Origin of the sequence: Streptomyces sp. Root1304 (assembly GCF_001426405.1) — a bacterium.
GTDB lineage: Bacteria > Actinomycetota > Actinomycetes > Streptomycetales > Streptomycetaceae > Streptomyces.
Genome location: NZ_LMEP01000026.1, coordinates 114366 through 229708 on the forward strand (window position 1 = coordinate 114366; position 115343 = coordinate 229708).

General features: G+C 71.5%; 102 protein-coding genes, 1 tRNA gene and 3 pseudogenes (2 of these 106 cut by a window edge). 62 read left to right on the forward strand and 44 right to left on the reverse strand.

All coding sequences use genetic code 11. From position 1 onward, the window contains the following. The 4 genes in view from ASD33_RS29775 to ASD33_RS29790 are tightly spaced (each overlapping or abutting the next) and all read left to right on the forward strand, a layout consistent with a single transcriptional unit that may run on beyond the window. A protein-coding gene (locus ASD33_RS29775) for a DNA cytosine methyltransferase (protein ID WP_056568111.1) crosses the window boundary here: on the forward strand, positions 1–23 show its final stretch. It extends 664 nt beyond the left edge of the window; only the last 23 of its 687 coding nucleotides appear in the window; its start codon lies off the left edge, out of view; it ends in the stop codon at positions 21–23. Next, positions 20–1435 carry a replication initiator protein RepSA gene (gene repSA / locus ASD33_RS29780; protein ID WP_056567470.1) on the forward strand — a complete coding sequence of 472 codons (1416 nt, stop codon included), beginning with the start codon at positions 20–22 and terminating at the stop codon, positions 1433–1435. Before ASD33_RS29775 ends, repSA begins: the two co-directional genes overlap by 4 nt. Further along, complete coding sequence (locus ASD33_RS29785; protein WP_056568115.1) at positions 1435–1605, forward strand: helix-turn-helix domain-containing protein; 171 nt, start codon at positions 1435–1437, stop codon at positions 1603–1605. Before repSA ends, ASD33_RS29785 begins: the two co-directional genes overlap by 1 nt. Continuing rightward, complete coding sequence (locus ASD33_RS29790) at positions 1602–2975, forward strand: tyrosine-type recombinase/integrase (RefSeq protein ID WP_056567471.1); 1374 nt, start codon at positions 1602–1604, stop codon at positions 2973–2975. The genes ASD33_RS29785 and ASD33_RS29790 overlap by 4 nt, the downstream gene beginning before the upstream one ends. 71 nt (positions 2976–3046) lie before the next feature. Here ASD33_RS29790 and ASD33_RS35615 read toward each other — a convergent pair whose 3' ends face one another. Together ASD33_RS35615 and ASD33_RS29795 are read right to left on the reverse strand one after the other, a co-directional pair. Further along, positions 3047–4384 (reverse strand): hypothetical protein, encoded by a 1338-nt coding sequence (locus ASD33_RS35615; protein ID WP_157870095.1) that lies wholly within the window; start codon positions 4382–4384, stop codon positions 3047–3049. 266 nt (positions 4385–4650) lie between these two features. Continuing rightward, positions 4651–4722: transfer RNA gene (locus tag ASD33_RS29795), tRNA-Arg, on the reverse strand. Between the two features lie 181 nt (positions 4723–4903). Here ASD33_RS29795 and ASD33_RS29800 point away from each other — a divergent pair. The 25 genes from ASD33_RS29800 (at position 4904) to ASD33_RS29920 (ending at position 30819) form a co-directional block, all read left to right on the forward strand. Further along, positions 4904–5419, forward strand: a complete 516-nt coding sequence (locus tag ASD33_RS29800) for a response regulator (protein WP_347232278.1) — start codon at positions 4904–4906, stop codon at positions 5417–5419. 91 nt (positions 5420–5510) lie between these two features. Next, positions 5511–6644, forward strand: a complete 1134-nt coding sequence (gene nrtL, locus ASD33_RS29805) for an ArgS-related anticodon-binding protein NrtL (RefSeq protein WP_056567474.1) — start codon at positions 5511–5513, stop codon at positions 6642–6644. A 15-nt stretch (positions 6645–6659) separates the two neighbouring features. Then, the gene (lysA, locus tag ASD33_RS29810) at positions 6660–8051 is read left to right on the forward strand and encodes a diaminopimelate decarboxylase (protein WP_056567475.1); all 1392 of its coding nucleotides are present in this window, start codon (positions 6660–6662) and stop codon (positions 8049–8051) included. A 146-nt stretch (positions 8052–8197) separates the two neighbouring features. Continuing rightward, positions 8198–9496 (forward strand): homoserine dehydrogenase, encoded by a 1299-nt coding sequence (locus ASD33_RS29815; protein WP_056568118.1) that lies wholly within the window; start codon positions 8198–8200, stop codon positions 9494–9496. A gap of 6 nt (positions 9497–9502) precedes the next feature. Further along, on the forward strand, positions 9503–10573 hold the full coding sequence (thrC, locus tag ASD33_RS29820) for a threonine synthase (protein WP_056567476.1): 1071 nt from the start codon (positions 9503–9505) through the stop codon (positions 10571–10573). 284 nt (positions 10574–10857) lie between these two features. Next, complete coding sequence (gene thrB / locus ASD33_RS29825; RefSeq protein ID WP_056567479.1) at positions 10858–11775, forward strand: homoserine kinase; 918 nt, start codon at positions 10858–10860, stop codon at positions 11773–11775. Between the two features lie 423 nt (positions 11776–12198). Continuing rightward, positions 12199–14295 carry a transcription termination factor Rho gene (gene rho / locus ASD33_RS29830; protein WP_277922105.1) on the forward strand — a complete coding sequence of 699 codons (2097 nt, stop codon included), beginning with the start codon at positions 12199–12201 and terminating at the stop codon, positions 14293–14295. Between the two features lie 205 nt (positions 14296–14500). Then, positions 14501–15598 (forward strand): LCP family protein, encoded by a 1098-nt coding sequence (locus ASD33_RS29835; protein WP_056567483.1) that lies wholly within the window; start codon positions 14501–14503, stop codon positions 15596–15598. Between the two features lie 158 nt (positions 15599–15756). Next, positions 15757–15978: a 50S ribosomal protein L31 gene (gene rpmE, locus ASD33_RS29840; RefSeq protein ID WP_015036196.1), complete on the forward strand. Its 222-nt coding sequence runs from the start codon at positions 15757–15759 to the stop codon at positions 15976–15978. A gap of 97 nt (positions 15979–16075) precedes the next feature. Then, positions 16076–17152, forward strand: coding sequence for a peptide chain release factor 1 (prfA, locus tag ASD33_RS29845; RefSeq protein ID WP_056567485.1), 1077 nt, complete (start codon positions 16076–16078; stop codon positions 17150–17152). Between the two features lie 46 nt (positions 17153–17198). Next, a complete protein-coding gene (prmC, locus tag ASD33_RS29850; protein ID WP_056567488.1) occupies positions 17199–18044 on the forward strand; it encodes a peptide chain release factor N(5)-glutamine methyltransferase in 846 nt (281 codons plus the stop codon). Positions 18045–18102: 58 nt separating this feature from the next. Continuing rightward, positions 18103–18750, forward strand: a complete 648-nt coding sequence (locus ASD33_RS29855) for an L-threonylcarbamoyladenylate synthase (RefSeq protein WP_056567492.1) — start codon at positions 18103–18105, stop codon at positions 18748–18750. Continuing rightward, a complete protein-coding gene (locus tag ASD33_RS29860; protein WP_056567495.1) occupies positions 18747–19394 on the forward strand; it encodes a protein-tyrosine-phosphatase in 648 nt (215 codons plus the stop codon). Before ASD33_RS29855 ends, ASD33_RS29860 begins: the two co-directional genes overlap by 4 nt. 70 nt (positions 19395–19464) lie before the next feature. Continuing rightward, complete coding sequence (gene glyA, locus ASD33_RS29865) at positions 19465–20712, forward strand: serine hydroxymethyltransferase (RefSeq protein ID WP_056567498.1); 1248 nt, start codon at positions 19465–19467, stop codon at positions 20710–20712. 118 nt (positions 20713–20830) lie between these two features. Continuing rightward, entirely contained in the window at positions 20831–22147 is a 1317-nt protein-coding gene (locus tag ASD33_RS29870) for an MraY family glycosyltransferase (protein ID WP_056567502.1), read from the forward strand. A gap of 264 nt (positions 22148–22411) precedes the next feature. Beyond that, a complete protein-coding gene (locus ASD33_RS29875) occupies positions 22412–22825 on the forward strand; it encodes a hypothetical protein (RefSeq protein WP_056567504.1) in 414 nt (137 codons plus the stop codon). Positions 22826–23047: 222 nt separating this feature from the next. Further along, positions 23048–23857, forward strand: coding sequence for a F0F1 ATP synthase subunit A (gene atpB, locus ASD33_RS29880; RefSeq protein ID WP_056567507.1), 810 nt, complete (start codon positions 23048–23050; stop codon positions 23855–23857). A gap of 91 nt (positions 23858–23948) precedes the next feature. Further along, on the forward strand, positions 23949–24215 hold the full coding sequence (gene atpE / locus ASD33_RS29885; protein WP_024761915.1) for an ATP synthase F0 subunit C: 267 nt from the start codon (positions 23949–23951) through the stop codon (positions 24213–24215). Between the two features lie 41 nt (positions 24216–24256). Then, entirely contained in the window at positions 24257–24802 is a 546-nt protein-coding gene (locus tag ASD33_RS29890) for a F0F1 ATP synthase subunit B (protein ID WP_056567509.1), read from the forward strand. After that, positions 24799–25614, forward strand: a complete 816-nt coding sequence (locus ASD33_RS29895; RefSeq protein ID WP_056567512.1) for a F0F1 ATP synthase subunit delta — start codon at positions 24799–24801, stop codon at positions 25612–25614. Before ASD33_RS29890 ends, ASD33_RS29895 begins: the two co-directional genes overlap by 4 nt. A 149-nt stretch (positions 25615–25763) precedes the next feature. Next, the gene (gene atpA, locus ASD33_RS29900; protein WP_056567515.1) at positions 25764–27362 is read left to right on the forward strand and encodes a F0F1 ATP synthase subunit alpha; all 1599 of its coding nucleotides are present in this window, start codon (positions 25764–25766) and stop codon (positions 27360–27362) included. A 20-nt stretch (positions 27363–27382) separates the two neighbouring features. Beyond that, positions 27383–28300 (forward strand): F0F1 ATP synthase subunit gamma, encoded by a 918-nt coding sequence (locus tag ASD33_RS29905; RefSeq protein WP_056567518.1) that lies wholly within the window; start codon positions 27383–27385, stop codon positions 28298–28300. Further along, positions 28300–29742 (forward strand): F0F1 ATP synthase subunit beta, encoded by a 1443-nt coding sequence (gene atpD / locus ASD33_RS29910; protein WP_030321098.1) that lies wholly within the window; start codon positions 28300–28302, stop codon positions 29740–29742. Before ASD33_RS29905 ends, atpD begins: the two co-directional genes overlap by 1 nt. A 113-nt stretch (positions 29743–29855) precedes the next feature. After that, positions 29856–30230 carry a F0F1 ATP synthase subunit epsilon gene (locus ASD33_RS29915; RefSeq protein ID WP_053648591.1) on the forward strand — a complete coding sequence of 125 codons (375 nt, stop codon included), beginning with the start codon at positions 29856–29858 and terminating at the stop codon, positions 30228–30230. Positions 30231–30372: 142 nt separating this feature from the next. Next, positions 30373–30819 (forward strand): DUF2550 domain-containing protein, encoded by a 447-nt coding sequence (locus tag ASD33_RS29920; protein ID WP_030321101.1) that lies wholly within the window; start codon positions 30373–30375, stop codon positions 30817–30819. Positions 30820–30946: 127 nt separating this feature from the next. On the opposite strand, the gene ASD33_RS29925 is transcribed toward ASD33_RS29920, so the two are convergent. The 3 genes from ASD33_RS29925 to ASD33_RS29935 all read right to left on the reverse strand — a co-directional run bounded on the left by ASD33_RS29925 (position 30947) and on the right by ASD33_RS29935 (position 34800). Then, on the reverse strand, positions 30947–32707 hold the full coding sequence (locus tag ASD33_RS29925; protein WP_056567525.1) for a glycoside hydrolase family 18 chitinase: 1761 nt from the start codon (positions 32705–32707) through the stop codon (positions 30947–30949). 210 nt (positions 32708–32917) lie between these two features. Continuing rightward, complete coding sequence (locus ASD33_RS29930; RefSeq protein ID WP_056567527.1) at positions 32918–33571, reverse strand: response regulator transcription factor; 654 nt, start codon at positions 33569–33571, stop codon at positions 32918–32920. Further along, complete coding sequence (locus ASD33_RS29935; protein WP_079045093.1) at positions 33568–34800, reverse strand: histidine kinase; 1233 nt, start codon at positions 34798–34800, stop codon at positions 33568–33570. Before ASD33_RS29935 ends, ASD33_RS29930 begins: the two co-directional genes overlap by 4 nt. 151 nt (positions 34801–34951) lie before the next feature. On the opposite strand from ASD33_RS29935, the gene ASD33_RS29940 reads away from it, so the two are divergent. Beyond that, on the forward strand, positions 34952–35602 hold the full coding sequence (locus ASD33_RS29940; RefSeq protein ID WP_056567531.1) for a hypothetical protein: 651 nt from the start codon (positions 34952–34954) through the stop codon (positions 35600–35602). Here ASD33_RS29940 and ASD33_RS29945 read toward each other — a convergent pair. Genes ASD33_RS29945 through ASD33_RS29955 form a run of 3 tightly spaced genes read right to left on the reverse strand, consistent with a single transcriptional unit; the run spans position 35522 to position 37641 of the window. Then, positions 35522–36094, reverse strand: coding sequence for a cob(I)yrinic acid a,c-diamide adenosyltransferase (locus tag ASD33_RS29945; RefSeq protein WP_056567534.1), 573 nt, complete (start codon positions 36092–36094; stop codon positions 35522–35524). The genes ASD33_RS29940 and ASD33_RS29945 overlap by 81 nt on opposite strands. 13 nt (positions 36095–36107) lie before the next feature. Next, positions 36108–36857 (reverse strand): ABC transporter permease, encoded by a 750-nt coding sequence (locus ASD33_RS29950; protein ID WP_056567536.1) that lies wholly within the window; start codon positions 36855–36857, stop codon positions 36108–36110. Positions 36858–36867: 10 nt separating this feature from the next. Next, the gene (locus tag ASD33_RS29955) at positions 36868–37641 is read right to left on the reverse strand and encodes an ATP-binding cassette domain-containing protein (RefSeq protein ID WP_056567538.1); all 774 of its coding nucleotides are present in this window, start codon (positions 37639–37641) and stop codon (positions 36868–36870) included. Positions 37642–37729: 88 nt separating this feature from the next. On the opposite strand from ASD33_RS29955, the gene ASD33_RS29960 reads away from it, so the two are divergent. Then, positions 37730–38368 carry a TetR/AcrR family transcriptional regulator gene (locus ASD33_RS29960; RefSeq protein ID WP_056567542.1) on the forward strand — a complete coding sequence of 213 codons (639 nt, stop codon included), beginning with the start codon at positions 37730–37732 and terminating at the stop codon, positions 38366–38368. Here the strand turns inward: ASD33_RS29960 and ASD33_RS29965 are convergent. The 3 genes from ASD33_RS29965 to ASD33_RS29975 all read right to left on the reverse strand — a co-directional run bounded on the left by ASD33_RS29965 (position 38347) and on the right by ASD33_RS29975 (position 41287). After that, on the reverse strand, positions 38347–39495 hold the full coding sequence (locus tag ASD33_RS29965) for a cysteine desulfurase family protein (protein WP_056567546.1): 1149 nt from the start codon (positions 39493–39495) through the stop codon (positions 38347–38349). The two genes, ASD33_RS29960 and ASD33_RS29965, sit on opposite strands and share 22 nt — an antisense overlap. A 62-nt stretch (positions 39496–39557) precedes the next feature. Then, the gene (locus ASD33_RS29970; protein ID WP_056567549.1) at positions 39558–40322 is read right to left on the reverse strand and encodes a hypothetical protein; all 765 of its coding nucleotides are present in this window, start codon (positions 40320–40322) and stop codon (positions 39558–39560) included. Further along, the gene (locus ASD33_RS29975) at positions 40319–41287 is read right to left on the reverse strand and encodes an EamA family transporter (protein ID WP_063991937.1); all 969 of its coding nucleotides are present in this window, start codon (positions 41285–41287) and stop codon (positions 40319–40321) included. The genes ASD33_RS29970 and ASD33_RS29975 overlap by 4 nt, the downstream gene beginning before the upstream one ends. A 221-nt stretch (positions 41288–41508) precedes the next feature. Here ASD33_RS29975 and ASD33_RS29980 point away from each other — a divergent pair, with 221 nt between their 5' ends. From ASD33_RS29980 to ASD33_RS29990, 3 genes are all read left to right on the forward strand, one after another. Beyond that, positions 41509–42357 (forward strand): 3-hydroxyacyl-CoA dehydrogenase family protein, encoded by an 849-nt coding sequence (locus ASD33_RS29980; protein ID WP_056567552.1) that lies wholly within the window; start codon positions 41509–41511, stop codon positions 42355–42357. A 126-nt stretch (positions 42358–42483) separates the two neighbouring features. Then, a complete protein-coding gene (locus ASD33_RS29985) occupies positions 42484–42807 on the forward strand; it encodes an STAS domain-containing protein (RefSeq protein ID WP_015036221.1) in 324 nt (107 codons plus the stop codon). Positions 42808–42996: 189 nt separating this feature from the next. Beyond that, positions 42997–45681 (forward strand): ATP-binding protein, encoded by a 2685-nt coding sequence (locus ASD33_RS29990; RefSeq protein ID WP_056567555.1) that lies wholly within the window; start codon positions 42997–42999, stop codon positions 45679–45681. Positions 45682–45776: 95 nt separating this feature from the next. Here ASD33_RS29990 and nucS read toward each other — a convergent pair whose 3' ends face one another. Then, positions 45777–46448, reverse strand: a complete 672-nt coding sequence (gene nucS / locus ASD33_RS29995; protein ID WP_056567558.1) for an endonuclease NucS — start codon at positions 46446–46448, stop codon at positions 45777–45779. Between the two features lie 249 nt (positions 46449–46697). Between nucS and ASD33_RS30000 the strand changes: the two genes are divergently transcribed. After that, a complete protein-coding gene (locus ASD33_RS30000) occupies positions 46698–47090 on the forward strand; it encodes an SCO5389 family protein (protein WP_015036224.1) in 393 nt (130 codons plus the stop codon). A 170-nt stretch (positions 47091–47260) separates the two neighbouring features. Here ASD33_RS30000 and ASD33_RS30005 read toward each other — a convergent pair whose 3' ends face one another. Then, a complete protein-coding gene (locus ASD33_RS30005; protein WP_056567561.1) occupies positions 47261–48295 on the reverse strand; it encodes an LLM class flavin-dependent oxidoreductase in 1035 nt (344 codons plus the stop codon). Between the two features lie 198 nt (positions 48296–48493). Between ASD33_RS30005 and ASD33_RS30010 the strand changes: the two genes are divergently transcribed. After that, positions 48494–48820, forward strand: a complete 327-nt coding sequence (locus ASD33_RS30010; RefSeq protein WP_056568125.1) for a hypothetical protein — start codon at positions 48494–48496, stop codon at positions 48818–48820. Positions 48821–48861: 41 nt separating this feature from the next. Here ASD33_RS30010 and ASD33_RS30015 read toward each other — a convergent pair whose 3' ends face one another. The 9 genes and pseudogenes from ASD33_RS30015 to mce all read right to left on the reverse strand — a co-directional run bounded on the left by ASD33_RS30015 (position 48862) and on the right by mce (position 59305). Next, positions 48862–49698: an ABC transporter permease subunit gene (locus tag ASD33_RS30015; RefSeq protein WP_056567564.1), complete on the reverse strand. Its 837-nt coding sequence runs from the start codon at positions 49696–49698 to the stop codon at positions 48862–48864. Beyond that, positions 49695–50864 (reverse strand): ABC transporter ATP-binding protein, encoded by a 1170-nt coding sequence (locus tag ASD33_RS30020; RefSeq protein ID WP_056567567.1) that lies wholly within the window; start codon positions 50862–50864, stop codon positions 49695–49697. Before ASD33_RS30020 ends, ASD33_RS30015 begins: the two co-directional genes overlap by 4 nt. 188 nt (positions 50865–51052) lie before the next feature. Next, on the reverse strand, positions 51053–51832 hold the full coding sequence (locus tag ASD33_RS30025) for an ABC transporter permease (protein ID WP_056567569.1): 780 nt from the start codon (positions 51830–51832) through the stop codon (positions 51053–51055). A 3-nt stretch (positions 51833–51835) separates the two neighbouring features. Beyond that, positions 51836–52804 carry an ATP-binding cassette domain-containing protein gene (locus tag ASD33_RS30030; protein WP_056567572.1) on the reverse strand — a complete coding sequence of 323 codons (969 nt, stop codon included), beginning with the start codon at positions 52802–52804 and terminating at the stop codon, positions 51836–51838. A gap of 102 nt (positions 52805–52906) precedes the next feature. Next, on the reverse strand, positions 52907–53842 hold the full coding sequence (locus ASD33_RS30035; protein ID WP_056567574.1) for a hypothetical protein: 936 nt from the start codon (positions 53840–53842) through the stop codon (positions 52907–52909). 114 nt (positions 53843–53956) lie between these two features. Continuing rightward, positions 53957–55111: pseudogene (locus ASD33_RS34650) on the reverse strand (hypothetical protein); the annotation flags it as partial. A 1-nt stretch (position 55112) separates the two neighbouring features. After that, positions 55113–55480 (reverse strand): annotated as a pseudogene (locus ASD33_RS36630) (hypothetical protein); the annotation flags it as partial. Between the two features lies 1 nt (position 55481). Further along, a pseudogene (scy, locus tag ASD33_RS36635) lies at positions 55482–58640 on the reverse strand (polarized growth protein Scy); the annotation flags it as partial. A gap of 212 nt (positions 58641–58852) precedes the next feature. Then, a complete protein-coding gene (gene mce, locus ASD33_RS30045) occupies positions 58853–59305 on the reverse strand; it encodes a methylmalonyl-CoA epimerase (RefSeq protein ID WP_056567577.1) in 453 nt (150 codons plus the stop codon). A 137-nt stretch (positions 59306–59442) separates the two neighbouring features. Here mce and ASD33_RS30050 point away from each other — a divergent pair, with 137 nt between their 5' ends. Further along, positions 59443–60651: an acetyl-CoA C-acetyltransferase gene (locus ASD33_RS30050; protein WP_056567582.1), complete on the forward strand. Its 1209-nt coding sequence runs from the start codon at positions 59443–59445 to the stop codon at positions 60649–60651. A gap of 24 nt (positions 60652–60675) precedes the next feature. Then, entirely contained in the window at positions 60676–61632 is a 957-nt protein-coding gene (gene meaB / locus ASD33_RS30055) for a methylmalonyl Co-A mutase-associated GTPase MeaB (protein ID WP_056567586.1), read from the forward strand. 85 nt (positions 61633–61717) lie between these two features. Here the strand turns inward: meaB and ASD33_RS30060 are convergent, their stop codons facing one another. The 4 genes from ASD33_RS30060 to ASD33_RS30075 form a co-directional block, all read right to left on the reverse strand. After that, a complete protein-coding gene (locus ASD33_RS30060; RefSeq protein ID WP_056567589.1) occupies positions 61718–62194 on the reverse strand; it encodes a MarR family transcriptional regulator in 477 nt (158 codons plus the stop codon). An 83-nt stretch (positions 62195–62277) separates the two neighbouring features. Continuing rightward, the gene (locus ASD33_RS30065) at positions 62278–63063 is read right to left on the reverse strand and encodes an AIM24 family protein (protein ID WP_056567592.1); all 786 of its coding nucleotides are present in this window, start codon (positions 63061–63063) and stop codon (positions 62278–62280) included. Further along, positions 63060–63710: an AIM24 family protein gene (locus tag ASD33_RS30070; RefSeq protein WP_056567595.1), complete on the reverse strand. Its 651-nt coding sequence runs from the start codon at positions 63708–63710 to the stop codon at positions 63060–63062. The genes ASD33_RS30065 and ASD33_RS30070 overlap by 4 nt, the downstream gene beginning before the upstream one ends. Positions 63711–63798: 88 nt before the next feature. Beyond that, on the reverse strand, positions 63799–64437 hold the full coding sequence (locus tag ASD33_RS30075; protein WP_079045095.1) for an AIM24 family protein: 639 nt from the start codon (positions 64435–64437) through the stop codon (positions 63799–63801). Between the two features lie 107 nt (positions 64438–64544). Here ASD33_RS30075 and ASD33_RS30080 point away from each other — a divergent pair, with 107 nt between their 5' ends. The 6 genes from ASD33_RS30080 (at position 64545) to ASD33_RS30105 (ending at position 70726) form a co-directional block, all read left to right on the forward strand. Beyond that, positions 64545–64898 (forward strand): DUF3817 domain-containing protein, encoded by a 354-nt coding sequence (locus ASD33_RS30080; protein WP_056568132.1) that lies wholly within the window; start codon positions 64545–64547, stop codon positions 64896–64898. Further along, on the forward strand, positions 64895–65188 hold the full coding sequence (locus ASD33_RS30085) for an MTH1187 family thiamine-binding protein (protein ID WP_056567598.1): 294 nt from the start codon (positions 64895–64897) through the stop codon (positions 65186–65188). Before ASD33_RS30080 ends, ASD33_RS30085 begins: the two co-directional genes overlap by 4 nt. Positions 65189–65393: 205 nt before the next feature. After that, positions 65394–66164, forward strand: coding sequence for a hypothetical protein (locus ASD33_RS30090; protein ID WP_242426925.1), 771 nt, complete (start codon positions 65394–65396; stop codon positions 66162–66164). A gap of 59 nt (positions 66165–66223) precedes the next feature. After that, entirely contained in the window at positions 66224–66856 is a 633-nt protein-coding gene (locus tag ASD33_RS30095; RefSeq protein WP_056568136.1) for a TetR/AcrR family transcriptional regulator, read from the forward strand. A 90-nt stretch (positions 66857–66946) separates the two neighbouring features. After that, entirely contained in the window at positions 66947–68761 is a 1815-nt protein-coding gene (locus ASD33_RS30100) for a cellulose synthase catalytic subunit (RefSeq protein ID WP_056567601.1), read from the forward strand. A gap of 3 nt (positions 68762–68764) precedes the next feature. After that, positions 68765–70726 carry a kelch motif-containing protein gene (locus ASD33_RS30105; protein WP_056567604.1) on the forward strand — a complete coding sequence of 654 codons (1962 nt, stop codon included), beginning with the start codon at positions 68765–68767 and terminating at the stop codon, positions 70724–70726. Positions 70727–70753: 27 nt separating this feature from the next. Here the strand turns inward: ASD33_RS30105 and ASD33_RS30110 are convergent, their stop codons facing one another. Further along, positions 70754–71770 (reverse strand): glycoside hydrolase family 6 protein, encoded by a 1017-nt coding sequence (locus ASD33_RS30110; RefSeq protein WP_056567607.1) that lies wholly within the window; start codon positions 71768–71770, stop codon positions 70754–70756. A 76-nt stretch (positions 71771–71846) separates the two neighbouring features. Then, positions 71847–72839 (reverse strand): DUF5937 family protein, encoded by a 993-nt coding sequence (locus ASD33_RS30115; RefSeq protein ID WP_056567612.1) that lies wholly within the window; start codon positions 72837–72839, stop codon positions 71847–71849. 79 nt (positions 72840–72918) lie between these two features. Here ASD33_RS30115 and ASD33_RS30120 point away from each other — a divergent pair, with 79 nt between their 5' ends. The 4 genes from ASD33_RS30120 to ASD33_RS30135 all read left to right on the forward strand — a co-directional run bounded on the left by ASD33_RS30120 (position 72919) and on the right by ASD33_RS30135 (position 76969). After that, a complete protein-coding gene (locus ASD33_RS30120; RefSeq protein ID WP_056567615.1) occupies positions 72919–74301 on the forward strand; it encodes an MFS transporter in 1383 nt (460 codons plus the stop codon). Between the two features lie 9 nt (positions 74302–74310). Beyond that, positions 74311–74820: a MarR family transcriptional regulator gene (locus ASD33_RS30125; protein ID WP_056567617.1), complete on the forward strand. Its 510-nt coding sequence runs from the start codon at positions 74311–74313 to the stop codon at positions 74818–74820. A 43-nt stretch (positions 74821–74863) separates the two neighbouring features. Next, the gene (locus ASD33_RS30130; RefSeq protein ID WP_056567618.1) at positions 74864–75196 is read left to right on the forward strand and encodes a DUF3817 domain-containing protein; all 333 of its coding nucleotides are present in this window, start codon (positions 74864–74866) and stop codon (positions 75194–75196) included. Positions 75197–75268: 72 nt separating this feature from the next. Next, positions 75269–76969, forward strand: a complete 1701-nt coding sequence (locus ASD33_RS30135) for a methylmalonyl-CoA mutase family protein (protein WP_056567621.1) — start codon at positions 75269–75271, stop codon at positions 76967–76969. A gap of 78 nt (positions 76970–77047) precedes the next feature. Here the strand turns inward: ASD33_RS30135 and ASD33_RS30140 are convergent, their stop codons facing one another. Further along, on the reverse strand, positions 77048–77488 hold the full coding sequence (locus ASD33_RS30140; RefSeq protein ID WP_242426927.1) for a PPOX class F420-dependent oxidoreductase: 441 nt from the start codon (positions 77486–77488) through the stop codon (positions 77048–77050). Between the two features lie 45 nt (positions 77489–77533). Next, positions 77534–78169 (reverse strand): TetR/AcrR family transcriptional regulator, encoded by a 636-nt coding sequence (locus ASD33_RS30145; RefSeq protein ID WP_056567624.1) that lies wholly within the window; start codon positions 78167–78169, stop codon positions 77534–77536. 298 nt (positions 78170–78467) lie between these two features. Here ASD33_RS30145 and ASD33_RS30150 point away from each other — a divergent pair, with 298 nt between their 5' ends. From ASD33_RS30150 to ASD33_RS30180, 7 genes are all read left to right on the forward strand, one after another. Next, positions 78468–79445, forward strand: a complete 978-nt coding sequence (locus tag ASD33_RS30150) for a tetratricopeptide repeat protein (RefSeq protein ID WP_199863614.1) — start codon at positions 78468–78470, stop codon at positions 79443–79445. Between the two features lie 599 nt (positions 79446–80044). Then, entirely contained in the window at positions 80045–80713 is a 669-nt protein-coding gene (locus tag ASD33_RS30155; RefSeq protein ID WP_056567628.1) for a DUF6230 family protein, read from the forward strand. A gap of 174 nt (positions 80714–80887) precedes the next feature. Beyond that, positions 80888–81484, forward strand: coding sequence for a DUF6114 domain-containing protein (locus ASD33_RS30160; RefSeq protein ID WP_056567631.1), 597 nt, complete (start codon positions 80888–80890; stop codon positions 81482–81484). Next, positions 81474–82793: a hypothetical protein gene (locus tag ASD33_RS35620; RefSeq protein ID WP_056567634.1), complete on the forward strand. Its 1320-nt coding sequence runs from the start codon at positions 81474–81476 to the stop codon at positions 82791–82793. The genes ASD33_RS30160 and ASD33_RS35620 overlap by 11 nt, the downstream gene beginning before the upstream one ends. A gap of 236 nt (positions 82794–83029) precedes the next feature. Continuing rightward, positions 83030–83926, forward strand: coding sequence for an FG-GAP-like repeat-containing protein (locus ASD33_RS30170; RefSeq protein ID WP_242426928.1), 897 nt, complete (start codon positions 83030–83032; stop codon positions 83924–83926). Positions 83927–83977: 51 nt separating this feature from the next. Next, positions 83978–88483 (forward strand): polymorphic toxin-type HINT domain-containing protein, encoded by a 4506-nt coding sequence (locus ASD33_RS30175; RefSeq protein WP_157870096.1) that lies wholly within the window; start codon positions 83978–83980, stop codon positions 88481–88483. A gap of 8 nt (positions 88484–88491) precedes the next feature. Then, a complete protein-coding gene (locus ASD33_RS30180) occupies positions 88492–89175 on the forward strand; it encodes a hypothetical protein (protein ID WP_242426930.1) in 684 nt (227 codons plus the stop codon). 77 nt (positions 89176–89252) lie between these two features. Here ASD33_RS30180 and pyk read toward each other — a convergent pair whose 3' ends face one another. The 3 genes from pyk to pta all read right to left on the reverse strand — a co-directional run bounded on the left by pyk (position 89253) and on the right by pta (position 94073). Continuing rightward, complete coding sequence (gene pyk / locus ASD33_RS30185; RefSeq protein WP_056567642.1) at positions 89253–90683, reverse strand: pyruvate kinase; 1431 nt, start codon at positions 90681–90683, stop codon at positions 89253–89255. Positions 90684–90765: 82 nt separating this feature from the next. After that, complete coding sequence (locus tag ASD33_RS30190) at positions 90766–91995, reverse strand: acetate kinase (RefSeq protein WP_056567645.1); 1230 nt, start codon at positions 91993–91995, stop codon at positions 90766–90768. Beyond that, positions 91992–94073: a phosphate acetyltransferase gene (gene pta, locus ASD33_RS30195; protein WP_056567648.1), complete on the reverse strand. Its 2082-nt coding sequence runs from the start codon at positions 94071–94073 to the stop codon at positions 91992–91994. The genes ASD33_RS30190 and pta overlap by 4 nt, the downstream gene beginning before the upstream one ends. A gap of 280 nt (positions 94074–94353) precedes the next feature. Here pta and ASD33_RS30200 point away from each other — a divergent pair, with 280 nt between their 5' ends. Next, complete coding sequence (locus ASD33_RS30200; RefSeq protein ID WP_056567652.1) at positions 94354–95379, forward strand: ATP-dependent 6-phosphofructokinase; 1026 nt, start codon at positions 94354–94356, stop codon at positions 95377–95379. Positions 95380–95742: 363 nt separating this feature from the next. Next, the gene (locus ASD33_RS30205; protein ID WP_056567656.1) at positions 95743–96924 is read left to right on the forward strand and encodes a helix-turn-helix transcriptional regulator; all 1182 of its coding nucleotides are present in this window, start codon (positions 95743–95745) and stop codon (positions 96922–96924) included. Between the two features lie 55 nt (positions 96925–96979). Here ASD33_RS30205 and ASD33_RS30210 read toward each other — a convergent pair whose 3' ends face one another. The 5 genes from ASD33_RS30210 to ASD33_RS30230 form a co-directional block, all read right to left on the reverse strand. Then, the gene (locus ASD33_RS30210; RefSeq protein ID WP_242426931.1) at positions 96980–98659 is read right to left on the reverse strand and encodes a serine/threonine-protein kinase; all 1680 of its coding nucleotides are present in this window, start codon (positions 98657–98659) and stop codon (positions 96980–96982) included. A gap of 109 nt (positions 98660–98768) precedes the next feature. Next, positions 98769–99509, reverse strand: coding sequence for a tyrosine-protein phosphatase (locus ASD33_RS30215; RefSeq protein WP_056567662.1), 741 nt, complete (start codon positions 99507–99509; stop codon positions 98769–98771). A 38-nt stretch (positions 99510–99547) separates the two neighbouring features. Next, complete coding sequence (locus ASD33_RS30220) at positions 99548–100156, reverse strand: helix-turn-helix transcriptional regulator (RefSeq protein ID WP_079045113.1); 609 nt, start codon at positions 100154–100156, stop codon at positions 99548–99550. Between the two features lie 149 nt (positions 100157–100305). Continuing rightward, positions 100306–101004: a response regulator gene (locus ASD33_RS30225; protein ID WP_056567669.1), complete on the reverse strand. Its 699-nt coding sequence runs from the start codon at positions 101002–101004 to the stop codon at positions 100306–100308. Beyond that, entirely contained in the window at positions 101001–102767 is a 1767-nt protein-coding gene (locus ASD33_RS30230; protein ID WP_242426933.1) for an ATP-binding protein, read from the reverse strand. The genes ASD33_RS30225 and ASD33_RS30230 overlap by 4 nt, the downstream gene beginning before the upstream one ends. 186 nt (positions 102768–102953) lie before the next feature. Here ASD33_RS30230 and ASD33_RS30235 point away from each other — a divergent pair, with 186 nt between their 5' ends. Then, positions 102954–104309, forward strand: a complete 1356-nt coding sequence (locus ASD33_RS30235; protein WP_242426934.1) for a cation:dicarboxylase symporter family transporter — start codon at positions 102954–102956, stop codon at positions 104307–104309. A gap of 94 nt (positions 104310–104403) precedes the next feature. On the opposite strand, the gene ASD33_RS30240 is transcribed toward ASD33_RS30235, so the two are convergent. Then, positions 104404–105321, reverse strand: coding sequence for an aldo/keto reductase (locus tag ASD33_RS30240; RefSeq protein ID WP_056567674.1), 918 nt, complete (start codon positions 105319–105321; stop codon positions 104404–104406). Continuing rightward, complete coding sequence (locus tag ASD33_RS30245) at positions 105321–106214, reverse strand: NAD-dependent epimerase/dehydratase family protein (RefSeq protein WP_056567678.1); 894 nt, start codon at positions 106212–106214, stop codon at positions 105321–105323. Before ASD33_RS30245 ends, ASD33_RS30240 begins: the two co-directional genes overlap by 1 nt. Before the next feature lie 44 nt (positions 106215–106258). Between ASD33_RS30245 and ASD33_RS30250 the strand changes: the two genes are divergently transcribed. The 4 genes from ASD33_RS30250 to ASD33_RS30265 all read left to right on the forward strand — a co-directional run bounded on the left by ASD33_RS30250 (position 106259) and on the right by ASD33_RS30265 (position 110005). Continuing rightward, a complete protein-coding gene (locus ASD33_RS30250) occupies positions 106259–106780 on the forward strand; it encodes an Lrp/AsnC family transcriptional regulator (RefSeq protein ID WP_199863615.1) in 522 nt (173 codons plus the stop codon). 42 nt (positions 106781–106822) lie between these two features. Continuing rightward, positions 106823–107254, forward strand: a complete 432-nt coding sequence (locus tag ASD33_RS30255; protein ID WP_056567681.1) for a MerR family transcriptional regulator — start codon at positions 106823–106825, stop codon at positions 107252–107254. Beyond that, on the forward strand, positions 107251–107592 hold the full coding sequence (locus ASD33_RS30260) for a thioredoxin domain-containing protein (RefSeq protein ID WP_056568155.1): 342 nt from the start codon (positions 107251–107253) through the stop codon (positions 107590–107592). The genes ASD33_RS30255 and ASD33_RS30260 overlap by 4 nt, the downstream gene beginning before the upstream one ends. A gap of 169 nt (positions 107593–107761) precedes the next feature. Next, positions 107762–110005 carry a UvrD-helicase domain-containing protein gene (locus ASD33_RS30265; RefSeq protein ID WP_056567685.1) on the forward strand — a complete coding sequence of 748 codons (2244 nt, stop codon included), beginning with the start codon at positions 107762–107764 and terminating at the stop codon, positions 110003–110005. Here ASD33_RS30265 and ASD33_RS30270 read toward each other — a convergent pair. The 4 genes from ASD33_RS30270 to treS all read right to left on the reverse strand — a co-directional run. Then, positions 109980–110870: a ScbA/BarX family gamma-butyrolactone biosynthesis protein gene (locus ASD33_RS30270; RefSeq protein WP_056567688.1), complete on the reverse strand. Its 891-nt coding sequence runs from the start codon at positions 110868–110870 to the stop codon at positions 109980–109982. The two genes, ASD33_RS30265 and ASD33_RS30270, sit on opposite strands and share 26 nt — an antisense overlap. 169 nt (positions 110871–111039) lie before the next feature. Next, positions 111040–113289 carry a 1,4-alpha-glucan branching enzyme gene (gene glgB, locus ASD33_RS30275; RefSeq protein ID WP_056567691.1) on the reverse strand — a complete coding sequence of 750 codons (2250 nt, stop codon included), beginning with the start codon at positions 113287–113289 and terminating at the stop codon, positions 111040–111042. Between the two features lie 175 nt (positions 113290–113464). Then, complete coding sequence (locus ASD33_RS30280; RefSeq protein ID WP_056567694.1) at positions 113465–114814, reverse strand: hypothetical protein; 1350 nt, start codon at positions 114812–114814, stop codon at positions 113465–113467. 246 nt (positions 114815–115060) lie between these two features. After that, positions 115061–115343: the 3' portion of a maltose alpha-D-glucosyltransferase gene (treS, locus tag ASD33_RS30285; protein WP_056567697.1), read on the reverse strand. The gene runs 1412 nt beyond the window's last position; the window shows 283 of its 1695 coding nt (coding positions 1413–1695); the start codon falls outside the window, past its right edge — the gene reads right to left on this strand; the stop codon is at positions 115061–115063.

A 115343-nucleotide genomic window follows, 5' to 3' on the forward strand; every position in this document is an offset into this window, starting at 1 on the left:
TCCGACAGGAGGTCCTGGCGTGACCGACGCCGCCACTGCGGCGGGCCTGGACCCGGCCACCCTGAGCGACCTGCTCCGGATGGCCGGGTCTCCCGGCTTCGACCGCCTCACCGAACAACTCCGCCGCACCGGCGGCTGCACCGCCCCCATCCGCCTCACCGGTGGCACCAAGCTGCTCGACCCCGCCACCCGCACCGTGATCCACGCGTACAACACCGATGCCGAACCGGGCGGTGTCCTGCGGGTCGCGTGCGGCAACCGGCGGGCCTCCCGCTGCCCCGCCTGCGCCTGGACCTACGCGGGCGACACCTACCACCTCATCCGCGCCGGTCTCGTCGGCGCCCCGGACAAAGGCACCCCGGAGACCATCCGCGATCACCCCCGGGTCTTCGCCACGCTGACCGCCCCGTCCTTCGGCCCTGTCCACAACCGCCCGGGTACCCGGCCCTGCCGCTGTGGCACCCGTCACACCGAGGACGCCCAGGAACTGGGCACCCCGCTCGACCCGGCCGCGTACGACTACGCGGGGGCCGTGCTGTGGAACAACCACGCCTCCGAGCTGTGGCGCTACTTCACGATCTACCTGCGCCGCGAGATCGCCGCCCGTGCCGGCCTCACCCAGAAAGCCGCCCGCGAACAGTCCCGCGTCTCCTTCGGCAAGGTCGCCGAGTACCAGAAACGCGGCGCCGTCCACTTCCACGCCGTCATCCGCTTCGACGGGCCGAACGGCCCCCACACCCCGCCCCCGCACTGGGCCACCCCCGAACTCCTCACCGACGCCATCCACGCCGCCGCCGCACGCGTCCAGGTCATCGTCCCCGCCGCCCCCGCGCACGGCGTCGGCCAGGACCTCACCCTCACCTGGGGTACCCAGCTCGATGTGCAGCCCATCGGCGCCTTCGGCCAGGGCGAAGACCTCACCGAACAAGCCGTGGCTGCCTACGTCGCCAAGTACGCCACCAAAGCCGCCGAGACCACCGGCTCCGTTGACCACCGCGTCGGCAACAAGGAAGCCCTGATCCTCCTCGACGTCCCGGAGCATCCCCGGCGCCTGATGGAGGCCTGCATGGACCTGGATGCCGCCTACCCGGACCGACGCCTGAGGGCCTGGGCTCACATGCTCGGCTTCCGCGGCCACTTCTCCACCAAGTCCCGCGCCTACTCCACCACCCTCGGCGCCTTACGCCAGGTCCGCGCCGACTACCGCGCCCACCAGCAACGCACCGCCCTCGGCCTCCCCGACCCCGACGACGACCCCGAGTCCACCCTCCTCGTCGTCGCCCACTGGAGCTACGCCGGCCACGGCGCCACACCCGGTGAGTCCTGGCTCGCCGCCAACATCCGCCGCGACATCCAGCACAACCGCGAACACGCCCGCGAACTCCGCGCCGAACTCGAAGCACAGGGGGATGAACTGCCGTGCAGGACGAACTGATGACCGTGCCGCAGATTCTCGCCGCCTTGGGCGGGGTGTCACGGCGGACGTTCTACCGCTGGCGGGAGTTGGGGCATGGGCCTGCCGCCTTCAAGCTTCCGAATGGAGAGCTCCGAGTGTGGCGGAGCGACTTCGATACCTGGCTCCGCGGACTGGAGACGGCTGCGTGAAGTCTCTCGATGTGAAGGTCTGGAGTGTCCGGAAGCGGGATACCAAGACGCCTTCGTACGGCGTCCGCTGGTCCGTCGCGGGCAACGTCTTCCCCAAGTCATTCCGAACCAAGGCGCTGGCTGATCACTACCGCACGAAGCTCATGCGAGCGATGCGGGACGGCGAGGAGTTCGATACGGAGTCCGGTCTCCCCGCCTCCATGGAGGAAAAGAAGTCGGCTCTAACGTGGTACGACTTCGCGCTCAAATACCTCGCCATGAAATGGCCTCATGCCGCCCCCAATACGCGAGATGGCATCAATGAATCGCTCACCAGCGTCACGGTGGAACTCCTTGCTGACCGCCCGGGACGGCCGACCGACGCGGCGATCCGCAGAGCGCTGCGCAACTGGGCCTTCGTGATTCCCGGGACTGTCGGGCGAGACGTGCCGGACGATGTGCTGAACGTCCTTCACTGGGTCTCCAAGGCGTCCCGGCCGCTCTCTGACCTTGCTGAGCCTGCAACGGCTCGTGCGGTGCTTGACGCCCTCAAACTCAAGCTCGACGGGACTGCGGCCGCTGCGGAGACTGTGCGGCGCAAGCGTCGGACCCTCGTCAATGCAGCGAACTATGCGGTGGATCTGGGGGAGCTGCGGGAGAACCCGATCACGGCTGTCCGGTGGCAGAAGCCGAAGGTGTCCAATCAGGTTGATCCCCGCATCGTCGCCAACCCGGAGCAGGCTCGCAGTCTCCTGGCGGCTGTCTCCTATGTGGGTGGGTATCGGCGTGCTCGCGGTCGCCGACTCGTCGGCCTCTTCGCCGCGATGTACTTCGGTGGCCTTCGTCCGGCCGAAGCCGTTGGCCTGGTCGAGACGGACTTGGTCCTCCCTTCGCAGGGGTGGGGCTCGGCCCTTCTTCATCGGACTCGACCGTCGGTCGGCAAGCAGTGGACGGATTCGGGGGAGACCCACGACGACCGCGGGCTGAAGAACCGACCGGCTGAGGACGTGCGTCGGGTGCCCATTCCGCCGCACTTGATCGCCGTTCTCCGTGAGCACCTGGCCACCTTCAGCACGGCGGACGACGGACGCCTGTTCTTCAGCGAGAAGGGCTCGGTAGTGCCTTCCTCGACCTACTACCGCGTGTGGCAGGAGGCCCGGCTCCTCGCGCTTCCGCCGGCCGTCGCCGCCTCGCCGCTCGCGAGTCGGCCGTACGACCTTCGGCACTCGGCGCTGTCGACCTGGCTCAACGCGGGCGTCGACCCGACTGAGGTGGCGGAGCGCGCCGGCAACAGCGTGGAGGTCCTGCTGACCCGCTACGCGAAGTGTCTCGACGGACGCCAAGATGTCGCCAACCGCCGTATCGAGGACCTGCTGCGCGAGTACGAATAGCCTTGCCCTTCGCCTCGGAGGCTCCTGGGTAAATCTCTTGCCCAGGAGCCTCCTTGTACGTGCGGACGCCCCTAAGAGTGTCGATCCGTACCGCGCTCGCGGCGGCGTTTCATTCGCTCCCGCTTGGAAGGTGAGTCGCCCGTCACGGCGGCAAAGATCACCTCTCGACTTCCACTCAAGCTGAGTTCGAGCTGGTGCTTTACTCCTTCCGTGCCAAGTCCAGTGGTCCCGACCCAGCCCCCAGCCACGAGTTCGGTGAACTCTGTATTGTCGAGATATCGGTCAACTGTCTTGCGGCTAAACGATCGAGGGGCCCCCGGGGTTTGGGACTTGCCGTACAGCTGATCGAAATGCTCACGAGCAAGGTACATTCCGGGTGTCAGGCTTCTCGCGTCTGAGATGAGTGAGTCGCCTTGGCAGAGCTTGATCCAGGAAGGTTTCGCGGAGAGGCGGTAATCATCGACTGAGCGCCTGATATTGTCGCACTCGCTGTCGATCGCCCGCATGCGAACAAGTTGATCAGAAAGGTTACTGTCGCTGTTCGGGTAGTAGCGCCAGTCTGACGTGCCACTCCGCTTCGACATTCGTTTGTACTGAACCATGACGAAGCAATCGCGAGACTCGTGATAGTAAATAAGGTCTACGCCGAGTGTCTCTTCGGCGGCTTTACGGTTGGCGTTGTAGACGACCAGTCGTTGCTCTCCCTGGCTGAATCCCGTCCACGCGGCCCGGTTCAGCCAGTCTTGAGGTCCCAGCCAATTGCGAAAGCGCTGCGCGTCGTGCGCGATCAGATCGTCCTCGTGGGATGGGCCATTACGTGTTTGGAGGCGGGCAATAAATGGAACGTCATCGTCTTCGTATGGCTGTTCCCAGCTAACAAGCTCGTCAACGTCGAAGTCCGCCATGCGTATGGAGGTGAGCGTTGCGTCGCGTTCGTCCATCAGCAGCCTGGCGGCCGGCGTCAGAGCTGGAGAGGGCCGGTTCCCAACTCCGAGGACCTGTAGGTGAGGCACGACATCGCTAGCCCGTTGACTCAAAGCCTTCAGCAGATGCCGACCCGCGCCGTCCGGTAGAGCTCCGTCGCGAAGGAGGTAGCGACGTGAGAGCTGTGGCACTGAGGCTTCCAGCTCCACCCACGGTACGGGGGTCAAGAGACGGTACGGCTTGACTACCTCGATTCGCCTCTTCAAGTCGTCGCCCGGCCCACGCAACTTGCTGGCCCACGCAACGTAAGTCACCTGTGGGGCGCCACGCTCGGCTCCAGTGACGACCAGAGTGACGTGCGAGCCCTTCCAGTGTTCCAGGTACTGGGTGGTGACCCAGTGAGGCATGCTCCCGTCGTCTCTTGGGCGCCACAGTGCCTTGAGGTGTTCCTCTTCCTTGAGGGCAGTACGGATGATCGCAACCATGGCAGTCATTCTTCAACGGGCGCTACATCGGAGTTCAGAGATCAGCCACATCGCCGGGATCGAACGAGTCGCTCAACTGCGAAAGGTGGATGAGGCTGGTGGTGTCTTACCGCTTCACCTGCGGCAACGCCCCAAGATCCCGTCCACGCCTCGTCCACAGACCTCGACATACGGCCGCTCAGCCCTGCTCATGCCTGCACATACAACAAGACCCCGTTCTCAGCGTTTCCGCTGATCACGGGGTCTGTGTGGCACTTCTTGCGAAGTGCCCCCGGCAGGATTCGAACCTGCGCACACGGCTCCGGAGGCCGTTGCTCTATCCCCTGAGCTACGGGGGCGTCCGCCGCGTTCGGCGGCGACGGGTTGAACACTACCAGCTCCTGGGGAGTGGCTGTGAACAGGTATTTCCGGGGTGTCACCAGGGGCTGGGTCCCCCGCACGGGTCAGAAGTGGGCAAAACCCGGACGCGGTCGTTCTGGGCGGCCTACTCTCGTTCGTGTGTCAGGCGTGTCCGGTCGGGTGCTCGTTGTCGATGACAACAAGGTGATCCGGCAGTTGATCAGGGTCAATCTCGAACTCGAGGGGTTCGAGGTCGTGACCGCGGCCGATGGTGCCGAGTGTCTGGATGTCGTACACCGGGTCCGCCCCGATGTCGTCACCCTCGACGTCGTCATGCCCCGCTTGGACGGGATCAAGACCGCCGAGCGGTTGCGGGCCGACCCGCGGACCAGTCATCTGCCGGTCGCGATCATCAGTGCCTGCGGCGAGCACGAGGTCGCCGGCGGGGTCGCCTCCGGCGTCGACGCCTTCCTCGCCAAGCCCTTCGAGCCCACCGAACTCGTCCGTGTCGTGCGCCAACTGCTCCACCGAGAGCGCCGCGAGCGGCCCGGGGCCGCCGGATCCGACGGGCCCGACGGGGGAGAGGACCCGGCCGCAGCCGACGACCGTCCGATAGACGACCGACCGACAGGCGAGCCCTCGAGCGACGGCCGGCCCCTCGACGGCCGCGCCAGGAACACCTCCGGCCTCTGCTGAGGCCGAGCGTGACGGCGAGGGCGACGTGACGGGTGCCCGCATGCCGAAACCGGTTCGCGTTCCCACCCCCCTCCTCCCCTAGGCTTGACCCGTGACCCCCGCGGACCTCTCCCTCACCGTGCTGCACGCCGTGCGCCGTGCGGTCGACGACGGTGCGTTGCGGGTCGACGTGCCCCCGCGGGTGAAGGTCGAGCGGGCCCGGCCCGGTGGCGTGGGGGAGTACGCCAGCAACGTCGCCCTCACCCTCGCCCGGCCCTCCGGACGCAGCGCCCTCGACGTCGCCGGCATCCTTCGCGAACGCCTCCGTGACGTCCCCGGACTCCGGGGCGTCGAGATCACCGGGCCCGGCTTCCTCAACTTCACCCTCCGGCGCGACGCCGCCGGCGAGCTCGTCCGGGCCGTGCGGGACGCCGGAGCCGCGTACGGCAGTGGCACCGCCCTCGCCGGCACCACCGTCCGCTTCGCCGACCCGACCCACCCGGCCGACCGGACCGACCCGACCGACTCGCCCGACACGACCGCGCCGCGCGCCGCGCTCGTCACCCGGACCGTCGTCCGGCTGCTGCTGAGCCAGGGCGCCGACGCCGGTTTCGGCGGCACCGAGCGGATCCACGTACGGGAAGGGGCGTACGAGGACGGCGCCCTCGACGCCCTCGGAACCGACGCCTCCCACTGGGCCCTGCTCCGTGCCGCGCCCCAGGACCGGCCCCTCGACGGACCGCCCCTCCTCGTCCAGCACGAGCGCAACGCCCTCTTCCGCGTGCGCTACGCGTACTCCCGGGTGCAGCGACTGCTCGTCAACGGCGCACAGCTCGGCGTCGTCCCTTCGTACGACGACGACGCGGCGGCCGGCTCGCCCGTACAGCTCGGCGTCGTCCCCCCGTACGACGACAGCCACGGCAACGCACCCGTACAGCTCGGCATCCTCCCCCCGTACGGCGGCGCACCCGTACCGCCCCCCACCGCCCCCGCACTCCTCGGCGCCCTCCTCGACCACCCCTCCGTCCTTCTGGCCGCCGCCCGCCACCGCGCCCCCGACCGGGTCGCCCGGCATCTGGAGACCATCGCCGACGCGCTGCTCGCGTTCCAGCACGACGTCCTGCCGCTCGGCGACGAGAAACCCTCGGCCGCCCATCGTTCCCGGCTCGCGCTCGCCGAAGCCGCCGGGACGGTGCTCGCCGGTGGCCTCTCCGTGCTCGGCATCAGCGCACCCGACCGGATCTGAAAGAGCAGAAGAGCCATGAGCCGTTCCGCCCACCCCGCAGGCCCCCGCCACGCCGACGTCCTTCCCGAGGGCCACTACTCCGCGCCGCCCGCCGACCTCAACGTCCTCGACCCCAAGGTCTGGTCCCGGACGGTGGAGCGGGACGCGCGCGGAGTCGTCACCCTCGGGGGCATCGGCGTCGACGCCCTCGCCGAGGAGTTCGGCACCCCCGCCTACTTCCTCGACGAGACCGACTTCCGCGCCCGCTGCCGCGCCTGGGCCGAGGCCTTCGGCAAGGACGCCGACGTGTTCTACGCCGGGAAGGCGTTCCTCTCCCGGGCCGTCGTGCGGTGGCTCCAGGAGGAGGGGCTGAACCTCGACGTGTGCTCCGGCGGGGAACTCGCCACCGCCCTCTCCGCCGGGATGCCCGCCGAGCGCATCGCCTTCCACGGCAACAACAAGAGCGAGGACGAGATCCGCACGGCCGTCGAGGCCGGCGTCGGGCGGATCGTGCTCGACTCCTTCCAGGAGATCGTGCGGGTCGCGCACATCGCCCAGTCGCTCGGGAAGCGGCAGCGGGTGCAGATCCGCGTCACCGTCGGCGTCGAGGCCCACACGCACGAGTTCATCGCCACCGCCCACGAGGACCAGAAGTTCGGCCTCGCGCTCGCCGGCGGGCAGGCCGCCGAGGCCGTGCGCCGGGCGCTGAAGCTCGACGGCCTCGAACTCATCGGCATCCACTCGCACATCGGCTCGCAGATCTTCGACATGGCCGGCTTCGAGGTCTCCGCCCGCCGCGTCGTGCAGCTGCTCGCCGAGGTCCGCGACGAGCACGGGGTCGAGCTGCCCGAGATCGACCTCGGTGGCGGCCTCGGCATCGCGTACACCTCCGAGGACGACCCGCGCGAGCCGCACGAGATCGCCAAGGCGCTCGGCGAGATCGTGACGCGCGAGTGCGAGGCCGCCGGGCTCGCCACGCCCCGCATCTCCGTCGAGCCGGGCCGCGCCATCGTCGGCCCCACCGCCTTCACCCTCTACCGGGTCGGCACGATCAAGCCCCTCGAAGGGCTGCGGACGTACGTGAGCGTCGACGGCGGCATGTCGGACAACATCCGCACCGCCCTGTACGACGCCGAGTACAGCGTCAGCCTCGTCTCGCGGACCAGCGACGCCGAGCCGATGCTGTCCCGGGTCGTCGGCAAGCACTGCGAGAGCGGCGACATCGTCGTACGGGACGCCTTCCTGCCCTCGGACCTCGCGCCCGGCGACCTGATCGCCGTACCGGCCACCGGGGCGTACTGCCGCTCCATGGCCAGCAACTACAACCACGCGCTCCGGCCCCCCGTCGTCGCCGTCCGTGACGGCGAGGCACGGGTCATCGTGCGGCGCGAGACGGAGGAAGATCTCCTGCGTCTCGACGTCGGATGATGAAATAGTCGAGTGATGAAATAGATGTCTCAGGATCCGGACAGGGGGCTGAAACCCCCGTCCGGTGAGTGAGACTGGTTCCACCGTCGGGAACCGCAGAGACTCGAACGTAGAGATACGAAGTAGGACGAGAAAGAGGTCGGATGATGCGTACGCGTCCGCTGAAGGTGGCGCTGCTGGGCTGTGGAGTGGTCGGCTCAGAGGTGGCGCGCATCATGACGACGCACGCCGACGACCTCGCCGCGCGCATCGGCGCCCCGGTCGAGCTCGTCGGTGTGGCCGTCCGCCGCCCGGACAAGGTCCGTGAGGGAATCGCGCCCGAGCTGATCACCACCGACGCCACCGCCCTGGTCAAACGGGGCGACATCGACGTCATCGTCGAGGTCATCGGCGGGGTCGAGCCGGCCCGCAGCCTCATCACCACCGCCTTCGAGCACGGCGCCTCCGTCGTCTCGGCGAACAAGGCGCTGCTCGCCCAGGACGGCGCGACGCTGCACGCCGCCGCCGAGGAGCACGGCCAGGACCTCTACTACGAGGCCGCCGTCGCCGGCGCCATCCCGCTGGTCCGCCCGCTGCGCGAGTCCCTCGCCGGCGACAAGATCAACCGGGTCATGGGCATCGTCAACGGCACGACCAACTTCATCCTCGACAAGATGGACACCTCCGGCGCCGGTTACTCCGAGGCGCTCGACGAGGCCACCGCCCTCGGATACGCGGAGGCCGACCCGACCGCCGACGTCGAGGGCTTCGACGCCGCCGCCAAGGCCGCCATCCTCGCCGGGATCGCCTTCCACACGCGCGTGCGCCTGGACGACGTCTACCGCGAGGGCATGACCGAGGTCACCGCCGCCGACTTCGCCTCCGCCAAGCAGATGGGCTGCACCGTCAAGCTGCTCGCCATCTGCGAGCGGGCCGCCGACGGCGGGTCCGTCACCGCGCGCGTGCACCCCGCGATGATCCCGCTGAGCCACCCGCTCGCCTCCGTCCGCGAGGCGTACAACGCGGTCTTCGTCGAGGCCGAGGCCGCCGGCCGGCTCATGTTCTACGGCCCCGGCGCCGGCGGCTCTCCGACCGCCTCGGCCGTCCTCGGCGACCTCGTCGCCGTGTGCCGCAACAAGCTCAACGAGGCCAGGGGCCCCGGCGAGTCCGCGTACACCCAGCTGCCCGTGGGCTCCATGGGCGAGGTCGTCACGCGGTACCACATCAGTCTCGACGTGGCCGACAAGCCGGGCGTCCTCGCCCAGGTCGCGACGGTCTTCGCCGAGCACGGCGTATCCATCGACACCGTGCGCCAGCACGGCCGACAGGACGGAGACGGCGAGGCCTCCCTCGTCGTCGTCACCCACCGCGCGCCCGACGCCGCCCTCTCCGGGACCGTCGAGGCACTGCGCAAGCTCGACACCGTGCGCGGTGTCGCCAGCATCATGCGTGTTGAAGGGGAGTAAGGACCCATGACCCACAAGGGCACCCACCAGTGGCGCGGCATCATCGAGGAGTACCGGGACCGCCTTCCGGTCACGGACACGACGCCGGTCGTCACGCTCCGTGAGGGCGGCACGCCGCTCGTACCCGCTCAGGTCCTCTCCGAGCGCACGGGCTGCGAGGTGCACCTCAAGGTCGAGGGCGCCAACCCCACCGGCTCCTTCAAGGACCGCGGCATGACCATGGCCATCACCCGGGCCAAGGAGGAGGGCGCGCAGGCCGTCATCTGCGCCTCCACCGGCAACACCTCCGCCTCCGCCGCGGCCTACGCGGTACGGGCCGGGATGGTGTCGGCCGTCCTCGTGCCGCAGGGCAAGATCGCGCTCGGCAAGATGGGCCAGGCCCTCGTGCACGGCGCGAAGATCCTCCAGGTCGACGGCAACTTCGACGACTGCCTGACCCTGGCCCGCAGCCTCTCCGAGAACTACCCGGTGGCGCTGGTCAATTCGGTCAACCCGGTCCGCATCGAGGGCCAGAAGACCGCCGCCTTCGAGATCGTGGACATGCTGGGCGACGCGCCCGACATCCACGTCCTGCCCGTGGGCAACGCCGGCAACATCACGGCGTACTGGAAGGGGTACCGCGAGTACGCCGCCGACGGCCTCGCCACCCACCGCCCGCGCATGTGGGGCTTCCAGGCCTCCGGCTCCGCGCCGCTCGTGCGCGGCGAGGTCGTCAAGGACCCGTCGACGATCGCCACCGCGATCCGCATCGGCAACCCGGCCTCGTGGGACTACGCGATCGCCGCGCGCGACGAGTCGGGCGGCTTCATCGACGAGGTGACGGACCGTGAGATCCTGCGCGCCTACCGCCTGTTGGCCGCGCAGGAGGGCGTCTTCGTCGAGCCCGCCTCGGCCGCCTCGGTCGCCGGTCTGCTGAAGGCCGCCGAGCAGGGCAAGGTGGATCCCGGCCAGACGATCGTCTGCACCGTCACGGGCAACGGGCTCAAGGACCCCGACTGGGCCGTCGCCGGCGCGCCGCAGCCGGTCACCGTCCCGGTGGACGCGGCCACCGCCGCCGAACGCCTCGGTCTGGCCTGATCCCACCCCCCTCCGGGGCGAAACCGCTGATCGAAACCCGATCAGGAACGTACATAGGCGCACAGGTTGGCTCGCGACACGCATCGTGCGCCTCCTGTGCGCCCTATGTCGCGGCAGAACCTTCCTTCGATAGGCTGTACCGAACCCGCCCCGACGCATATGCGCGGTGTCGTTGCCGTTGTCGCCCCCGTGGCCGAAACGGCCCCCGGGTTCCCTGAGCACTTCCTCAGCAACACCCGCTGTACAGAAACACCGTTGTCGCAATCAAGGAGAGTCATCGAGCGATGGCCGGTCCAGCGTTCCGCGCCGCCGCCGTACGGGTGCGCGTCCCCGCCACCAGCGCCAACCTCGGTCCGGGCTTCGACGCCTTCGGACTGTCGCTGGGCCTCTACGACGACGTCGTCGTCCGTGTCGCCGACTCCGGGCTGCACGTCGACATCGCCGGCGAGGGTGCCGAGACGCTCCCGCGCGACGAGAGCCACCTGCTCGTACGCTCCCTGCGCACCGCCTTCGACCTGCTCGGCGGACAGCCGCGCGGTCTCGAGGTCGTCTGCGCCAACCGCATCCCGCACGGCCGCGGCCTCGGCTCCTCCTCCGCCGCCATCTGCGCGGGCATCGTCGCCGCCCGCGCCGTGACCATAGGCGGGGACGCCCGTCTCGACGAGGCCGCCCTCCTGGAGCTGGCCACCGAGATCGAGGGCCACCCCGACAACGTCGCCGCCTGTCTGCTCGGCGGATTCACGCTCGCCTGGACCGAGTCCGGCGCCGCGCGGGCGATCAGGATGGACCCCTCGGACTCCATCGTTCCGGTGGTCTTCGTCCCCGGCAAGCCCGTCCTCACCGAGACCGCCCGCGGACTCCTGCCGCGCACCGTCCCGCACGTGGACGCCGCCGCCAACGCCGGCCGCGCCGCCCTCCTCGTCGAGGCCCTGACCCGCCGCCCCGAGCTGCTGCTCTCGGCCACCGAGGACCGGCTGCACCAGGAGTACCGGGCCCCCGCGATGCCCGAGAGCCTCGCCCTGGTCAACCGGCTGCGCGCGGACGGCGTCCCCGCGGTCATCTCCGGCGCGGGCCCCACGGTCCTCGCGCTGGCCGAACACGGGACGGCCGACAAGGTCGCCCGCCTCGCGGGCGAGGGCTGGGCCGCGAACCGGCTCGACCTCGACGCGTCCGGAGCGAGCGTCCTGCCGCTGGCGCCCTAGGGCGCGCGGCGGACCGGACGCCGGGCAGCGTCCGGGACAGGAGATTGCCGGTGAGGGAGAGGGGGAATGTTTGTCGGAGCCGGTAGTGTTAACCTCAAGTCAGCACCCGGCGCCTTTGTGGCGCGGTGCTGAGTGTCCCCATCAGGGACCACCGATTCTTCCGGGAGCCTCCCCAACTGCCTGAGCAGCCTGCCTGAGCAGTTTCGAGCACGCTCCGGAACCGGCACGACACCCCTCGCTCTTCTCCGCGTGAGGGCCGAGCAGGGGGCGCTCGGGCCGGACCCACAGCACGTTTTCTCTCTTCCGCCGCACCCGGCGGGACCACCGCCCCGGACACGGTCCACCGAACACGGGACCGCTGCCGGACAGCACAACCGGTCGCCGAGCCAGATGGCCGACGTCCGCTCCAGGGAAGGACCCTTCGTGAGCGACACCACCGATCTGATGGGCGTGACTGCCGACAGCAGTGTCGACACCCCCGCGCCCGCCGAAGGTGCTGCCACCGGCGGCACCGCACGGCGCCGCCGCTCCGGCACCGGCCTCGACGGCATGGTCCTGGCCGAGCTGCAGCAGGTCGCGTCCGGCCTCGGCATCAGGGGCACCGCGCGGATGCGCAAGAGCCAGCTGATCGAGGTCATCAAGGAGGCGCAGGCCGGAGGCTCCGCCGCGCCCGCCAAGACCGCCGACGCCGCCGCCGACACCAAGCCGAAGCGCCGGGCCACCGCCAAGGCGCGTACGGGCGAGACCGCGGCCGAGGCCGCCACGCCCAAGGCGGAGAAGGCGGCCGAGAAGGCCGTCGCCCCGCAGCAGATCGACATCCCCGGCCAGCCGTCCCCCAAGGTCTCGACTTCGCTCGACCAGGGAGGGGCCCCCACCGAGGACCAGCCGGCCGGCGAGCGTCGTCGTCGCCGTGCCACCGCCCCCGCCGGTTCGCCGGAGGGCGAGGCCAAGGCCGAGGCCGCGCAGGTCGTGAAGACCGAGGCCCGTACCGAGGCGAAGACCGACACGCAGGCCGACGCCAAGGCCGAGGCCGCCGTCGACGGCGCCGAGGGCCGAGGCCGCCGTGACCGCGGCGAGCGGGGCGAGCGCGGGGAGCGCGGCGAGCGCCGTGAGCGCCGTGACCGTCAGCGCGACCGCGGCAAGGGCGACGAGCAGCAGGGCGGTGGCCAGGGCGGCCAGCGCCAGCGACAGGGCGGCCAGGGCCAGGGTCAGCAGAGCCAGGGCCAGGGCCAGCAGGGCGGCGGCCAGCAGGCCGGTCCGCAGGACGACTACGACGACGCCGAGGGCGGCCGTCGCGGCCGTCGGGGCCGTTACCGCGACCGCCGCGGCCGTCGTGGCCGTGACGACTTCCAGGCCGGCGAGCCGCAGGTCGCGGACGACGACGTCCTGATCCCCGTCGCGGGCATCCTCGACATCCTCGACAACTACGCGTTCATCCGGACCTCCGGCTACCTGCCCGGTCCGAACGACGTGTACGTCTCCCTCGCCCAGGTCCGCAAGAACGGTCTGCGCAAGGGTGACCACGTCACCGGCGCCGTGCGTCAGCCGAAGGAGGGCGAGCGCCGCGAGAAGTTCAACGCGCTGGTCCGCCTGGACTCGGCGAACGGCATGGCGGCCGACTCCGGCCGCGGTCGTCCGGAGTTCAACAAGCTGACCCCGCTCTACCCGCAGGACCGGCTCCGCCTGGAGACCGACCCGGGCGTGCTGACCACGCGGATCATCGACCTCGTGTCGCCGATCGGCAAGGGCCAGCGCGGTCTGATCGTGGCCCCGCCGAAGACCGGCAAGACCATGATCATGCAGGCCATCGCCAACGCGATCACGCACAACAACCCCGAGTGCCACCTGATGGTCGTCCTGGTCGACGAGCGTCCGGAAGAGGTCACCGACATGCAGCGGTCGGTCAAGGGCGAGGTCATCTCCTCGACCTTCGACCGTCCGGCCGAGGACCACACCACCGTCGCCGAGCTGGCCATCGAGCGCGCCAAGCGTCTCGTGGAGCTGGGTCACGACGTGGTCGTCCTGCTCGACTCGATCACCCGCCTGGGCCGCGCGTACAACCTCGCGGCGCCGGCCTCCGGCCGCATCCTGTCCGGTGGTGTCGACTCGACCGCGCTCTACCCGCCGAAGCGCTTCTTCGGTGCCGCGCGCAACATCGAGGACGGCGGCTCGCTGACCATCCTCGCGACCGCGCTGGTGGACACCGGTTCGCGCATGGACGAGGTGATCTTCGAGGAGTTCAAGGGCACCGGCAACATGGAGCTCAAGCTCGACCGGAAGCTCGCCGACAAGCGCATCTTCCCGGCGGTGGACGTCGACGCGTCCGGCACCCGCAAGGAGGAGATCCTGCTCGGCGCCGACGAGCTGGCCGTCACCTGGAAGCTGCGTCGCGTGCTCCACGCGCTCGACCAGCAGCAGGCGATCGAGCTGCTGCTCGACAAGATGAAGCAGACGAAGTCGAACGGCGAGTTCCTGCTGCAGATCCAGAAGACGACGCCGGGCGGCAAGAACGACGACTGACGCGAGAGCTGCGTCACACGACGAGACGCGGGCCCCGCGCCCGTAACCCCGTCGTGACCTGCGTAAACCACTGCGCCCACCGTGCCCCGCACGGTGGGCGCAGTGCTGTTTCCGCCCGAGCTCACCGAAACCTCACAGGTCCATATGCAACCCTTTCGGGTGCTTCGCCGTCACACATGGTGAACCGAGGGCCCGAGGGAAGACGATGACCGAGCAGAACAAGAGCGGCCGAATAGGCGGCGCGGGAAGCGGCCGCCGCCGCAAGCCGCCCGCCGCGCGACGCCGCAGGACGACGATCCTGCTGTCGGCGGCCGCCGCCGTGCTCGTCCTCGGCGGCGCCGGAGCGGGGTACGTGTACCTCAAGCTCGACGGCAACATCCAGGGCGTCGACATCAACGCCCAGCTGGGCGCCGACCGCCCCGACGACGTCGACAACGACTCCGTCGACATCCTCGTCCTCGGCTCCGACTCCCGCTCCGGCGACAACGGCGCCTACGGCAAGGACGAGGGCGGCGCCCGCTCCGACACCGCGATGGTCGTCCACGTCTACGAGGGCCACAAGAAGGCGAGCGTGGTCTCCATACCCCGCGACACCCTCATCGACCGGCCCTCCTGCGTCGACGGGCAGGGCGCCGCCGTCGCCGGCGAGCGGCGCGCCATGTTCAACACCGCGTACGAGGTCGGCGGCCCCGCCTGCGCCGTCAAGACCGTCGAGTCGATGTCCGGCATCCGTATGGACCACTACATCGAGGTCGACTTCACCGGCTTCAAGAAGCTCATCGACGAACTCGGCGGGGTGGAGATCACCACCACCGCCGCCATCAAGGACAGCAAGAGCCACCTCGACCTCGAACCGGGCACCCACACCCTCGACGGCGAACGGTCCCTCGGCCTCGTCCGCACCCGCAAGAGCGTCGGCGACGGCAGCGACCTCGGCCGCATCCAGCTCCAGCAGGCCTTCATGAAGGCCTTCATCGACCAGGTCAAGAGCGTCGGCGTCTTCAGCGACCCGACCAAGCTGTACGGCCTCGCCGACGCCGCCACCAAGGCCATCACCCCGGACTCCGAACTCGACTCCGTCCAGGAGCTGATGGGCTTCGCGAAGGGGCTCTCCGGCATCGGCGCCCAGAACGTCCACATGGTCACCATGCCCGTCGAGTACGACCCCCGGGACCCCAACCGCGTCGTCCCGCTCGAAGCCCAGTCCCAGCAGGTCTGGGCGGCCCTGAAGAAGGACCTCCCGATCCCCGCGGCGGCCACCAGGGACGCGGCCACCGGCAAGGCCGACGGCGTCGTGAAGTAGCACCGCGACCGCCGTCCTGAACGGCCCAGGAATAGTTCCGGCCCGACCCCGGTTTTGGGAGATACGGCCGGTCCTGGCAGACTGGTACGTCGGCCCCGGTTCACGTTCGCCGCAACCCGCGGAAGCGACCCGGAGCCCTCCCGAAACTAGGAGACACCTTGAAGCGCGAGATTCACCCCGAGTACGTCGAGACCCAGGTCAGCTGCACCTGTGGCGCGTCGTTCACCACCCGGAGCACGCTGACCGAGGGCACCATCCGTGCCGAGGTCTGCTCCGAGTGCCACCCGTTCTACACGGGCAAGCAGAAGATCCTCGACACCGGCGGCCGCGTCGCCCGCTTCGAGGCCCGCTTCGGCAAGGCCGCCGGCTCCGCCAAGTAGCGAGCCCCTGCGCCGGTCCTCGGTCGCCCCGCGCGGGTGGCCGGGACCGGCGCTTTGCCGTCCCCGTAGCAACTGACGAAAAACCCAGGAGCCCCCGATGTTCGAGGCGGTCGAGGAACTGGTCGGCGAGCACGCCGATCTGGAGACGAAGCTCGCGGACCCTTCGGTCCACGCCGATCAGGCGAACGCGCGCAAGCTCAACAAGCGCTACGCCGAGCTGACCCCGATCGTCGCCACCTACCGGTCCTGGAAGCAGACCGGTGACGACATCGAGACCGCCCGCGAGTTCGCGCACGACGACCCCGACTTCGCCGCCGAGGTCAAGCAGCTGGAGAAGGACCGGGAGGAGCTCACCGAGAAGCTCCGTCTGCTCCTCGTCCCGCGCGACCCGAGCGACGACAAGGACGTCATCCTGGAGATCAAGGCGGGCGCGGGCGGCGACGAGTCCGCCCTCTTCGCCGGCGACCTGCTCCGCATGTACCTCCGGTACGCCGAGCGCGTCGGCTGGAAGACCGAGATCATCGACGCCACCGAGTCCGAGCTGGGCGGCTACAAGGACGTCCAGGTCGCCGTGAAGACCAAGGGCGGCAACGGCGCCACCGAGCCCGGTCAGGGCGTCTGGGCCCGCCTCAAGTACGAGGGCGGCGTGCACCGCGTGCAGCGCGTGCCCGCGACCGAGTCCGCCGGCCGCATCCACACCTCCGCCGCCGGCGTGCTCGTCACGCCCGAGGCCGAGGAGGTCGAGGTCGAGGTCCACGCCAACGACCTGCGCATCGACGTCTACCGCTCGTCCGGCCCCGGCGGCCAGTCGGTCAACACCACCGACTCCGCGGTCCGCATCACCCACCTGCCGACCGGCATCGTCGCCTCCTGCCAGAACGAGAAGAGCCAGCTCCAGAACAAGGAGCAGGCCATGCGCATCCTGCGCTCGCGGCTGCTCGCCGCCGCGCAGGAGGAGGCCGAGTCCAAGGCCGCCGACGCGCGCCGCAGCCAGGTCCGTACGGTCGACCGCTCCGAGAAGATCCGCACGTACAACTTCCCGGAGAACCGCATCTCCGACCACCGCGTCGGTTTCAAGGCGTACAACCTGGACCAGGTGCTCGACGGTGAGCTCGACCCCATGATCCAGGCCTGCGTCGACGCCGACTCGGCCGCCAAGCTCGCCGCGGCGTAAGTGGCGTCACTTCCGTAAGCCCCACCCCGCACCACGGAGGACCAGCGTGAACCTGCTGCTTGCCGAGGTGGCCCAGGCCACCCAGCGGCTGGCCGACGCCGGCGTTCCCTCACCGCGTTTCGACGCGGAGGAGCTCGCCGCGTTCGTGCACGGCGTCAAGCGGGGGGAGCTGCACAACGTCAAGGACGCCGACTTCGACGCCCGCTACTGGGAGACCGTCGCCCGCCGCGAGGCCCGCGAACCGCTCCAGCACATCACCGGGCGGGCGTTCTTCCGCTACCTGGAGCTCCAGGTCGGACCCGGGGTCTTCGTGCCCCGGCCGGAGACCGAGTCGGTCGTCGGCTGGGCCATAGACGCCGTACGCGCCATGGACGTCGTCGAACCCCTCATCGTCGACCTCTGCACCGGCTCCGGGGCCATCGCCCTGGCCATGGCCCAGGAGGTCCCGCGCTCGCGCGTGCACGCCGTCGAACTCTCCGACGACGCCCTCGTGTGGACCCGGAAGAACGCCGAGGGCTCCCGCGTCGCCGTCCACCAGGGCGACGCGCTCCGCGCGCTCCCCGAGCTGGACGGCCAGGTCGACCTGGTCATCTCCAACCCGCCGTACATCCCGCTCACCGAATGGGAGTACGTGGCACCCGAGGCCCGCGACCACGACCCGGAGATGGCCCTCTTCTCCGGCGAGGACGGCCTCGACACCATCCGCGGCATCGAGCGCACCGCCCACCGGCTGCTCCGCCCCGGCGGCCTCGTCGTCATCGAGCACGCCGACACCCAGGGCGGGCAGGTGCCGTGGATCTTCAACGAAGAGGCCGGCTGGGCCGACGCCGCCGACCACCCGGACCTGAACAACCGGCCGCGCTTCGCGACCGCCCGCAAGGCCATGCCATGACCAGCACGACCGCCATGAACGCCATGGCGCACCACGCGAACGAGGAGGCCGGGAACTGATGGCACGGCGATACGACTGCAACGAGGCGACCGACCGTGTGACCGGCCTGCGCGAAGCCGCGTCCGCCGTCCGCCGGGGCGAGCTGGTCGTGCTGCCCACCGACACCGTGTACGGGATCGGCGCGGACGCCTTCAGCAGCGAGGCCGTCGCGGACCTGCTGGCCGCCAAGGGCCGGGGCCGCAACATGCCCACGCCCGTGCTCATCGGCTCCCCGAACACCCTCCACGGCCTCGTCACGGACTTCTCCGAGCAGGCCTGGGAGCTCGTCGACGCCTTCTGGCCCGGCGCGCTCACCCTCGTCGCCCGGCACCAGCCGTCCCTGCAGTGGGACCTCGGCGACACCCGGGGCACCGTCGCCATCCGCATGCCGCTGCACCCCGTCGCGATCGAGCTGCTCACCGAGGTCGGCCCGATGGCCGTCTCCTCGGCGAACCTCACGGGACACCCGTCGCCGGAGGACTGCGACGCGGCCCAGGGGATGCTCGGCGACTCCGTCTCCGTCTACCTCGACGGCGGCCCCACGCCCGGGATCGTCCCCTCGTCCATCGTCGACGTCACGGGCAAGGTCCCGGTGCTGCTGCGCGAGGGAGCACTGTCGCCGGAGGAGCTCCGGAAGGTCGTACCCGACCTCGAGGTGGCACATTGACCGCCCCTGAGGGGCGTGGCATAGCGGGGTTCGACGACAGCAGCACCTTCCGCATCCTCCACGTCAGCACCGGCAACGTCTGCCGCTCGCCGATCACCGAGCGGCTGACCCGCCATGCCCTGTGCGACCGGCTCGGCGACCCTCTGGGCGGCGGCCTGATCGTGGAGAGCGCCGGCACCTGGGGCCACGAGGGCGCCCCCATGGAGGCCAACGCCGAACTGGTCCTCGCCGACTTCGGCGCGGACTACAGCGGCTTCGTGGGGCGCGAGCTCCTCGACGAGCACGTCATCCGCGCGGACCTCGTCCTGACCGCGACCCGCGACCACCGGGCGCAGGTCATCTCCATGGGCCACTCGGCGGGTCTGCGCACCTTCACCCTGAAGGAGTTCACCCGCCTGGTCCGCGCGATCGACCCGGCCACCCTCCCGGACGCCCGCGACGAGGGCATGGTGGAACGCGCGCGTGCCCTGGTCCGCGCGGCAGCGGCTCTACGCGGGTGGCTCCTGGCCCCCTCGGTGGACGCGGACGAGGTCAACGACCCGTACGGCGCCCCGATCACGTTCTTCCGCTCGATCGGCGACGAAATCAACCAGGCGCTGGATCCGGTGGTCACGGCGCTGACGGGTGTCTCCGCGCGGGACTGACGCTCGCCGGGCGGGCGGGGGCGTCGCTGCCTACATTGGTGCTGACATCCCTCCACGCCCGGAGTCAGCCATGCCGGTCACCGCTCCCCCCGAAGAGGAACTCGACGTCCTGCGTCGGCAGGATCCCCAGATCGCCGACGTGCTGCTCGGCGAGGTGCGCCGGCAGGCCGACAGCCTGCAGCTGATCGCCGCCGAGAACTTCACCTCGCCCGCCGTCCTCGCCGCCCTCGGTTCCCCCCTCGCCAACAAGTACGCCGAGGGCTATCCCGGCGCCCGGCACCACGGCGGCTGCGAGTACGTCGACGCCGCCGAGCGGATCGCCGTGGAACGGGCCACCGCGCTCTTCGGAGCCGACCACGCGAACGTCCAGGCCCACTCGGGCTCCTCGGCCGTCCTGGCGGCGTACGCGGCCCTTCTCAGGCCCGGTGACACGGTTCTCGCCATGGGGCTCGAACACGGCGGGCACCTCACCCACGGTTCGCCCGCCAACTTCTCCGGCCGCTGGTTCGACTTCGTCCCGTACGGCGTCGACGCCGAGACCGGGCTCGTCGACTACGAGCAGGTCGCGGCCCTCGCCCGGCACCATCGCCCCAAGGCGATCGTCTGCGGCTCCATCTCGTACCCCCGCCACCTCGACTACGCCCTCTTCCGCGAGATCGCCGACGAGGTCGGCGCCTATCTGATCGCGGACGCGGCCCACCCCATCGGACTCGTCGCCGGGGGAGCGGCCCCGAACCCCGTCCCGTACGCCGACGTCGTCTGCGCGACCACCCACAAGGTGCTGCGCGGCCCGCGCGGCGGACTGATCCTGTGCGGCGAGGAGCTCGCGGGGCGGATCGACCGCGCGGTGTTCCCGTTCACCCAGGGCGGCGCCCAGATGCACACCATCGCCGCGAAGGCGGTGGCGTTCGGCGAGGCGTCCACCCCGGCGTTCACCGCGTACGCCCATCACGTGGTCGAGCACGCCCGGGTCCTCGCCGCCGCCCTCGCCGCCGAGGGCTTCGCGCTGACGACCGGCGGCACCGACACCCACCTCATCACCGCCGACCCCGCCCCGCTCGGCATCGACGGCCGCACCGCCCGCGCCCGGCTCGCCGCCGCCGGCGTGGTGCTCGACACCTGCGCCCTTCCGTACGGGGAGGGGCGCGGCATCCGGCTGGGCACGGCCGCGGTGACGACGCAGGGCATGGGAGCCCCGGAGATGGCCAGGATCGCCGCGCTGTTCACCGCCGCGCTGCGCGACGATCCCGTGGAGACCGCCAGGGTGCGGGCGGAGGTACGGGCGCTGACCGGGCGTTTTCCCCCGTATGGGCGCTGAGGGAGGACCGGGGAAAGTCGCTGTGCAACCGTTCGGACCACCCGCGTGTCTCCAAGCACATGGACGGCACGGCTAGGGTGTGGGGCTGAGATGGCCAGCGATTCCTGTGGGGCAGCCCGTGCGTGATTACCTGCTGACGCTCTGTGTCACGGCCGCGGTGACCTATCTGCTCACCGGTCCGGTGCGGAAGTTCGCCATCGCGACCGGGGCGATGCCGGAGATCCGTGCCCGAGACGTACACCGAGAACCGACACCGCGGCTCGGTGGCATCGCCATGTTCTTCGGGCTGTGCGCGGGACTCCTCGTCGCCGACCACCTGCAGAACCTGAACAGCGTCTTCGAGCTCTCCAACGAGCCGCGCGCGCTGCTCTCCGGTGCCGCCCTGATCTGGCTGATCGGCGTCCTGGACGACAAGTTCGAGCTGGACGCGCTGATCAAGCTGGGCGCCCAGATGATCTCGGCGGGCGTGATGGTCGCCCAGGGTCTGACGATCCTGTGGCTGCCGATCCCCGGCGTCGGCGTCGTCTCGCTGACCCCCGGCCAGGGCACCCTCCTGACCGTGGCGCTGGTCGTCGTGACCATCAACGCGGTCAACTTCGTCGACGGTCTCGACGGTCTCGCCGCCGGCATGGTCTGCATCGCCGCCGCCGCCTTCTTCCTGTACGCGTACCGCCTCTGGTACGGGTACACGATCGAGGCCGCCGCCCCCGCGACGCTGTTCACCGTGATCCTCATGGGCATGTGCCTGGGCTTCCTGCCGCACAACATGCACCCGGCGCGGATCTTCATGGGCGACTCCGGCTCGATGCTGATCGGTCTGATCCTGGCCGCCTCCGCGATCTCGATCACGGGCCAGGTCGACCCGGACGCGCTGAAGATCTTCGAGGGCTCGACCCGACAGGCCACCCACGCCGCCCTGCCGGTCTTCATCCCGCTGGTGCTGCCGCTGACGATCATCGCGATCCCGATGGCGGACCTGGTCCTGGCGATCGTGCGCCGCACGTGGAAGGGCCAGTCGCCGTTCGCGGCCGACCGCGGGCACCTGCACCACCGGCTCCTGGAGATCGGCCACTCGCACAGCCGCGCGGTTCTGATCATGTACTTCTGGTCGGCGCTGATCGCCTTCGGGACGCTGGCGTACTCGGTGCACTCGGCGTCGATGTGGATCGTGCTGTGCGTGGTCGCGCTGAGCGCGATCGGCCTGGTGCTGCTCCTGCTGCCGCGCTTCACCCCGCGCGCCCCCCGCTGGGCGCAGTCCGTGGTGCCGCCCCGCTACCGCCGCCGCACCCCCGCCCCCGTCGTGGCGGAGGCCGCTCCGGAGCCGTCCGAGGCCGCGGAGGAACGCGTTCCGGTGCCGGCCGGGCTCCATGGGTCCACGGCCATCGGCAACCGCGCGCGCTTCACCGACCGGAGGAAGGCCGGAACGCCAAGTTGACGAATGGTCGCATTCGCGGCCATTACCAGACAAGGCGCCGCCCTGTCGTGCACACACGCGCGGGGTAACTCTCATGTGTGACGGTTGGCACACCTTATGGGTAAAGACCTATTCAAATAGTTTGTGATACGGTTCACGAGACCCGGCGACAGTGCCGAAAGACCGTAGTGCGACGGTCCGTTGGCCCCGAGACCCACCTCGGACCGGGCTTACGCTCGTCCATGACGACACCATCGCCCCCTCCATCACTGCGGAGACACCGCCATGCCGTCCAACGACGCACGCATCCTCTTGCACACCGCTGTTCCCACCGCTGCCGTCGGCGTTCTCGCCACGGTCATCAGCGGTGTGATCGCGGGCGGCAAGGGAGCTGTCGGTGCCGTTGTCGGCACCCTGGTCGTGATCCTCTTCATGGGGATCGGGCAGGTGGTCCTGCAGCGGACGGCGAAGTCGCTTCCGCACCTCTTCCAGGCCATGGGGCTCATGCTCTACACGGCCCAGTTGCTGGTGCTCTTCATCTTCCTGGCCTTGCTCAAGAACACGACGCTGTTCGACTTCAAGGCCTTCGCCTTCACGCTGCTCGCGACGACCGTGGTGTGGGTCGCCGCACAGGCCCGGGCCTACATGAAGGCCAAGATCACGTACATCGACCCCGGAAACACGGGGTCGAAGTCGTGAAGGGTAGGGCCGGGATAAAGCCGCGTTCGGCTTCCTGCTATCGTCCGGTGCCAACTGCGGCACTGCGGGCGCGGGCATCCGAGACGCCTGTCCCAGCGCGAGGCTCGATGCCGAACCGCCGCCCCCTTATCCGTAAGACCAGTCCAGTGCCGACCCGCGGCTGCGTGCCGCGCCGACACAACGAGGTTGCCGTACCTATGCGCCACGCTGAAGGAGCCCGCGGTGAGTGCTGACCAGACGCTTGCCTTCGACCCGGATTGCCACATCTTCAGTGGATGCGGCTTCCCGGCGCCGGGCCTGCACACGTTCATGTACGAGCCCATGTTCACCGTGGGCGGTGTCGACTTCACCAAGCCGATGCTGCTGGCGGTCCTGGGTTCGATCGTGGTCGTCGGGTTCTTCTGGGCCGCCTTCAACAAGCCCAAGCTGATCCCCGGCAAGATGCAGATGGTCGGCGAGGCCGGTTACGACTTCGTGCGCCGCGGCATCGTCTACGAGATCATCGGCAAGAAGGACGGCGAGAAGTACGTCCCGCTGATGGTGTCGCTGTTCTTCTTCGTGTGGATGCTCAACCTCTGGTCGATCATCCCGCTCGCCCAGTTCCCGGTCACCTCCCTGATCGCCTTCCCGGCCGGTCTCGCGCTGATCGTGTACGTCCTCTGGGTCTCGCTGACCTTCAAGAAGCACGGCTTCGTCGGCGGCTGGAAGAACATCGTCGGCTACGACAAGTCGCTCGGCGCGATCCTTCCGATGGTCATGGTCCTCGAGTTCTTCTCGAACCTGCTCATCCGGCCCTTCACGCACGCGGTGCGACTGTTCGCGAACATGTTCGCCGGTCACCTGCTGATCGTGATGTTCTCGCTGGCCACCTGGTACCTCATGAACGGCCTGGGCTTCGTCTACGCCGGCGCCTCGTTCGTGATGGTCCTCGTGATGACGGCCTTCGAGCTCTTCATCCAGGCTGTCCAGGCGTACGTCTTCGTCCTCCTGGCCTGCAGCTACGTCCAGGGCGCGCTCGCCGAGCACCACTGAGCCGTACCGGCCCCGTAGCTCCACCCCCGAATCCATCAGTCGTCCGGTGGCCAACCCCCATCGGGTCATTGAAAGAGAAGGAAGTAACGGCATGTCCGCTGCTCTCGACATGATCAACCTCGCCGCCGAAGGTGGCAGCGCCAAGACCAACGTCGTCGGCAACGTCGCCTCGATCGGTTACGGCCTTGCCGCGATCGGCCCCGGCGTCGGCGTCGGCATCATCTTCGGTAACGGTACGCAGGCCCTCGCCCGCCAGCCCGAGGCCGCCGGTCTGATCCGCACCAACCAGATCATGGGCTTCGCCTTCTGTGAGGCGCTCGCCCTCATCGGCATCGTCATGGGCTTCGTCTACCAGTAAGCCGGACCGACTGCCCGATTCTTTTTACGGAAGGCACTGATGTGAACGCTCTGCTTCTTGCGGCAGCGGAGGAGCCCCAGCCTCCTCTGATCCCGCATCTCGACGAGCTCGTCATCGGCCTGATCGCCTTCGTCATCGTCTTCGGCTTCCTCGCCAAGAAGCTCCTCCCGAACATCAACAAGGTTCTGGAGCAGCGCCGCGAGGCCATCGAGGGTGGCATCGAGAAGGCCGAGTCGGCCCAGATCGAGGCTCAGAGTGTGCTGGAGCAGTACAAGGCCCAGCTCGCCGAGGCCCGCCACGAGGCCGCGCGTCTTCGCCAGGAGGCGACGGAGCAGGGCACCGCGATCATCCAGGAGATGAAGGCGGAAGGCCAGCGCCAGCGCGAGGAGATCATCGCGGCCGGCCACACGCAGATCGAGGCCGACCGCAAGGCCGCGTCCGCGTCGCTGCGTCAGGACGTGGGCAAGCTCGCGACCGACCTGGCCGGCAAGCTGGTCGGCGAGTCCCTCGAGGACTCCGCCCGCCAGAGCCGGACGATCGACCGCTTCCTCGACGAGCTCGAGGAGAAGGCCGAGGCCGTCCGATGAACGGAGCGAGCCGCGAGGCACTGGCCGCCGGACGTGAGTCCCTCGACGCGCTGACCGACAACACCTCGGTCGACGCGACGAAGCTCGCGGACGAGCTGGCCGCAGTCACCGCGCTGTTCGACCGCGAGGTGTCGCTGCGCCGGGTCCTGACCGACCCCGCGCAGTCGGGTGAGGCCAAGGCCGAGCTCGCGCAGCGACTCCTGAGCGGTCAGGTGGGCGGCGAAGCCGTCGACCTGGTCTCCGGCATGGTGCGTTCCCGCTGGTCGCGTTCGCGCGACCTGGTCGACGCGGCCGAGGAACTGGCGAACACCGCCGACCTCACCGCGGCGCAGAAGGCGGGCTCGCTCGACGACGTCGAGGACGAGCTGTTCCGGTTCGGTCGGATCGTGTCCTCCAGCCCCGAGCTCCGCTCGGCGCTGACGGACAAGGCCGCCACGGCCACCGCCAAGGGCGAGCTGCTCCGCAGCCTGCTCGGCGGCAAGGCCCACCGCACCACCGAGCGCCTGGTCGTCCGTCTGGTGACCCAGCCCCGGGGACGTAGCCTGGAAGCGGGACTCGAGTCCCTCTCCAAGCTCGCCGCGGCGCGCCGGAACCGGATGGTCGCCGTCGTCACCACGGCGGTGCCGCTGTCGGACGTGCAGAAGCAGCGCCTCGGAGCCGTACTCGCGAAGCTGTACGGCCGCGAGATGCACCTCAACCTGGACGTGGACCCCTCGGTCCTCGGCGGGATCACGGTGCAGGTCGGCGACGAGGTCATCAACGGCTCGATCGCGGAGCGCCTCGACGAGGCGACCCGCCGACTGGCCGGCTGACGACCGTCACCAGCAGCACGAGGCATCACAGCTACACAGCATCACCAGCGGCCCGGTTGGGCCGTGCAGAGATTGCAGAAGATTCCTGGGGGTCGGCCCCCAGACCCCTTAAGAAACTTCGGGCCCAACAAGGAGAGCAGGGAACCCAGATGGCGGAGCTCACGATCCGGCCGGAGGAGATCCGGGACGCACTGGAGAACTTCGTCCAGTCGTACCAGCCGGACGCGGCCTCGCGCGAGGAGGTCGGCACGGTCAGCCTGGCCGGTGACGGTATCGCGAAGATCGAGGGTCTTCCCTCGGCCATGGCGAACGAGCTGCTGAAGTTCGAGGACGGGACCCTGGGTCTCGCGCTGAACCTCGAAGAGCGCGAGATCGGTGCCATCGTCCTCGGCGAGTTCAGCGGCATCGAGGAGGGACAGCCGGTGCAGCGCACCGGTGAGGTCCTCTCCGTCGGTGTCGGCGAGGGTTACCTGGGTCGCGTCGTCGACCCGCTCGGCAACCCGATCGACGGTCTCGGCGAGATCGCGACCGAGGGCCGCCGCGCCCTCGAGCTGCAGGCCCCGGGCGTGATGGCCCGTAAGTCGGTGCACGAGCCGATGGAGACCGGCTACAAGGCCGTCGACGCCATGACGCCGGTCGGCCGCGGTCAGCGTCAGCTGATCATCGGTGACCGTCAGACCGGCAAGACCGCTCTGTGTGTCGACACGATCATCAACCAGCGCGACAACTGGCGCTCGGGCGACGTGAACAAGCAGGTCCGCTGCATCTACGTCGCCGTCGGCCAGAAGGGCTCGACCATCGCGTCCGTTCGCGGCGCCCTGGAAGAGGCCGGTGCGCTCGAGTACACGACGATCGTCGCCGCCCCGGCGTCCGACCCGGCCGGCTTCAAGTACCTGGCGCCGTACACCGGTTCCGCCATCGGTCAGCACTGGATGTACCAGGGCAAGCACGTCCTGATCGTCTTCGACGACCTGTCGAAGCAGGCCGACGCCTACCGCGCCGTGTCGCTGCTGCTGCGCCGCCCGCCGGGCCGTGAGGCCTACCCGGGTGACGTCTTCTACCTGCACTCGCGTCTCCTCGAGCGCTGCGCGAAGCTCTCGGACGAGCTGGGTGCCGGTTCGATGACCGGTCTTCCGATCGTCGAGACCAAGGCGAACGACGTGTCGGCGTTCATCCCGACCAACGTCATCTCCATCACCGACGGCCAGTGCTTCCTGGAGTCCGACCTGTTCAACGCCGGCCAGCGTCCGGCCCTGAACGTCGGTATCTCGGTCTCGCGTGTCGGTGGCTCCGCCCAGCACAAGGCGATGAAGCAGATCTCCGGCCGCCTCCGCGTGGACCTGGCCCAGTTCCGTGAGCTGGAGGCGTTCGCCGCCTTCGGTTCCGACCTGGACGCCGCCTCCAAGGCGCAGCTGGAGCGTGGACAGCGCATGGTCGAGCTGCTCAAGCAGGCTCAGTACCAGCCGATGCCCACCGAGAACCAGGTCGTCTCCGTCTGGGCCGGCACCACCGGCAAGATGGACGACGTTCCGGTCGCCGACATCCGCCGCTTCGAGGCCGAGCTCCTGGCGTACCTGCGCCAGAGCCACTCCGGTCTCATGACCTCCATCCGTGAGGGCGGCAAGATGTCCGACGACACCCTGCAGGCCGTGGGCGACGCCATCGCGGAGTTCAAGAAGCAGTTCGAGACCTCTGACGGCAAGCTGCTGGGCGAGGACGCTCCTGCCGCCGTCAACGTCTCGAAGTGACGACGGAAGGGACCTGACTCATGGGAGCGCAGCTCCGGGTCTACAAGCGTCGCATCAAATCCGTCACCGCGACGAAGAAGATCACCAAGGCGATGGAGATGATCGCCGCCTCGCGTGTCGTCAAGGCGCAGCGCAAGGTGCAGGCTTCCACGCCGTACGCGACCGAGCTGACGCGCGCGGTCACGGCGGTGGCCACGGGTGCGAACGACAAGCACCCGCTGACCACCGAGGCGGAGAACCCGGTCCGCGCCGCGGTCCTGCTCCTCTCGAGCGACCGCGGTCTGGCCGGTGCCTTCAACTCCAACGCCATCAAGGCGGCGGAGAAGCTGACGGCGAAGCTTGAGGGCGAGGGCCGTGAGGTCGCCGTCTACGTCGTCGGCCGTCGTGGCATCGCGCACTACAACTTCCGCGAGCGGAAGCTGGCCGGCACGTGGACCGGGTTCACGGACCAGCCGTCGTACGGCGACGCCAAGACGATCGCGGCTCCGCTGATCGAGGCGATCGAGAAGGACACGGCGGAGGGTGGTGTGGACGAGCTCCACATCGTCTACACCGAGTTCGTCTCGATGATGACGCAGACGGCGGTCGAGGCCCGGCTGCTGCCCCTCAGCCTCGACGAGGTGGCGAAGGAGGCGGGCGACTCGGACACGCTTCGTCCGCTGTACGACTTCGAGCCGTCGGCGGAGGACGTCCTCGACGCCCTGCTGCCCCGGTACGTCGAGAGCCGGATCTACAACGCGCTGCTCCAGTCGGCTGCTTCCAAGCACGCCGCCACGCGACGCGCGATGAAGTCGGCGACCGACAACGCGGGAGACTTGATCAACAACCTCTCCCGACTTGCCAACGCGGCCCGCCAGGCCGAAATCACCCAGGAAATCAGCGAGATCGTCGGTGGCACCGCAGCCCTGGCCGACGCGACCGCGGGGAGTGACAAGTAATGACGACCACTGTTGAGACGGCCGCCGCCACGGGCCGCGTCGCCCGGGTCATCGGCCCGGTCGTCGACGTGGAGTTCCCCGTCGACGCGATGCCGGAGATCTACAACGCGCTGAACGTCCAGGTTCCGGACCCGGCCGAGGAGGGCGCGACCAAGACGCTGACCCTCGAGGTCGCCCAGCACCTCGGTGACGGCGTGGTCCGCACCATCTCGATGCAGCCCACCGACGGCCTGGTCCGCCAGGCCCCGGTGACCGACACCGGCACGGGCATCACGGTGCCCGTCGGTGACGTCACCAAGGGCCGTGTGTTCAACACGCTGGGTCAGGTGCTGAACGCGGACGAGTCCACCGTGGCCGACGCGCCGCGCTGGACCATCCACCGCAAGGCCCCGGCCTTCGACCAGCTCGAGTCCAAGACCGAGATGTTCGAGACCGGCCTGAAGGTCGTCGACCTTCTCACCCCGTACGTCAAGGGTGGAAAGATCGGTCTGTTCGGTGGTGCCGGTGTCGGCAAGACCGTTCTGATCCAGGAAATGATCGTCCGTGTGGCCAAGCTGCACGACGGTGTCTCGGTCTTCGCGGGCGTCGGCGAGCGCACCCGTGAGGGCAACGACCTCATGGTGGAGATGGAGGAGGCCGGCGTTCTGGACAAGACCGCGCTGGTCTTCGGCCAGATGGACGAGCCCCCGGGCACCCGTCTCCGCGTGGCCCTCGCCGGTCTGACCATGGCGGAGTACTTCCGCGATGTGCAGAAGCAGGACGTGCTGTTCTTCATCGACAACATCTTCCGCTTCACCCAGGCCGGTTCCGAGGTGTCGACCCTGCTCGGCCGTATGCCCTCCGCGGTGGGTTACCAGCCGAACCTGGCCGACGAGATGGGTCTCCTCCAGGAGCGCATCACCTCGACCCGTGGTCACTCGATCACCTCGATGCAGGCGATCTACGTCCCCGCGGACGACCTGACCGACCCGGCTCCGGCCACCACCTTCGCCCACCTCGACGCGACGACGGTTCTCTCCCGTCCGATCTCCGAGAAGGGCATCTACCCGGCCGTGGACCCGCTGGACTCCACGTCCCGGATCCTGGACCCGCGCTACATCGCGCAGGACCACTACGACGCCGCCACGCGCGTCAAGGGAATCCTGCAGAAGTACAAGGACCTCCAGGACATCATCGCGATCCTCGGTATCGACGAGCTGAGCGAGGAGGACAAGCTCGTTGTCCACCGCGCCCGCCGTGTCGAGCGCTTCCTGTCCCAGAACACCCACGCGGCGAAGCAGTTCACCGGCGTGGACGGTTCGGACGTTCCGCTCGACGAGTCGATCGCCGCGTTCAACGCGATCTGCGACGGTGAGTACGACCACTTCCCCGAGCAGGCGTTCTTCATGTGCGGTGGCATCGAGGACCTCAAGGCCAACGCCAAGGAGCTCGGCGTCTCCTGAGCCCCGTGCTCTCCCGAGGGGGGCGGGATTCGGTCCCGCCCCCCTCACCACGCCCCTTAGAATTGACCCCAACACCCGGCACGACCGCCGGGTGGTGACCCGAGGAGCCACCCTTGGCTGCTGAGCTGCACGTCGAGCTGGTCGCCGCGGACCGGAGTGTCTGGTCCGGCGAGGCCACCCTGGTCATCGCGCGTACCACCTCCGGCGACATCGGCGTCATGCCCGGCCACCAGCCGCTGCTCGGTGTGCTGGAGTCGGGCCCGGTGACCATCCGTACCAGTGAGGGCGCGACTGTCGTCGCCGCCGTCCACGGTGGATTCATCTCGTTCGCCGACGACAAGCTGTCTCTGCTCGCGGAGGTCTGCGAGCTGGCGGACGAGATCGACGCCCAGCGCGCCGAGCGCGCGCTGGAGCGTGCGAAGTCGGATTCGGACGCCGCCGCCGAGCGGCGCGCCGATGTACGGCTGCGCGCGGTAGCGGTCCGCTGACGGTCCGCGCAGAGTAGTGCCCTCAGCCGCGGCACGGCTGGAATTTTCCAGACCGTGCCGCGGCTGAGGCGATGCAGATGCAGGTTGTATTCGGTTCTGCCGGCGGTGCCGGCTACGGGACGCAGCGAGGAGGTCGGTGAAGATGTTCCTCGCTCTGCTCGTGTGCGGCCTGGTCGTCGCACTGGTGGTGATCGGGCTCTTCGTCTTCGGTCTGCGCCGGAGGCTGATCCAGCGCGCCGGCGGCACCTTCGACTGCTCGCTGCACTGGAACGTCCCGGACGAGCCGGATCCGAGCGGCAAGGGCTGGGTGTACGGCGTCGCCCGCTACAGCGGTGACGAGATCGCCTGGTTCCGTGTCTTCTCGTACGCGCCCCGCCCCCGCCGCACCCTGGAGCGCTCCTCCATCGTGGCGCTGGAGCGCCGGATGCCGGAGGGCGAGGAGGAGCTGGCGCTCCTGTCCGAGATGGTGATCCAGCCCTGTATGTACGAGGGCGTCCGTCTGGAGCTCGCGATGAGCGAGGACGCCCGGACGGGTTTCATGGCCTGGCTGGAGGCGGCGCCTCCCGGGCAACGGGTAAATGTTGCTTGAATTCCCCGCCCGTTGAATGGGGGTCCCCCCGGACGAAGTCCGGGGGAGGGTGAATGTGGCCTGATACGGCTGAAGCGGGGGACGGCGTGCTGCGCCGTCCCCCGCTTCCGTGTGTTCCGGGCCGGGACTAGCTCAGGCCGGTGTTGATGGCGCCGACCAGCTCGCCGTTGCCGGTGTCACCGCTGAACTCCCAGAAGAACGCGCCGCCCAGGCCCTGGTTCTTCGCCCAGCTCATCTTGGACGTGACCGTGGCCGGGGTGTCGTAGCTCCACCAGTTGCTGCCGCACTTGGCGTACGCCGTGCCCGCGACGGTTCCGGTGGCCGGGCAGGAGTTCTTCAGGACCTTGTAGTCCTCGATGCCCTGCTCGTAGGTGCCCGGCGCGGGGCCGGTCGCCGTGCCGCCGGGGGCGTCCTGGGTGACGCCGGTCCAGCCGCGCCCGTAGAAGCCGATGCCGAGCAGCAGCTTGTTGGCGGGCACGCCCTTCGCCTTGAACTTGGCGATGGCCTCGGCGGAGTTGAAGCCGGACTGCGGGATGCCGGGGTACGCGGTGAGCGGGGAGTGCGGGGCCGTCGGGCCCTGCGCCGCCCAGGCGCCGAAGAAGTCGTACGTCATGACGTTGAACCAGTTCATGTACTGCGCCGCGCCCGCGTAGTCGGCGGCGTCGATCTTGCCGCCGGCGGAGGCGTCGGCCGTGACGGCCGCGGTGATGAGGTAGTTGGCGCCGAACTTGGCGCGCATCGCCTGCATCATGTTCTTGAAGGAGGCGGCGCCGCTGGTGTCACAGGACAGACCGCAGGCGTTCGGGTACTCCCAGTCCAGGTCGATGCCGTCGAAGACGTCGGCCCAGCGCGGGTCCTCGATGAGGTCGTAGCAGGACTGCGCGAAGGCGGCCGGGTTCTGCACGGCCTGGCCGAAGCCGCCGGACCAGGTCCAGCCGCCGAAGGACCAGAGGATCTTGATGTTCGGGTACTTCGCCTTCAGCTTGCGCAGCTGGTTGAAGTTGCCGCGCAGCGGCTGGTCCCAGGTGTCGGCGACGCCGTCGACGGACTGGTCGGCGGTGTAGGCCTTGTCGTAGTCGGCGTAGGCGTCACCGATGGTGCACTTGCCGCCCGTGACGTTGCCGAAGGCGTAGTTGATGTGGGTGATCTTGGACGCGGAACCCGAGCTCACGATGTTCTTCACGTGGTAGTTGCGCCCGTAGACGCCCCAGTTGGTGAAGTAGCCCATCTTCACGACGTTGGGGGGCGGGGTGCCGCCGCCGCCACCGGTGGTGCGGACGGGGACCGGGCCGGCGGCGGGGCCGGTCTGGTCGATGGTGTCGCGGGCGACGACCGTGTAGCTGTAGTCGGTGCCGGCGGTGAGGCCGTTGTCCGTGTAGGTGAGGCCCGTGGTGGTGGTGACCTTGGTGCCGTCGCGCAGGACGTCGTAGTTCTTGACGCCCTTGTCGTCGGTGGCCGCGGTCCAGGTGAGCTTCACCGAGGTGTCGGTGACGCCGGAGGCGACGGGGGTGCCGGGGGCCGAGGGCGGGTTGTCGCCGGGCTGGGTGGTGCCGTCGCAGGCGGCGCCGTTGATCTTGCAGCCGGTGGGGGCGCCGGAGCCGGCGCCGTTGTAGCCGAAGGAGACGGAGGCGCCGGGGGCGAGGCTTCCGTTCCAGCCGACGTTCTTGGCGGTCCAGTGGGTTCCGGAGCTGGTGACGGTGGCGTCCCAGGCGGAGGTCACCGAGGTGCCGGCGGGGTAGTCCCACTCGACGGTCCAGGAGCTGATCGCGGTGGTGCCGGTGTTCTTGACCGTCCAGCTGGCACCGAATCCGGTGCCCCAGTCCTGGGTCTTGGTGTACGTGGCGGTGGCCGAGGTGGCGGCCTCGGCGGGGGTGGCGAGGCCGACCATGGCGGCCAGGGGCAGGATCAGGGCGGTCAGACCGGCGGCGGCCCGGTGTCTGAACCCTGTTCTGCGCGTCGGTGCTTGAGTGCTCAACGGTGCTCCTCAAGTTGCGGACGGACATGGGTGGGGGTGGTCCGTGGAGATGCGCGCGCCCCGAGAGCGTAGGAAGGTCTGGACCAATCGTCAAGAGGTCCAGACCAACGTTGCCGTGAGCCGCTAGACCCCCAACTCCTGGGCCAGTACGGCCGCTTGCACCCGGCTCCGCAGCTCCAGCTTCCCCAGCACCTTGCTGACGTGTGTCTTCACCGTCGCCTCCGCCATGTCCAGCCGTACCGCGATCTCCGCGTTCGACAGCCCCTGGCCGAGCGTCGAGAGCACCTCCCGCTCCCGGGGCGTCAGCGCGTCGAGCACGGCGGGATCGGTCCCCGACGGGACCCGCGCCGGACGGCCCGCCGCCGCGAACTCCGCGATCAGCCGCCGGGTCACCGCCGGCGCGATCAGCCCCTCGCCGCGCGCCACCGTCCGTACCGCCTCGATCAGCTCCCTGGCGTCCGCGTTCTTGAGCAGGAAACCGGCCGCGCCCGCCCGCAGCGCCCCGAAGACGTACTCGTCCAGATCGAAGGTGGTCAGCACGAGGACGTCCGCGAGACCCTCCGCGACCACGATCCCGGTCGCCGTCACCCCGTCCATCCGGGGCATCTGCACATCCATCAGGACCAGGTCCGGACGCAGTTCGCGGGCCAGCTCCACCGCCCGCTCACCGTCCGCCGCCTCCCCGACCACCTCGATGTCCGGCGCGCTCCCCAGGATGAGCACCAGCCCCGCCCGTACCGCGGACTGGTCCTCCGCCACCACCACCCGCACCGTCATGCCCGCTCCTCGTCGCTCGGGGCCACGGGCAGCTCCGCCCGGACCCGCCATCGTTTCCGTCCCCCGCCGTCCGTGACGGGACCCGCCTCGAACACCCCGTCGAGCAGGGCCACCCGCTCCCGCATCCCCACCAGACCGGCCCCCGAGCCGGGGGCCGTCGGACCCGGGCGCTCCCCGTACGGACTCGTCACCTCGACGGTCAGTGCTCCCGGCTCCCGGGCGAGCCGCACCCGGACCTCGCCGGGCGCCGCGTGCTTGAGCGCGTTCGTCAGGGACTCCTGCACGATCCGGTACGCCGCCAGTTCCACCGGCGCCGGAAGGCCCGCGCCGGTCTCCCGGGTGTCGTCGAGGAGCAGGACGAGTCCGCTCGGCCGGGCGTTCGCCCGTGCCTGGTCGACCAGCGCGTCCAGACCGGCGAGGGTGGGCGCGGCGGCCGGCTCCGTGTCGCCGCTGCTGTCCCGGAGGAGTCCGATCAGCCGCCGCATCTCCGACAGGCCCGCCACGCTGTTCTCCCGGATCACGGTCAGCGCCTGCCGGGTGGTGGCCGGTTCGTCGAGGGAGAGCGCGGCCGTGGAGTGGATGGCGATGGCGGAGAGGTGGTTCGCGACCATGTCGTGCAGCTCGCGCGCCATCCGGGCCCGCTCGGCCACCACCGCCTGGACCCGGTCCATCTCGGCGAGCAGCGCGGTCTGTTCGGCCCGCAGCCGGGCGGCCTCGGCGGCCTCCCGGTGGTTGCGGACGATGGCGCCGGTCATGGCGGGCAGGAACGAGACCATGCCCGTGATCACCCCGACGAGCAGGGCCACCGCGTTCTGCCACCAGACGAGGAAGCCGATCGTCACCGCGATCGTGATCAGCCCGGTCGTGTAGGGGACGCGGCGGGCCTGGGCGGGCGGTCCGTACACCACGGCGGCGTAGACGATGTCCGTGAACATCAGGACGGTGGCCAGGTTCCCGTTGGTGAACTGGTCCGCGACGACCGCGAGCGTGCCCACGGTCAGCGCGGTCCGCGGCGTCGTCCGGCGTCCGGCCTCGCAGGCGCTCATCACCGCGAGCGGCACCAGCGCCGCCCATCGCTGGTCGAAGACGCGGTCGCCGGTCGTGTACAGCCCGAAGGACCACAGGAGCACCCCGACGGCGAGCCCCGAGAGGGCGATGAGCAGATCGACGGGGTGCGGGCGGGGGAGCGTCTTCGGGCGGGGGGTCGTCACCGGGCGGGGGAGCGTCACGTTCTCATCCAACACGCCCCGACGTGCCCGGACCTCCTCGTCCGGGCCGATCCGCGCCTCCGTCGAAGGATGTAGGCGTACGTCGTCACCGCCGACGACGAAACCGGGCCGGTGCCACGGGACGCTGGAGGGGAACCGAGAGGGGAACGCCGTGATCGTCACGCTGATCGTCGTCTGCGAGGTCGGCTTCTGGGTCCTGCTGGCCGCCGGCCTCGCCACCCGCTACCTGCTGAAGAGGCCCCGGGCGGGTATGGCCCTGCTGCTGTGCGAACCGCTCCTGGAGATCGTTCTCCTCGTCGCCACCGCGATCGACCTCAAGAACGGTGCCGACCCCAGCTGGGAGCACGGCCTCGCCGCCCTCTACATCGGCTACACCGTCGGCCACGGCCACCGCACCGTGAAGTGGCTCGACGGGCACGCGGCCCACCGCCTCGGCGGGGCGCCGCCGCCCGCGAAGCCGCCGCGGTACGGCATGGCCCGGGCCCGCCACGAGGGCGCGGTCTGGCTCGGCAGCCTGGTCGCCGCGGCCGTCGCCTCCGCGCTGCTGCTCCTGGCCGCCTGGTACGTCGGCGACGACGGGAACACGGACGGTCTGTACGACTGGATCTTCGTCGCCTGGCGGGCGGCGGGCATCCACGGCCTGATCGCGCTCAGCTACGCGATCTGGCCGAAGAAGGCCCCGGCCGGCGAGCGGACCGCCGAGCCGCCCGGGCGGCAGGCGTCAGCGGTCCCCGCCCGGGACCCAGAGCACGTCCCCGACCTCCTTGTTCGCCGTCCGGGCAAGGATGAAGAGCAGGTCTGAGAGGCGGTTGAGGTACGTGGCGGTCAGGGCGTTCATCGTCTCGCCGTGCACCTCCAGGGCCGCCCAGGTGGAGCGCTCCGCCCGCCGGACCACCGTGCACGCCTGGTGCAGCAGGGCCGCGCCGGGCGTGCCGCCCGGCAGGATGAACGAGCGCAGCTTGTCGAGCTCCTCCAGGAAGCGGTCGCAGTCCGCCTCCAGCTTGTCGACGTAACCCTGCTCGACCCGCAGCGGCGGGTACTTCGGGTCCTCCACCACCGGGGTGCAGAGGTCCGCGCCGACGTCGAACAGGTCGTTCTGGACGCGGACGAGGACCTTGACGACCTCCTCGTCGAGCTGCCCGAGGGCGACGGCGGTGCCGATGGCGGCGTTCGCCTCGTTGGCGTCGGCGTACGCCGAGATCCGCAGATCCGTCTTGGCGGTCCGGCTCATGTCGCCGAGGGCGGTGGTGCCCTGGTCGCCGGTACGGGTGTAGATGCGCGTCAGATTGACCATGGGCCCAGCCTAGTTACGCACCGGCGCTCCGGAACGTGCGTGTGCCGACCGTCACGGCGAGCGCCGTCAGTCCGAGGGCGACGAGCACCCCGTACAGCATGGCCGGGGTCGTGTAGTGGCCGATGTACGCCTCCCGGACCGCGTCCACCAGATAGCGGAACGGCATCAGGTGCGAGACCACGTCGAGCCAGCCGGGGGCGAGGGCCATCGGCAGCATCAGCCCGGAGAGCAGCATCGACGGCATCGCGAGCGTGTTGATCGCGGGGCCGAACTCCTGCGGGGTGCGCAGCTTCAGGGCGAGCGCGTACGAGAGCGAGGCGAGCGCGGCGGAGAGCAGGGCCACGAAGCCGAAGCCCAGGAGGATTCCGCCGACCGGGGCCCGCAGGCCCATCGGGATCGCCACCAGGACGAGCAGGACCGCCTGGAAGACGAAGAGCGCGGCGTCCCGCAGGACCCGGCCGAGCAGCAGGGCGAGCCGGCTCACCGGGGTGACCCGCATCCGGTCGAAGACGCCCCAGTTCTTCTCCATGATGATCGAGAAGCCGGCGAACGAGGCGCCGAAGAGGCCGAGCTGGAGCAGCAGGCCGGGGACGAGGACCTGCCAGGAGTCGCCCTCGCGGCCCAGCGGGAGGCCGGTGAGCAGCGGTCCGAAGAAGAACAGGTAGAGCAGCGGCATCAGGGCGCCGAAGAAGATCTGGAACGGGGAGCGCAGGGTCTGGCGGGCGTAGCGCCCGAAGAGCAGTGCGGTGTCGTGGAGCAGCATCACGGATCTCCTAGACGGCTACGGGCGTGGCGTCGACGGGGGCGGGGCCGCGGCCGGTGACGGCGAGGAAGGCCTCCTGGAGGGTGCTCACGCCGTGCGCGGCCTTGAGCCCCGCGGGGCTGTCCTCGGCGACGACCGTGCCCTCGTCCACGATGACGAGCCGGTCGGCGAGGGCGTCGGCCTCGTCGAGGTAGTGGGTGGTGAGGACGACGGTGGTGCCGTGCTCGTCGCGCATCCGCCGCACCAGGGCCCACAGGTCGGCGCGGCTGCCGGGGTCGAGGCCGGTCGTCGGCTCGTCGAGGAAGAGGACCTCGGGGCGGTGGGTGAGTCCCATCGCGAGGTCGAGCCGGCGGCGCTGGCCGCCGGAGAGCGCGGGGGTCCTCCGGTCGAGGAGCGCGGTGAGGCCGAGGTCGGCCGCGAGCTCCTCGGTGCGCGCGTGGGCGCGCGCCCGGTCCAGGCCGTAGAGCCTGCCCTGCATGACGAGTTCGGAGCGGACGGTCTCCTGGGGGTCGAGGCCGCCGGACTGGGCGACGTACCCGATGCGCCGGCGGACGGCGGCGGGGTCCCGTACGAGGTCGTGGCCGGCGACGGTGGCGGCGCCACCGGTGGGCGGGAGGAGTGTGGTGAGCATCCGGAGGGTGGTCGTCTTGCCGGCGCCGTTGGGGCCGAGGAGGGCGAGGATCTCGCCCGGCCGGACGGTGAGGTCGATCCCGCGGACGGCCTCCACGGGGCCGTTCTTCGTGAGGAAGGTCCGGGCGAGCCCGGCCGTGCTGATGAGGGGCATGGCGAACAGAAAAACAGAGTCACTGAAATTTTGCAACGTCCCCAAAATTTCAGGGGCACCGAAATTTCAGGGAGCCTAGGATGAGGGCATGGCCGAGGGACTCAGGGAACGCAAGAAGCGCGAGACGAAGCAGCGGATCTCGGACATCGCGACCGGGCTCTTCCTGGAGCACGGCTTCGTGGCCGTGACCGTCGCGGACGTCGCCGAGGCGGCGGACGTCTCCGTCAACACCGTCTACAACTACTTCCCGGCCAAGGAGGACCTCTTCCTCGACCGGATGGACGGCGTCACCCAGCGCCTCGCCCGGATGATCCGCGGCCGCGACCGGGGCGAGTCCGCCGCACAGGCCGTCCTGCGCGAACTGCGCCAGGACATCGGGGCGGTGTCACCCGCGTACGGGCTCATGGACGGCTTCGACGCCTTCATGAACGTCATCGAGCACGCCCCCACCCTCAAGGCCCGGCTCTTCCACGTCCAGCAGCAGGTCCACGACGCCGTCGTCGCCACGCTCCGCGAGGAGACCGGCGCGCCCGCCGAGGACCCGCTGCCGCTGCTCGTCGGCGGGCAGCTCGCCTGGATCGAGAGCACCGTCGTCGCCTACATCACCCGCGAGATGACCGAGGGAGGCAGGGCGACCACCGTCTCCCGCGAGGCCCTCGTGCTCCTCGACGAGATCGAGGAGCTGCTCGGCGAGAGGGTCCTCGGCTACGCCGTACGGGAGGGCTGACGCCGGGCCACCGCCGCGAGCGCGTGGGCCGCGCGGACCGCGTCCGCCTCCGTGGTGAAACGGCCGAACGAGATCCGGACGCTGCCCCGGACGCGCTCGGGCGACAGGCCGATCGCGCCCAGCACGTGCGAGGGCTCCTGGGCCGAGCTGTTGCACGCCGACCCCGTCGAGACGGCCACGTCGGCGACCTCCAGGAGCAGCTGCTGCGCGTCCACGTCCGGGAACGACAGGTTCACGGCGTGCGGCAGGAAGCCCGGCCCCGTACGGCTGTTGAGGGCGTACGGGACGAGGTCCGCGAGTTCCGCGAGGAACAGCTCCCGCAGCGCCGCGAGCCGGAGCGCCTCCGCCTCCCGGCACGCCGCCAGCACCCCCACGGCCGTGCCGAGGCCGATGACCGCCGCCGTGTTGAGGGTGCCCGCGCGCAGCCCCCGCTCCTGCCCGCCGCCGTGCAGCTGCGGCACCAGCGGCGCCCGGTCCGAGAGCCGGTTCGACACGTACAGCACGCCGACGCCCTTCGGGCCGTAGATCTTGTGCCCGGAGAAGGTCAGCAGGTCGACCCCGAGCTCCCGTACGTCCACCGGCAGCGAACCCACCCCCTGGGTCGCGTCGCAGTGCAGCGGGACGCCCGCCGCCCGGGTGAGCGCCGCGACGGCGGCGACCGGCTGGACGGTGGCGATCTCGTTGTTGGCGAGCATCACCGAGACGAGCGCGGTCTCCGGCCGCAGCGCCGCCGCCACCCGGGCGGGATCGACCCGGCCCTCGCCGTCGACGGGCAGCACCGTCACCTCGTGCCCCGCCTCCCGCAGCGAACGACAGGTGTCGAGCACGGACTTGTGCTCCACCGCCGTCGTCACCACATGGCGGGGCGCGCCCGGCCGGACGACCCCCTTGATCGCGAGGTTGTTGCCCTCGGTCGCCCCGGAGGTGAAACAGATCTCGCTGCGCCCGGCCCCGATGAACCGGGCGACGGCCCCGCGCGCCCGCTCGACCTCGCGGAAGGCTCGGATGCCGGCGGCGTGCGGGCTGGACGGGTTGGCGTAGCACTGGGTGGCGGCGAAGCTCATCGCCTCCACGACCGCCGGGTCCGTCGGCGTGGTGGCCTGGTGGTCGAGATAGATCGTGGACATGCCGGTCCTCTCCCTCTTCCGCTGTGACGGTGGATCGGAAAGCGTCGGTCGGGACGCGCTGGTCAGAAGTCGTACGCCGTGTAGGTCAGGGCCAGCGGCTCGGCGCAGGTCGCGTCGGCGAAGACCAGCACGATCTCCTCCTCGGGCGAGCCCTGGGTGCGCAGATAGATCTCGGCGCCCTTGGTCACCTTGTCCCGGTCGGCGAGCGAGTTGATGTCGACGACGTACCGCAGGGCGCAGTCCGGGAAGGCCCGCAGCCGGGCGAAGTAGCGCGCGAAGTACTCGGCGACGATCAGCGGGCAGCGCGGGACGACGTGGTCGTCCTTCACGACCCCGGCGAGCACCTTCGCGTACTGGCGGGAGCGGAAGACGATCTCGTCCCCCTCGCGGGCGAAGAGCGGGTGCTCCCCGGGCTCGCCCAGCCGCCGCTTCATCGAGCGGGCGGCCCGGTTGCGCAGGTTCCGCTCGCGGGTGACGGAGAAGGAGATGCCGGCCTCGGCGGCCGAGGCGTTCAGCGGGGTGAGGTCGGTCTCGGCGGAGCCGGCGGCCGGCAGCGTGCAGACGTCGGTGGAACAGGACATCCCGAGGTCGTTGACGATGACGTCGTAGAGCACCTTGTTGCCCCGGTGCAGCCGCCGCGCGACCGCGCCGGTCTCCTGGGCCAGGGCGAAGGAGTTGAGCGAGAAGGCGCCGATGCCGGCGGCCGTGTCGAAGTAGCCGCCCGCGACGAGGACCGCCGAGCGGGAGGTGGTGGAGACGGTCTCCAGGAGGGACGCCACCCGGGGCGAGGGGGCCGGGCGGTGCCGGGAGGGGGACAGGCTGGTCATGTGTGCACTCCGTTCTTCCGGGACGGGGATCGATCGGACGGTGCGGGGGAGGGGGTGCTCCGGGCGGTGGGCGGGGCCGGTGACGGGCCGGGCGGTACGGGGGAGGGCTCGGGGGCCTCCGCCGCGCCGCGTCCCGTGCCGACGGCCGCGCCCACCACGCAGAGCACCGCCGCCCACTGGAACCAGGAGAGCCGCTCGCCGAGCAGGGCCAGGCCCACCAGGGCGGCGATGACCGGCTCCACCGTCGACAGGACGGCGAAGACCCGCGGCGGCAGCCTGCGCAGCGCGGCGAACTCCAGCGAGAACGGGACCACGGTGGTCAGGACGGCCACCGCGAGCGCCGCCGCCAGCACCCCCGGCGTCAGCAGGACGCCGGGGGAGGGCAGTCCGAGGGCGGGTGCGGCCGGCAGGGCGAGGACGGCGGCGACCGTGAGGCCGAGGGCCAGTCCGGAGCCGCCGGGGACGGCCCTGCCCACCCGGGCGCCGAGCAGGATGTAGCCGGTGAGCGCCGCTCCCGTGAGCAGGCTCGCGGCCAGGCCGACCGGGTCGTCCATGCCCTTGGTGCCGCCGAGGACGAGCAGTCCGGCGCCCGCGAGGGCCACCCAGACCCGGTCGAGCGCCCGCCGCGAGGTGAGCGCGGCGAGCAGCAGCGGTCCGCTGAACTCCAGCGTCACCACCACCCCGAGCGGGAGCCGTGAGGTCGCCTCGTAGAAGGAGAACTGCATCACGGCGAAGACGGCGCCGTAGGGCAGGAGGAGCCGCCAGTGGGTGCGCAGGAGGCGGGGCGCGGGCCGGGAGACCAGCAGGAGCAGGGCGGCGGCGATGACCAGCCGCAGCAGCGTCGCGCCGGTCGGTCCGGTCTGCTCGAAGAGGCGCTTGGCGAAGGCGGAGCCGAACTGGAGGCTGATCATGCCGGTCAGCAGGAGCAGCGGAGCGGGAGCGGTCCCCAGGGTGTACGGGCGCACGGCGGCACCTCCTCTCGGGCGGCGGGCACCGGACAAGTGCGCTCGACCATATACCCCCCGAGGGTATGTGGCGACCGTGCGGGTGCCCGAACGGGGTGCCGCGGGTGTGACGTCCGTCAAAGAAGGCGTGACGCGCGTTACTTCACGGTCACATGGCGCCCGGGGACCGCTAATCTCCGCCGGAGAGCCAGAAGTGAACAGGCGTTAAGGGGTGGAACATCGTGGCCAGGAAGCTCGCCGTCATCGGGGCCGGACTCATGGGGTCCGGCATCGCGCAGGTCTCGGCACAGGCGGGCTGGGACGTCGTCCTGCGTGACGTCACCGACGCCGCCCTCACCCGCGGTACGGACGGCATCAAGGCCTCGTACGACCGGTTCGTCGGCAAGGGCAAGCTGGACGCCGCCGACGCCGAGGCCGCCCTCGGCCGCATCACCGCGACCACCGAGCTCGAAGCCGTCGCCGACGCGGACGTGATCGTCGAGGCCGTCTTCGAGAACCTCGACGTCAAGCACGAGATCTTCCGCTCGCTCGACAAGATCGCCAAGGACGGCGCCGTCCTCGCCTCCAACACCTCCGCGATCCCGATCACCAAGATCGCCGCGGTCACCGAGCGCCCCGAGGCCGTCGTCGGCGTCCACTTCTTCTCGCCGGTGCCGATGATGCAGCTCGTCGAGCTGGTCCGCGGCTACAAGACCAGCGACGAGACCCTCGCCACCGCCCGCGCGTTCGCCGAGTCCGTCGGCAAGACCTGCATCGTCGTCAACCGCGACGTCGCCGGCTTCGTCACCACCCGGCTCATCTCCGCCCTCGTCGTCGAGGCCGCCAAGCTCCACGAGTCGGGCGTCGCCACCGCCGAGGACATCGACATCGCCTGCAAGCTCGGCTTCGGCCACGCCATGGGCCCGCTCGCCACCGCCGACCTCACCGGCATCGACATCCTGGTGAACGCCGCCAACAACATCTACACCGAGTCCCAGGACGAGAAGTTCGCACCGCCGGAGCTGATGCGCCGGATGGTGGACGCGGGTGACATCGGCCGCAAGAGCGGGCAGGGCTTCTACAAGTACTGAGCCGTACCCGCCACCCCGCCTCACCCCGTGGGGTGAATTTCGGTACCGGTTCGCTGACAAGGCGCAACGCTTCTGCTGTCGAGGCAGTCAGTCGTTGTGAAGACGGAGCACTCTCGGGGAGCGCATATGCACATCAGGGGCGACCACGTCGAGCTGGTCGTCGGGGGCCGCCTCGACGTCCGCAGCGCGGCGGACGCCCGTACGGTCCTGCACTCGGCCGTCGACGACGGAGTCGGCGACCTGGTGCTCGACCTGACCGGACTGGACTCCTGGGACGCCACCGGACTCGGCGTCATCATGGGCGCCCACCGGCGGGCGGGCCGCTGCGGCCGCCGCCTCGTCCTGCGCGGAGTGCCGCCCCAGATGCAGCGCCTGCTCGTCGCCACCAAGCTCCACCGCATCCTCGCCATCGAGGGCGGCCTCGCACTGGAGTCCCTGCCCCGCGTGTGAGGCCCGCACCCGTGTGAAGCAGCTGTGCGAAACAGGCGTCACGCTCAATCCTCACAAGACCGTGACGTCTTGGTCTCGGGAGCACCCCGGCTGTTCCCGGGCGTCTGACCACGGTCTAGGGTTCGGTCGCCTGCACATTGACGGAACCACCCGGCGGGCACCGGACACCGCTTCTTGGGGGCTTGGACCATGGACCCGATCAACCCTGGGTCGGAGGAGTACGGTCACGACGCCGAGGGGGAGGCCCGCCAGGACCGCGGCGTGCCAGGACCCGCGCCCGCCGCCGCACCCGCACCCGCGCGGGCCCGCGTCGTCCGGCTCGTCTCCGGCGACCTGCTCGTCACCGTCAACCCCGTCGACGGCAGCGAGATCGAGGCCTGCCCGCCCGGCCGCGAACCGGCCGCCCCCCGCCCCCGTACCCCCGAGGAACGCGCCGAGGCCGCCCGCGCCGCGGCCCCGCCCGTCCCGCCCGGCCCCGCCGCGCCCCCGCTGCCCCTGCTCGAACGCCAGGAGCAGCGCGACCGGCTCGCCGGCATCCTCGGCCGCGGCCGCTCCGCCCGGCTGACCGGCCCTGCGGGCTCCGGCCGCACCGCCCTCCTCGACGCCGTCGCCGCCGACTGCGCGGGCCTCGCGCCCGACGGGGTCATCCGGCTCTCCGGACACCACCGCACCGCCCTCGAACTCCTCCGCGAGCTGTTCACCGCCGTCCGGTACGCCCCGGACCACCGGCCCGACCGCGCCGACCTCCTCGACCTGCTCGGCGACATCGGCGCCGTCGTCGTCGTCGACGACCTGGAGTTCGGCGGCGCCGCCCTCGACGAACTCCTCGCCGCCGCCCCCGAATGCGCCTTCCTCCTCGCCGCGGGACCCGACACCCCGGCCCCCTCCGCCGACGCGCACATCGAGGAGATCCAGCTCGCCGGCCTCGGCCGCGGCGCCGCCCTCAAGCTCCTGGAGAGCGCCGTCGGCCGCACCCTCACCGACGAGGAGGCCAACTGGGCGGGCGACCTGTGGTTCGAGTCCGAGGGACTGCCGCTGCGCTTCGTCCAGGCCGGGGCGCTGCTCCGCCAGCGCGACCGGCTGCGCGTCACCCCGGCCGAGTTCGACGCCTTCGGCGCCCTCGAAGAGGCCTTCGGGCCCACCGACCCCGAGGCGGCCGCCGCCGTCGCCGCCGCGGCCTTCGACGGACTCGACGACCCCGACGTCGAACTGCGCGAGATACCCCTGCCGAGCCTCGGCGAGGGCGCCGCCCCCGCCGCCCTGCTCGCCTCCCGCCTCAGCCGCTCCGCCCAGACCGCCCTCCGCTTCGCCGTCGCCCTCGGCGGCGAGGTGCCGCACCAGGCCCACCTGCCGGCGCTCGTCGGCGACACCCACGCCGACGCCGCCCTCGGCGAACTCATGGCCTGCGGCCTGCTCTCCCCGGTCGGCCCCCGCTACCGGCTCGCCGACGGGGTCCTCACCCAGCTCCTCGCCCAGGGGTACGAGCCCGAGGCCGCCGCCCGCGCCCACACCGCGGCCCAGCACTACGCCTGGTGGGCCGCCCACCCCTCCGTCACCCCGGAGCGGGCCGCCGCCGAGTCCGACGCCCTCCTCGCCGCCCTGTCCGTCCTCGTCGCGGGCCCCGGCACGGGCGTGCCGGCGGCCGAGACGGACGCCGAGGTCACCGCCGAGCACCGCGCCACCGCCGTCCTCCTCGCCCGCGCCGCCGCCCCCGCCTTCGCCGCCGGACTCCACTGGGGCGCCTGGGAGCGGGCCCTGCGCGCGGGCCAGGAGGCCGCCCGGCTCACCGGCGAGGTCGCCGAGGAGGCGTACTTCCACCACGAGCTGGGTGTCCTCGCGCTCTGCGCGGGCAACCTGGAGCGGGCCCGCGCCGAACTGGAGGCCTCCATCGGGATGCGCGGGGTGCTCGCCGACAAGCGCGGCACCGTCGCCGGCCGCCGGGCGCTCGCCCTCGTCGCCGACCTCTCCGGCGAGCACACGGGCCCGGTCCGCGCCGAGGAGCCCTTCTCCCCGCCGCGCGGCACCCCCGCCCTGCGCGGCCCGGCCGCCGGCCCCGGCCCCGCCGCCGTCACGGCCCCGCTGCCCGGCGGGCCCGTACGACCGGCCCCGCTCCCCGCGGGCACCGGACGGACGCCGGCACCCACCCCGGTCCCGGCCTTCCCCGACTTCGCCGACGAGGGCCCCACCTTCCTCACCCGCTCCGACTCCGGCCGCAAGGACGAGGGAACGGGCAGGGGAGCGGCCAAGGGCGGCATCCTCAAGGGCGGCCTGCTCGGCGCCCGCCGCAACCTGGCCGCCGTCGGCGCGGGCGCGCTCCTCGTCGCCGTCCTCGGCACCGTCGTGACGCTCGGCGCCACCTCCGGCAACGGCGACGATCCGGCCACCAACCACGTCACCACCGACAGCTCGGCCACCGAGGGCGCCCCCGACGACGGCGAGGGCACCGACGAGGTGCCGGCCGAGGGCGAGGAGGGCGACCCGGGCGAGACGGGGAAGCCCACCGGTTCGGACTCCCCGAGCCCGTCCGCCTCCGGCAGCGCCTCCCCGACGGACCCGACGGGTTCCGGCAGCCCGTCCTCCGGCACCCCGTCGACCTCGGACAGCCCGACGAACACGACGGCGCCCGCGACGACCACGGCGCCGCCGACGAGCCCGAACACGACGACCCGGCCGCCGCGCCCGACGTCCAGTTCACCGAAGCCGACGACCAGCTCGCCGAAGCCGACGACCTCGTCACCGACGACCTCGCCGGAGCCGAGCACCACCCCGCCGACGACCACGACCGCCCCTCCGGCGACGGAGGAGAACAGCCCCAGCAACTCCGCCTCCTCGTCCCTCGGCGGCCCGCCCGCCGACTCGGAGACGCCCGCCTGACGGAGGTACGGGGGCCTACCGCCGTACGGAGAACGGGGACGGCCCCGGGCGCGTCCACCGCACCCGGGGCCGTCCCCGTACCTCCGCCGCCGCCGTCAGAACAGCCGCAGCTTGTCGTCCTCGATGCCGCGCATCGCGTCGTAGTCCAGGACCAGGCAGTCGATGCCGCGGTCCGTGGCCAGCACCCGCGCCTGCGGCTTGATCTCCTGCGCCGCGAAGACGCCCTTCACCGGCGCGAGGTGCGGATCGCGGTTGAGCAGCTCCAGGTAGCGGGTCAGCTGCTCGACGCCGTCGATGTCGCCGCGCCGCTTCAGCTCGACCGCGACCGTCCCGCCGTCCGCGTCCCGGCAGAGGATGTCGACCGGGCCGATCGCCGTCATGTACTCGCGGCGGATCAGGGTGTACCCCTCGCCCAGGGTGTCGATGCGGTCCGCCAGCAGCTCCTGGAGGTGCGCCTCGACGCCGTCCTTGATGAGGCCCGGGTCCACACCCAGCTCGTGCGAGGAGTCGTGGAGGATCTCCTCCATCGTGATGATCAGTTTCTCGCCCGCTTTGTTGATCACGGTCCAGACGCCGGCCTCACCGTCGACACCTTCCTTGAGGGTGCACGGCGGCGACATCCAGTTGAGCGGTTTGTACGCCCGGTCGTCCGCGTGGATGGAGACGCTGCCGTCTGCCTTGATCAGGATCAGACGGGGCGCGGAGGGCAGGTGGGCCGTGAGCCGGCCCGCGTAGTCCACGGAGCAACGGGCAATGACGAGACGCATGGTCCGCAACGCTACAAGACGGGCGCTCTTCCGCGCGATTCGGGCACCGGCCCGAGGCCGCCCTGCAGTGGTCCTGAGCCGAACACCCGTCGGTTATCAGCCGGTTGTGTTCCCAATCTCCTGGTGCGGGCAGGACTGCGCGCTTACCGTGGAAGCTGGAGGTCGTCGTCCGTGCACGCTGCGTGGCGTACGGCCGGCCTTCGTCCCTGCCCGCAAGGCCCCGTCCGCGGGGTCGCGAGAGGAGAACCCATGTCGCTCGACGTCTCACCGGCGCTGTTGGAACAGGCCGAGCGAGGCGAGGTCGACGAAGCCGACTTCGTCGACTGCGTCCGGACCTCCCTGCCCTACGCATGGGAGATGATCAGTTCTCTGGTGGCCCAGCTGAAGGTCGACGGCGGAGAGTTCGCCGACAACCAGACGCCGCCGCCGAATGAGCAGGCACGTGGTCAGCTGCTGCGCGCGCTCGCGAGCGATGCCATTCGTGGTGCGCTGCAGCGGCACTTCGGGGTGCGTCTCGCATTCCAGAACTGTCACCGGGTGGCGGTGTTCCCGCTGGACCCGTCGGTGGACGAGCGGCTCGCCCGCTTCACGTCCGTACGGGGGCAGCTGCTGAACCAGTCGCCGGAACTGCGCGACTGCTGAGACATGGTGCTGCCGCTCCGTATCGCGGGAGGACGCGATCGATGCGAGCCGACGCGCATCGGCGCCGACAGGTGCGGAGCGGCAGCACAGTCCCGGCCGGGAGCGAGCCGGGACCGGCCGCGGAAGCGGCCCCGGCGCGAGTACCTCCTACGGCCCCGGCCGATGCGCCCTCACACCAGCAGCGGCAGGACCTCCGCGCCCAGCCGCCGGACGTTCTCCTCGGTCGCCGCGAGGTCGCCCGAGCCCTCCGCGAGCAGCGCGAACCGCGTGATGCCCGTCCGCTCCGCCGTCGCCGCGAGCCGGTCCGCCGCCCGCCGGGGCGTGCCCACCGGATGCAGACCGCACAGCAGCTCCGTGTACGCCACGGGGTCCCGCATCGACCGGTGCCGGCCGTCGACCGTCACATGCGCGTCCAGGCCCTGCTTCAGCCAGCCCGGCATCGCCTTCACCAGCGCCTCGGCCGCGTCCGCGCCCCGGTCGGCGAGCTGCGCCACCCCCGCCGAGACGTGCTGGGCGCCGATCCGGGCGATCTCGTCCGGGTCCCGTCCGGCCTCCCGCGCGCAGCGCGCCCAGGCCCCGACCATCTCGGCCTTCTCCTCGTCGCCGCAGTGCATGCCGAGCAGCATCGGCAGCCCGCGCTCCGCGGCGAGCCGCACGCTCTTCGGCGAGGTGCAGGCCACCACGACCTCGGGTGCCGGATCGCCGCCGATCAGCTCGTCGGGGCGGGGCACGACCGGGACCTCACGGAAGGCGAATCGTTCTCCCTCGGCGCCCACGCGCGGCTCGGTGAGCCAGCGCAGCAGCAGGTCGAGTGCCTCGGGGAACCCCTTCTCGTACGCGCCGAGGCCCGCGCCGAACACCTCCAGGTCCACCCACGGCCCGCCCCGGCCCACCCCGAGGGTGAACCGGCCGCCCGAGGTGAGGTGCAGCAGCGCCGCCTGCTCGCCGAGGGCGACCGGGTGGACGGACGGCAGCACGCTCACCGCCGTGCCCACCCGCAGCCGCCGGGTGCGGCCGAGGATCAGCGCGGCCAGGGTGACGGCCGACGGACAGACCCCGTACGGAACGAAGTGGTGCTCGGCCAGCCAGACCGAGTCGAGGCCCGCCTCCTCGGCGACCTCGGCGGTCCGCACCGCCCGGTGCAGGGCCTCCCCCTGCCCCTGGCCCGGGAACTGGGCGGCCAGAACGAACGTACCCACGCGCATCGCTTCTGCCTCCTTGCGGCCGACGCGTATCTCCCCCCGCACTGGCAACAACGTCTGACACGTGCCAAAGGCAACGGCCGTTCATGAAGTTCTTGCGATTTTCGGCTAAGCCGTCCCGGGCGGGGCCCGGGGCACCGCGTCGCGGCCCGTAGGCTTGAACGAACGGTCCGTGTTCCCAGACCCCCGTGAGGTGTGCCCGTGTCCCCGCGCCACAACCGTTCCCGAGGCGGCGAGAAGCCCGAACAGCAGGGTGACGACGGCGACCGGTACGGCGGCGCCCAGCGCAGCGAGACCTGGCAGGGCGAGGAGTGGTACGTCCGCCTCGTCGCCGGGGCGAGCGCGCCCGGCAAGCGCTACCGCTGCCCCGGTTGCGACCAGGAGATCCCCGGCGGCGCCCCGCACGTGGTCGCCTGGCCGGAGTACGGCGGCGTCGACGACCGGCGCCACTGGCACAAGGCCTGCTGGAACGCGAAGGACCGCCGCACCAGCAGGGTGCAGCGGTCCCGCAACGCGCCGAGGTACTGAGCCGCGGGGCCCGGGGGCACCGCGGCCGTACGACCCGGGTCCTACACGTCCCGGCTGTTCATCAGGGCGTACGCGCCGGCCAGCGCGGCCGCCGCGACGCCCGTCATGATCAGCAGCGGCTCCCAGCCCGCCGGGCCGCTGTCCCCGAACGGGGGAGTGTCGCTGTACAGCGCGATCATCTGCGAGGGGATCGCGTAGGTGAAGAGGAACTCCTGCACCGACCGCAGCGTCTCGTTGAACATGAACAGCGCCGCCACCAGCGGCAGCAGCAGCAGGCCGATCATCACCGTGATCGCGCCGGCCGAGTGCCGGATGACCGTGCCGAGCGCCAGCGAGAGCAGCCCCAGCACCGCCAGGTAGCCGCCCGCGCCGACCGTCGCCCGCAGCCACTCGGAACCCGTCGGCTCGGCCGCCCCGTCCACGAGGGCGACCTGCGTGACCGCCACCAGGGTGGCGACCGCGGTGGTGACCGTGAAGACCAGCAGGAAGAAGACGATCGCCTTCGCCGTGAGCACCCGCGCCCGGCTCGGGCAGGCCGTCAGGGTCGTACGGATCATGCCGGTGCCGTACTCGGAGGCGATCGTCAGCACCCCGAGGGTGATCACACAGATCGAGGCCGGCAGCATCCCGAAGAAGCCGAAGGTGAGCGCCGACTCGTCGCCCATCGACTCCCCGGAGTTCGCCGCGATGGCCGCGACACCCATGCCGATGGCCAGCATCAGCAGGACCATGACCCCGAGCGTCCACAGCGTCGAGCGCACCGAGCGGATCTTCGTCCACTCGGAGGCGAGGGCGTCACCGAGGTGTGCCCTGCGGACCGGGATGGGGGAGACGTAGGTGTACGGCGCCGGGGCGTGGTGCGGTGCGGGGGCGGTCATCGGGCGTCCTTGGGGGTGTCGCTCGGCTGAGAGGGGCTCGGCTGCGGGGCGCCCGGCGGCACGGCGGCCGGAGGCGCGTACGGGGCGGGCGCCTGGCCGGGCGCACCCGCGTACGGGTTCTGTCCGGGCGGCGGCGGGGCGTACCAGCCCTGCTGCGGCACGTCCTGCACCACCGGCTGCTGCTGCGGCGGCATCCCGTACCCCGGGTGGCCGGGCTGCAGCGGCGGCTGGAGGTGCGCGAGCCGGTCGTCGGTCGAGCGGTAGTCCACCGCGCCCTGGGTCATGCGCATGTACGCCTCTTCCAGCGAGGCCTGGTGCGGGGACAGCTCCCAGAGCCGTACGTCCGCGCCGTGCGCCAGGTCGCTGATCCTGGGCAGCGGCAGCCCCGTCACCCGGAGCGCGCCGTCCGGCTCGGAGAGGACCTGGCCGCCGGCCTCCATGAGCGCCGCCGTCAGCTTCTCCCGCTGCGCGGGCTCGGCCTCGGGGGTCCGCACCCGGGCGAAGTCCGCGGAGTTCGCCGAGATGAAGTCGGTGACGCTCATGTCGGCGAGGAGCTGGCCGCGGCCGATCACGATCAGGTGGTCGGCGGTGAGCGCCATCTCGCTCATGAGGTGGCTGGAGACGAAGACGGTGCGGCCCTCGGCGGCCAGCTTCTTCATCAGGTTGCGGACCCAGAGGATGCCCTCGGGGTCCAGACCGTTGACCGGCTCGTCGAAGAGCAGCACCTGCGGGTCGCCCAGGAGCGCCGCCGCGATGCCCAGCCGCTGGCCCATGCCGAGCGAGAAGCCCTTGGAACGCCGCCTGGCCACGTCCTGGAGGCCGACCACACCGAGGACCTCGTCGACGCGCTGCGCCGGGATGCCGGCGAGCTGCGCGAGCGACAGCAGATGGCTGCGCGCGCTCCGCCCGCCGTGCACGGCCTTGGCGTCGAGGAGCGCGCCGACCTGCCGGGGCGCGTTCGGCAGCTGCCGGAAGGGGTGGCCGCCGATCGTCACATGCCCCGCGGTGGGCCGGTCGAGCCCCAGGATCATCCGCATGGTGGTCGACTTGCCGGACCCGTTGGGCCCCAGGAACCCGGTGACGACACCGGGCCTCACCTGGAAGGAAAGGTTGTACACGGCCGTCTTGGCGCCGTAGCGCTTCGTCAGGCCGACTGCCTCGATCATTCTCCAGCCCCATCGACAGGTCGGTCGCATCCATGTCGGGGCGTGGCGGCCGAAGGCCGAAGCCCCCCGTATGAGCTAGGAGCTTATCCAGCCGTTGACGGTTCCGGCGAAGCGGAGACGACCTCCGGGCGGTCTACGGGGGGAACATCAGGGTTGTCCCCCAGGGGATCCGGGAAGAACCGGCCGGGTCACGCGTCCCGCTTCTTCAGCACCAGATAGCCGCCCAGCAGGGACGCCACCACCCACAGCACCATGATGCCGAGGCCGGCCCACGGGCCGTACGGGGCCTTCTCCGAGTTCATGGCCTCCGGGACGACCTGCATGATCTTCGATCCGGCCTGGTCGGGGAAGTAGCGGGCCACCTCCTTCGCCTTCGGCACGGCCGCCAGGATCTGCGAGACCAGGAAGAAGAACGGCATCAGGATGCCGAGCGAGAGCATCGAGGAGCGGAGCATCGCCGCCACGCCCATGGAGAACAGCGCGATCAGGCCCATGTAGAGCCCGCCGCCGATCACCGCCCGCAGCACGTTGTCGTCGCCGATCGAGGCCCGGTGCTCGCCGAGCAGCGCCTGTCCCAGGAAGAAGGAGAGGAAGCTCGTCGCGAGCCCCGTGGCGAACGCCAGCCCGCCCGCCACCGCGACCTTCGAGAAGAGGAAGGTCGCGCGCTGCGGCACGGCGGCCAGGGAGGTGCGGATCATGCCCGAGGAGTACTCGGTCCCCACCACCAGGACGCCGAAGACGACCATCGCCAGCTGCCCCAGGGTCATCCCGAAGAAGCTGACCAGGGTCGGGTCGAAGGTGGCCTGCTCGACCTCGCTGAGGTCCTTGAAGGTGGAGTTGAACACGGCGGACAGTGTCGCGCCGATCGCCACCGTGACGAGGAGGGCGCTCGCCAGCGTCCAGACGGTCGACGACACCGTCCGGATCTTGGTCCACTCGGACCGCAGAACCGCGGATACCGCTGCCATCGTTCAGGCCCCCTGGGAGGTCGTGCCCCACTGGGGGCCGGGCGCCGGTGCGCCGCCGTGTACATCGGTGCCGTGCGCGTGGTACTCCACCGCACCCGCCGTCATCTGCATGAAGGCCTCTTCGAGCGAGGCGCGCTGGGAGCTCAGCTCGTGCAGTACGAGCCCGCTCCCGGCGGCCAGTTCGCCCAGCTTCTCGGTGGTCGCCCCGTCCACTTCGAGGGTGCCGTTGCCCGCCTCGACCGCGACGAAGCCGTTGGCCTGCAGCACGTCCCTGAGCCGTTCCTGCTGCGGGGACCGCAGCCGTACGAAACTCCGGGAATTCTGCTGGATGAAATCCGCCATCGAGGTGTCGGCCAGCAGCTTTCCCTGACCGATCACGATCAGATGATCGGCTGTCAGGGCCATTTCACTCATCAGATGACTGGAAACGAAGATCGTCCGGCCCTCCGCCGCCAGCGCCTTCATCAGATTGCGGATCCAGTGAATTCCCTCGGGGTCCAGACCATTGACGGGTTCGTCGAACATCAGGATCTCGGGATCACCGAGCAGCGCGGACGCGATGCCGAGCCGCTGCCCCATGCCGAGGGAGAAACCCTTCGACTTCTTCCGCGCGACCGGCGTCAGACCCACCAGGTCCAGCACCTCGCTCACCCGGCTCTCCGGGATGCGGTTCGACTGAGCCAGACACAGCAGGTTGTTGTACGCCGAACGGCCGCCGTTCATCGCCTTGGCGTCGAGCAGCGCCCCGATGTACTTCAGCGGCTCCGCGAGCTCCCGGTAGTGCTTCCCGTCGATCCGGACCCTCCCGCTCGTCGGGTTGTCCAGGTCCAGCATCATCCGCATCGTCGTCGACTTGCCCGCCCCGTTCGGCCCGAGGAAGCCGGTGACCACACCAGGACGCACCCGGAAGGAGAGATGGTCGACCGCGGTCTTCGCCCCGTAGCGCTTGGTCAGGCCCTCAAGCTCGATCATGCGTACCAACCTACGGGCGCGCAAAACCCCCCGCCACCGGAATGACGAGGGGTTCGGGGCGACGCTACGCGGTCGTTACCGCTGCGGCGTCAGGGCGACGCCTCAGCGGGACTGCTGGGCCGGGACACCGGCCGCGCGCTCGTCGTCGATCGGCGAGCCGGCCGCCGCCACCGCGGCACCGGTCAGCGTCGCCAGCATCTCGCGGACGTTGGTCAGCTGCGCGTTGATCGAGTCGCGGCGGTTCGTCAGCGCCGCGAGCTCGCGCTCCGACTCCGAACGGATCCGGTCGGCCTTGGCGTTCGCGTCGGCCACGATGTCCTCGGCCTGGCGCTGCGCCGTCTCCACCGTCTGACGGGCCCGGCGCTCCGCGTCCGTACGCAGCTTCTCGGCCTCCAGGCGGAGCTGCTCCGCGCGGTGCTCGATCTCCGCGAGGCGCTTCTCGGCCTTCGCCTGACGCGAGGCCAGGTCCCGCTCCGACTGCTCGCGGCGCTTCGCGAGGTTGGTCTCGAAGTCCGCGGCGGCCTGGGCGGCCTTGGCGCGGGTCTCCTCGAAGAGGGCGTCCGCCTCCTCGCGCTTCGACTGCGCGTCCTTCTGCGCCTCGGCGCGCAGCGTGTTGGCCTCGCCCTGCGCCTTCTCGACGATCCGGACGCCCTCGTCCTCGGCCTTCGCCTTCCGCTCCGACGCGAACGACTCCGCGTCGTTGCGCACCTGCTGGGCGGCCGACTCGGCCAGCTCGCGGTGCTGCTCGGCGGCGCGACGGGCCTCCTCACGCAGGTCCTTCGCCTCCTCCTCGGCGAGCCGGAGGATCTTCTCGACCCGGGCGCCGAGCCCCGCGTACGACGGCTCGGCGTCGGTGACCTGGGCCTGGGCGTTCTGCGTCTCGAGGTGGAGCTCCTCGATCCGCTTCTCCAGGGAGGTGATGCGGGACAGGGCGCTGTCGCGGTCGGACACGAGCTTGGTAATGCGGTCGTCCACCTGACCGCGGTCGTAACCGCGCCGCACGAGCTCGAAGCCGAAGGGGGAGGATGTGTCGCTCATGGGTTTCCTGTCGAATGAGACCGGTGAGGTGTTAGAGGGAATCCTAGGGGCCGAAGCGGCGTGTCATCGAGCGTATGCCCGTTTGATCTGGAGAATGTCCAGCCTTTTGAGTGGCTAGCCGTCCTGGGACTTGCCACCCGAACGAGTGGAACCCGCTGACGCGCCCGCCTTCGCACCCACCGCTCCCGGGGACTTGGGACCGGCCGACGGCGTCTCGAAAGACTCCAACGCCTCCAGTACGTCCTGGACACGGGAGATCTCGGCATTGATGTCCTTGCGGCGCCGCACGAGCACCTCCAGTTCGCGCTGCCCCTCGGCGACCGTCGTCTCCGCTTCGGCCAGCGCCTCCGCCCGGATGCGCTCGGCCTCGGCCTTGATGCCCTCCGCCTCCGCGACGAGCGAGGCCTTCTTCTGCTCGGCCTCCTTGAGGAGAGCCTCGGCCTTCCGCACGGCGGCGATGCGTACCTTGCTCGCCTCCGAACTCGCCTCGGACACCAGCTCCTTGGCCTTCTCCTCCGCCTCGGCGCGCTGCTCCGTCGCGGCCTTCACCAGGTTGTCGACCCGCTCGCCCGCCGTCTTCATCTGCTCGGCGCTCTCGCGGCGCGCCCGCTCGTGCAGGTCCTCGATCTCGCCCTCGATGCGGCCCCGCAGCTCCTCGGCCCGGTCCCTTATGGCCGTCGCGTCGCTGCGCGCCCCGACCAGCAGCTCGTCCGCGTCCGTACGGGCCTTCTCCACCAGCGAGTTGCCCTCGACGGTCGCCTCGGCCACGATCCGCTCGGCCTCCTTACGGGCCGCGCCGACCATCGTGTCGGCCTGCGTCTCGGCCTCGGTGGTCGCGCGCAGCGCCTCCTCCTGGGCCTTGGCGACGAGCTGGTCCGCCTGCTCCGCCGCGTCCGAACGCTTCCGCGCGCCGGCCTCCCGGGCGTCGTCGAGCGTCCGGTCCGCCTCCTCGCGGGCCTCCGCGCGCATCTGCTCGGCGGCCGCCTCGGCCGCCGCGCCGAGCCGCTCCGACTCGGCACGGATCCGCTCCGCGTCCTGCCGCGCGGAGCCCACGGTGGCCTCCGCCTCGGCGCGGGCGTCCGCCGTCACGGCGTCCGCGAGCTCGCCCGCCTCACGGGTGAGCCGCTCGGCCTCCGCCGTCGACTCGCGGGCGATCCGCTCGGCCTCGGCGGTGGCCTCGGCGATGAGGGCGTCGGCCTGCTCGGCGGCGTCGCTGCGGCGCTTGTCGGCGGCCTTGCGGGCCTCGTCGAGGACCTGCTCCCCGTCCGCNGGCCTCGGCGATGAGGGCGTCGGCCTGCTCGGCGGCGTCGCTGCGGCGCTTGTCGGCGGCCTTGCGGGCCTCGTCGAGGACCTGCTCCCCGTCCGCGAGGGCCGCGTTCCGCAGGGCCTGCGCGTGCGCCTCCCCGTCGATCTTGACCTGTTCGGCCTCGGTACGGAGCCGCAGGGCGTCCTGCTCGGTGGTCTCCATCAGCTCGACCGCCTCGGCGGTGAGCCGCTCGGCCTCGGCGGAGGACTCCCGCGCGATCCGCTCCGCCTCGGTGGTGGCCTCGGCGATGAGGGCGTCGGCCTGCTCGGCGGCGTCGCTGCGGCGCTTGTCGGCGGCCTTGCGGGCCTCGTCGAGGACCTGCTCCCCGTCCGNGGCCTCGGCGATGAGGGCGTCGGCCTGCTCGGCGGCGTCGCTGCGGCGCTTGTCGGCGGCCTTGCGGGCCTCGTCGAGGACCTGCTCCCCGTCCGCGACCGCGGCCGCCCGCAGCGCCTCCGCGTGCGCCTCCCCGTCGGCCTTGACCTGTTCGGCCTCGGTACGGAGCCGCAGGGCGTCCTGCTCGGCGGTCTCCATCAGCTCGACCGCCTCGGCGGTGAGCCGCTCGGCCTCGGCGGTCGACTCGCGGGTGACCCGCTCCGCCTCCGTGGTGGCCTCCGCGAGCAGCGCGTCGGCCTGCTCGGCCGCGTCGCTGCGGCGCTTGTCCGCGGCCTTGCGGGCCTCGTCGAGGACCTGCTCCGCCTCGGCGGCGATCCGCTCCGCCTCCGTACGGGCCTCGCCGACCACCGACTCGGCGCGCTCGGCGGCCTCCGAACGGATCCGGTTCGCGTCCTCCCGCGCGTCCGCACGGGTCCGGGCCGCGTCCTGCTCGGCCGAGGCCAGCGAATCCGTCGCCTCGGTCCGCACCCGCTGCGCGTACTCGGCGGTGTCCGCCCGCAGCTTCTCCGCCTCCGCGAGCGCGTCCGTGACGGTCCGCTCGGCCAGCGCCTTCGCGGCCTCCGTCTCCTCCTGCACCCGCGCCCGGATGCGGGCGGCGTCCTCCGACGCCCGCTCCCGCTCCTCGTACGCGTCGGAGCGGACCCGGTCCGCCTCCTCCTGTGCCTCGGACCGCGTCCGCTCGGCCGCGTGCTCGGCGGCGCTGCGCAGCCCGGCGATCTCCTCCTCGGCCTGCTCGCGCAGACCCGCCACCGAGTCCCGGACCTCCTGGGCGGTCTGTTCGGCCGCGGTGACCATCTCGGTCGCCCGCGCGTCCGCCTCCTCCACCAGCCGCTGCGCCTCGGTCTGCGCGTCCTCGACGCGCTTGCGGGCGGCGGCGAGCAGGTCCTCGGACTGCGCGCGGGCGTGCTCGCGCTCCCGGCCGGCCTCGGAACGGGCCGACTCCAGGGTCTCCTCCGCCTCCCGGCGGCGCCGGACGGCCTCCTCCTGCGCGGCGGCCAGCGCCTCGGCGGCCTCGGCGGCGACCCGCTCCGCGGCGGCGGCGGCCTCGCCACGCACCCGGTCGGCGGTCTCCTGGGCCTCGGTCCGCAGCCGCTCGGACTCCTCGGCGGCCTCGGTGCGGAGCCGTACCGCCGCGGTCTCCGCCTCCGTACGCGTGGTCGACGCGTCCGACGCGGCCTCGGCGCGCAGCCGCTCGGCCTCCTGCTCCGCCTGCTCCTGGAGCGTACGGACCCGCTCGGCGGCCTCGGTCCGCAGCCGCTCCGTCTCCTCGGCGGCCTCGCGCCGGATCAGCTCGCCCTCGGCACGCGCGTCGGTGAGCTCCTCCCCGGCGGCCGCGACCTTCGCCTCGGCGTCGGTGTGCAGCCGGGTCAGCTCCTCGGCGGCCTCGGCGCGACGGGCCTCGGCGGCCCGCTCGGCGTCCGCGCGCAGTCCGGCGGCGGCCTCCTCGGCCGCCCCCTTCACCGCGTCGGCCTGCTCCTCGGCCTCGGTTCGCAGCCGCTCGGCCTCGGCGCGGGTGCGCTCCAGGGTCTCCTCGGCCTGGGTCCGGAGCGTCTGGGCGCGCTCCATCGCCTCCGACTTGACCCGCTCGCTCTCGGCGCCGGCCTTGGTCCGCAGCTCGTCGGCGTCGGTACGGGCCTTGGTCAGCAGCTCCTCGGCGGTCCTGGCCGCCTCCTCGATCTGCTGGAGGGCCTCGCGCCGGGCCTCGCCGCGGATCCGCTCGCCCTCGTCGATGGCCTCGGCGCGCAGCTGCTCGGCCTCGCCGCGCAGCCGCCGGGCCTCCTCCTGGAGCTCGACCGTCTTGGCCCGGTACTCCTTGGTGTCGTCCTTCGCCGAGCCCAGCAGCTCGTCGGCCTTGTCCCCGGCCTCGGCGCGCAGCCGGTCGGCCTCGGTCTCGGCCTCGCGGCGGACCCGCTCGGCCTCCTCGGTGGCCTTGCGGGTGGTCTCGCGGGCGTCCTCGGACGCCTTGGTGAGGATCTCCTCGGCGCTGCGGGCGGCCTTGGCGAGCGCGGCGGCGGAGTCCTCGGCGGCGGCCGTGACGGCCTTCTCGGAGGCCTCGGTGACGAGCTTCTCCGCCTCGGCGGTCGCCTCGCGCAGCTTCTCCTCGGCCTCGGCCTTGAGGGCCTCGGCGTCCTTGGTGGCCTCGCCGACGAGGCGGGCGATCTCGGCCTTGGCGGTGCGGGTGCGCTGCTCGTTGACCGACTCGGCGTTCGCGAGCTGCTTGGCGGCGGAGTCCTTGGCCTCGGTGAGGGCCTTCTCGGCCTCGGCGCGGGCGACCCGCAGCTTCTCCTCGGCCTCCTGCATGCGCTGCTCGGCGGCGCGGGACAGCTCGGTGGCCTGGCGGCGGGCCTGGTCGGTCTCGGCGGTGGTGGTCGAGCGCAGCTGCTCGGCGTGGCTGGTGGCCTCCTGCGCCTGGCTGGACGCGGCGCTCAGAAGACGCTCGGCGTCCTTGCGGGCGCGCAGCAGAATCGCTTCGGCCTCGGCGCGGGCCGTTTCGGCCTCGGTGCCGGCGCGGCGGCTGGTCTCCTCGGCGAGCCGGGTGGCCTCGGCGCGGGCGGCGGCCAGCGACTGCTCGGCCTCCGCGCGGGACTCCTCCATCAGGCGGCGGGCCTGGGACTCCGTACGGGCGCGGAGCTGCTCGGCCCAGGCGACGTTCTCGTTGACGTGCGCCTCGACGGTCTGCCGGCGCTCGTTGAGCTCCTGGTCCAGCTGCTGGCGGCGCTGCACGGCCTCGTTGTGCAGCTCGGCCTGGAGCCGGGCCTGGTGCTCGGCGTGCTCCTGGAGGATGCGCTGCGTCTGGGCGCGGGCGTCGCGCAGCTCGCGCTCGGCGTCCTGGCGCAGCTGCTCGGCCTGCGCCTGCGCGTTCCGCAGCAGCTGCTCGGCCTGGTAACCGATGTCGGCGCTGTCGTACGCCGGCCGGGACGCGATGGTGCGGCGCGCCTCGTGGAGCTTGGCGCGCAACACCTCGACCTGGTAACCGAGGTCCTCGGCGTGCTGGACGGCCTTCTCGCGTTCGGTCTTCAGCCGGTCCATCTCGGCTTCGAACCTGGCGAGATGGTCGTCTTCAGCTCGGTGGCTCTCCTGGCGTTCGTAGCCCCGCACTGCGCGGTCCCATCCTTCCCCGAGCTCTTCGAGCAGGGGATACCCCAACCCTGGTCGCAACTCCTGCGAGAACGCCCTCTCGGCCGAGGACGGACTCCCGGGGAATCGTGGCAGATCGGACGACCCCGACATCCCGACTTCGATGCCGCACGGGCAGCCCCGACCGGCCCCGGCCCGGAGCCGCCCACTCTACCGGGCCAGGAATCCGGAGGTCAGTGCTCCGCTGAGGAGTGGTCAGCGGACGGCTCGGCGGAGGTGACCAGTTCGGTGAGCACTCCGTGGCAGTCCTTGGGGTGGAGGAAGGTGATCCGGGAGCCCATCGAGCCGATCCGCGGCTCGTCGTAGAGGACCCGGACGCCCTTGCCGCGGATGGCCTCCGCGTCACCGTCGACGTCGGCCGTGCCGAACGCGATGTGGTGCACGCCCTCGCCGTTCTTGGCGAGCCACTTGCCCACCGCGGAGTCCTCCCGGGTCGGCTCCAGGAGCTGGAGGTACGAGGCCCCGCCGTCCGAGGTCCCGTTGATCTTGAGCATGGCCTCGCGGACGCCCTGTTCCTCGTTGACCTCGGAGTGGAAGACCTCGAAACCGTACGTGGCACGGTAGAACTCGACGGTCTTGTCCAGGTCGAAACAGGCGATCCCGATGTGGTCGATTCGCGTCAGCATTCCTCCAGTGCAACGCCAGGAAGGTGGTTACGCAACGTGCGCGCCGTCACACCGGCTGCCCGGTGACCGGGCGCCGCGCGCCTCAGTACATTGGCGGTAAACCCTCGTTCACTTCTCATCCCTAGGGGCCGTGCCTCATGTCTGGAACGACCGGTACCACCTCAGTGATCGTCGCGGGCGCCCGCACGCCCATGGGTCGCCTGCTCGGCTCGCTCAAGTCCTTCTCGGGCGCGGAGCTCGGCGGCTTCGCGATCAAGGCCGCCCTCGACCGGGCCGGCATCGGCGGCGACCAGGTGCAGTACGTGATCATGGGCCAGGTGCTCCAGGCGGGCGCCGGCCAGATCCCCGCCCGCCAGGCCGCCGTCAAGGCCGGCATCCCGATGAACGTCCCCGCGCTCACCATCAACAAGGTGTGTCTGTCGGGTCTCGACGCCATCGCGCTCGCCGACCAGCTGATCCGTGCCGGCGAGTTCGACATCGTGGTCGCCGGCGGCCAGGAGTCGATGACCAACGCCCCGCACCTGCTGCCGAAGTCCCGCGAGGGCTTCAAGTACGGCGCCATCGAGATGCTCGACGCCATGGCGTACGACGGCCTCACCGACGCCTTCGAGAACATCGCGATGGGCGAGTCCACCGAGAAGCACAACACCCGCCTCGGCATCAAGCGCCCCGAGCAGGACGAGATCGCCGCGCTGTCGCACCAGCGCGCCGCCGCCGCCCAGAAGAACGGCATCTTCGAGGCCGAGATCACCCCGGTCGAGATCCCGCAGCGCAAGGGCGACCCGGTGATCTTCGCCAAGGACGAGGGCATCCGCGCGGAGACCACCGCCGAGTCCCTCGGCAAGCTCCGCCCGGCCTTCGCCAAGGACGGCACGATCACCGCCGGCACCTCCTCGCAGATCTCCGACGGCGCCGCCGCCGTGGTCGTGATGAGCAAGGCCAAGGCCGAGGAGCTGGGCCTGGAGTGGATCGCCGAGATCGGCGCCCACGGCAACGTCGCGGGCCCGGACAACTCGCTGCAGTCGCAGCCGTCCAACGCGATCCTGCACGCCCTCCGGAAGGACGGCCTGACGGTCGGGGACCTCGACCTGATCGAGATCAACGAGGCCTTCGCCGCGGTCGCCGTCCAGTCGATGAAGGACCTCGGCGTCACCTCCGAGAAGGTGAACGTCAACGGTGGCGCCATCGCCCTCGGCCACCCCATCGGCATGTCCGGCGCCCGTGTGGTGCTGCACCTCGCCCTGGAGCTCAAGCGGCGCGGCGGCGGCGTCGGCGCGGCGGCCCTGTGCGGCGGCGGCGGTCAGGGCGACGCGCTGATCGTCCGCGTCCCCGGCAACGGCAAGTAGTTCCGGATCTAAGGAGCAACGCACATGGTGGACGTCCCCGCTCTGGTCACCCAGGCACGGGAGGGCAGGCCGCGGGCCGTGGCCCGGCTGATCTCGCTCGTGGAGGGGGCGTCCCCGCAGCTGCGCGAGGTCATGGCGGCGCTGGCACCGCTCACCGGCGGCGCGTACGTGGTGGGCCTGACCGGCTCGCCCGGTGTCGGCAAGTCCACGTCGACCTCCGCGCTGGTCTCCGCCTACCGGCGGGCCGGCAAGCGGGTCGGCGTGCTCGCCGTCGACCCGTCCTCGCCGTTCAGCGGGGGAGCGCTCCTCGGTGACCGGGTCCGGATGTCGGACCACGCCTCCGACCCGGGCGTCTACATCCGCTCGATGGCGACCCGCGGCCACCTCGGCGGGCTCGCCTGGTCCGCCCCGCAGGCCATCCGCGTCCTGGACGCGGCCGGCTGCGAGGTGATCCTCGTGGAGACCGTCGGCGTCGGTCAGTCGGAGGTCGAGATCGCCTCCCAGGCCGACACCTCGGTCGTCCTGCTCGCGCCGGGCATGGGCGACGGCATCCAGGCCGCGAAGGCGGGCATCCTGGAGATCGGCGACGTGTACGTGGTGAACAAGGCCGACCGGGACGGCGCGGACGCCACCGCGCGCGAGCTCAACCACATGCTGGGTCTGGGCGAGGCGCGCGGCCCCGGCGACTGGCGGCCGCCGATCGTCAAGACGGTCGCGGCGCGCGGCGAGGGCATCGACGAGGTCGTGGAGGCGCTGGAGAAGCACCGCGCCTGGATGGAGGAGCACGGGGTGCTCGCGGAGCGCCGCCGGGCCCGCGCGGCCCGCGAGGTCGAGACCATCGCGGTCACCGCCCTGCGCGAGCGGATCGGCGACCTGCACGGCGACCGGCGCCTGGACGCGCTGGCCGAGCGGATCGTGGCGGGCGGCCTCGACCCGTACGCGGCCTCCGACGAGCTGGTCGCGAGCCTGACCGGAAACTGATCCCCCGTACGTACGAGAAGGGCCTCCCCGGTCGTCCCGGGGAGGCCCTTCCCGTGTCTCTGCGTATGTCAGGTCGCGGGTCGGGTCACGGCTTCCCGCGCCGTCCGCGCAGCTGCTCCGCGACGGGCTTCAGCGACTCGTGGAGGTCGCCGAGGGCCTCCGCGCCGATCTGGTCGATGAAGTGCTTGCGCACGGACTCGACGTGGTGCGGGGCGACCTTGTGCATGGTCTCCATGCCGGCGTCGGTGAGGACGGCGTAGAGCCCGCGCCGGTCGGACTCGCAGTTCTCGCGCCGCACGAGGCCCGCGTTCTCCATGCGGGTGATCTGGTGCGAGAGCCGGCTCTTCGACTGGAGGGTGGCCGCGGCGAGGTCGCTCATGCGCAGCCGCCGCTCCGCCGACTCCGAGAGGTTGACGAGGATCTCGTAGTCGTTCATCGTCAGGCCGAAGGGCTGGAGGTCCCGCTCCAGCTGGTACGTCAGCATTCTCTGGACGTCCAGGAACGTGCGCCACGCACACTGCTCGGCGTCGGTGAGCCACGGGGTGGCGGTCTCGGTCTCCATATGTGGATTCTACCTAAGAAGTTGAATACTTGACGAAGTCTGGGAGCGCGCGTTCGAGGACGTCACACTCCGCAGACTACCGCTCACAGACCGAAGCGCCGCTGGAGGTCGCCGAGCTGGCCGGGAAGGCGCGGTACCGAGCCCGGCATGCCCTGGCCGGAACCGTGCGCCCCCTGCCCGCCGGGGACACCCGCCTGCGCCGGGGGCGCGCCGATCGCGCGGTCCGCCATCAGCAGCTCCGTCGACTGCAGCAGCACCGTGCCCGCGCCCACGAACTCGAACTGGTGCTCCTCGCCCGAGGTGCCGCCGATGCCCGTCAGTGCCCGGACGCCGCCCATCACGCCCGTCATGTAGCCGTGGTCGTAGTGGTGGCAGGGGGAGGGGCAGTCCGCCCAGCCCACCAGGGCCTGCGGGTCCACCCGCATCGGCGGCTCCATGAAGACCACCGGGCCGTTGGACGCCGCCACGAACTTGCCGGTGCCGATCAGCGTCACGAAGCCCGGCACGATCGACTGCTTCAGCGCCAGCGTGGGCTGATAGGCCAGGAGGTTGCCCGAACGGATCGTCAGGTTGCCCTCGTCCAGGTCGAAGGAGTTCACGTCGAACGACCGGTCCGCGAGCAGCATCTTCCCGCTGCCCTCCGCGACCACCCAGTCGCTCGCGTGCAGCGGCGAATGGAAGGAGGTGCGGACCAGCCGGTCGAGCCGCCCGTGCCCGATGCCGTTGAACTCGATCCGCCCGTAGTAGGCGATCATCTTGCCCTTCTGCAGGAACCACTGGGAGCCCTTGAGCTCCACGCAGAAGGTGTACGGATTCACGTTGTCGTCCGACGGCAGCGTCGTCGGGTCGTGGATCACCGGGGTGCTCACAGCTTCTCCTCCGAGGCCTGGACGTACACCGCGCCGCTGCCGCTCAGCTCCAGCTGGAAGGCCTCGCCCGAGCCGCGGCCCACCATGTCGCGCCAGCCCAGCGCGGTGGACAGCTTGTTCCGTACGTCGCCGTGATGGGCCACGTACGCCTGCGGGTCCACATGGACCGGCCGGCCCGGGGAGATCGGCAGCTCGATCACGCCGCCGTGCGCCATGACGGCCACCGAGCCGTGGCCCTTCAGGGTGGTGGTGAAGAGGCCCTGGCCGGTCACCTGGCCGCGGACCATGCCCATGACCCCGCCCTGCGAGCCCATGAACATCGTGCCCTGCTCCAGGGTGCCGTCGAAGGCGAGCAGCCGGTCGGCCTCCACGTACAGGGTCTCGCCGGTCAGCGCGATCACCTGGATGTGGTGGCCGCCGTGCCCGAACATCACCGTGCCGTTGCCCTCGACCGTCATCAGCGGGGTCGCCTCGCCGGCCACCCGGCGGCCGATCATCGACATCAGGCCGCCCTGGCCGCCCGCGATGTTCGGCGTGAAACTGACGTCGCCGCGGTACGCGAGCATCGCGCCGCGCTGACTGAACATCCGCTGCCCGGGGACGACGGTCGCCTCGACCATCTTCGAGTTGATCTCACGGAACGGCATCAGTCCTCCTCGTTCGCTTCTCCGCCCCCGCGGCGCAGAGGTGCGGACATCGTCGTCGTCTGCGGCCCGGCGGCCGCGCGTGCGACGCTCACACATCACCCCCGATGGTGTTCCGCTCGCTCGGCTGGACGTACACGAGCCCGTCGCCCTCGAAGCGGATCTGGAAGGCCTCGCCGCCGCCCTCGCCCATGAGGGTGCGGAAGGTCACCCCGGACTGGAGGTGCTGCTGGAGGTTGCCCTGGTGCGCGATGTACGCGCCCGGGTCGACCTGGAGCGGGTACTGCGGGGTCACCCGCAGCACCACCGCCGGGCCGTCGGACATGATCGCCGCCTGGCCCGTGCCCTCCACCGTCGTGGTGAAGAGGCCGTTGCCGGTCGCGCCGCCGCGCAGACCCGTGAAGGTCGTGCCGGTGCGCAGGCCCGCGTCGGTGCAGAGCAGGTTGCTCGCCTCCACCCACAGCTTCTCGCCGTGCAGCGAGACGAGGTTGATCTCGGCGGCCCGGTCGGCGAACCAGCAGGTCCCCTGGCCGCGCACCTCCATCACCTCCATCTGCTCACCCGTGAGCCGACGGGTCACCATGCCGCGCAGGCCCTCACCGCCGCCACTCATCTTCTTGAACGCCATCTGGCCGTCGTAGGCGACCATCGAGCCGTTCTTCGCCTTGACGGCGTCGCCGGTCATGGACACGGCGAGCACTCTGCTGCCCTGGAGTCGGAACGTTGCCACCCGAGGAAGGTACTGGGGACCCGGTCAAAGGAACAGCAAAGTCTCCGTGCACAATGGTCGGGCCCTTGTGCATCCGTTCACAAGATCGAACGAAGGTGACCCCCTCCGTGGACCTCAAGACCGCTTCCTCCCTCCACCGGCTCCGTCTCGTCTCCGCGCCGGAGGCCGTCTCGTTCCTGCTCCTGCTGGTCTGCTCGGTGCTCAAGCGGACGACGGACTTCAACGCGGTGCCGGTCATGGGCGCGATCCACGGCGTGCTGTTCGTCCTCTACGTCCTCTTCTGGCTCGACGCCTGGAACCGCACCAAGTGGAGCTTCGGCACCGCCGCGCTGTACTTCGTCCTCTCGGTGCTGCCCCTGGGCGGCTTCTACGCCGAGCGGAAGCTGAAGCGCGAGGCCGAGGACGCGGTCATGGCCTCCCGCGCCCGCGCCGCCGCCGCCGAGGGCGCGGTGAACGCATGATCGTCGCGTTCTCCGTGACCCCGCTGGGTGTGGGGGAGGAGGTCGGCGAGTACGTCGCCGACGCCGTCCGGGTCGTCCGCGAGTCCGGGCTCCCGAACCGTACGGACGCCATGTTCACGTCCATCGAGGGCGAGTGGGACGAGGTCATGGACGTCGTGAAGCGCGCCGTCGCCGCCGTGGAGGCGCGGGCGCCGCGCGTCTCGGTGGTGCTGAAGGCCGACATCCGGCCCGGCGTCACCGACGGCCTGACCGCGAAGGTCGCGACGGTGGAACGCCACCTCGACGCCTGACGCCTGACGCCTGACCCCGACCCGTCGTTCCGAGCCTGACGCAGGCCCGTGACGCGCCTGCGAAGCCCCCGGTCCCGAACCCGCCGTTCGGGACCGGGGGCTTCTTCGTGTCGCATGGTTGAGCGACTGCTCAAAATCGGCTACCTTCCCCCTCGTGGCAGTTTTGAGCAGTCGCTCAAAATGCCGGACGGGCTGGGGGAACGCCATGGGTCTCTCCATCGAGACGCGGGTCCACGCGGACCTGGAAACGCTCCGGGAACGCACGCAGGAGCCCGGCTTCCAGCCGCAGTGGGACCTCCGTTCCGCCGAGATCCCCCCACTGCCGCCGACCGGGGGCCGGTCCCGGAGCTTCCGGTACGCGACCCGCGTCCTGCCCTTCCTGGCCGTCGCCGGCACCGGTGTCTCCGCGGGGGAGCGCCACCGGGCCGGCGGCGACCGGGTCTCCGCCCTCCGGTTCTCCTCGTCGCACCCGCTGTCGCCGCTGGAGGAGGGCAGCGGCCACTGGCGGTACGTGCCCACCCGGGACGGCGTCCGCTTCCTCGCCGGCTACGACCACCGCCCCCGCTGGGGCGGCTTCGGCCGCATGGCCGACCGGCTCCTGTTCCGGCCCCTGATGGGCTGGGCCACCGCCCGGTCCTTCGACCGGCTGCGGCTCTGGTGCGAGCGGGGGATCACCCCGGACCGCTCGCGGAACCGCCGGCTGCTCGAAGCCCTGGCCCGGGTGCTGCTCGTCGCCGTCCCCGTCGCCGTGACCCGGCTGCCCCTCGGGCTCGCGTCGCTCGCCGCCGTGCCGCTCACGATCCTCGGGCTCGCCGCCGCCGTCCTCGTACCGCCCTCGTCGCGGACCCCCGCGGCCCGGCGCTGTCCGCGCACGCCGCCCGCCCGCGCCCGGGCCCTCACCGCCGAGTACGCCGACGTACGCTCCCACGGGGTGCGCGCAGGGCTGCGCCCGGTGCGCGAGGAGGTGCGGGCGTGAGCCAGGACGTCACGGGTCCGAAGGGTCCCAGGGGTGCGAAGGCGCAGGACGCCCGCACCCTGGAGACCAGGGAGAAGCTGCTCGAAGGCGCCCTGCGGGTCCTGGTCGAGCAGGGCGTCGCCAAGGCCTCCGCCCGTGCCGTCGCGACCAGGGCCGGGGTCAACCAGGCCCTGGTCTTCTACCACTTCGGCACCGTCGACGAACTGCTCGCCGCCGCCTGCCGGCACGGCGCCGAGCTGCGCGTCGCCCGCCACCGGGAGCGGATGCGTTCCCTCGGCAGCCTCTCCGAGCTGCTCGCCTTCGGGCGCGAGCTGCACGCGGAGGAGCGGGAGGCCGGGCACGTGGCCTTCCTCGGCCAGCTGCTCGCGGGGGCGCAGGCGCACCCCCGGATGGTGCCGGCCACGGTCGCCGGGCTCGACCTGTGGATCGCCGAGATCGAACAGGTGCTCGTCCGGGTGCTGGCGGGGACCCCGCTGGCCGAGTTCACCGACCCCGCCGGACTCTCCCGCGCGGTCGCCGCCTCCTTCGTCGGGCTCGAACTGTACGAGGGCGTCGATCCGTCCGGCGCGGAGGCCGCCTTCGCGGCCCTCGAACAACTCGGTGCGCTGATGGCGGCCGTCGAGGAGCTCAACCCCGTCGCCCGAAAGGCCGTCACCTACACGCTGCGGCGGCAGAGCGCCCGGACCCGCTGACACCGCCCACTCGGACGACTCCAGTCGACACGCCAGTCGTTTGCCCCTTTTGTTGGGGTATCGGCATGTTCGACGACAGCTGGAGGCACCGTGCGGCCGGAAGGCTACGACTACGACACCTACAGCCGACTCGCCGGTCCGCTCACGGAACCGGACCAGGTGGCCTACCAGGTGCAGTACCGGAGTCTGCTCGCGAAGGAGCCGCACCGAATACGAGCCGTCCTCCTCATGAGCCTCGCGCCGGTCCTCTCGGCCGTCCTCCTGGCCTACCTCGTCTGGCCGAGCCACTGGACCGTCCGCGAGGGCGGCGAGGAATGGCTCGTCCACCTCGACACCGTGATGCTCGTGTCGATCGGCCTCATCTGCTTCTTCATGCTGGTGAACGTCACGTCGATCGCCCACGCCACCATGGTCGCCCGTGACCCGATACCCGTGTACGCCGAGCAGGGCACCCGCGTCGCCTTCCTCACCACGTACGTCCCGGGCAAGGAACCGCTCGCCATGGTCCGCGGCACCCTCGAAGGCGCCACCCGGCTCCGGCACGACGGCCCGCTCGACATCTGGCTCCTCGACGAGGGCGACTCCGACGAGGCCAGGGCGCTCTGCGACGAACTCGGCGTCCGTCACTTCACCCGCGCCGGCGTCCCCGAGTGGAACCGCAGGAAGGGCCCGCACAAGGCGAGGACCAAGCACGGCAACTACAACGCCTGGCTCGCCCTGCACGGCGACGACTACGACTACTTCGCGTCCGTGGACACCGACCACGTCCCGCTCCCCAACTTCCTGGAACGGATGCTCGGTTACTTCCGCGACCCCGACATCGCCTTCGTCGTCGGCCCGCAGGTGTACGGCAACTACACCAACATCGTCACCAAGGCCGCCGAGTCGCAGCAGTTCCTCTTCCACGCCCTCATCCAGCGCGCCGGGAACCGCTACCACGCGCCCATGTTCGTCGGCACGAACAACGTCGTCCGGATCTCCGCCCTCCAGCAGATCGGCGGCCTGTACGACTCCGTCACCGAGGACATGGCCACCGGCTTCGAACTGCACCGCAGGAAGAACCCGCGCACCGGCCGCTTCTGGCGCTCCGTCTACACCCCCGACGTGCTCGCCGTGGGCGAGGGACCGGCCTCCTGGACCGACTTCTTCACCCAGCAGCTCCGCTGGTCCCGGGGCACGTACGAGACGATCGTCAAGCAGTTCTGGAAGGCGCCCTTCCGCACGCCGCCGGGCCGCTTCCTCAACTACACCCTGATGCTCGTCTACTACCCGATGACGGCCGTCAACTGGTTCGTCGGCATCCTCAGCTGCGTCCTCTACCTCTGGCTCGGCGCCTCCGGCACCCAGGTCTCCACCCATGTGTGGCTGATGATCTACAGCGACGCCGTCGCCCTCCAGATCGGCCTCTACCTCTGGAACCGGCGGCACAACGTCTCGCCCCACGAACCCGAGGGCTCCGGCGGCCTCGCCGGCATGGCGATGTCCGCGCTCTCCGCGCCCATCTACCTCAAGTCCCTCGGCTCGGCGGTGCTGCGCACCCGGGGCCGCTTCGTCGTCACCCCCAAGGGCGGCGAGGCCAGTCCCGACCGGCTGCTCACCTTCCGCATCCACCTCTTCTGGGCGGTGGTCCTCGTCGCCGCCCTGGCCGCCTCCGTCCACTTCGGCCACACCCACGCCGCCATGCGCACCTGGGCGTCCCTCGCCCTGCTCGTCTCGCTGGCCCCGGTGGCCCTGTGGGCCTGGACGGCCGTACGGGCCCGGCGCGTGCAGCGGGTCCGCGACCGCGCCAGGGCCCGCGCCCGCGCCCGCGGTCTCGCGGACGCCCGCGAGGGGGTCGGAGTCCTCCCCGCCGCCGTACCGCCCGCCGCCCCCGCACCCGCCCCCACGACGACCGGAGGGAACTGAGCCATGGCCTACCGGCCGTCGAAGAAGTTCAAGAAGACCCTGTTCGGCAGCGCCGCGGTGCTGGTCCTCGCGGCGCTCAACGCCCCCGCCGCCGTCTCCTTCGCCGAGGAGAAGTACCACGCCTACAAGATCGCCCAGCCCGGCTACCAGCGGGAGTTCGGCTCCTGGGCCGAGGTCGCCGTCCCCGACGGCTACCGCATCAACGCCATCCACGCCGCCCTCCTGCACACCGGCAAGGTGCTGCTGATCGCAGGCTCCGGCAACAACCAGAAGAACTTCGACGCCGGGACCTTCGAGACCATCCTCTGGGACCCGGCGAAGAACACCTTCAAGAAGATCCCCACCCCCGTGGACTTCTTCTGCTCCGGCCACACCCAGCTCCCCGACGGCCGGCTGCTCGTCGCCGGAGGCACCGCCCGCTACGAGATCCTCGGCGGCGAGGTCAAGAAGGCCGGCGGCGGCATGCGCGTCAAGAACGAGAACCCCGACGAGGCCGTCACCCTGCGGAAGGGCACCGTCTTCCGCTCCCCGTCCGGGGTCGAGTACGTCTCCAAGACCGAGGTCACCGTCCCCAAGGCCAAGCGCGAGTTCGAGATCTCGTACTTCAAGAGCGGCCAGATGAAGCCCTGGAAGACCAAGGTCACCGCCGCCGAGGCCCGGGTCTTCGTCGAGGCCCGCAAGGAGGGCCCGCAGGCCCTCACCACCGAGGCCGCCCAGTACGAGGTCGTCGGCCTCAAGGGCGACGCCGCCGACAACGTCTACGGCCTCGCCCAGAAGATCACCACCGAGAAGCAGGACTTCCAGGGCATCAGGAGCGCCTACGAGTTCGACCCGAAGGCCGAGAAGTACATCCCGGTCGCGCCCATGAAGGACGCCCGCTGGTACCCCACCCTCGTCGGCCTGGAGGACGGCAAGGTCCTCGCCGTCTCCGGACTCAACGACGTCGGCGACGTCGTCCCCGGCGACAACGAGATCTACGACCCCGAGACCAAGAAGTGGTCCAAGGGCCCCTTCCGCTACTTCCCCACCTACCCCTCCCTCTTCCTCACCAAGGGCGGCAAGCTCCTCTACACCGGCTCCAACGCCGGCTACGGCCCCGCCGAGAAGGGCCGCGCACCGGGCCTGTGGGACCTGAGGACGAACGCCTTCACCAAGCTCGGCGGCCTCACCGACACCGACCAGCTGGAGACCTCCGCCTCCCTGCTGCTCCCGCCCGCCCAGAACCAGAAGGTCATGGTCCTCGGCGGCGGCGGGGTCGGCGAGTCCTCCAAGTCCACCGCCCGCACCGCCATCGTCGACGTCTCCGCCGACAGCCCCGTCTTCACCGACGGGCCCTCGCTCCCGCAGGGCACCCGCTACCTCAGCAGCGTCCTGATGCCCGACGACACCGTCTTCACCAGCGGCGGATCCGAGGACTACCGGGGCCGCAGCGGCAGCGACATCCTCAAGGCCCAGTTCTACGACCCCGAGACCAACGCCTTCACCGAGGCCGCCGAACCCACCGTCGGCCGCAACTACCACTCCGAGGCGCTGCTGCTCCCCGACGGCCGGGTCGCCACCTTCGGCTCCGACCCGCTCTTCGACGACAAGGACAACACCAAACTCGGCACCTTCGAGCAGCGCATCGAGGTCTTCACCCCGCCCTACCTCCACAAGGCCGGCGCCGACCGGCCGGTCCTGGGGGAGGGGCCGCAGGAACTCGACCAGAACGGCCGGGTCACCTACAAGACCAAGGACGCCGGCAGGATCGCCACGGCCCGGCTGATGCGGCCCAGCGCGGTCACCCACACGACCGACGTCGAACAGCGCTCGATCGAGCTGGGCCTGCGGAAGGGCCAGGACGGGATGACGGTCACCGTCGACGTACCGCAGGACCGGACCCTGGTCCCGCCCGGCTGGTACATGCTCTTCGCCACCGACGCGAACGGCATCCCGTCGGAGGCGAAGTGGGTCCAGGTGAGCTGAGCCCGGGGCTGAGCGGTCGGGCGGCGGCTAGTCCTTCGCCCGGCGCGCCAGGCCCAGCGCGTAGTCCGGCCACCAGGTCCCGGCCGCCGGGCCGCCCCGGCACTGGCCGTCCGAGTCGCCGGGGCGCTTGATCCACAGGTACGCGTCGACCAGGTCGTCCCCGGTCCGGTCCGTCGGCGGCACGCCGAGCGCCCGGCCCGGCGGATTGCACCAGGCCTCCGCCCGGTCGCCCGGGAGGGGGCCGTCGCCGTTGCGGCTGGTGTCCACCGTGAAGTGGGTGCCGCCGAGCAGCCCGGACAGGGTGGCGCCGAAGCCCCGCACGATGTCGTTCGTCTGGAAGTTGGAGACGTTCAGGGAGAAGCCGTCCGCGCGGGCGACCCCGGCCCGCCGCAGCGGCTCCACCAGCTTCCCCGGGTCGTCGATCCAGGCCGGATTGCCCGCGTCCAGGTAGACCCGGGTCCGCGGCTGCCGCTTCAGCCGCTCGATCGCCTCCGTGAGCAGCTGGTAGCGCTCGTCGTGGTACTGCGCCGGGGTGCAGCCGTCCACCACGTGCGGCACCGCGTCCGGCTCCAGGACGACGATCGCGGAGGCGTCCCCGAGCGCCGTCGCGAAGGAGTCGATCCAGTTCCGGTAGGCCTGCGCGTCGTGCGAACCGCCCGCCGAGTACATCCCGCAGTCGCGGTGCGGGATGTTGTACGCCACGAAGACGGCCGTACGGTTCTGGGCCGCCGCGCCCCTTACCGCCCGGGTGATCTCCGGCACCGGGTCGTCACCGGCCGGCCAGTCCGCCACCGGCCGGTCCGCGATCCGCTTCAGGACGCGGGCGTCCTCGGTCCTGCCCTGGGCCTCGTACCGGCGGACCTGCTTCGCCGCGTCGCTCTCCGGGTCGACCCAGAACGGCGAGCCGCTCGCGGGGGCCGCGGCCTCGCCGCGCGTGGACGGCGGCCCGACCGGTCCCTTCGGGGACTCGTCCTCGCCACACCCGGTCAGGAGCAGCGCGGAGACGAGGGCCAGGGCGACGGCGGTGACGGTGCGGCGGGACATCCGGCCCCCAGAGTCGGGTACGAGACGGTGCGAAACCGTGCGTGAGGCGACATTCCGGGTCATCGTGACACGGGGGTCAGCCGGCGTCGGGCTGCGACACCGCGATGCCCAGCGGGGTCCGCTCGTACAGCACCTGGTGGCCGTACCGCCGGGAGGTCAGCAGACCGGCGTCGCGCAGCACCGCCAGGTGCGCGGAGACGGAGGAGGGGGCCCGGCCCAGGAGATGGGCGAGCGCCGTCGTCCCCATCGGCTCGGCCAGGGCGCACAGGACGTCCGCCCTGACCGGGCCGAGGAGCCGCCCGAGGACCTCCGGCGTACGCTCCCGGGGCTCGGCCCACAGACCGCCGATCCCGCGTGCCGGATACGCCACGGTCGGCTGCCACGGCGGGTCGAAACCGCTCACCACGTCCGGCCAGGTGAACACCGACGGCATCAGGACGAGCCCCTGCCCGTCCAGCGGGCGGTCGTGCTCCCCGGCGTAGGCGACCCGCAGGGTGGCGGTCTCGGCGGCCCAGTCGAAGGCCGGGTGCAGTTCGCTCAGCAGCCGTTCCAGCCCGCCCTCCGCGAGCCGGCGCGAGTGGTAGGCCACGTCCGCCTCCAGGAGCGCGCGCAGCCGGGGCCACTCGGGCGCGACCAGCGCCTCCCAGGCCGCCTCCAGGAGGTCCGTCAGCCGTCGTACGCCGTCGGCGGGATCGGCCAGCAGCCGCCGTCCCTCCTCCGTCGCGGCCGCCCCCGGCGTCTCGGCGAGCGCCCGCTCGAAGTCGACGAGGGCGAGCGCCGGATCGGTCCGCCGCACGGCGGCGATCTCCTCGTCGAAGGTCGCGACGGGTCCGAGCGGCGGCGGATAGAGGAAGTCCGGGCTGTGCCCGCGCAGCGGCATGAGGAGCTGGAGCGGCCCGAGGTCGAGCCCCCGCGTGGCGCCCGCGATCCGCCGCAGCCACGGCAGGTGGTAGCCCTGCTGGCGCGGCCGGGCGAGGACCCGCACGGCGGAGTGCGTCTCCCAGAGCGGCGAGACCGCGAACCGGATGCGCAGCGGGTCGGCCTCGCCGAAGCGCAGGTGGTACGGCACGGGCGGGCCTCCCCGGGCGGAAGATTCGGCTGGACGCGAAAGTCTAGGGCGGACCCGCGACCGGCGGCACGCTGCGTCCATGCCCGAGAACGACACCCGGACGCCGGCACCGGCGCCCGCGCACGACCCTGCCACCGAACGCTCCACGGCCGGGGCGCCCGCACTCGTGCCCGCGCCCGGGGACGCGCCCGCACCCGTGCCCGGCGACGCCCCCGCGTCCGTACCCGACGGCGCCCCCTCGCCCGGCTACCGCGCCGTCTTCCGCGTCCGCGAGTTCCGGTTCGTCTTCGTGGCGCACCTCTTCTCGCTGCTCGGCGTCGTCGTCAGCGAGCTGGCGCTCACCGTGCTCGTCTACGACCTCACCCGCTCCCCGCTGCTCTCCTCCCTCACCTTCGCCCTCGGCTTCCTCCCGTACCTCGTCGGCGGCACCCTCCTCGCCGGTCTCACCGACCGACTCCCGCCCCGCCGCATCCTCGTCGTCTGCGACCTGGTCTGCGCCGCCTGCGTGGCCGTGATGATCGCCCCCGCCACCCCCGTCGCCGTGCTGCTCGCGCTGCGCTGCGCCATCGCCGTCGTCTCGCCCGTCTTCAACGGCACCCGGATGGCGACCCTCGCCGACATCCTCGGCGAGGGCGACCTCTTCGTCCTGGGCCGCTCCCTCCTGCGGATCGTGTCCCAGAGCGCCCTGCTCACCGGCTTCGCCGTCGGCGGGGTCCTGCTGACCGTGGTCCCGCCGCGCGGCGCCCTCGCCGTCACCGCCGTCACCTTCCTCCTCTCCGCGCTGCTGCTGCGGCTCGGCACCGTCCGCCGGCCCGCCAGGGGCGCCGGGAAGGAGGCCGCGAGCGGGCTCGCCGGCACCTGGGCGGTGCTGCGGAACCGGCGGGTGCGCGCCCTGATGCTGATGTTCTGGGTGCCGCCGTTGTTCGCCGTCGTACCGGAGGCGCTGGCCGCCCCGTACGCCGACGAGATCGGTGTCTCCACGGCCGCGCTCGGCCTGCTCATGTGCGCGCTGCCGGTCGGCACGATCGCGGGCGAGCTCTTCGCCGGATCGTTCCTGAGCGCCGCGACCCGCTCCCGGATCGTGCTGCCGCTGGCGGTGACCGGGGTGCTGCCCTATCTGCTGTACGGGCCGAGGCCCGGGGTCGCCCTCGCGGCCGTCGCGCTCTTCCTGGCGGGCGCCACCGGCGCGTACACCCTCGGTCTCGACGCCTGGTTCGTCGCCGCCGTCCCCGAGGAGACCCGGGGGAGGGCGATGACCCTGATGACGGCGGGCATGATGACCGTCCAGGGCGTCGGGATGGCCGGGGCGGGCATCGCGGCCGAGTTCGCCCCCGTGCACACGGTCGTCGCGGGTACGGGCGTGCTGGGCACGCTCTGTCTGCTGGCCGCCGCGGCCGAGCTGAGGGCGGCCGGGGCGACCGAGGGACGAGACGGGGCTGACCGGCATGTTGCCCATGGGTAAGGTCGACGCGTGCCGAAGCCGCTCAGTCTCCCCTTCGACCCCATCGCCCGCGCCGACGAACTCTGGCAGAAGCGCTGGGGACCGGTCCCCTCGATGGCCGCGATCACCTCGATCATGCGGGCCCATCAGATCCTCCTCGCGGAGGTGGACGCCGTCGTCAAGCCGTACGGGCTGACGTTCGCGCGGTACGAGGCCCTGGTGCTGCTGACCTTCTCGAAGGCCGGCGAACTGCCGATGTCGAAGATCGGCGAGCGGCTGATGGTCCACCCCACCTCGGTGACGAACACGGTGGACCGGCTCGTGAAGTCCGGCCTGGTCGCCAAGCGCCCCAACCCGAACGACGGCCGCGGCACCCTCGCGACGATCACCGAGAAGGGCCGCGAGGTGGTCGAGGCGGCGACCCGCGACCTGATGGAGATGGAGTTCGGGCTCGGCGCGTACGACGCGGAGGAGTGCGCCGAGATCTTCGCGATGCTGCGGCCGCTGCGGGTGGCGGCGGAGGACTTCGACGAGGGCTGACCCGCGCGAAGATCGCCCGGAACGTACGGTTACGCTCGACGGCATGAAATCCAGCGTGCTGACCCGCTACCGCGTCATGGCCTATGTCACCGCCGTCATGCTGCTCATCCTGTGTGCGTGCATGGTCGCCAAGTACGGCTTCGGCGTCGGCGAGGACCTGACCTTCGCGGTCTCCCAGCTCCACGGTGTCCTCTACATCATCTACCTGGTCTTCGCCTTCGACCTGGGCTCCAAGGCGAAGTGGCCGTTCGGCAAGCTCCTGTGGGTGCTGGTCTCCGGCACCATTCCGACCGCCGCGTTCTTCGTCGAGCGCAAGGTCGTCGCCGAGACGCTTCCGCTGGTCAGCGGCGCGCAGCCGGAGCCGGTCAAGGCCTGACCCCCCACCTCCGCACACATGTGCGGAGGTTTGCCGTCGACATTTACTAGGACGTCCTAGTAAATTCGAAGCATGGACGCTGACGCCATCGAGGAAGGCCGCCGTCGCTGGCAGGCCCGTTACGACAAGGCCCGCAAGCGGGACGCCGACTTCACCACGCTCTCCGGCGACGCCGTCGAGCCGGTCTACGGGCCCCGGCCCGGCGACACCTACGAGGGGTTCGAGCGCATCGGCTGGCCCGGTGAGTACCCCTTCACCCGGGGACTCCACCCGACCGGCTACCGGGGCCGGACCTGGACCATCCGCCAGTTCGCCGGCTTCGGCAACGCCGAGCAGACCAACGAGCGCTACAAGATGATCCTGGCCGCCGGCGGCGGCGGCCTCTCCGTCGCCTTCGACATGCCCACGCTCATGGGCCGCGACTCCGACGACCCGCGCGCCCTCGGCGAGGTCGGCCACTGCGGCGTCGCCATCGACTCCGCCGCCGACATGGAGGTCCTCTTCAAGGACATCCCGCTCGGCGACGTCACCACCTCCATGACGATCTCCGGGCCCGCCGTCCCGGTCTTCTGCATGTACCTGGTCGCCGCCGAACGCCAGGGCGTCGACCCGGCCGTGCTCAACGGCACGCTCCAGACCGACATCTTCAAGGAGTACATCGCGCAGAAGGAGTGGCTCTTCGAGCCCGAGCCCCATCTGCGCCTCATCGGCGACCTCATGGAGCACTGCGCGCAGGGCATCCCCGCGTACAAGCCGCTCTCCGTCTCCGGCTACCACATCCGCGAGGCCGGGGCCACGGCCGCGCAGGAGCTCGCGTACACCCTCGCCGACGGCTTCGGCTACGTCGAGCTGGGCCTCAGCCGCGGCATGGACGTGGACGTCTTCGCCCCCGGCCTCTCCTTCTTCTTCGACGCGCACCTCGACTTCTTCGAGGAGATCGCCAAGTTCCGCGCCGCCCGCCGCATCTGGGCCCGCTGGATGAAGGAGGTCTACGGCGCCAAGACCGACAAGGCGCAGTGGCTGCGCTTCCACACCCAGACCGCCGGTGTCTCCCTCACCGCCCAGCAGCCCTACAACAACGTCGTCCGCACCGCGGTCGAGGCCCTCTCCGCCGTCCTCGGCGGCACCAACTCCCTCCACACCAACGCCCTCGACGAGACCCTCGCCCTCCCCAGCGAGCAGGCCGCCGAGATCGCCCTGCGCACCCAGCAGGTGCTGATGGAGGAGACCGGCGTCGCCAACGTCGCCGACCCGCTCGGCGGCTCCTGGTACGTCGAGCAGCTCACCGACCGCATCGAGGCCGACGCCGAGAAGATCTTCGACCAGATCAAGGAGCGCGGCCGCCGCGCCCACCCGGACGGGCAGCACCCGATCGGCCCGATCACCTCCGGCATCCTGCGCGGCATCGAGGACGGCTGGTTCACCGGCGAGATCGCCGAGTCCGCCTTCACGTACCAGCGGTCCCTGGAGAAGGGCGACAAGCGGGTCGTCGGCGTCAACGTCCACCACGGCTCGGTCACCGGAGACCTGGAGATCCTCCGGGTCAGCCACGAGGTCGAGTGGGAGCAGGTCCGGGTCCTCGGCGAGCGCAAGGAGCGCCGCGACGACGCCAAGGTCCGCGCCTCCATCGACGCGATGCTGGCCGCCGCCCGGGACGGCTCCAACATGATCGTCCCGATGCTGGAGGCCGTACGCGCCGAGGCGACCCTCGGCGAGATCTGCGACGCGCTGCGCGACGAGTGGGGCGTCTACACGGAGCCGCCGGGCTTCTGATCCCCCGGGCTTCCGAGCCTTCTCGAGTGACAGAGGGGGCGGTACGGGAACTCCCGTACCGCCCCTCGCCGTGCGCGGCTACCGCGCCGCCGAGCCCAGCACCTTCGTCGGGGTGATCCGGACCGCCACCCGGACCTGCTCCGGCGGCAGGTCCAGGTACTCCTGGCCGCCGCCCTCGCCCTCGTACTTCTCCGCGAGCGCCACCGCCAGCGCGCGGCCGGTGTCCTCGGTGACCGTCGCCGACCCCCGTATCTCCGCGTACAGCTCCGGGTCACGGCGGTCGTGGACGGTGAGGCTGACCCGGGCGTCGGCCCGGATGTTCTTGATCTTGCGGCGGCCGTCCTGGCTGGAGATCAGCACGTCGTCGCCGTCGCGGCCGACCCACACGACCGAGGTCTGCGGGGAGCCGTCGGGCTGGATCGTGGCCAGCACGGCCGGGTTGATGTCGTCGAGCAGCGCGCGGACGGCGTCGTTCAGCCGGACGCCGTCACGCTCGGGGTTCCGCGGTTCAGTGATCACGGCCGTCACGCTAGGGGACGGCCCGTCGATCGGCCAGGGACCTCCTCAGCCGTGCGCGGCGACCGCGCCCAGACCGCCCACGAGCAGGGCCGACAGCCGCGCCACCCAGGGCTCGTCGACCGGCTCCGCGCTCACCAGGGCGCGGTGCACGACCGCGCCCGCGACGACGTCGAAGATCAGGTCGTCGATCGCGTCGACGGCGACCGGGTCGCGGTCCGCCGGGAGTTCGCCGCGCTGCTGCGCCCGCTTCCGGCCCGCGAGCACGAGCCGCTTCTGACGGTCGACGATCGAGGCGCGGATGCGCTCCCGCAGCGGTTCGTCACGGGTCGACTCCGCCACCACCGCCATCAGCGCGGTCTTGGTCTCCGGGCGTTCCAGGAGCGCCGCGAACTGGAGGACGACATGCTCGATGTCGGCCTGGAGGGAACCCAGGTCGGGCAGTTCGAGTTCGTCGAAGAGGACGGCGACGGCGTCGACCACGAGTTCGTTCTTGTTGGCCCAGCGGCGGTACAGCGTCGTCTTCGCAACCCCGGCCCGGCCGGCGACGTCCCCCATCGTGAGCTTGGACCAGCCCAGCTCGACCAGGGCCTCGCGGGTCGCCTCCAGGATGGCCGCGTCGGCCTCGGTGGACCGGGGACGCCCGGTGCGAGGGCTGTGTCGGGGGTTGGTGCGGCTACACATGGAGGTCGACCATACCCGCCGGTAGGTACGGCGCCAGGGGCCCGGCGTGTGAGGCAGTTCACGGCGCGGATCGGGTCCGCGCCCTCCCGCCGGATCCCCCCGGACAGTTACGCTACGACCTGTAGCGAAAGGCATTGAGCGGCCTGAGCGACAACCATGGCGCCGGGTGGGGACCCGGCGCGAACCGAAGACGAAGAACCGTGTCGGCCCACGTCTCGCACACCGGCGGGAGGCGTGCGGACGGCACGGTTCAGCCATGACTTACCGGTTACGCGCGCGGAAGGGGGAGGATGTACGCATGCAGCCCCGAAACATGTCCATGAGCGGCGTCGTCGACCTCGCCGCGGTGAAGGCGGCCGGAGAGGCCAAGGCGAAGGCGGAGCAGACGCGCGCCGAAGCCGCCCGGCAGGGTGGTACCGCCGCCGTGCCCCCGTCCGCCCTGGTGATCGACGTCGACGAGGCGGGCTTCGAGCGCGATGTGCTCCAGCGCTCCGCCGAGGTCCCGGTCGTCCTCGACTTCTGGGCCGAGTGGTGCGAGCCCTGCAAGCAGCTCGGCCCCCTCCTGGAGCGGCTCGCCGTCGAGTACAACGGCCGCTTCCTGCTCGCGAAGATCGACGTCGACGCCAACCAGATGCTGATGCAGCAGTTCGGCATCCAGGGAATTCCGGCCGTTTTCGCGGTGGTCGCCGGGCAGGCACTGCCGCTCTTCCAGGGCGCGGTGCCCGAGGTCCAGATCCGCGAGACCCTCGACCAGCTGATCCAGGTCGGCGAGGAGCGCTTCGGTCTGACCGGCATCGTCGTGGACGCGGGCGCCGAGGGGGCGGAGGGCGGTGCCGCCGCGGCCGCGCAGCCGGCCGGCCCGTACGACGCCCTGCTCGAAGCGGCCATGTCCGCGCTGGACGCGGGCGACCTCGCCGGCGCCGTCCAGGCGTACAAGAACGTGCTCGCCGACGACCCGGCGCACCCCGAGGCCAAGCTCGGTCTCGCTCAGGCCGAACTGCTCACCCGGGTGCAGGATCTGGACCCGACCGCCGTACGCAAGGCGGCCGCGGACGGCCCGGCCGATGTGACGGCCCAGATCGCCGCCGCCGACCTCGATCTGGTGGGCGGTCATGTGCAGGACGCCTTCGGGCGCCTCGTGGAGACCGTGCGGCGCACGGTGGGCGAGGACCGGGACGCGGCGCGGCTGCGGCTCCTGGAACTGTTCGAGGTGATCGGCTCCGACGACCCCCGTGTCACGGTGGCCCGGCAGGCGCTGGCCCGCGTGCTCTTCTGAGGCGTCCGGTGCCCGGTTCCGGGCGTCCGATCGTCTGACGATTTGGCAGCAGGGTGACAAAAGGCGGCCGCGCTTTACCAAAACTTGGTAATCGCGGCCGCTGTTACTTGCAGTAAATCGAACCCGGCGTTCTGTCCGCATTTCTGCGGCGATTCCCCGACATTCCCCTCCACTCGAACGCACCCTGCGTGCCCGTTCGGCCCCGTCCCGCCATGGCGTGGTTATCCACCCGTTACTAGCCAGTAACGAACCCCTTGTGCGAGGGCGCGGAATGGACCACGATCGGCGACGCTCGGTCCGAACCGCACCACCCCGGCAACCAACCGGGACGCGGCGAAGGTCCCCACCGGGCGGACCGGTGTTCCGGCACCGGTCATGGACAGGGGGGTTCCCGCTCTTTCCGAACGGGGCCTGTCCGATCAGGCCGTGCTCCGTGGCGCGGCCCATGGTTGTCGCTCGGGGGTGATCGCCGGTGATGAGGACGCGCAACGCGCCGCCTGCCGTCTCGGCGCTCTCCTTCCCGAGGACGTAGCTCTTCTCCCATCCCAGGACGGGCCCCGGCCCTTCCGGAGATGTACGTCCGAGAAGGAGGAATTCTCATGCAGTCCCAGGTTCGTGGCGGGACCAGATGGAAGCGCTTCGCCTTCGTCATGGTCCCGAGTGTGGCCGCGACGGCCGCGATCGGTGTCGGTCTGGCCCAGGGTGCTCTCGCCGCGTCGTTCGCGATCTCCGGCCAGGAGTTCAAGGTCTCGACCGACAAGCTCGAGGGCACGGAGTTCGTGCAGTACGGCAGCGTCGCCAAGGGCAAGAAGCTGGACGGCACGCCGTTCGGTGCCCCGGTGGCGGTCTCCGGCTTCGACACGGCCAAGATCACCAACATGTGCCAGTCCGTCGTGACGCCGGTTCCGGTTCTCGGTGACGTCACCCTTCGTCTGGAGGCGGGCGCAGCTGCCGCCCAGTCCGGCGAGGACGACGACAAGGTCATCGGCAAGGACCTGTACCTCGACGTCTCGGCGCTCGAGGCCGACGCCCAGTTCACGAACATCGACATCGGCGTCGCGGCGGGCTCCCTGCCGAAGCACAAGGACGGCCAGGGCATCCAGCCCAACACCGAGGCCAACGAGAACGGCTTCGCCCAGCGCGCCGACAGCGTCACGCTGACCAACGTGAGGCAGAAGGCGTGGGCCACCACGGCCGCCACCTTCAAGCTCCCCGACCTGAAGCTGTCCCTGAGCCGGGGCACGGGCCAGGAGTGCTTCAAGGGCTGACCGAGCCCCTGGGTGTGGGCCGCCGCGGCGGCCCACACCCGCTCCGGGGCTCGTCCCCGCACCGGGTTCGGCCCGGCGCCGGGTTCGTTCCCGCACCGGGTCCGGCCCGGCTCCGGGGCTCGTCCCCGCTTCTCCACCTCTTCTCAGCAACACCGCTTCCAGGGAGCTGTTTCCATGAGCGCCGAGACCCCTGCCTCCCACGGAGTCCCCAAGCAGGACAACCGGTTCAAGGTCTGGCGGCAGACCCGGCCGTTCTGGGCAGGACTGTTCACCATCCTCGGTGGTCTGCCGATCGCCTACCTCCCCTACGGGGACCTCAGGCTCGGCAACATCACCATGGCGATGAAGACGACCGCGGGATCCGGCGCGCTGATCATCGGCGCCCTGCTGATCACCCTCGGTCTGACGATGTGGTTCCAGCCCGTCGTCCGGGTCTTCGCGGGCGTCGCGACGATCGTCCTGGGGCTGGTCTCCATCCCCGTGTCGAACTTCGGCGGTCTGGTCATCGGATTCCTGTTCGCCCTCGTCGGCGGCGGCATGTCCGCCTCGTGGGCGCCCGCGCCACCGGTCGAGGAGGCCGTCGACGCGGAGGGCGACGACGAGCGCGACCGCGCGTACGAGGACGGGTACGACCGCGACCGGGACGACGAGCCGGAGCAGGCCGGGACCGAGGCCCTGTACGCCGCGGGCGTCCCGGAGCAGCGCGAGGCGGAGCACCACGCGACCGAAACGACGATCGACGCCAAGGGCGGGAGGAACAGTGCGGGGTGACGAGAATCAGCCGGCGCTCGCGAAGGAGGGCCCGCGGCACGCGGCCCCACGCAAGACGCTGCTGAACAGGATCCAGGGCCCCGCGGGCAAGGCGATGGCGCTGGCCGCCATGCCGACCGCGGTGTTCGTGGGCATGGGCCTCACGCCCAAGGTCGCCCTCGCCGACGACAAGGACTTCCCGTACGCGCCCGGCCCCTGTGTCACCCGCTCCGACGAGCCGGTGACCGAGGAGCCGACGAAGCCGGCGGAGACCGCGAAGCCGACCCCGACGTCGACGGCCTCGGCCTCCCCGACGGACACGCCGACCACCGCACCGACGGGCACCGCGACGCCCACGCCGACGCCGACCTCGACGGAGGCCGGGCAGGCGACGACGCAGCGGACGCAGGAGCGGGTGAACACCGCCCCGGCGCCGGCCGCGACGCCGACGGCCACGGCGACACCCACGCCGACGCCGACCCCGACGAAGTCGACGAACCCGCTCGACCCGCTGGGCTGGGGCGACGCCCTGAAGGACCTCTTCGACGGCCCGGACCCGAAGCCGACGGCGACGCCCACGACGACCGCCCCGACGGCGGCTCCGACGACCCAGGCGCCCGCCCCGGCCACGACGAAGGCCCCTGCCCAGAAGGCGGCGACCGCCGACGACCCGGTCACCACCACCGCGCCGAAGGCGACCGCCGACCCGGCCGCCGCGAAGACCAAGGCGGCGATCGAGAAGGCGGCCGAGCAGGCCGGCGTGAAGGTCGAGGAACTGCCCGAGAGCGCCAAGGGCCTCGACGCCAAGAAGGACGAGGACATACCCGAGGGCGCCAAGCCCCGCTTCCCGTGCCCCGAACTCGACGAGAAGGCCCTGGCCGACGCCGAACTGGAGCCCGGCATCCCGCTGCTCCCGGACGAGTCGTGGCGCCTGGAGAGCTCGCTGCTCACCCTGAGCGGCCTGAAGTACCACGGCATCGTCGAGGTCAGGACGTACGGCGGCAAGACGAAGAAGGTCCTGAAGTTCACCGCGACCTCGGTGGACATCAAGGACCTGCACCAGATGACGGAACACTCCGACGGCCGCACGGCCCACGTGCGCTCCAAGGCGGGCTCGACGTCGACGATCACCCAGGGCACGGTGACGATGTACACGGAGGAGCTGAAGGGCAACCTCATCGGCATCGTCCCGATCACCTTCAGCGCCCAGTCCCCGCCCCCGGTGGACCTCCCGTGGGTCTTCTTCACCAACGTGAAGCTCAAGCAGGCCGGCCAGTTCGGCGGCACCCTCAGGGTCAAGGACCTCCGCAACACGATCGAACCGAACTGAACCCGCGCGCCCCTGCGGGAGCCGTACCTCCGCTGTGAGCCGTATCCGGCTGTCCGGATGCGGCTCACAGCATCTTCTCGACTGCTTGAAAAAATCTTCACATAATCAAACTGGTGTTCTAGTTTGGTGGTTGTCGAGGCCTGTCGCCTCGGTGCTCGGGCGCCGGGGGGTCGCCGTCGCGCAATGAGCCTCCTTGTGTCCGATGCAGGCAAACCCTGTGAGGACCGACCACATTCATGCGTCGTCAGACCGATCACCCGCTCGCCAGAGCGGTGATCTCCATGGCAGCTCTCGGCGGGCTTCTGGCCGCCCTGTTCATCGCTGCGAAACCGTCACTTCCCTGGACGGACGGTACGGACAAGGCCGCCGCGGCGCAGGTCCAGGCCGCTCCCGGACCCGTGATGTTCCCGCTCTTCGGCCGCAAGTCCGGCCGCCTCTACGACTACGAACCGAAAGTCGGGGGCGGCTTCAAGCCCATGGTCGACATGGGGGGCGATTGGGCCGAGGCTGACGCCATCGTGCAGGCCAACGTCTCCGAGGGCGGCACGGGCAACGACCTCTACCACCGTGTCGACGGCACGCTCTTCTACACCGCCGAACGCGGCAACGACACCAAGGTCGTCGGCGGGGGATGGCAGATATACGACGAGCTGGTCTCCGTGGGCAACATGGGCGGGACGGCCGAACCGGACCTCGTCGCCCGTCAGACGGACGGCACGCTCTGGCTCTACGCGGCCCGGCCCGACGGCCTGCTCCAGCCCCGTATCCGGATCGGCAGCGGCGGCTGGGGCGCCATGACCGCACTCGTCGGCCGCGGCGACTACACCGGCGACGGCAAGACCGACCTCATCGCCCGGCAATCGGACGGCACGCTCTACCTCTACCCCGGCACCGGCAACTACGTGGCGGACGGGGTCCTCGGGGCCCGTGTCGCCGTGGGCACCGGCTGGAACATCCACAAGCTGATCGCCTCCTCGGGCGACAACAACGGCGACGGCAGGACCGATCTGATCGCCGCGGACACGGCCGGCCTGCTCTGGCTCTTCAAGGGCACCGGAGTCGCCGGCACTCCCTTCGCTCCCCGCGTGCAGATCGGCACCGGCGGCTGGGCCGCCTTCGACCACCTCTTCTGAGGCGCGCCCTCTTCCCTCCCGCCACTTCCGTACGAGAACGGTTGATCCACCATGCGTATGTACGCGCCTCCGGGCGGCCGCCGCGCCTCCCGCAGATGGACGCGGCTGCTGAGCGCCACCGCCCTGACCACCGCGCTCACCGTAGCTCTCACGAACAACCAACTGCCCCGGACGACGGAGCCCATGGCTCCCGTCGCCGCCCTGACCGACGTGCCGGGGAACGAGCCCTTCGACTTCGCCGCCGCCGAAAGGGTGCGCGCCGACCAGTGCCGGCTCAACCTGACGCTCCGCAGGGGCGGCCAGGCGCTGAAGGCCGTGTCGCGGAGCGGTCTGAACGGCACCGACGCCGAGCTGCGCGCCGCGGCGGAGAGCGAGCGGTGGCAGGACGGCAACACCCCCCTCGCCATCGCCTGGGACAAGGACAACGCGTGGAGCAACGCCAAGGGCAGTGAACTGGGGGCCCGGGACGAGGTCTGGGAACAGTCCTTGCACATCCCGCCGCAGACCACTCCGCCCGGCTACACGGTCGCCGGGTTCGAATGGGTCGAGACCGACGACAACCCCTTCTACACCACCGGGGTCATGGCCGGACTGGGTGCCCTGTACTTCGGCACCGAGTCGGACATCTACCTCACGGACCAGACGCCGGTCGCGAGCAAGGAGTCGGTGGACGCGGTCAACTCGATCGCCGCGGCCCGCTACTCCGAGGACCGCTACGAGGACCGCGCGGCGCTGGACGCGCTGAAGTGGCGCATGACCTTCATGCACCCGATGTACGCGGACGACGCGCGCATCTTCCTCCAGCACGGCGGCTTCCCGACGACCGCGCCGGACCCGGACACCATGGAGTTCCGCCTCGACGTCGAGGCGCTCAAGGCGCGGTTCGCCTCCTGCACGACGCACAACCCGCTGGACCCGTACAACGTGCTGGGTGCCGAAGTCGCCCAGGCCTCCGGCGAGTGGCAGAACGAGCTGTCCGGCCAGAAGGCGCAGCGGGCCGTGATCATGGATGCCGAGGCGAAGGCCTCCCGGCACCTGGGAGTCGCCTCGCAGGCGATGGCCGAGTCGCTGGCCCAGTCCCTCATCGCGAGCCGGCTCACCGACTGGCAGGCCTACTGGACCAGGCAGTCCCCGAGCTCGACGGACTTCTACCCGACGGCCGCCGAGTTCGCGGAGGTCAGGACGAACATCGCCCGCGCCCGGGAGCGGGCCCAGGGCCGGGTCTTCGTCGCCGGACGCGCCGCGCTCGCCGCGCAGGAGGAGGCGGCACGGGCGGACCAGGCCAAGACCGAGGCGTACGCCCTCGCCGACGCCGCCGGCCTGCCGCGCGGCCGCGGCCTGATGTACGGCCAGCAGGCCGTACAGGTCGCCAAGGCGTCCGCCGCCGCCGCGCAGGCGGCCTTCAAGGCGACCGAGACGGCGGCGAACGCCACCCGTGCGTCCGCGGCGGACAGCAAGACCCTGATGGCACTCGCCGAGACACAGGCGCACGCCTCGAAGGCCGAGTTCCGCCGCAAGGCCGCCGAGGAGGCCGAGGCGCAGGCCAAGGCCGCCGCAGAGGGGGCCGCGTACCAGGCGAAGCTGGCCGCGGACAACGCGGCCAAGGCCAAGGAAGCGGAGGATCGCGTCAAGGCCGCCGAGGCGGAGGCGAAGGCGGCCGCCGCCGACGCGGCCGCCAAGCGGACGAAGGCCGAGGCGGAAGCCGCGTACGCCAAGTCCCAGAAGGAACTGGCGGATTCGGAGCGGGCCAAGGCCGCCACCGCGAGGGCGAAGGCGGGTGCCGAACGCCAGGTCGCGGCGGACAAGCTGGCTGCCGCGCAGACCGCCGGCGCCACCGCCGCGACCAAGAAGGACGAGGCGCTGGCCGCCGAACGGAAGGCGGTCCAGGCCAGGGACAACGCCATCACCGCGGAAGGCCGACGCGACGCCCTGGACGCCAAGGCGTTCGCCCTGGAAGCCAGAGCGGACGCCGACGAGGGCACCGATGCCGCCACCGCGTCGCGGGCCGCGGCCACGGAGGCGCGCACCGCTGCCGACGAGGCGGGGACGGCGGCGGCGAACGCCCGTGCGGCGGCGGACTCCGCCACCACGGCCTCGGCCAACGCCAGAGCCGCCGCCACCCGCGCCGAAGGCGCGGCCAAGCGGGCTCAGGCGGCGGCGGACGCGGCCAAGAGGGACGTCGCGATCACCGAGGCCGCCGTGGCGAAGGCCACCGCCGCCACGGCCGACGCCATCGACGCCGCCGACCAGGCGAAATGGAACGCGATCACGGCGAAGGCGCTGGCCGCCACGGCCCGCGACAAGGCCGCCGAGGCCAAGGGGCATGCGGACGTCGCGCGCCAGGAGGCGGCAGCGGCGGTCGCCGAGTCGGTTCGCGCCGCCGGCTTCGCCTATGCCACCGCGCAGGCGGCGGCCGCGACCCGGAGCTCGGCGCAGCAGGTGATCAAGCCCGCCAACGATGCGATCGAGCTCGGATCTCCCTACGCGGACACCGACACCTCAGCGGGTCTCGCGGTGCTCATCGGTCAGTCGTCCATGACCCATGCCGAGCAGCAGGCCGCTCTCGCGAAGGCCAAGTCCGTCCAGGCCGCCGCCGCGGCCGCCGAGGCGAAGGCCATCGCGGCCCGTGCGACCGCCGACGCGAAGGCCGCCGCGGACGCGGCTGCCCGCAGCGCCGAGTACGCGGCCGCCGCCACGGCATCGGCCGAGGCCGCCCAGGCGTCCGCGGCCGCCGCGGCGAAGTCGGTCGAGGCGGCCAAACAGTCGCTCGCCAGAACGGTGGCGTACCACCAGCAGGCGAAGGCGGATGCCGAAGCGGCACAGGGAGCCGCCGACTCCGCCGGAGAGTACGCGGCGCAGGCGGACGCGGCAGCCAGTGAGGCGGAGAAGGACGCCGGAGCGGCGCGTGATTCGGCGACGGCCGCGGAGAACGACGCCGCCACCGCCGGCAGTGTGGCGACCCAGGCCGAACAGGACGCGACGAAGGCCGAGGAATCGGCCGGCCGGGCCGACGAGGCCGCGGACGAAGCCGAGGACGCGGCGACCCGCACCGAGAACGCCAAGGCTCAGGAAAGCATTTCGACCGGTGGTGCCACCGGAATCGGAGGGGTCTTCACCCGGCAGACCATGGAGCAGGTCGGTGAGGCGATGCCGCAGAACGTCTGCGAGCTGGGCATCGGATTCGACGGCTGCACGGTCAAGTTCAAGCTGACGTTCAACGTCGTCGTCGACTTCTATCTCTGCCAGGACCCCGGCGTCGGTGAAGCCGCGACGGCCGCCAACTGTCCTACGGCGGCGACCACGTGGGTGGGAAGCCAGCGGTTCGACAATCAGGTCTCCTATGTCGACCACTACTTCACGCGGTGGGAAATCGTCATGGAGTTCGACAAGGCATTCCTCAAGACCGTGTGGTTCGTCCTGACGGACGACTTCGTCCAGTGCTCCAAGGGGAGCGTCTCCGGGTGCCTGTGGGCGGCGAGCAACTTCATCCCGGGCAAGAAGATCGCCGATGCCATCGACCTGATCCGGGCTCTCGACGCGGCGATGAACGTCGGGGTCGGGGTGGCGGACGCGTACCGGGCGCTCAAGAACCTGGACCTGGACCCGCAGGTCATGGCCGCCATCACCAGGGAGACGAACCTGGTCGAGGACGCCCTCACCGCATGCGCCACCAACAGCTTCCTCGGGGAGACGCCGGTCGTCATGGCGGACGGGTCGACCCGGCCCATCAGTGACGTGCGGATCGGCGATCTCGTCCTCGCGGCCGATCCGGACAGCGGTGAGCGCCGTGGGATGCGGGTGTCCTCGACCTTCCGCCACGAGACGAAGGACCTCGTCGAGGTACGTCTCGTCGACGGCTCCGCGATGGTCACCACGCCCGGGCACAAGGTCCACGTCGTCGGTCGCGGGTGGACCCTCGCCAAGGACCTTCGCCCCGGAAACCTGGTGATCGGTGCCGACGGGACGGCCGGCCGTGTGGCATCGGTACGGGACCGCGACGAGCGTGCCGCGCTCGTCGTGTACGACCTGACGGTGGAGGGTCTCCGCACGTTCTTCGTCGGCACCCGGGGGGCGACGGCTCGGAGTGTCCTCGTCCACAACTGCCTGAACCTCCTCACGCACGAATCCGCGACCGCGGGTCATACGATCGCGGACCATGTCACGCCCTCGGCTCAGAAAGCGATCGAACTGGCGAAGGCGAAGCTGGTGAAGAACCCGAGCGGTCCGGGGATCAATTCCATTTGGAACGACCTGCCGACCGCTCAGGCGGCCGTGGACGAGGCCATGAAGAAGTTCCTCACCGGTGGATCCGCTGCGCAGAACGCGAAGAACCGCAAGCGTCTGAACGACTGGATGGCGAGAACCCCCAAGGATTCGAGCAGTCCTCTTCACCTGCTCTCGTTCAAGGTGAGGCTTGACACTCAGGGGTCGCTGGGTACCGTCTACCGCCATGACGGAGAGTTCTGGAAAGCCGGAAATACCGTGGCTATCACCCTGCAAAGGACAGGAATGCCGAAGCACAACGGGTTCATCGTCTACACAGCATCGCCGGAGTAGGGTTCACAGTGCTGTCACGCAGTGATATCTGGGTCGATTTCGGCCTCAGCGGACTCGCCAAATGGCTGTCCTCGCCTGCCGCGAGCGGTCTGGAGCAGCGTGAGGTGGTCGGGGAAGCCGTCGAATGGGGGGAGGGGGCCTACGCCTCCACCCTGCTCTCCGACGCCGAACGACTCCTCGCGTCCTCGTTGACCACCGAGGCCGTCAACGTCCTGTGGAGTGCCGCCGTGCGGCGGGCGTACGCGGAAGGCGCGCCGTGGCTCGACGGAAGGGCGTGGCTGCGCGAGATCGTGGGGCTGGTCACGGAGCGGTACGACGTGGCGGAGCTGAGCGCACTGCGCGGCGACGGGGGACCGGACGTCGGTCCGGCTCTGAGGGCGGCCGTTCTGGCGGAGATCGAGGCGATGGCCGCACCCCTGGCCGCCGCGACCGAGAGCGACCGGGCCGGCGCCGTCCGCGGTGTCGTACCCGTTCTGCGGCGTGTCGTGACGGAGGTCGACCCCGATCTCGGCTTCCGGTTCTTCCTGAGGGCCCTGAAGGCCTACGGGGTCCCGATCACGGAATCCCGTTACCTCCGCTACCACGAGCTCGGGGAACGCCTCGGCTACCACGAGCTCGTGGTGGACGACGGCTCGCTGCAGGTCGAGGGCGAGGGCGAGGGAGAGGCCTCGCCCGCTTCCCGCGAGGCCTGAGCGGACGCACCACGGCCGGTGGGCCGCACTCCGAGAGGAGTGCGGCCCACCGGCCGTACCGTTTGTCGAGTGGCGTGTCAGGCGCTTTCGCCGCCGCCCAGGTGGTGGACCCGGACCATGTTCGTCGTGCCCGGGACGCCGGGGGGCGAGCCGGCGGTGATGATCATCGTGTCGGCCTCGTTGTAGCGCTGGAGCTTCAGGAGTTCGGCGTCCACGAGGTCGACCATCGCGTCGGTGTTGTCCACGAACGGGACGAGGAAGGACTCCACGCCCCAGCTCAGGGTGAGCTGGTTGCGGGTGCCCTCGTCCGTCGTGAAGGCGAGGATCGGCTGCTGCGTGCGGTAGCGCGAGAGGCGGCGGGCCGTGTCGCCGGACTGGGTGAAGGCGATCAGCGCCTTGCCGTCGAGGAAGTCCGCGATCTCGCAGGCCGCGCGGGCGACGGAGCCGCCCTGGGTGCGCGGCTTCTTGCCCGGGACCAGGGGCTGGAGGCCCTTGGAGAGCAGCTCCTCCTCGGCCGCGGTGACGATCTTCGACATCGTCTTCACGGTCTCGATCGGGTACGCGCCGACCGAGGACTCGGCCGACAGCATGACCGCGTCCGCGCCGTCCAGGATCGCGTTGGCGACGTCGCTCGCCTCGGCGCGGGTCGGACGGGAGTTGGTGATCATCGACTCCATCATCTGGGTGGCGACGATGACCGGCTTGGCGTTGCGGCGGCACATCTCCACGAGGCGCTTCTGCACCATCGGGACCTTCTCGAGCGGGTACTCGACGGCGAGGTCGCCACGGGCCACCATGACCGCGTCGAAGGCCGCGACGACGGCCTCCATGTTCTCGACGGCCTGCGGCTTCTCCACCTTGGCGATGACGGGGACCCGGCGGCCCTCCTCGTCCATCACCTTGTGGACGTCCTTGACGTCGTCGGCGTCGCGGACGAAGGACAGCGCGACCATGTCGCAGCCCATCCGGAGCGCGAAGCGGAGGTCGTCGACGTCCTTCTCCGACAGGGCGGGGACGTTGACCGCCGCACCGGGCAGGTTGATGCCCTTGTGGTCGGAGATGACACCGCCCTCGACGACGATCGTCTTGACCCGGGGGCCGTCGACCTCGACGACGCGCAGCTCGACGTTGCCGTCGTTGATGAGGACCTGGTCGCCCTTGGAGACGTCCCCGGGCAGACCCTTGTACGTGGTTCCGCAGATGGACTTGTCGCCCGGGACGTCCTCGGTCGTGATGGTGAACTCGTCACCGCGGACCAGCTCGACCGGGCCCTCGGCGAAGGTTTCGAGACGGATCTTGGGGCCCTGGAGGTCGGCGAGCACGCCGACGGCGCGGCCGGTGTCCGCGGAGACCTGCCGGACGCGGTCGTACCGCTCCTGGTGCTCCGCCTGGGAGCCGTGGCTGAAGTTGAATCGGGCCACGTTCATGCCGGCCTCGATGAGAGCCTTCAGCTGCTCATACGAGTCGACGGCGGGGCCCAGCGTGCAGACGATTTTGGAACGGCGCATGAGGCGGATCCTATCGGTTTGTTTCACTGCGGAATATTCCGACTGGCGGAAAGTACAAATGGGCGCGGGGCCGCTCAGGCGTTCACTCGTTCGAGCCGGATGGGCTCTGAACGAGCGCGAAGGTCTGGCGGGCGATCTCCCGTTCCTCGTCCGTCGGCACCACCGCGACGGCCACCCGCGCGTAGTCCGGCGAGATCAGCCGCGCCTCGTCGGAACGTACGGAGTTGAGGTCCGCGTCCACCGCCAGACCCAGCTCCTCCAGGCCCGCGATGGCAGCCTCCCGCACCGGGGCCGCGTTCTCGCCGACCCCCGCCGTGAACACCACCGCGTCCACCCGCCCGAGCACCGCGTAGTACGCGCCGATGTACTTCTTCAGCCGGTGGATGTAGATGTCGAAGGCCAGGGCCGCCGCCGGATCGCCCTCGTCCACCCGGCGGCGGATCTCCCGCATGTCGTTGTCGCCGCAGAGCCCGACCAGCCCCGACCTCTTGTTCAGGAGCACGTCGATCTCGTCCGCCGACATCCCCGCCACCCGCTTCAGATGGAAGGTGACCGCCGGGTCGATGTCCCCCGAGCGGGTGCCCATGACCAGGCCCTCCAGCGGCGTCAGCCCCATCGAGGTGTCCACGCACCGGCCGCCCCGCACCGCCGAGGCGGAGGCGCCGTTGCCCAGGTGCAGCACGATCACGTTCACCTCCTCGGGCGTCTTCCCCAGCAGCTTCGCCGTCTCCCGCGACACGTACGCGTGCGAGGTGCCGTGGAACCCGTACCGCCGGATCCGGTGCGCGTCGGCCGTCTCCACGTCGATCGCGTACCGCGCCGCCGACTCCGGCATCGTCGTGTGGAAGGCGGTGTCGAAGACCGCGACCTGCGGCAGGTCGGGGCGGAGCGCCATCGCCGTACGGATCCCCGTGAGGTTCGCCGGATTGTGCAGCGGAGCCACCGGCACCAGCCGCTCGATCTCCGCGAGCACCTCGTCGTCGATCACCGTCGGCTCGGTGAACCGCAGCCCGCCGTGCACCACCCGATGGCCGATCGCCGCCAGTTCGGGGGAGTCGAGACCGAGCCCGTCCGCCGCCAGCTCCTCCGCGACCGCCTTGAGCGCCGCCGCGTGGTCGGCGATCGGGCCGGTCTTCTCGCGCTTCTCCCCGCCGCCGCCCTGGAGCGGGGTGTGCACGAGCCGCGAGGTCTCCTCGCCGATGCGCTCCACGAGCCCCTGCGCCAGCCGGCCGCTGTCGCGCATGTCGAGCAGCTGGTACTTCACCGACGAGGACCCGGAGTTGAGGACGAGGACGCGGGTGGGTGTCGTCATGCCGGGAGCTCCTGGACCTGGGACTGGATCGCCGTGATGGCGACCGTGTTGACGATGTCGCTGACGAGCGCGCCCCGCGAGAGGTCGTTCACCGGTTTGCGCAGACCCTGGAGCACCGGGCCGACGGCCACGGCGCCGGCCGAACGCTGCACGGCCTTGTAGGTGTTGTTGCCGGTGTTGAGGTCGGGGAAGATCAGCACGGTCGCCTGCCCCGCCACCTCCGAGTCCGGCAGCTTCGTCGCCGCGACCGAGGGCTCGACGGCGGCGTCGTACTGGATGGGCCCCTCGATCCGCAGCTCCGGCCGCTCCGCCCGGACCAGCTTCGTCGCCTCCCGCACCTTGTCGACGTCGGCGCCGGAGCCCGAGGTGCCGGTGGAGTACGAGAGCATCGCGATCCTCGGCTCGACGCCGAAGCGGGCCGCGGTGGCCGCCGACTGGACGGCGATGTCGGCGAGCTGCTCGGCGTTCGGGTCCGGATTGACCGCGCAGTCGCCGTACACGAGGACCTTGTCGGCCAGGCACATGAAGAACACCGAGGAGACGATCGAGGCCTCCGGCTTCGTCTTGATGATCTCGAAGGCCGGCCGGATCGTCGCCGCAGTGGAGTGCACGGTGCCGGAGACCATCCCGTCGGCCAGGCCCTCCTGGACCATCAGGGTGCCGAAGTAGTTGACGTCCGCGACCACGTCGTACGCCAGCTCCACCGTCACGCCCTTGTGGGCCCGCAGCACCGCGTACTTCTCGGCGAACGCGTCGCGCAGCTCCGAGGTCTGCGGGTCGATCAGCTGCGTCTCCCCGAGCGTGATCCCGAGGTCGGCGGCCTTCTTGCGGATGGTCTCCACGTCGCCGAGCAGCGTCAGGTCGCAGACGTCACGGCGCAGCAGCACGTCGGCGGCGCGCAGCACCCGCTCCTCGGTGCCCTCGGGGAGCACCACCCGGCGCCGGTCGGTGCGCGCCTGCTCGATCAGCTCGTGCTCGAACATCATCGGGGTGACCCGGCCGCTGCGGGCCACCGAGACCCGCTTGAGCAGGTCGGCCGTGTCGACATGTCGTTCGAACAGGCCGAGGGCGGTCTCCGCCTTGCGCGGGGTGGCCGCGTTCAGCTTGCCTTCGAGGGCGAAGAGTTCGGTGGCGGTCGGGAAGCTGTTCCCCGGTACGGAGATCACCGGAGTGCCCGGGGCCAGCCGGGCCGCCAGGGTCAGGATCTCCTCGCTGGGCCGCTCGTTGAGGGTCAGCAGCACCCCCGCGATCGGCGGGGTGCCGGCCGAGTGCGCGGCGAGCGCGCCGATGACCAGGTCGGCGCGGTCCCCGGGGGTGACGACCAGACAGCCGGGGGTCAGCGCGTTGAGGAAGTTCGGCAGCATCGCACCGCCGAAGACGAAGTCCAGCGCGTCCCGCGCGAGCCCCGCCTCGTCGCCGAGGACGACGGAGGCCCCCAGCGCGTGGGTGATCTGGGAGACGGTGGGCGCGGCGAGCGCCGGCTCGTCCGGCAGGACGTAGCAGGGCACGGGCAGCCGGGCCGCCAGCCGCTCCGCGATCGACTCCCGGTCCTCGGCGGCCACCCGGTTGACGACCATCGCGAGGACGTCGCAGCCCAGTCCGTCGTACGCCCGGAAGGCGTTGCGCGCCTCGGCCCGTACGGACTCCGCCGGCTGGCCCTTGCCGCCGACGACCGGGATCACGGAGGCGCCGAACTCGTTCGCCAGACGGGCGTTGAGCGCGAGCTCGTCGGGGAGCTGGGTGGCGGCGAAGTCGGTGCCGAGGACGAGGACGACCTCGTACGAGCGGGCCACCGCGTGGAAGCGGTCCACGAGCCGCGAGACCAGCTCGTCGGTGCCCTGCTCGGCCTGGAGCGCGGAGGCCTCGTGGTAGTCCATGCCGTAGACCGTGGAGGCGTCCTGCGAGAGCCGGTAGCGGGTGCGCAGCAGATCGAAGAGCCGGTCGGGACCGTCGTGCACCAGCGGCCGGAACACCCCCACCCGGTCCACCTGTCGGGTGAGGAGCTCCATGACTCCCAGCTCGACGACCTGGCGGCCGTCACCGCGGTCGATCCCGGTCACGTACACGCTGCGCGTCACGCCGTGGTCTCCTGTCCAGTCCTGCGGAACTCGGGGCCGACCCCAGCCGTCAACCGGCCGTACTCAGAAGGCCCCGATAGGGCGGCATTACCCCCTTGACAATACCCCCGCCGATAGTTACGTCGCCCGCCGGACGAAGGGCCCGGAACCCGGGACGAAAGGCCTCCGGAGAAGCCGCGGGAGGGACGCGCTGAACCGTCGCGAGCAGCCCGGTCAGGTCCGGCGTGTGAGAATTGCGGTGGCTCACCACGGAACGCGACCGAGCAGGAGACACAGCACGATGCGCATCGGAGTTCTCACCGCAGGCGGCGACTGCCCCGGCCTGAACGCAGTGATCCGGTCGGTCGTGCACCGGGCGCTCACCGGCCACGACGACGAAGTCATCGGCTTCGAGGACGGATTCAAGGGACTGCTCGACGGCCACTACCGCCCCCTCGACCTCGATGCCGTCAGCGGCATCCTGGCCCGCGGCGGCACCATCCTCGGCTCGGCCCGCCTGGAGCGGAACCGGCTCCGCGAGGCCGCCGATTCCGCCTCCGACCTGGCCCGCGAGTACGGCATCGACGTCCTCATCCCGATCGGCGGCGAAGGCACCCTCACCGCCGCCCGGATGCTCTCCGACGCCGGCATGCCCGTCGTCGGCGTCCCGAAGACGATCGACAACGACATCTCGTCCACGGACCGCACCTTCGGCTTCGACACCGCCGTCGGCGTCGCCACCGAGGCCATGGACCGCCTCAAGACCACCGCCGAGTCCCACCAGCGGGTGATGGTCGTCGAGGTGATGGGCCGCCACGCCGGCTGGATCGCCCTGGAGTCCGGCATGGCCGGCGGCGCCCACGGCATCTGCCTCCCCGAGCGCCCCTTCCAGGTCGACGACCTCGTCAAGATGGTCGAGGAGCGCTTCGCCCGCGGCAAGAAGTTCGCCGTCATCTGCGTCGCCGAGGGCGCCCATCCGGCCGAGGGCTCGATGGACTACAAGAAGGGCGAGATCGACCAGTTCGGTCACGAGCGCTTCCAGGGCATCGGCAACCAGCTCGCCGTCGAGCTGGAGCGGCGCCTCGGCAAGGAGGCCCGCCCGGTCATCCTCGGTCACGTCCAGCGCGGCGGCACGCCGACCGCGTACGACCGGGTGCTCGCCACCCGCTTCGGCTGGCACGCGGTGGAGGCGGCGCACCGCGGCGACTTCGGCCGGATGACGGCGCTGCGCGGCACGAACGTCGAGATGGTGCCGCTGGCGGAGGCCGTCACCCAGCTGAAGACGGTCCCGGCGGACCGCATGCGCGAGGCGGAGTCGGTGTTCTAGGAGGCCGACCGTCCGGCGGGCCGGTTCCTTCGGCCGGCCCGTACTCCGGTCCACCGGCCGGCCCGTACTCCGGTCCACCGGCGGGTTCGTTCTCCGGTCCACCGGCGGGTTCGTCGTACCGTTCGGCCCTTCGGCCCCTCGCTCGGGACCTTCGGCCCGACCTGTCCCGATCCCGTCCGGGACCTCCACGGAACCGAGTGGCCCCGACCGTCCCCCCGTGGACGGTCGGGGCCACCGCTGTGTGCCCGGCATCACCCCCGGAAATGCCGGATTTCCACTCTTGAGCCCGAGCGCGCGATCAACAAGGCTTGGGGCCTGTCCCGGACATGTCCCGAACCCGTCCGGCGGAAGGGAGACGCGCGGATGAGCCCGGGGGAGCACGCCCCTGACCCGAGGGAGGCACGCACGCCCGCCGAGTTCCTCGCGCGGCTCCAGGCCCTCAAGGACTGGTCGGGCCTGACCTACCGCGACCTGTCGGCGCGGGCGGAGGCGCGGGGGGACGTCCTGCCCCGGTCCACGGTGGCGAACATGCTGGCCCGCGCGACCCTGCCCCGCGAGGAACTGCTGACCGTCTTCGTCCGCGCCTGCGGGGCGACGCCGGCCGAGCTGGCGCACTGGCGGGCGGCACGGAGACGGATCGCGGGGATACGGGGGGCGGGGGAGACGCTTTCCGGCGCGGGACCCGGCACGGGACTCGATGCGGGACCTGACGCCGAACCCGATGCCGGACCCGATGAGGGCGTCGGACCCGACGCCGGACCCGATGCCGACGCGGATGCGCATGCGGGCGGCGGCCGTGGGAGTACGGACCTGGCGGCGCCCGGCCCCCCGGACGCGGCCGGCCCCGTCACCGCCCCGCCCTCACCCGTCTGGCCCGTCGGCCCCCACACGCACGCCGACTCCCACCCCCACGCCCCTTCCCGCTCCGACCTCCACGACGCCCACGCCCCCTCGCGGATCCGCCGGGCCCTCGTCGCCGCCGTCGCGCTGGCCGGGCTCGTGCTCGCCGGCGTCAGCGTGGTCGCGTTCCTGCGCGACGGGCACACCGGTCCCGCCGGGCAGCCCGCCCGTACCCCCGTCGCCTCCGCGCCCCTCGCCGGGGACGTACGCATCCGGGTGACCGGCACCGGCCTCTGCCTCGGGGAGCGGCGCGGCACCCGGACCGGGCAGGTCCACCAGGTGCCCTGCGCGGAGGCGGGCGTGCCGCTCTACTCGCTGGTGGCGGTGGGCGCCGACCGGTGGCGGATCGCCTCCGACCACCCGGACTTCGGCCCCGGCTGCTCCGGACTGCCGTCCGGCGGACGGATCCCCGGTGCCGCGTACGAGGACTCCGAGTGCGGCGACCCGAGCCGGGTCGAGACCTTCACCCTCGAACCGTACGGCCGTCCCGTGCGGGGCCACCGGATCGTCCCGGTCGGTTCCGCGACGCCCGGCAGCTGCGTCACGGTCACCGGTGACCGTACGGCCGCCTGGGCGCCGCTCGCCCAGGCGCCCTGCGCGCCGGACGCCGCCGGGCAGCTCTTCACCTTCGAGCGGCGGGACTGAGCGGCGGACTGGGCGGAGGGGTCGAGCGGAGGGACCGAGCGGCGGGAAGGAGCCCTCAGCGCGAGGCGGAGAGCATGGTGCGGGCGATGTTCTCGGCCTCGGGCTCGCACTGCTTCTCGGCGGCTTCCTTCTCGCCCCCGAGCGCGACGTGCAGCACCAGGTTCCCGTCGCGTACACGCAGGGAGCAGTCCTCGAAGTCCGAGGGGGCCGCCCAGTACGCCTCGTCGCCGAGCCCGGCCGAGGCGGGACGCCCACCGGTCGACTGCGCGGCGAACTCCTCGTGCTGACGCTTCGTCGCGTTGCCGTTCGCGTCCGTGGTGAGCTTGAGGTTCCACCAGACCTCGGCCCGCTTCTCACCGGTCCCGCCCGACTGTTCGGTGGTCCAGTAGCAGCGGGTCTCGGGGCCGTCGGCGCGGGTGAGGGAGACGTCCTGATCGGACTTCCACTCGTAGCCGGACAGGCGCGAGGCCGCCTTCTCACAGGTGGGAAGGGTGAGATAGCTGTCCGAGGGGTCCTTCAGGAGGAAGTACCCGCCGACGCCCGCACCCGCGGCGACGAGCAGCACCGCGACCGAGACGAGGGCGAGGGTCCGCCCGCGCCGCCGCCCGCGCGGCGGATCCTGGGGACCGGACGGCGCCGGGAAAGCGGCGGGCGCGGGGACGGGCGCGACGGCGGGTGCGGGGACGGCGGGGGGTGCGGCCTGCGGTGCGGCTCCGGGCGCGGGCGAGGGCCCGGGGACCCGTGCCGGCGCAGTGACCGTGGCCATGGCGGATTCCGGGGCCGGCGTCGGCACGGGCACGGCGGGCGCCGACGTCTGCTGGGCCGGGACGACCGCCGTCGGCTCCGGCCCCTCGCCCAGCAACGCGCCGATACGGGACCGCTGTTCGGTCACCATCGCGTGGACCGCCGCGGGCCAGACCCGGGCGGCCGGCGGGACCGGGCCGAGGAGCTCGACGAGCCGGGCCGGGGTGGGCCGGGCCGCCGGGTCCTTGGCGAGGCACTCCTCGACGATCCCCCGCAGTCCCTCCGGCACCCCGCTCAGATCGGGGGCGCCCTGCACGACGTTGTAGAGCGTCTGGAAGGTCGAGGCGCCGGCGAACGGCGAGGCGCCCGTCAGCGCCAGGACCAGGATCGCGCCGAGCGAGAACACATCGCTGGCCGGGGTGAGTTCACGGCTCTCCGCCTGCTCGGGCGACATGAACGGCGGCGAGCCGATCACCCAGCCCGTCTGCGTCAGCTGCGTCGGCTCCGCGGACCCCCCGGGCTCCGCCGCCCGTGCGATGCCGAAGTCGATGACCCGGACCCCGTCCTCCGCGAGCAGGACGTTCTCGGGCTTGAGGTCGCGGTGGATCAGGCCCACCCGGTGGATCTCGACCAGCGCCGTCGCCAGGCCCAGGGCGAGCCGGCGGGCCGCGGTCTCGGGCAGCGGCCCGGTCGCCCGTACCGCCGACCCGAGCGACGGACCGGTCACGAACACCGAGGCCAGCCACGGGAGTTCGGCTTCCGCGTCGGCGTCCATCACGGCCGCCGTGTAGGCACCGGACACCCTGCGGGAGGCGGCGACCTCGCGCAGGAAGCGGGCCCGGAAGCCGGCGTCCGAGGCGAACCGGGGATGCACCTGCTTGACGGCGGCCAGCCGGCCGTCGTGGGCCGCACCGAGGAACACCCGGCCCATGCCGCCCTCGCCGAGCGCGGCCAGTAGCCGGTAAGGGCCGAGCAGGGTCGGCTCGGACACGTCGAGCGCTTCCATCACGGGCCTCCCGCCACGCCGTACACCCTCCGGAACCGCCCCTGGTGCGGGCCCGCGGCAAGATCCTACTGACCCCGGCGGGCCGGGGCGGCGGCTACGGGCTCTCCACGAGCCGGGCCCTGAGCGCCGTCACCACCGCCGGGTCGAGCCCGACGTGACCGGTGACGTACGCGTCCACGGAGCCGTACCGCGCGCGCAGGTCCTCCAGGAACAGTCGGATGACGTCGGCGGGCGCCCGGCCGTATCCGGGCCAGCGCAGCTCACGGCCGGGGTGCGCCGCCCGCCAGTCGGCGACCAGCCGTTCCGTGGCGAGTTCGGTGAGCGCGAAGTCCGCGAGGATCTCCTCGTCCGGGACACCGAGGAGGGCGAGGACGACGGCCGCGAGCAGACCCGTACGGTCCTTTCCCGAGGCGCAGTGGAAGACGAGCGGACCGTCGGCGGAGGCGATGACCTCCAGGGCCGTACGGAGCTCCGCCGCACCGTCCTCGGCGACCTCGGCGAAGCGGTCCGCGAGGTGGCGCCAGGGATCGAGCGCGGGGTCGATCTCCGCCTGGTCGTAGGGGCGGTGCTCGATGGAGAGGTTGTGCCAGGCGATGTCCCCGGTCTCCGGCAGCCGGCCCTTGGCGGCGATCTCCCACGGGTAGCGGAGGTCGATCACGGTGGCCACGGCCAGCGCGCGGAAGCGTTCCAGGTCGTCCGGCCCGGCGTCCGCGAGCTTGCCGAGGGAGTCGGATCGGTAGAGGGTCTCCCACCGCACGGTCCCGCCGTCGGCGGTCCGATAGCCGCCCAGGTCACGGAAGTTGTGGAGTCGTTCGAAGGGTATGTGTCGTCTCACGACGCCAATGTACGGGCCGGGGGCGGGACTTCCGCCGGTCAGGCCCCCGCGGCCGCCCAGAAGTGGCCGGTGATCCCGTCGAGGTACGCGCGGCCCTCGTCGCCGGTCGCGGCCGAGGCGCCCCAGCTGCTGGTCGCCGCCATCCGGGCGTGGTACTCGGCATGCAGCCGCTGGAGGGCGGACTCCACGGTCCGCCTGGGCAGCGGCAGCATCTTCACCGCCGGTTTCACGTACGCCTGCCAGCGCGTGGTCGCGGCGTCGCGCAGCAGCTCGGCGAGGCGCTCGTCGCCGCCGGTCGCGGTGATCAGGGCGCGCGGGCCGAGGCCGAGGACCTCGGCGAGGGCGGCCGTCTGGCGTTCGGTGCCGCGCCAGCGCCCCTCGTCCTCCATCCGCTGGTACGCGTGGGCGGCGAGCCCCACGTGCCGGGCCAGCTCGTCGGCGGTGAGCCCGCGCGCCATGCGGTGCTCGCGCAGACTCGTGGCGGCGGCGATCAGCTCGGCGGGGGAGCACCACAGCACGCCCGCGAGTGCGGTGAGCTCCTGCTCACCGGGGACGGCCCGGCCGCGTTCCCAGGCGACGACGGTGTCGGGGTGGACGAGCAGGCCGTACTGCGCGCGGAGGCCGTACGCGACATGGCCCGGGGTCATGCCGAGGCCCTCGCGCAGCCGCCGGGCGGCCAGGGCGTTGAAGGGTGGGGAGGGTTGGTGGTGCACCCGGCCCACGGTAGGTGCGGAGGGTGACGGCTGGATACGGTGCGTTCCGCCAACGTGCGAGGTCGTAGGAACGTGGGAACCGATCAGTAACCGCGATGCCCGCCGTCCAGCCAGCGGTACTGGAGCTCGGGCCGGCCGATCTGGCCGTACTGCGGGGCGCGTACCGCCCGGCCCTCGGCGACCAGGTGCTCCAGGTAGCGGCGCGCGGTGATCCGGGAGATCCCGACGGCCGCGCCGGCCTCGGCGGCGGTGAGCCCGGCCGGGGCGGCCCTGAGGCCGCGGGTGACGGCCTCCAGGGTCGGCGCGCTCAGGCCCTTCGGGAGGGTGGCCGGGTGCGGGGCGCGCAGGGTCGCGAGGGCCCGGTCCACCTCGTCCTGCCCGGAGGCCTCACCGGCGGCGGCCCGGAACTCGGCGTACCGGGCGAGCCGGTCCCTCAGCGTCGCGAAGGCGAAGGGCTTCAGGACGTACTGGACGACGCCCAGGGAGACGCCCTCCCGTACGACGGCCAGGTCGCGGGCGGAGGTCACGGCGATGACGTCGGCGGAGTGCCCGGCGGCGCGCAGCGCGCGGAGCAGCTGGAGACCGTGGCCGTCGGGCAGGTACAGGTCGAGCAGGATCAGATCGACGGGCGTCCGGTCGAGGACGCGCACGGCGGCGGCGCGGGAGTGGGCGACGCCGACGACGGTGAAGCCCTCGACTCGCCCGGCGTAGAGCGCGTGGGCGTCGGCGGCGACGGGGTCGTCCTCGACGACGAGAACACGAAGCGGCGCGACACCACTCATGCGGACACCTCGGTGGTGGGGTTGTGGTCGGTGGGGTCGGTGGGGTCGGTGGGGTCGGTGCGGGGGGTGCCGGCGGGGCCGGGGGTACGGGTGGGGCCGGTGTCACGGTCGGTGCCGGTGACCGGCACCGGCTCGGACGCGGGAGCGGGTACGGACGCGGGCGCGAGTGCACGGGCCGGCAGCGGCAGCCGGACAGTGAACTCCGCCCCGCCCTCCTCCGCGTCCGTCACGTCCAGCGTGCCCGAGGCGCGGGAGACCGCCTGGCCGACCAGCGCCAGGCCGAGGCCGCGGCCGGGGCCCCGGGTGGTCCAGCCGCGGCCCAGCACCGCGTCGCGGTCGGCCGGGCGGACCCCGGGGCCGTTGTCGCCGACCCGGAGGAGCAGTTCGCCGTCGCCCGTCCGGGCCGCGACGGTGACCGTCACCCGCGCGTGCGGGGTGCCGCCCGCCGCCTCCACGGCGTTGTCGATCAGGTTGCCCAGGATCGTCACCAGATCACGGGAGGGCAGCGTCGCCGGGACCAGACCGTCGTCGATGCGGCTGTCCTCGGTGAGGACCAGCTCCACGCCCCGCTCGTTGGCCTGCGCCGCCTTCCCCAGCAGCAGGGCCGCGAGCACCGGCTCGCCCACGGCGTCGACGACCCGGTCGGTCAGCGCCTGCGCCAGCTCCAGTTCCGCCGTCGCGAACTCCACGGCCTCCGCCACCCGGCCCAGCTCGATGAGCGAGACCACGGTGTGCAGCCGGTTCGCCGCCTCGTGCGCCTGCGAGCGGAGCGCCTCCGTGAACCCCCGCTCCGAGTCCAGCTCCCCGGACAGCGTCTGCAGCTCGGTGCGGTCCCGCAGCGTGACGACGGTGCCGCGCCGCTCCCCGCCCACCACCGGGCGGGTGCTGACGACGAGGACCCGGTCGGCGGTCAGATGCGTCTCGTCGACGCGCGGCTCCGAGGACAGCAGCGCGCCCGTCAGCGACGCGGGCAGCCCCAGTTCCGCCGCCGGCCTGCCGACGGACCCCTCGTCCAGACCGAGCAGCTCCCGCGCCCCGTCGTTGATGAGGGCGATCCGCCGCCGCCCGTCGAGCATCACGAGCCCCTCGCGTACCGCGTGCAGCGCGGCCTCGTGGTAGTCGTGCATCCTGCTCAGCTCGGCCGCGTTCATGCCGTGCGTGTGGCGCCGCAGCCGGGCGTTGACCAGGTACGTCCCCGCGCCGCCGAGCGCCAGCGCCGCGCCCGCCATGCCGAGCAGGGCGGTCACCTGCTGCCGGACCTGCTCGCTGATCTTGTCGATGGTGATGCCCGCGCTGACCAGCGCCACGACCCGGCCGCCGCCGTCGAAGACGGGCGCGACCGTCCGCACGGAGGGGCCGAGGATCCCGAGATGGGTCTCGGAGTACGGCCGCCCGGCCCGCGCCTGCTCGATGTGCCCGAGATACGTCCGGCCGATCTGCTCCGGCTCGGGGTGCGTCCAGCGGGTGCCGTCCGGGGACATGATCACCACGAACGCCACGCCCGCGTGGCGGCGCAGCGATTCCGCGTACGGCTGGAGGGCCGCCGTCGGGTCGGCGGAACCCGCCGCGGCGACCACCGAAGGGGAGTCGGCGACGGCGGCGGCGGTCGCCGTCGCCTGCCGCCGCGCGGTCTCCTCGGCCTGCGCCCGGTCCGTGACGTACGCGAAGACCGCGCACCCCGCCACGACGACGGCCACCAGCACGACCTGCATCGCGAAGAGCTGGCCGGCCAGGCTGCGGGGACGGGGGAGGGGGAAACGCATGCGGGTAAGTGTGCACGCCCGAATTTGCTCCTGAGCATTGCGTTCCCGAATCGTTCCCTTCCCGCGCGGGCCTTCCGACGGTTCGGCCGTGAACGAAACGTACGCAACCGTGACCCCGGTCACAGGCTGATGGATAGTCGCGGAGTCCACCGGGACGTGGACACCCATCAGCACGAGGAGGACCCCGTGGCCGCACGCCGGGACCGTACCCACTATCTGTATCTGGCCGTCATCGCCGCCGTACTGCTCGGCATCACGGTGGGGTTCCTGGCCCCGGGCGTCGCCGTCGAGCTCAAGCCGCTGGGCACCGGCTTCGTCAACCTGATCAAGATGATGATCTCGCCGATCATCTTCTGCACGATCGTCCTCGGCGTCGGATCCGTCCGGAAGGCCGCCAAGGTCGGCGCCGTCGGCGGGCTCGCCCTCGGCTACTTCCTGGTCATGTCGACCGTCGCACTCGCGATCGGCCTGGTCGTCGGCAACATCCTGGAGCCCGGTTCCGGCCTCCACCTCACCAAGGAGCTGGCCGAGGCCGGGGCCAAGCAGGCCGAGGGCGCGAGCGAGTCCACGCCGGACTTCCTGCTCGGGATCATCCCCAAGACCATCGTCTCGGCGTTCACCGAGGGCGAGGTCCTCCAGACCCTCCTGGTCGCGCTGCTCTCGGGCTTCGCCCTGCAGGCCATGGGAGCGGCCGGCGAGCCGGTCCTGCGCGGGATCGGGCACATCCAGCGGCTCGTCTTCCGCATCCTCGGCATGATCATGTGGGCGGCACCCGTCGGCGCGTTCGGCGCGATGGCCGCCGTGGTCGGCGCGACCGGCGTCGACGCGCTCAAGTCCCTGGCCGTCATCATGGTCGGCTTCTACCTGACCTGCGCGATCTTCGTCTTCGTCGTGCTCGGCGCGCTCCTCAGGCTGGTCGCCGGGATCAACATCTGGTCCCTCCTGAAGTACCTGGGCCGCGAGTTCCTGCTGATCCTCTCCACCTCCTCCTCCGAGTCGGCCCTTCCCCGGCTCATCGCGAAGATGGAGCACCTGGGCGTGAGCAAGCCGGTCGTCGGCATCACCGTGCCGACCGGCTACTCCTTCAACCTCGACGGCACCGCGATCTACCTCACGATGTCCTCGCTCTTCGTCGCCGAGGCGATGGGCGACCCGCTCTCGCTCGGCGAGCAGATCTCCCTGCTCCTCTTCATGATCATCGCGTCGAAGGGTGCGGCGGGCGTCACCGGCGCCGGTCTCGCGACCCTCGCGGGCGGTCTCCAGTCGCACCGGCCCGACCTGGTCGACGGGGTGGGCCTGATCGTCGGCATCGACCGCTTCATGAGCGAGGCGCGCGCCCTCACCAACTTCGCGGGGAACGCGGTGGCGACGGTGCTCGTGGGGACGTGGACCAAGGAGATCGACAGGGCGCGGGTGACGGAGGTGCTGGCGGGGCGGGTGCCGTTCGACGAGAAGACGCTGGTCGACGAGCACGGGGCGGCTGCGGCGGTGCCGGATCAGCGGGCCGAGGAGGGCGAGGAGAAGGCTCGGGCCGGGGTCTGACGGCGGGCGTTCCGACGGGTGTCCGGGGCGGGGCGGGGATTCATTCCCCACCCCGCCCCTTCCCGAACCGGGGCTCCGCCCCGGACCCCGGTCCTCAAACGCCGGACGGGCTGAACCGACCCCCCGGACAGCCGTTCAGTTCCTCCACCTCCCCCTCCGTCAGTTCCAGCCCCGTCGCCCCCGCCGAGTCCCTGATCGACTCAGGGCGGCTCGCTCCCGGGATCGGCAGGACCGTTTCCGAGCGGGTGAGGAGCCAGGCCAGGGTCACGCGCTGGGGGGTGACCCCGTGTGCGCGGGCCACTCGGTGGAAGGCGCCGAACCGCGGGTCCGCCTCCAGGGCCGACGTCCCGTCCAGGGAGCTGCGCGCGATTCCGCCCAGGGGGCTCCACGGCATGAACGCCAGGCCCAGGTCCGCGCAGAGCCGTAGTTCCGCCTCGGAGCCGCGGTCGGCCGGGGAGTAGCGGTTCTGGACGGAGACGAGGCGCTCGCCCAGGATCTCCCGGGCCAGCAGGATCCGTTCGGTGTCCACGTTCGAGATCCCGGCCAGCCGGATCGTGCCCGCGTCCAGCAACTCCCGTATGGCGCCCAGTGATTCGGCGTACGGCACGGCCGGGTCCGGCTTGTGGAGCTGGTACAGCCCGATCGCCTCGACGCCGAGCCGCCGGGCCGAGTCCCCGGCCGCGCGCCGCAGGTGTTCCGGCCGTCCGTCGACCGTCCAGCCGCCGTCGGCGGTCCGTCCGCGCCCGCCCTTCGTCGCCACCAGCACGTCATCGGTGCGGCAGGGGCCCCCGTACGCGGCCAGCGCCCGCGCCACGAGCCGTTCGCCGGCCCCGGGCCCGCCGCCCGGCGGGTGGTAGGAGTCCGCCGTGTCGAGCAGGGTCACGCCCGCGTCGAGGGCGGCGTGGACGGTGGCGAGGGCGCGGGCCTCGTCGGGGTGTCCCTCGATGGAGAGCGGCATGGCGCCGAGGCCGATCGCGCCGACCCGTACGTCTCCGAGTGCGCGGTACCGCATCAGTGTGCTCCCAGTGTCTCGGCGAGCGCCCGCGGCAGCCATTCCGCGGAATTCAGGAAGGTGAATCCGAGGGCCGTCGCGCGGGAGTTGTCCATTCCGTACGAGCGGGAGAAGGAGAACGGCGACACCTCCCCGACCTCGACCTCCTGGAATACGGTCCGGCCGCCCGTCAGGCGCTCGATCTCCGCGCAGATCCGGGCGGTGGTGAGCGGTCCGTGGGAATGCGCGTTGACCGGTCCGGTGAACGAGCCCTCCGCCGCCCACGCCAGGAACGCCGCGATCTCCTCCACGTACACATAGGTGGCCGGGTGGTTCTCCGCCGGCACGGCGATCGGCTCGCCCGCCCGGATGCGGTCCGCGTAGTGGCCGACCCGGCCGGTGAAGTCGTCCTCGCCGCCGAGCACATGGGCGACCCGTACCGCCGTGTACGGGAACGGCGGCGCGGCCGCGAAGACCGCCTCCGCCTGCCGCTTCCCCTCCCCGTAGTGCGCGTCGAGGAACTCCGGGTCCTCCCAGGGGAGTCCGAGGTCGACGGCGACGGTCAGCGGATCGACGGCCTCCTCCCGTACGGGCGCGGCGGAGTGCTCGTACGCGTAGACCTCCACGGTGGAGGTCATCACATAGCGCCGGGTGCGCGGCCCGAGGACCCGGCGCGCGATCACGGCCTGCCGCGGGGTGTAGCAGACCTGGTCGACGACGACGTCGAAGGTCCGGTCGCCCAGCGCGGTCTCCACCGCGGCCTCGTCGTTCCGGTCGGCGATCAGGTGCTCCACACCGTCCGGCACACCGGAGGAACCCCGGTTGAGCATCGTCACCGCGTGCCCGGATTCCAGGAGACGGGACGTCAGCCGCTTTCCGAAATAGCGGTTCCCGCCGATGATCAAGATGTCCATGGATCAAGTGTGACGTCGGGCGTTCGCCCGCTGAAGGGGGAAACATGGGAGTCCCGGCCGCCGTACCGAAGGAACCACGGCCACCGCGTCCCGCCGCCGACGAAACCTCGGCGGGCGCCTTCGATCCCATCGACCGGCAGATTCTGGACCTCCTCCAGAGCGACGGCCGGATCAAGCTCAGCGAGCTGGGGCGCCGGGTCCGGCTGAGCCCCGCGGCCGTCACCGAGCGGGTGCGCCGCCTGGAGTCCTGCGGCGCGGTCACCGGCTACGGCGCGCACGTCTCCCCGGCCCGCCTCGGCTACGGCATCCAGGCCTTCATCCGGGTGAACCCGCACGGCGGCTACACGCTCAGGCACCCCAGGACGCTGGAGCTGACGGCCCGCCCGGAGGTCCTGGAGGTCCACCACGTGGTCGGCGAGGACTGCTGGATCCTCAAGGTCGCCGTCACGGACACCGTCCACCTCGAAGACGTCCTGGAGCAGACCTCGGCCCTGGGCCGGACCACGACCTCGATCGTGCTCTCCTCCCCGGTGGAGCGGAAACCCCTGCTGCCGCCGTCGCGCTGACTCCTTGCCCTGACGTCGGCGTCAAGCCGTACGGTCGGGGACATGCGCATCGGAGAGCTGGCCGAGCGGGCCGGGACCACCACGCGGGCCCTGCGGTACTACGAGTCCCGTGGTCTCCTGACCGCCCGGCGTACGGAGCAGGGGTACCGCACGTACGACGAGGACGACCTGCGGCTGCTCCAGCAGATCAGGACCCTGCAGGACTTCGGGTTCGAGCTGGAGGAGACGCGGCCGTTCGTCGACTGTCTACGCGCGGGCCATCCGGCGGGGGACTCCTGTCCCGCGTCGATCGCCGTCTACCGGCGGAAGGTCGCCGAGCTGGACGGGCTGATCGAACAGCTCCGGGCGGTGCGCGCCGAGGTGGGCGCCCAGCTGCTGCGGGCCGAGGCGGAGCTGCCGTACGGCCCGGAGCCCCGGTGCGAACTCGAAGCGGTGACCGGGACGGATACGGAGACGGAGGGGTGGCGGGGATGACGACGTACACGGAGGGCAGGGTGGCCGAGGTCACGGACGCGGACTTCGGGACGGAGGTGCTGGGGTCCGCGCTGCCGGTCCTGGTGCAGTTCACCGCGGACTGGTGCGGGCCGTGCCGGCAGCTGAAGCCGGTGCTGGCCGCCGTCGCCGCGGAGGAGGCGGCCCGGCTGCGGATCGTGGAGATCGACGTGGACCGCAACCCGGAGACGGCGCTGCGGTACGGGGTGCTCGCGACCCCGACGATGCTGGTGTTCCGGGCGGGGGAGCCGGTGAAGTCCCTCGTCGGCGCCCGCCCGAAGCGCCGCCTGCTGGCGGACCTGGAGGACGTGCTCGGATAGGCCCGGGTGCTCCCGGCTTCCGCAGGGCATACAGGAATACCCCGACTAGAATTGACAGTCGGGGTATTTGCTCGCGTATATTGATGGATTCCGTGTCCGACGTGTCATTCAGGCACACCGGTAACGCGGAGAAGTTCAATAAACGCACTGTATCGCGCCGGGAGTCGAATTGTCAACCGAGGAATTTCGGAAAGAGCAGCAATTCATCACCGATCTCTATGAACGACTCGACGCCCTGAGGGCCGAGGCCGAGGCCGCCGTCGAGCAGGCCCTGCGCACCCCCGGGGCCGGCAGCAGCCAGGGCCGTCTCGAACGGGACGTCATGGTCGCCGAGCAGTCCGGGCTCCTCGCCGCCTTCAACGCGGGCGAGAGCGGGCTCTGCTTCGGCCGCCTGGTCTTCAAGGACGGCCGCGACCACCACATCGGGCGGCTCGGCATCCGCGAGGACGACCCGAACCGCACCCCGCTCGTCGTGGACTGGCGCGCCGAGATCGCCCGCCCCTTCTACCTCGCCACCGGCTACGCGCCCATGGGGCTCTCCCGCCGGCGGCACATCACCACCCGGGGGCGCGAGGTCGTCTCCCTCCACGACGAGGTGCTCGACCTCGCCGACGCCACCCGCACCGGCCACGAGAGCCGGGACGCCGACGAGGTGCTGCTCGCCGCGCTCGACGCCGCCCGCACCGGCCGGATGCACGACATCGTGCAGACCATCCAGGCCGAGCAGGACGCCATCATCCGCTCCCCGCACCAAGGGGTCCTCGTCGTCGAGGGCGGCCCCGGCACCGGCAAGACCGCCGTGGCGCTGCACCGGGCCGCGTACCTCCTCTACGCGCACCGCGAGCAGCTCGCCAAGCGGGCCGTCCTCATCGTCGGCCCCAACCCCGCCTTCCTCGGCTACATCGGCAACGTCCTGCCCTCCCTCGGCGAGACCGGCGTCCTCCTCGCCACCCCCGCCGAACTGTTCCCCGGCGTCCGCGCCACCGGCACCGACACCCCCCGCGCCGCCGCCGTGAAGGGCGCCGCCGCCATGGCCGGGGCGCTCGCCGCCGCCGTACGGGACCGCCAGCAGGTCCCCGAGCGCGGCGAACCGCTGATCGTCCCGCACGAGGACGGCGACCTCGTCATCGACTGGGACATGGCCCTGGAGGCCCGGCACAAGGCCCGCGAGACGGCCCTCCCGCACAACCTGGCCCGCCCGTACTTCGTCTTCCGGATCCTCGACGCGCTCGCCGGGCAGCTCGCGGACCGGATCGGCGCCGACCCCTACGGCGGCCCCAACTTCCTCGGCCCCGACGACATCGCGCTGCTCGCCAAGGGCATCGCGGGCAACCCCGAGGTGTACGCGGCGATCGACACCCTCTGGCCCGCGCTCACCCCGCAGGACTTCCTCGCCGGCTACCTGGCCGGACCCACCCACCTCGCGGACGCGGACGCCGACGCGATCCGCCGCGACGGCGGCCCCTGGACCCCCGCCGACGTGCCGCTCCTCGACGAGGCCGCCGAACTCCTCGGCGAGGACGACTCGGCCGCCCGCGCCGCCGAGGAGGCCGAGCGCCAGAAGCAGATCCAGTACGCGCAGGGCGTCCTCGACGTCTCCTACGCCTCCCGCACCTACGAGTTCGAGGACAAGGAGGAGTACGACAAGGACGCCTCCGAGGTCCTCTCCGCGCACGACATCATCGACGCGGAGCGCTTCGCGGAGCGGCACGAGGAGGCCGACCACCGCACCGCCGCCGAACGGGCCGCCGCCGACCGCACCTGGGCCTTCGGCCACATCATCGTCGACGAGGCGCAGGAACTCTCCGCGATGGCCTGGCGGCTCCTCATGCGCCGCAGCCCCAGCCGCTCGATGACCCTGGTCGGCGACCCCGCCCAGACCGGCGACCCGGCCGGCGTCGGCGCCTGGGAAGGCATCCTCGCCCCCCACGTGGAGGACCGCTGGGACCTGGTGCGCCTCGGGGTCAACTACCGGACGCCCGCCGAGATCATGGCGGTCGCCGCCGAGGTGCGACGGGCCGACGACCCCGGGTTCCTGCCCCCGAGCTCGGTGCGCTCCACCGGGGTCGAGCCCTGGGACCGTACCGTCGACGACCCGGTGAAGGAGGCCGCCGACGCGGTCGCCGCCGAGCTGCGCGCCGAGGGCCGGATCGCCGTGATCGCCCCGCCGGAGTGGCACCCGGGCCTGGTCGCCGCCCTGCCGGAGGCCGCGCACGGACCGGCCCCCGACCTCACCCGGCCGGTCGTGCTGCTCGACCCCCGGCAGGCGAAGGGCCTGGAGTTCGACACCGTCCTCGTCGTCGACCCGGAGGGCATCGTCGCCGGCGCCGCGCACGGGACCAGCGACCTGTACGTGGCGCTGACCCGGGCCACCCAGCGGCTGGGGATCATCCGCTCCGCAGCGCGCAGCTGAACAGCGGCTCGCCGTCCTGGTGGCCGGTGACCCGGACCGACCCCGCCGTGCTCCCGGGCTCCGCCCGGAGCAGGCAGGGGCCGCCGTGGAACTCGGCGTACCGGTCGAAGGCGATCCGCAGCTCGGCCGGTACGAAGGGGCGGGGCCAGACGGCGGCGGCGGCCGCCTGCCGGGCGGCTTCGAGGAAGAGCATCCCCGGGATGTGGTCGTTGGGGCGCTGGAAGAGGGTGGGGTGGCCGGTGTCGACGACCAGTTCCCAGGTGTCCTCCCGGTCGCCCGGGGCCAGCAGCACGTCCTCGGCCCTGACCCGTCCGGTCCGTGCCGCCGGGACGCGCGGGGCGTCCGGCCCCGGCCGTACGACCCCGGGCTCGACGTGTCCGCCGCGCAGTCTGCGGTAGGCGCCGGGACCCGCGAACCGGGCGTCGGCGCCGCCGGTCGCGACGACCCGGGCCGCCCGCCGTACGGTCCACTCGACCCGCATCCGGGTCAACTCGCCGCCCCGGGAAAGCAGTTCGGTGAACCTGACCTCGATGTCGGCGTCCTCGCCGGCCACCGCGAGCCCCGCCGGGTCGCAGGACAGGGATATCTCGCTCAGCAGGATGTGCCGGGTCAGCGGCATGCCGTGGGCCGCGTGCAGGAGGGCCATCGTGGACTGCCGCAGCGTCTCGACGACGAGCAGCGGGTCGTGGCACCGCTCCTCGCCCCGGCCGAGCGGGGCGAAGAACGGATGGTCGGAGGGCCAGGCGGCCCGCACCCCGAAGCGTTCCCGCCCGTCGAGCGGCCGCCACTCGACGGGGAAGGTGTCCTCGCCGCGCACCCGGTGGCAGAGCTGCGGCGACAGGGGCCGCTCCACGGTCTTCTGCATGGTTGTCCCCGCTCGTCCGGATGCGTCGACCCGAGAGCGAACATAGCCGAACAGAGCGCGGTGTGTCCGAACGGATGAACGATCAATAGATCGGTCATCAACCACCGGAGGGCCGCAGACCTTCGCGTCCACGGCCCCCGGCACCGCAGGGGCTCGCCCCGCACCGGCCTCAGGCCGGACGCAGCCAGACCGTCGCCAGCGGCGGAAGCGTCATCCGCACGCTCGCCGCCCGCCCGTGGTACGGCACCGACTCCGTCTTCACCGGGTCCCGCCCCACCACGTCACCCCCGCCGTACCGCCCGTCGTCCGTGTTCAGGACCTCCGCCCAGGCCACCACGTCCTCCGGGACGCCGAGCCGGTAGTCGTGCCGCACCACCGGCGAGAAGTTCGACACCGCGAGCAGCGGCGCGCCGAACGCGTCGAAGCGCAGGAACGCGAAGACGTTGTCCTCCGCCGCGTCCCCCACCACCCACTGGAACCCCTCGGGGGAGGTGTCCCGCTCCCAGAGCGCCGGCGTCGCCGTGTACACCGTGTTCAGATCGCGGACGAGGTCCCGCACGCCCCGGTGGTCGGCCTCCGCGCCGTACGCCGGATCCAGCAGCCACCAGTCGGGACCGTGGTCCGCCGACCACTCCGACCCCTGCGCGAACTCCTGCCCCATGTAGAGCAGTTGCTTGCCCGGATGGGCCCACATGAAGCCCAGGTAGGCGCGGTGGTCGGCCCGCTGCTGCCACCAGTCGCCCGGCATCTTCGACACCAGCGACCGCTTGCCGTGCACCACCTCGTCGTGCGAGATCGGCAGGATGTAGTTCTCGCTGTACGCGTACACCATCGAGAAGGTCATCTCGTGGTGGTGGTACTTCCGGTGCACCGGCTCCTTCTGCACGTACTCCAGGGAGTCGTGCATCCAGCCCATGTTCCACTTCATCCCGAAGCCCAGACCGCCGTGCCCGCCGGGACCGACCTGGTCCGTCGCCCGCGTCACCCCGTCCCAGGCCGTGGACTCCTCCGCGAAGGTCACGATCCCCGGGCAGCGCCGGTACACCGTCGCGTTCATCTCCTGGAGGAACGCCACCGCGTCCAGGTTCTCCCGGCCGCCGAACTCGTTCGGCAGCCACTCGCCGTGCTCCCGCGAGTAGTCCAGGTAGAGCATCGACGCCACCGCGTCCACCCGCAGCCCGTCGATGTGGAACTCCTGGCACCAGTACACGGCGTTCGCCACCAGGAAGTTCCGCACCTCCTTGCGGCCGTAGTCGAACTCCAGGGTCCCCCAGTCGGGGTGGTGCGACCTGCGCGGGTCCTCGTGCTCGTACAGCGGCCGCCCGTCGAACTCCGCGAGCGCCCAGTCGTCCTTCGGGAAGTGCGCGGGCACCCAGTCCATCAGGACCCCGATGCCCGCCGCGTGCAGGGCGTCCACCAGGAACCTGAAGTCGTCCGGGGTGCCCATCCGGGCCGTCGGCGCGTAGAACCCGGTGACCTGGTAGCCCCACGAACCGCCGAAGGGGTGCTCGGTGACCGGCATCAGCTCCACATGCGTGAAGCCGAGGTCGCGGACGTACGCGGGCAGCTGCTCGGCCAGCTGCCGGTACGTCAGACCCGGGCGCCACGACGGCAGATGGACCTCGTAGACGCTGAGCGGCGCCTCGTGGTGCGGACGCGCCCCGCGCCGCTCCATCCACTCCGCGTCGTCCCAGGTGTAGTGCGACTCGGTGACGATCGACGCCGTGTTCGGCGGGCACTCGGTGCGCCGGGCCATCGGATCCGCGCGCACCGTGTGCGAACCGTCCGGCCGGGTGATGTCGTACTTGTACAGCGCCCCCTCGCCGACCCCCGGCACGAACAGCTCCCACACGCCCGTCGAGCCCAGCGAACGCATCGGCAGCCCCGTGCCGTCCCAGTGCGTGAAGTCACCGGTGACCCGCACCCCCCGCGCGTTCGGCGCCCAGACCGCGAACCGCGTGCCGGCCACCCCCTCGTGGGTCATGAGCCGGGAGCCGAGGGCCGTCCACAGCTCCTCGTGCCGGCCCTCCCCGATCAGATGCAGGTCCAGCTCCCCCAGGGAGGGCAGGAAGCGGTACGGGTCGTGCGCGGCGAGCTCGTCGGGACCGTCGTAACGGACCCGCAGCTCGTACGCGGGGACCTTGCGCAGCAGCGGGAGCAGGACGGAGAAGAACCCGTCGCCGTCGTCCGTGAGCGGGACGCGCCGGCCCTTGGTGAGGAGGGTCACCTCCTTCGCCCACGGGCGCAGCACCCGGACCGCCACCCCGCCCCGCACCGGATGCGCGCCGAGCACGCCGTGCGGATCGTGGTGCTCCCCGGCGAGCAGCCGGGCCCGGTCGCCCGGGTCGAGCGGTGGCGCCGTCCGGGGCGCGGGGGACTTGGTGCTGCGGGCCGTCTTGCCTGCGGGGCGGGCGGTCACCGGGATGCCTCCTGAGGGGTACGGGGGGTACGGATGGGCAACGGCGGGGTGCCGGGGCGGGACACTCGGCCGAACGGGGGCGCGTGCGGTTCCCGCAGGCGGGGGCCGCACGGGGGCGCCCCGCGCTGGTCCGAACGGGGGTGCGGCCGGCAGCGGGCGCTCCGCCCGTGGCGGGTCATCGGGGGGCCGAGAGGCGCTCGATCGCGGACATCGGGACCGGGAGCCAGTCCGGCCGGTGCCGGGCCTCGTAGACGACCTCGTACACCGCCTTGTCGGTCTCGTAGGCCCGCAGGAGCGCGGGGTCGGTGCGGGGGTCGGCCCCGGCCGCCTCCGCGTAGCCCGTGCAGTACGCGGCCCGGCAGCGCGCCGCCCAGTCCGCGTTCCACGGGCGGTGGGTGCGGGCCGCGTAGTCGAAGGAGCGGAGCATCCCGGCGACGTCGCGGACCGTGGGCTGCGGGCTGCGCCGCTCGTCCAGCGGCTTCGCCGGCTCGCCCTCGAAGTCGATCACGGCCCAGCCGCCGTCGGAACCCCGCAGGGTCTGCCCCAGATGCAGGTCGCCGTGGATGCGCTGCACCACACTCCCGCCGTCCGCGCCGCTCGCCGCCTCGAAGACGGCCCGGAGGCCGGGGACGTACGGCATGAGCGCGGGGACGGCCTGGGCCGCCGCGTGCAGCCGCCGGTCCATCGCCGCCGCGAGCTGCTCGGTCTCGGCGCGGGCGAGCCGCCGGGTCGGCAGCGCCTCCGCCAGCGCGAGGTGGACCTCGGCGGTGGCCCGGCCCAGGGACCGCGCCTCGGCGGCGAACTCCCGCCCGTCGGCGAGCGCGTCGAGCGCGAGCCGCCAGCCGTCGCGGGAGTCGCGCAGGAAGGGCTGGAGGACGCCGAGCGTGGCCGCCCCCGTCTCGAACCAGGCGACCGGGGCCGGGACCCGGGCGCAGCCCGCCCCGGCGAGGGCCAGCGGCAGTTCCAGGTCGGGGTTGGCCCCCGGGCTGACCCGCCGGAAGATCTTCAGGATGAACGAATCTCCATAGACCAGGGACGAGTTCGACTGTTCGGCGTCGAGGACCCGGGGGGCCAGGGCGGGCGGCAGGGAGGCGGTGGCGTGGAAGCGCAGCGGACCGGTCCGGCCCGGGGTGCGCAGCCGCTCGTAGAGGAGGCCGGCGAGCCGTGGATCGCGCAGCCCCTCGTAGACGGCGCGTCCGGCGAGCGGGCCCTGCCGGATCCGCCCGAGCAGGGCGGGGGCGAGGCGGGGCGGCAGCTGGGTCCGTACGCCCAGGAGCAGTTGGTAGCAGTCGGCGGGCGTCCCGGCCGGGCGGCCCGGCTGTTCGACCCGTACGAGCAGATGGAGGAGACCGGGTCCCGCGCCGTCCAGGGGAAGCAGCTCGGTGGCCGCGTCCAGGGTGAATCCGGTGACCCGGCGGCCCTTGCCCGCGAACCAGCGCTGCCGTGGCAGCCATTCGTGGAGCAGAGGGGCGAGGGACGGAAGGAGGGCGTCCGGGGCCCGGGTGGTGGATGCGGTCTCCGGCATGGCATCGCGTCCTTTCCCCGGGGCGCGCAGTTGGCTGTCGTTTGCGTTCAAATGCGCAGAGTGTCCCGGATGGCGGCTGGGGCTGTCCGGATGTGCGGGACGTGTCGGAGGGGGAAGATCCGTACGGGTCCGGCAGGAAGGCCCGTATGGACCTGGATCGACACGTGGAACGTGTGGGGGGAGATGGTGCCCGGGGCGGGGCGGAGGAAACCGTCCCGCTCCGGACAATTCCGAACCGACCGTCGGTCAGCCCTTCTTGAGACGGAACCAGTAGAAGCCGTGACCCGCAAGGGTCAGGAGGTAGGGGAGCCGGCCGATGGCCGGGAACGTCACCCCGCCGATCAGCTCCACCGGGTGGACGCCGTCGAAGCGGCGCAGATCGAGTTCCGTCGGCTGCGCGAACCGCGAGAAGTTGTTCACGCAGAGGACCAGGTCGTCGCCGTCCTCGCGGAGGAAGGCCAGCACCGCCGGGTTCGAGGCCGGGAGTTCCGTGTACGTCCCCGTCCCGAAGGCGCGGTTCTGCTTACGG

Coding starts and splice junctions, on each gene's coding strand:
- ASD33_RS29950 (WP_056567536.1), bottom strand. CDS start 36,857: ATGCTGCTCCACGACACCGCACTGCTCTTCGGGCGCTACGCCCGCCAG.
- ASD33_RS30145 (WP_056567624.1), bottom strand. CDS start 78,169: ATGTGTAGCCGCACCAACCCCCGACACAGCCCTCGCACCGGGCGTCCC.
- ASD33_RS30025 (WP_056567569.1), bottom strand. CDS start 51,832: ATGGCAGCGGTATCCGCGGTTCTGCGGTCCGAGTGGACCAAGATCCGG.
- ASD33_RS29990 (WP_056567555.1), top strand. CDS start 42,997: ATGGACCCGATCAACCCTGGGTCGGAGGAGTACGGTCACGACGCCGAG.
- ASD33_RS30015 (WP_056567564.1), bottom strand. CDS start 49,698: ATGACCGCCCCCGCACCGCACCACGCCCCGGCGCCGTACACCTACGTC.
- ASD33_RS30050 (WP_056567582.1), top strand. CDS start 59,443: ATGTCTGGAACGACCGGTACCACCTCAGTGATCGTCGCGGGCGCCCGC.
- lysA (WP_056567475.1), top strand. CDS start 6,660: ATGAGCCGTTCCGCCCACCCCGCAGGCCCCCGCCACGCCGACGTCCTT.
- ASD33_RS29945 (WP_056567534.1), bottom strand. CDS start 36,094: ATGGTCAATCTGACGCGCATCTACACCCGTACCGGCGACCAGGGCACC.
- thrB (WP_056567479.1), top strand. CDS start 10,858: ATGGCCGGTCCAGCGTTCCGCGCCGCCGCCGTACGGGTGCGCGTCCCC.
- ASD33_RS30005 (WP_056567561.1), bottom strand. CDS start 48,295: ATGCGCGTGGGTACGTTCGTTCTGGCCGCCCAGTTCCCGGGCCAGGGG.
- ASD33_RS29955 (WP_056567538.1), bottom strand. CDS start 37,641: ATGCCCCTCATCAGCACGGCCGGGCTCGCCCGGACCTTCCTCACGAAG.
- nucS (WP_056567558.1), bottom strand. CDS start 46,448: ATGCGTCTCGTCATTGCCCGTTGCTCCGTGGACTACGCGGGCCGGCTC.
- ASD33_RS30260 (WP_056568155.1), top strand. CDS start 107,251: ATGACGACGTACACGGAGGGCAGGGTGGCCGAGGTCACGGACGCGGAC.
- ASD33_RS30150 (WP_199863614.1), top strand. CDS start 78,468: ATGCAGCCCCGAAACATGTCCATGAGCGGCGTCGTCGACCTCGCCGCG.
- prfA (WP_056567485.1), top strand. CDS start 16,076: ATGTTCGAGGCGGTCGAGGAACTGGTCGGCGAGCACGCCGATCTGGAG.
- ASD33_RS30220 (WP_079045113.1), bottom strand. CDS start 100,156: ATGACCCCGGGCCATGTCGCGTACGGCCTCCGCGCGCAGTACGGCCTG.
- ASD33_RS30270 (WP_056567688.1), bottom strand. CDS start 110,870: ATGCAGAAGACCGTGGAGCGGCCCCTGTCGCCGCAGCTCTGCCACCGG.
- mce (WP_056567577.1), bottom strand. CDS start 59,305: ATGCTGACGCGAATCGACCACATCGGGATCGCCTGTTTCGACCTGGAC.
- ASD33_RS29925 (WP_056567525.1), bottom strand. CDS start 32,707: ATGGTCGGCCTCGCCACCCCCGCCGAGGCCGCCACCTCGGCCACCGCC.
- ASD33_RS29895 (WP_056567512.1), top strand. CDS start 24,799: ATGAACGGAGCGAGCCGCGAGGCACTGGCCGCCGGACGTGAGTCCCTC.
- ASD33_RS30090 (WP_242426925.1), top strand. CDS start 65,394: ATGGGTCTCTCCATCGAGACGCGGGTCCACGCGGACCTGGAAACGCTC.
- ASD33_RS30120 (WP_056567615.1), top strand. CDS start 72,919: ATGCCCGAGAACGACACCCGGACGCCGGCACCGGCGCCCGCGCACGAC.
- thrC (WP_056567476.1), top strand. CDS start 9,503: ATGACCCACAAGGGCACCCACCAGTGGCGCGGCATCATCGAGGAGTAC.
- ASD33_RS30130 (WP_056567618.1), top strand. CDS start 74,864: ATGAAATCCAGCGTGCTGACCCGCTACCGCGTCATGGCCTATGTCACC.
- ASD33_RS29920 (WP_030321101.1), top strand. CDS start 30,373: ATGTTCCTCGCTCTGCTCGTGTGCGGCCTGGTCGTCGCACTGGTGGTG.
- ASD33_RS30245 (WP_056567678.1), bottom strand. CDS start 106,214: ATGGACATCTTGATCATCGGCGGGAACCGCTATTTCGGAAAGCGGCTG.
- ASD33_RS30280 (WP_056567694.1), bottom strand. CDS start 114,814: ATGCCGGAGACCGCATCCACCACCCGGGCCCCGGACGCCCTCCTTCCG.
- ASD33_RS30175 (WP_157870096.1), top strand. CDS start 83,978: ATGCGTATGTACGCGCCTCCGGGCGGCCGCCGCGCCTCCCGCAGATGG.
- ASD33_RS30030 (WP_056567572.1), bottom strand. CDS start 52,804: ATGATCGAGCTTGAGGGCCTGACCAAGCGCTACGGGGCGAAGACCGCG.
- ASD33_RS30240 (WP_056567674.1), bottom strand. CDS start 105,321: ATGCGGTACCGCGCACTCGGAGACGTACGGGTCGGCGCGATCGGCCTC.
- ASD33_RS30035 (WP_056567574.1), bottom strand. CDS start 53,842: ATGAGCGACACATCCTCCCCCTTCGGCTTCGAGCTCGTGCGGCGCGGT.
- ASD33_RS29960 (WP_056567542.1), top strand. CDS start 37,730: ATGGCCGAGGGACTCAGGGAACGCAAGAAGCGCGAGACGAAGCAGCGG.
- ASD33_RS29985 (WP_015036221.1), top strand. CDS start 42,484: ATGCACATCAGGGGCGACCACGTCGAGCTGGTCGTCGGGGGCCGCCTC.
- ASD33_RS29815 (WP_056568118.1), top strand. CDS start 8,198: ATGCGTACGCGTCCGCTGAAGGTGGCGCTGCTGGGCTGTGGAGTGGTC.
- ASD33_RS30060 (WP_056567589.1), bottom strand. CDS start 62,194: ATGGAGACCGAGACCGCCACCCCGTGGCTCACCGACGCCGAGCAGTGT.
- ASD33_RS30105 (WP_056567604.1), top strand. CDS start 68,765: ATGGCCTACCGGCCGTCGAAGAAGTTCAAGAAGACCCTGTTCGGCAGC.
- ASD33_RS30170 (WP_242426928.1), top strand. CDS start 83,030: ATGCGTCGTCAGACCGATCACCCGCTCGCCAGAGCGGTGATCTCCATG.
- ASD33_RS30160 (WP_056567631.1), top strand. CDS start 80,888: ATGAGCGCCGAGACCCCTGCCTCCCACGGAGTCCCCAAGCAGGACAAC.
- ASD33_RS30155 (WP_056567628.1), top strand. CDS start 80,045: ATGCAGTCCCAGGTTCGTGGCGGGACCAGATGGAAGCGCTTCGCCTTC.
- ASD33_RS29965 (WP_056567546.1), bottom strand. CDS start 39,495: ATGTCCACGATCTATCTCGACCACCAGGCCACCACGCCGACGGACCCG.
- glyA (WP_056567498.1), top strand. CDS start 19,465: ATGCCGGTCACCGCTCCCCCCGAAGAGGAACTCGACGTCCTGCGTCGG.
- ASD33_RS30070 (WP_056567595.1), bottom strand. CDS start 63,710: ATGCCGTTCCGTGAGATCAACTCGAAGATGGTCGAGGCGACCGTCGTC.
- ASD33_RS30250 (WP_199863615.1), top strand. CDS start 106,259: ATGGGAGTCCCGGCCGCCGTACCGAAGGAACCACGGCCACCGCGTCCC.
- atpD (WP_030321098.1), top strand. CDS start 28,300: ATGACGACCACTGTTGAGACGGCCGCCGCCACGGGCCGCGTCGCCCGG.
- ASD33_RS35615 (WP_157870095.1), bottom strand. CDS start 4,384: ATGGTTGCGATCATCCGTACTGCCCTCAAGGAAGAGGAACACCTCAAG.
- ASD33_RS30085 (WP_056567598.1), top strand. CDS start 64,895: ATGATCGTCGCGTTCTCCGTGACCCCGCTGGGTGTGGGGGAGGAGGTC.
- ASD33_RS29785 (WP_056568115.1), top strand. CDS start 1,435: ATGACCGTGCCGCAGATTCTCGCCGCCTTGGGCGGGGTGTCACGGCGG.
- pyk (WP_056567642.1), bottom strand. CDS start 90,683: ATGCGCCGTTCCAAAATCGTCTGCACGCTGGGCCCCGCCGTCGACTCG.
- ASD33_RS29835 (WP_056567483.1), top strand. CDS start 14,501: ATGACCGAGCAGAACAAGAGCGGCCGAATAGGCGGCGCGGGAAGCGGC.
- ASD33_RS29875 (WP_056567504.1), top strand. CDS start 22,412: ATGCCGTCCAACGACGCACGCATCCTCTTGCACACCGCTGTTCCCACC.
- ASD33_RS29930 (WP_056567527.1), bottom strand. CDS start 33,571: ATGACGGTGCGGGTGGTGGTGGCGGAGGACCAGTCCGCGGTACGGGCG.
- ASD33_RS30135 (WP_056567621.1), top strand. CDS start 75,269: ATGGACGCTGACGCCATCGAGGAAGGCCGCCGTCGCTGGCAGGCCCGT.
- ASD33_RS30230 (WP_242426933.1), bottom strand. CDS start 102,767: ATGCGTTTCCCCCTCCCCCGTCCCCGCAGCCTGGCCGGCCAGCTCTTC.
- ASD33_RS30225 (WP_056567669.1), bottom strand. CDS start 101,004: ATGAGTGGTGTCGCGCCGCTTCGTGTTCTCGTCGTCGAGGACGACCCC.
- ASD33_RS30205 (WP_056567656.1), top strand. CDS start 95,743: ATGAGCCCGGGGGAGCACGCCCCTGACCCGAGGGAGGCACGCACGCCC.
- ASD33_RS30190 (WP_056567645.1), bottom strand. CDS start 91,995: ATGACGACACCCACCCGCGTCCTCGTCCTCAACTCCGGGTCCTCGTCG.
- ASD33_RS30110 (WP_056567607.1), bottom strand. CDS start 71,770: ATGTCCCGCCGCACCGTCACCGCCGTCGCCCTGGCCCTCGTCTCCGCG.
- ASD33_RS29855 (WP_056567492.1), top strand. CDS start 18,103: ATGGCACGGCGATACGACTGCAACGAGGCGACCGACCGTGTGACCGGC.
- atpA (WP_056567515.1), top strand. CDS start 25,764: ATGGCGGAGCTCACGATCCGGCCGGAGGAGATCCGGGACGCACTGGAG.
- ASD33_RS30200 (WP_056567652.1), top strand. CDS start 94,354: ATGCGCATCGGAGTTCTCACCGCAGGCGGCGACTGCCCCGGCCTGAAC.
- meaB (WP_056567586.1), top strand. CDS start 60,676: ATGGTGGACGTCCCCGCTCTGGTCACCCAGGCACGGGAGGGCAGGCCG.
- ASD33_RS30000 (WP_015036224.1), top strand. CDS start 46,698: ATGTCGCTCGACGTCTCACCGGCGCTGTTGGAACAGGCCGAGCGAGGC.
- ASD33_RS29905 (WP_056567518.1), top strand. CDS start 27,383: ATGGGAGCGCAGCTCCGGGTCTACAAGCGTCGCATCAAATCCGTCACC.
- ASD33_RS29970 (WP_056567549.1), bottom strand. CDS start 40,322: ATGACCAGCCTGTCCCCCTCCCGGCACCGCCCGGCCCCCTCGCCCCGG.
- ASD33_RS30255 (WP_056567681.1), top strand. CDS start 106,823: ATGCGCATCGGAGAGCTGGCCGAGCGGGCCGGGACCACCACGCGGGCC.
- ASD33_RS30020 (WP_056567567.1), bottom strand. CDS start 50,864: ATGATCGAGGCAGTCGGCCTGACGAAGCGCTACGGCGCCAAGACGGCC.
- atpE (WP_024761915.1), top strand. CDS start 23,949: ATGTCCGCTGCTCTCGACATGATCAACCTCGCCGCCGAAGGTGGCAGC.